Here is a 112,591-nt window from a genome sequence, read left to right as displayed (position 1 = left end):
TCTCGACAAACGACTTGCCGATGTCCTTCAACGCACGGCCAACCAGCTGCTCGCGTTCGACCGGGTCCATCTCCGGGAAACACTTGGCCAGGTTGATGCGCACGACATTGCGCGAGCCATTGGGGATTTTCCACATCAGCCAGCCGATACCAGCGCCGACGCGCTGCACAGCGCCCCAAGGCAGCTTGGCAAACAGGCGCAGCACCCCGACCATCAGGGCGCCCTTGAACTTTTCCACAGGCGAATTCCTTATTTCAGCAAGGCGCGCATTGTACCCCGTCAGCGCACCAGCGCGGCGTAGCGATCGCAGTCGGTGGTGTGGTCCATGACCATGCCGGTGGCCTGCATGAAGGCGTAGCAGATGGTCGGCCCGACAAAGGTGAAACCGGCCTTTTGCAGGGCCTTGCTCATGGCCTTGGCCTCGTCGGTGACCGCCGGCACGTCGCCACGGCCCTGGAAATGATTGATCTTCGGCGCGCCTCCGACGAACGACCACAGCCACTGCGCCGGGTTATCCACAGCCAGCCAGGCCAGGGCGTTGCGGCGCACGGCCTTGAGCTTGAGACGATTGCGGATGATGCCGGGGTCCAGCATCAGCTCCTCGATGCGCTCATCGCTCAGGCGCGCCAGCTTCACCGGATCGAAGCCATCCAGCACCTGGCGATAGCGTTCGCGTTTCTTCAATACCGTGATCCACGACAACCCCGCCTGGAACCCTTCGAGCAAAAGCATCTCGAAGAGCAACGCCGGGTCGTGCTGCGGCGTTCCCCACTCGTGGTCGTGATAGGCCTGGTACAACGGATCGTCGGAACACCAAAAGCAGCGTGGCATAAGGCTCCAATAACGTAGAGGGCGAGGCGAATCGGGTATACTCCCGCTCTTTACATCCGCATCCCCAGATACAGGTGAATTTCGTGAGCCAGCCTACGCCAGCCGTGCGTACCTTCCAAGACCTGATCCTCGCCCTGCAGAACTACTGGGCCGAGCAAGGTTGTGTGGTGCTTCAGCCCTACGATATGGAAGTAGGCGCCGGCACTTTCCACACCGCTACCTTCCTGCGCGCCGTCGGCCCGGAGACCTGGAACGCCGCCTACGTGCAGCCCAGCCGTCGCCCTGCCGACGGGCGGTATGGCGAAAACCCCAACCGCCTGCAGCACTACTACCAGTTCCAGGTGGTGCTCAAGCCGAACCCGGCCAACTTCCAGGAGCTGTACCTCGGCTCGCTGAAAGCCATCGGCCTGGATCCGCTGGTTCACGACATCCGCTTCGTCGAAGACAACTGGGAATCGCCGACCCTCGGCGCCTGGGGCCTGGGTTGGGAAATCTGGCTGAACGGCATGGAAGTGACCCAGTTCACCTACTTCCAGCAGGTCGGTGGCATCGAGTGCTACCCGGTCACCGGTGAGATCACCTACGGCCTGGAGCGCCTGGCCATGTACCTGCAGGGTGTGGACTCGGTCTACGACCTGGTATGGGCCGACGGCCCGTTTGGCAAGGTCACCTACGGCGACGTGTTCCACCAGAACGAAGTGGAGCAGTCGACCTACAACTTCGAGCACGCCAACGTCGAGAAGCTGTTCGAACTGTTCGACTTCTACGAAAGCGAAGCGAACCGCCTGATCAAGCTGGACCTGCCGCTGCCGACCTACGAAATGGTCCTGAAGGCCTCGCACACCTTCAACCTGCTGGACGCCCGCCGCGCCATCTCGGTGACCGAGCGCCAGCGCTACATCCTGCGCGTGCGTACCCTGGCCCGGGACGTGGCGCAAAGCTATCTGCAAGCCCGCGCACGCCTGGGCTTCCCGATGGCCTCTCCCGAACTGCGTGACGAAGTGTTGGCTAAGCTGGAGGCTGCACAATGAGTGCTCAAGATTTCCTGGTTGAACTGGGCACCGAAGAGCTGCCACCGAAGGCCCTCGCCACCCTGGGCGACGCCTTCCTCGCCGGCATCGAGAAAGGCCTGCAGGCCGCCGGCCTGAACTACACCGGCAAGCAGGTCTACGCCGCGCCGCGCCGCCTGGCCGTGTTGATCCGCCAGCTGGACGTGCAGCAGCCGGACCGCAGCATCAACATCGACGGCCCGCCCGTGCAGGCCGCGTTCAACGCCGAAGGCCAGCCGACCCAGGCCGCCCTGGGCTTTGCCAAGAAGTGCGGCGTGGAGCTGTCGGACATCGACCAGAGCGGCCCCAAGCTGCGCTTCTCCCAGCACATTCCGGGCAAGGCCACCGCCAGCCTGCTGCCGACCATCGTCGAGGATTCGCTCAACGACCTGCCAATCCCCAAGCGCATGCACTGGGGCGCCAGCCGTGAAGAGTTCGTGCGCCCAACCCAGTGGCTGGTGATGCTGCTGGGCGATCAGGTGGTCGACTGCACCCTCCTGGCCCAGAAGGCCGGCCGTGAATCGCGTGGCCACCGCTTCCACCACCCGGAAAACGTACTCATCACCACCCCTGCCAACTACGTCGAGGACCTGCGCAAGGCCCACGTGCTGGCCGACTTCGCCGAGCGTCGCGAGCTGATCAGCAAGCGCACCGCCGAGCTTGCCATGCAGCAGGAAGGCACGGCCATCGTGCCGCCGGCGCTGCTGGACGAAGTGACCGCCCTGGTCGAGTGGCCGGTGCCGCTGGTGTGCTCGTTCGAGGAGCGTTTCCTCGAGGTGCCGCAGGAAGCCCTGATCACCACCATGCAGGACAACCAGAAATACTTCTGCCTGCTGGACAGCGAAGGCAAGCTGCTGCCGCGCTTCATCACCGTGGCCAACGTCGAGAGCCGCGATCCGAAGCAGATCGTGCAGGGTAACGAGAAGGTCGTGCGCCCACGACTGACCGACGCCGAGTTCTTCTTCAAGCAGGACAAGAAGCAGCCGCTGGAAAGCTTCAACGAGCGCCTGAAGAACGTGGTGTTCCAGGCTCAGCTGGGCACCGTGTTCGACAAGGCCGAGCGCGTTTCCAAGCTGGCCGCCTTCATTGCCCCGTACATCGGTGGCAGCGCCGCCAACGCCGGCCGTGCCGGCCTGCTGTCCAAGTGCGACCTGGCCTCGGAAATGGTCGGCGAATTCCCTGAAATGCAGGGCATCGCCGGCTACTACTACGCCCTCAACGACGGCGAGCCGCAAGACGTCGCCCTGGCGCTGAACGAGCAGTACATGCCGCGCGGCGCCGGCGCCGAGCTGCCGCAGACCCTCACCGGTGCCGCCGTGGCCATCGCCGACAAGCTCGACACCCTGGTCGGGATCTTCGGCATCGGCATGCTGCCCACCGGCAGCAAGGACCCGTACGCCCTGCGTCGTGCTGCCCTGGGCGTGCTGCGTATCCTGATCGAGAAGCAGCTGGACCTGGACCTGGCCGTCGCGGTCGAGTTCGCGGTCAAGCAGTTCGGTGCCAAGGTCAAGGCCGCCGGCCTGTCCGAGCAGGTGCTGGAGTTCGTCTTCGACCGCCTGCGCGCGCGCTACGAGGACGAAGGCATCGACGTCTCCACCTACCTGTCGGTGCGTGCCCTGAAGCCGGGCTCGGCGCTGGACTTCGACCAACGCGTGCAGGCCGTGCAGGCCTTCCGCAAGCTGCCGGAAGCCGAAGCCCTGGCCGCGGCGAACAAACGCGTATCGAACCTGCTGGGCAAGGCCGAAGGCGCCATCGCCGACCAGGTCGAGCCGAAGTACTTCGACAACGCCAATGAGTTCTCCCTGTACTCGGCCATCCAGCAGGCCGACCAGGCCGTGCAACCGATGGCGGCCGCGCGTCAGTACAGCGAGGCCCTGGCCCGCCTGGCCGCCCTGCGTGACCCGGTCGATGCCTTCTTCGAGGCGGTGATGGTCAACGCCGAGGATGCCAAGGTGCGCGCCAACCGTTATGCCCTGCTCAGCCGCCTGCGCGGTCTGTTCCTGGGCGTGGCCGATATCTCGCTGCTGGGGTGAGTCGTTGAAACTGCTGATCCTTGATCGAGACGGAGTGATCAACCACGACTCCGACGCCTACATCAAGTCGCTGGAGGAGTGGATCCCCATTCCTGGCTCGATCGAGGCCATCGCGCAGTTGAGCAAGGCAGGCTGGACGGTGGCGGTTGCCACCAACCAGTCCGGCATTGCCCGCGGCTACTACCCGCTGGAAACCCTCGAGGCCATGCATGCGCGCCTGCGCGCGCTGGTGGCCGAGCAGGGCGGCGAGGTCGGCCTGATCGTGCATTGTCCGCACGGCCCGGACGAGGGCTGCGACTGCCGCAAGCCCAAGCCCGGCATGCTGCGGACAATCGCCGAGCACTACCAGGTACCGCTGGCCGGCGTATGGTTCGTCGGTGACAGCAAAGGTGACCTGGAGGCGGCCCTGGCCGTCGATGCACAACCCGTGTTGGTAAAAACCGGCAAGGGTGAAAGGACCCTGGAAAAAGGTGTCCCGCAAACTACACTGATTTTCGACGATCTGGCAGCCATCGCCAGAGAAATTATTTAAATGAGTGCGCCAGGACCGGCGCACTTTTCATTAGGCGGGCACGCCCCGCAACGGTACATGCCACTATGTCGATCCTGCAGGCGATCAGAATCTTTCTTTTTTACCTGCTGTTGGGCACCAGTTCGCTGCTGTGGTGCTCGCTGAGCTTCTTCGTCGCGCCTTTCCTGCCGTTCCCCAAGCGCTACAAGTTCATCAACGTGTACTGGTGCCGCTGCGCGCTGTTCCTGGTGCGGACGATCCTGCGTATCGACTACAAGGTCACCGGCGCCGAGAACGTGCCTGACGTGCCCTGCGTGATCCTGTCGAACCACCAGAGCACCTGGGAGACATTCTTCCTCTCGGCGTACTTCTCGCCGCTGAGCCAGGTGCTCAAGCGCGAGTTGCTGTACGTGCCGTTCTTCGGCTGGGCCATGGCCATGCTGCGACCGATCGCCATCGACCGGAAGAACCCGAAGGAGGCTCTGCGCCAAGTTGCCAGCCAGGGCGACGAACTGCTCAAGCAGGGTACCTGGGTGCTGATCTTCCCCGAAGGCACCCGCGTGCCGCATGGGCAGATGGGCAAGTTTTCCCGCGGCGGCACCGCGCTGGCGGTGAATGCCGGCCTGCCGGTATTGCCGATCGCCCACAACGCCGGCAAGTTCTGGCCGCGTGAAGGCTGGGGCAAGCGCCCGGGCACCATCGAGGTGGTGATTGGCGAGCCGATGTATCCGGAGGGGACAGGCCCGCGTGCCATCGCCGAGCTCAACGACCGTGCCCAGGCATGGAACGAGGCGGCTCAACGCGCCATGGGTTCGCTGCCGCCAGCGGCGGAAAAACCCGAGCAGCAGCCTGCCTGACGTTCTGTGGATAACTTGTTAGCAATTTTTGGATTAAGCGTCTTCAAACATAGCTAAGTGATTGAATTAGCTATTTATTTCCGTGTATGACGTTTTTTCGAAAATCGTGCATAAGTTTTTTCCCGCGATAAAAAAACCGGCTTTTACGCCGGTTTTTTTATAGGTTGATCGCTTTGATCGAGTCGTGGGAGCGGGCTTGCCCCGCGATGGCGTCCTCAGTGCTGGCGACATCGCGGGGCAAGCCCGCTCCCACGTTGTATCCCTCTCAATTCTCACACCTTGTCGATATCCACATCCCGAGTCTCTTTCAGGCAGAAGATCCCCACCACCAGGCTCACCCCGGTGATCAGCACCGGGTACCACAGCCCATAGAAGATATCCCCGGTATACACCACCAACGCGAACGACACCGTCGGCAGGAAGCCGCCGAACCAGCCGTTGCCGATGTGGTAGGGCAGCGACATCGAGGTGTAGCGGATGCGCGTCGGGAACAGCTCGACCATCACCGCCGCCAGCGGCCCGTAGGTCATGGTGGCGATCAGGATCATGGCGACGATCAGCACCACCACCATCACCTGGTTCACCTGCGCTGGGTCCGCCTTGGCCGGGTAGCCGGCGCTATCGATGGCACTGCGCATGGCCGTTTCGTCGAAGCCATTGATGGTCTTGTCGCCGATGCTGACGATCACCTCGCTGCCAGCGACACTCACCGAGCTGTAGGGCAGGCCCTGCTTGACCAGGAACGTCTTGACCTTGTCGCACGGGCTGTCGAAGCGTGCCTTGCCCACCGGATCGAACTGGAAGGTGCAGCCCTTGGGATCTGCGGTGACGACGATCGGCGCCTGGCGACTGGCGGCGTCGATCTGCGGATTGGCGTAATGGCTCAGGGCCTTGAACAGCGGGAAGTACAACACCGTCGCCAGCAAAAGGCCAAGCATCAGGATCGGCTTGCGCCCGACCCGGTCCGATAGCCAGCCGAAGAACACGAAGAACGGCGCACCGATCACCACGCTGATGATCAGCAGGGTGTTGGCCTGGGCCGGGTCCATCTTGAGCATCTGGGTCATGAAGAACAGCACGTAGAACTGCGCGGTGTAGAAGGTCACCGCTTGCCCGGCATTGATGCTGAACAGTGCCGTGAGCACCACTTTCAGGTTCGGCCAGGAGGTGAACGACTCGCGGATCGGCGACTTGCTCACCTTGCCCTGGGCCTTCATTTTCACGAAGGCCGGCGACTCGTGCATGCTCATGCGGATCCAGGTGGATATCGCCAGCAGCACGATCGACAGCAGGAACGGCAGGCGCCAGCCCCAGGTTTCGAACTGGTCGCCACTGATGTAGCGGCTGGCTAGGACGACGGTCAGCGACAGCAGCAGGCCCAATGTGGCAGTGGATTGGATGAAGCCGGTGTGGAAACCACGTTTGCCATGAGGCGCGTGCTCGGCGACATAGGTGGCCGCGCCGCCGTATTCACCGCCCAACGCCAGGCCCTGGAGCATGCGCAGCACCACCAGGATGATCGGCGCGGCGATACCGATGCTGGCGTAGGTGGGCAAAAGACCCACGGCGAAGGTCGACAGGCCCATCAGCACAATGGTCACCAGGAAAGTGTACTTGCGCCCGATCATGTCGCCCAGCCGGCCGAACACCAGCGCGCCGAACGGGCGCACCAGGAAGCCGGCGGCGAAGGCCATCAGGGCGAAGATGAAGGCGGTGGTGTCGTTGACCCCCGCGAAGAATTGCTTGCTGATGACCGCGGCCAGCGCGCCATAGAGAAAAAAGTCATACCACTCGAACACCGTCCCGAGGGATGACGCGAAAATGATCTTGCGCTCTTCACGACGGCTTGGGCTGCTCGCCGCCGCCCCCTGTTCCTGGATGTAATCCGACATCGTTGCTGTCCTCGGCCCGCAGGCCACAGTGATTATTCTTGTTGTTCCACTGTCGGCGACTTGCGACCACAAGCCGCCGCTGTTGCAAACACCCGGGTCAGGGCGTCGGTATCGCGCTGGCGTCGCTGAGGTTGGTCTGGGTATTGGCCCCCTTGAGGATCAGTTGTGCCGCCTTTTCGGCAATCATCAACGTGGGTGAACAAGTATTGCCGGAGACGATCTGCGGCATGATCGAGGCGTCGGCCACGCGCAGGCCGGGAATGCCATGCACGCGAAGCTGGTTATCCACAACATCGAGCGCGCCACTGCCCATGCGGCAGGTGCCCACCGGGTGGAAGATGGTGGTGCCGATCTGGCCGGCGGCCTGGTGCAGGTCGTCCTCGCTCTGCAAGGCGGGGCCTGGCAAATACTCGCGAGGATCGAAGGCCGCCAGGGCAGGGGCCTGGACGATGCGTCGGGTGAGGCGGATGGCCTCGGCGGCGACGCGCAGGTCCTCGGGGTCGCTCAGGTAGTTGGGGTCGATCACCGGCGCGGCATTCATGTCCGCCGAGCGGATGTCGATGCGTCCACGGCTCGCCGGGCGCAGGTTGCACACCGAGGCGGTGAACGCCGGAAAGCGATGCAGCGGCTCGCCGAAGCGGTCCAGCGACAACGGCTGCACGTGGTATTGCAGGTTGGCCGTTGCCTGCTCGGGGCCTGAACGGGCGAAGGCGCCCAGCTGGCTCGGCGCCATGGCCAATGGGCCACTGCGGTCGTAAGCATAGCGCAGGCCCATGCCCAGCTTGCCCCACAGGCTGTTGGCCATCTGATTGAGGGTGCGGGTGTTGTGGACCTGATAGATCAGGCGCAGTTGCAGGTGATCCTGCAGGTTGCCGCCAACCCCGGGCATCTCATGGCGAACTCCGATACCCAAGCCTTCGAGCAGCTTGCGTGGGCCGATGCCGGAGCGTTGCAGAATGCCGGGCGAGCCCACGGAGCCCGCGCACAGGACGATCTCGCGGCGAGCGGCGAACTCATGCCAGGCGCCTTGCCACGAGGCCTTCACCGCCCGGGCGCGGGTGTTGTCGAGCAGCACCTGGTCGACCTGCACGCCCGTCAACACTGTCAGGTTGGGGCGCTTGAGGATGGACCTGAGAAACGCCTTGGCCGAGTTCCAGCGCACACCGCTGCGCTGATTGACCTGAAAATATCCACAGCCCGCGTTGTCGCCCATGTTGAAGTCGTCGACCTTGGCGATGCCACTCTGCTCGGCGGCATCGCGGAAGGCATCGAGGATCGGCCAGCTGTAGCGCTGCTGCTCGACCCGCCATTCCCCCTCGGCGCCGTGGCTGTCGCTGGCGCCGGCGAAGTGGTTCTCGCAGGCCTTGAACAAGGGCAGCACATCCTTCCACGCCCAGCCGTCGTTGCCTTGCTCGGCCCAGCGGTCGTAGTCGGCGGCCTGGCCCCGCATGTAGATCATGCCGTTGATCGACGAGCAGCCGCCCAGCACCTTGCCCCGTGGATAACCCAGGCTGCGACCGTTCAGGCCGGGCTGGGCCTCGGTCTTGAAGCACCAGTCGGTGCGTGGATTGCCGATGCAGTAGAGGTAACCGACGGGGATGTGAATCCAGGGATAGTTGTCGCGGCCACCCGCCTCGAGCAGCAATACGCGGCACGAAGGGTCGGCGGACAAGCGGTTGGCCAATAGGCAACCGGCGGGACCGGCTCCCACGACCACATAGTCGTAGACAGGATCGGCTGATGGCATGTGCAACCTCGCGCCTGATTATTATTCTTGTCCCGATCCATCTTATTGATTAATTTCGCCGAGGAAACACGAGATTTCGCGCAGCCGTTGTGCGTTTTAGCACAACGACTATCTGATTGTGGGAGCGGGCTTGCCCCGCGATGGCTTCAACAGCCAGCACTTCCAAGGACGCCCATGTTCGACTGGAACGATCTGCGGTTTTTCCTCGAGTTGCAGCGCAGCGGCCGCCTGCTCACCGCCGCCAAGCGCCTCAACACCACCCACAGCACCGTGGCCCGGCACATCGAGAGCATCGAAAAGCACCTGGGTACCGCGCTGTTCGTCCAGCACGCCCAGGGCTATGAACTCACGCCTTCCGGCCAGGCCCTGCTCAAGCACGCCGAAGCCATGGAGAACGTTGCCCTGCTGGCGCAGGAAGAAATCACCCAGGCCATCACGCCACTGGGCAAGATCCGCCTGGGGGTGACCGAAGGCATCGGCATCATGTTCTTCACCCCGCGCATGAAAGCCTTGTTCCAACGCTACCCGGGGCTCGAAGTGGAATTGGTGGCGGTGCCGCGTTTCGTCAGCATCCTCAACCGCGAAGCCGAGATCAGCATTCACCTGGAACGTCCCAACGCCGACCTGCTGATCACCCGCAAGCTCACCGATTACCGCCTGGCCCTGTACGCCAGCCAGGACTACCTGGACCGCGCACCACCGCTGCACAGCCGCGAAGACCTGGCCCGGCACAGCTGGATCGGCTATGTCGACGACCTGCTGTTCAGCCAGGAGCTGCTGTTCCTCAACAGTTTCTGCCGGGCGCCCACCGTGGTGTTCCGCAGCACCAGCGTGATCGCCCAGCAGCACGCCGCACAGGCCGGGCTGGGCATCGCCGTGTTGCCGAACTACATGGCCCGCCACGATCCGAAGCTGGTGCGCGTGCTGCCCAGCGAGACCATCCAGCGCAGCTACTGGATCTGCACACGCCGCGAGCTGCACAAGTCGGTACGCCTGCGGGTGGTGTGGGACTACCTGCTGGCGCTGTGCGCCGCCGAGCAGGACGAGTTGCTAGCCGAATAGCGCCTTGCCGGCCAGTAACACCGCGGCGCCACAACCCACCACGGCGAACAGCTGCTGCAGGCGCGGGCCGGCCAGCTTGCTCGCCAACGGCCGCGCCAGCAGCAAACCCAGCACTGCCCCCACCGCGAACGGCGCCGCGACCCACCAGTGCATCACGCCCGCCACACTGGCGCTGATCACGCTACCGGTAGACACCAGGGCAATCACCGCCAGCGAGGTGGCGACGATGCTTTTCATGTTCAGGTTGGTATAGCGGTTCAGCGCCGGGATGATCACGAAACCACCACCGACCCCCAACAGGCCTGACAGCAACCCCGACAGCATCCCGGTGAACGCCAGTGCCCGGGCGCAGGGCAGGGTCCAGCGCAAGCGCCCCTGCAGCGGGTTGAGCACGCAGGGCATGATCTCCCGCTCCCCACAGGGCGACTCGCCACGCAGTTCACGCGCGGCCTTGCGCCAGATCCGCAGGCAGGCGTACACCAGTACCCCGGCGAACACCAAGGCCAACGGCGTGTTGGGCAAACGATGGGCGAGCATCAGGCCGAACGGCGCGCAGGCAATTCCGATCACCGCGATGAACGCGGCCGCCCGATAGCGCACCAGCCCTTGGCGCAGGCCGAGCACCGCACCAACCGACGCCGCCAGCCCTACGGCCAGCAGACCGATCGGCGCCGCCTCGACCATGCTCAGTCCCAGGCCGAACACCAGCAGCGGCACCGCCAGGATGCCACCGCCGGCGCCGGTCAGCGCCAGCACCGCGCCAATGATCGCGCCGAGCCCGGCGCCCAGCAGTTGGTGTTCGATCACTGCTGCGCCTCGACCACCAGAGGTTGCGGCCGGGCTAGCCATTCGCGGCCCTTGAGCATGGCCTTCCAGTACAGCGGCGGCAGGATCTGCGCCTTGAGCAACCAGGCCAGGCGGGTTGGCTTGCGGCCATCGAGCAGCCAGCGCGGGAAGCTCGGCGCCACCTTGCCGCCATAGGTAAACTCGGCCAGGACGATCTTGCCGCGTTCCACCGTCAACGGGCAGGAACCATAGCCATCGTACTGGGCCAGGGTCGACAGGCGACCGAGTGCCACCAGCACATTGTTGGCCACCACCGGCGCCTGCTTGCGGGCGGCGGCGGCGGTCTTGGCGTTGCTGGTATTGGCCACGTCACCCAACGCGTGGACATTGCCGAACTGGCGATGACGCAAGGTATGCGGGTCGACATCCACCCAGCCCGCCGCATCGGCCAGCGGGCTCTGGCGGATGAAGTCAGGCGCCACCTGCGGCGGCACCACATGCAGCATGTCGAAGGCTTCGACCCGGGTCTCGGTGGTGCCATCGGGGAGGGTACGGATAAACGTGGCGCGCTTGTTCGGACCATCCACCGCCGTCAGGCGATGCTGGTAGTTCAGGTCCACGCCGTACTTGTCGATGTAGCTCATCAGCGCCGGCACATAATCCGGCACACCGAACAGCACCGCCCCAGCATTGAAGAAGCTGGCCCTGACATTGCCCAGGTGCCCCTTGCGCAACCAGTGATCACAGGACAGGTACAGCGCCTTCTGCGGCGCACCGGCGCATTTGATCGGCATCGGCGGCTGGGTGAAGAGGGCGCGCCCCTGCTTGAGGTTCTGTACCAGTTGCCAGGTGTAGGGCGCCAGGTCGTAGCGGTAGTTGGAGGTGACACCGTTGCGACCGAGCGTTTCGCTCAAACCCTCGATGGCGTTCCAATCGAGTTTCAATCCCGGGCAAACCACCAGTTGCTCATAGCTGACCGCACGCCCGTCCTCGAGCACGACCAGTTGCCCTTGAGGGTCGAAGCTCTCCACCCGCGCCTTGATCCAACGCACGCCACGGGGCAGGGTGGCCGCCATGGTCTGGGCGGTGCTCGGCGCCTTGAAAACACCGGCACCGACCATGGTCCAGCCAGGCTGGTAGTAGTGCACGTCGGCAGGGTCGATCAGGGCAATGTCCAGCGACGGATCACGGGCGATCAGGCTGGACGCGGTGGCGATACCAGCGGCACCGGCGCCGACGATCACCACCTTGTGGTGGTCGGCACGGGAGGAATCGGCAGGGGACAGCAAGGCAGGCATGGCGGTGTTCCTTGGAAATCTCGTTATGGGTACGGCGTGGCTTACAGCTTGTTCAGCGGGATCTTCAGGTAGCTCACACCGTTGGCTTCAGGTTCGGGGAATTGCCCGCTGCGCATGTTGATCTGCACCGACGGCAGGATCAGCACAGGCATGTCGAGGGTCTTGTCACGGGCTTCGCGCATCTGCACGAAGCTGTCTTCGCTGACCCCTTCATGGATATGAATGTTGTCGGCGCGTTGCTCGGCCACGGTGGTGACGAAGCGCAGCTCACGGCCACCAGGCAGGTAGTCGTGGCACATGAACAGCCGGGTCTGGTCGGGGAAGGCGAGCAGGCGACGGATCGACTGGTACAGGGTTCGCGCGCTGGCGCCAGGAAAGTCGCAACGGGCGGTGCCATAGTCGGGGGTGAACAAGGTGTCGCCGACGAATACAGCGATCTCGCCCGCATCCTCGACCATGTAGCTCATGCACGCCGGGGTATGCCCAGGGGTGTGCAGGGCACGGGCATGCAGGTTGCCGATGCGAAATCCCTCCTCATCTTCGAACAGGACGTCGAACTGGCTGCCGTCACGGGCAAAACCCGGCTCGGCGTTGAACAGGGTGCCGAAGACTTTCTGCACCTGGGTGATCTGCGCGCCGATCGCGATGCTGCCGCCAAGCCGCTCCTTGAGGTAGGCCGCCGCAGACAGATGGTCGGCGTGCACATGGGTATCCAGGATCCATTGCACCTTGGCATCCAGCGCTTCGACGCGGGCGATCAGCTTGTCCGCCGAATCGGTGCAGGTGCGCCCGGACTTGGGGTCGTAGTCCAGCACGCTGTCGATCAGCGCGCATTGGCGCGTCTCGCCATCCATGACCAGGTAGCTGATGGTCCAGGTCGCCTTGTCGAAGAACGCTTCGACGTGAAGGTTGTTGCCGATGATCATTGCACTCTCCAGTTATCCACCGAGCCTCCTTGAAGGCATAGGCAGTGAAGGGTGCTTTATCAAGATACATGCCAGCCCTTCAGATAGGACGCCGTCCCCTTGCAGGAGCGGCCTCGTGCCGCGATGGCTGCGCAGCAGCCCCATTACAGCCAGCCAAAGGTGACAGTTCCTGGCAGTCGACTGTCAGCCGATGGCAGTGTTTGGCAGTCCTTGCTACCCTCGCCAGGTCCTTCACCTGGTGCTGTCATGCTAGCCGCTTCCCATCCCGCGATCCTCGCGCTGGTGTCCTACCTCGAACACGATGTGCTACCCAGCATCGTGCTGGATACCGACTACAACATCCTGGCTGCCAACGCGGCGTACCGTCGTCAGTTCGGCAACGAGGAGCACGCGCCGATCGGCAAAAAATGCCACCGGGTCTCGCACCACTATGCCGTGCCCTGCGACCAAGCCGGGGAACATTGCCCGCTGCGCAAGTCGCTGGACAGCAAAGTGCCCGAGCGCGTGCTGCACATCCATCACACCCCGCGAGGGCCGGAGCATGTGGATGTGGAACTGCGCCCGATCCTCGATGACGAGGGCAGGGTGGTGGCCTTCGTCGAACGCCTGACCAGCGTCACCCTGGCATCGGCACAACCTCAACAACAAGGGTTGGTTGGCCGGGCGCCAGCCTTCAAGAACGCCGTGGCCAGTTTGCAACGTGCAGCCCCTGCGCAGATTCCGGTACTGCTCCAGGGCGAGTCGGGTACGGGCAAGGAGCTGTTCGCCCGCGCCTTGCACCTGGGTAGCCCCCGAGCCAATGGCCCCCTGGTGGTGGTGGACTGCACCGGGCTGACCGAGTCGTTGTTCGAGAGTGAACTGTTCGGCTATGAGAAGGGCGCCTTCACCGGCGCGACTCAACGCAAGATCGGCCTGGCCGAGGCTGCTCACGGTGGCACCCTGTTCCTCGATGAGATCGGTGAAGTACCGCTGGCGATGCAGGTGAAACTGCTGCGCCTGATCGAATCCGGCAGCTTCCGTCCGGTCGGCAGCACGCGCACGGTCCATTCGGATTTCCGCCTGGTCTCGGCCACGCACAAGCCCTTGAAGGAGATGGCCGCCGAAGGGACGTTTCGCGAAGACCTGTATTACCGCATCAGCGGATTCCCGATTCGCCTGCCATCGCTGCGTGAGCGAGTCGAGGATTTACCGTTGCTCTGTGAGAGTCTGCTGCAACGCATGGCCGGCAAGCACTCGCCCAAGGTCACCGCCGAAGCACTCGCTTGCCTCAACCTGCATACATTCCCAGGCAACATTCGCGAGCTCAGAAACATCTTGGAGCGCGCGCGGTTGTTTGCTGATGATGGGCTGATTCGTCCCGAACATCTTCCGGAAGATATCCACCCGACTGTAAGGCAGACAGGTGTTCGGGGACGTAAGAACGAGATGGCCGATCTGGCCCATGCCCTGGAAACCTTCAGCGGTTCCCGAAGTGAATTGGCCGATCACCTCGGGATGAGCGAACGCACGTTGTACCGCCGACTTAAAGCATTGGGGATTTCATAGTTCCACGTGGAACATTCATGAAGGTAAAAAAAAAGCCAATCCCTGGGGATTGGCTTTCTTGTACTACCCGCAGATCAGAAGTCCAGGTTGGACACCGACAGCGCGTTGCTTTCGATGAAGTCGCGACGCGGTTCGACCGCATCCCCCATCAGGGTGTTGAACAGCTGATCGGCGGCGATGGCGTCCTCGATGGTCACCTTGAGCATGCGGCGCACGGTCGGGTCCATGGTGGTTTCCCACAGCTGGTCCGGGTTCATCTCACCCAGTCCTTTGTATCGCTGGATGGTGTGGCGCTTGGTGCTCTCGTTCATCAGCCAGTCGAGGGCTTCCTTGAACTCGGTGACAGCCTTGCGACGTTCGCCACGCTGCACATAGGCGCCGTCGCCCAGCAAGGTACCCAGCTTTTCACCCAGGGCAACGACTGTCTTGTAGTCATTGCTACCGAAGAAGTCACGGTTGAAGGTGACATAGCTGGCCAAACCATGGGAGGTCGTTTCAACGACAGGCAGCCAGAGGTTGCGCTCCTTGTCCTCGTGCAAGTCGGCCTTGTAAGCCAGACCAGAACGCTGGCTATTATCCAGACGCTGCTGGAACGCCTTCAGCCAAATGTCCATCTGCGCCTTATCGGCCAGTTGCTCGAGGGAAACCTTTGGCAGGTAGATGAAGTGCTCGGTCAGCTCTTCCGGGTACAGGCGCGAAAGACGCTTGAGGGTTTTCATCACCGCGCGGAATTCGTTGACCAGCGCCTCGAGCTGCACGCCGGAAACGGCTGGCGCGGACTCGTCCAGGTGCAGGCTGGCATCTTCCAGGGCCGACTGGGTCATGTACTCTTCCATGGCCTCGTCGTCCTTGATGTACTGCTCCTGCTTACCTTTCTTCACCTTGTACAGCGGCGGCTGGGCGATATAGATGTAGCCACGCTCGACCAGTTCCGGCAGCTGACGGAAGAAGAAGGTCAGCAGCAGGGTACGGATGTGCGAACCGTCGACGTCAGCATCGGTCATGATGATGATGTTGTGATAACGCAGCTTGTCGATGTTGTACTCTTCACGGCCGATGCCACAACCCAGCGCGGTGATCAGCGTGCCGACCTCCTGGGAAGAGATCATCTTGTCGAAGCGCGCTTTCTCGACGTTGAGGATCTTGCCCTTGAGCGGCAGGATCGCCTGGGTGCGACGGTTGCGGCCTTGCTTGGCCGAACCACCCGCGGAGTCACCCTCCACCAGGTACAGTTCGGAAAGGGCAGGGTCCTTCTCCTGGCAGTCGGCCAATTTGCCCGGCAGGCCGGCGATGTCCAGAGCACCTTTGCGGCGAGTCATCTCACGGGCTTTACGCGCCGCTTCACGGGCCCGGGCAGCGTCGATCATCTTGCCGACCACGGCCTTGGCTTCGTTGGGGTTCTCCAACAGGAAGTCGGCGAAGTACTTGTTCATCTCCTGTTCCACGGCAGTCTTCACCTCCGAGGAAACCAGCTTGTCCTTGGTCTGCGAGCTGAACTTAGGATCCGGCACCTTGACCGAGATGATCGCGGTCAGGCCTTCACGGGCGTCATCACCAGTGGTGGCGACCTTGTTTTTCTTCGCCAGGCCTTCCTGCTCGATGTAGCTGTTCAGGCTACGGGTCAGCGAGGAACGGAAGCCGACCAGGTGGGTACCACCGTCGCGCTGGGGAATGTTGTTGGTGAAGCACAGCAGGTTTTCGTTGAAGCTGTCGTTCCACTGCAGGGCGACTTCGACACCCACGCCATCGTCACGCTGGACGTTGAAGTGGAAGACCTGGGAGTTGACCGGGGTCTTGTTGGTGTTCAGGTATTCAACGAATGCGCGCAGGCCGCCTTCGTACTTGAAGAACTCTTCCTTGCCGCTGCGCTCGTCCTTCAGCAGGATGCCGACACCCGAGTTCAGGAACGACAGCTCGCGGATACGCTTGGCGAGAATGTCCCAGCTGAAGTGAATGTTCTTGAAGGTTTCAGCCGAAGGCTTGAAGTGAATGTGGGTACCGGTGGTTTCGCTTTCACCGACCACCGCCATCGGCGCCTGTGGCACGCCATGGACGTAGGTCTGTTCCCAGATCTTGCCGCTACGACGAACGGTGAGCACCAGTTGCTCGGACAGGGCGTTCACCACCGAGACACCTACGCCGTGCAGACCGCCGGAAACCTTGTAGGAGTTGTCGTCGAACTTACCGCCGGCGTGCAGCACGGTCATGATGACCTCGGCCGCGGAAACGCCTTCTTCTTTATGCACGTCGACCGGAATACCACGGCCATTGTCACGGACGCTGATGGATTCGTCCGGGTGAATGATGACGGTGATGTCATCGCAGTGCCCGGCCAGGGCTTCGTCGATCGAGTTGTCGACCACCTCGAATACCATGTGGTGCAGGCCGCTGCCGTCATCGGTGTCGCCAATGTACATGCCGGGACGCTTGCGTACGGCATCCAGCCCTTTCAGCACCTTGATGCTGGAGGAGTCGTACGTTTGATTTTCGCTCATGCCTTCACTCCCGATGGTCGTGGGTCTGGGTGATACGGCCTTGTTCCACGTGGAACAAGGCGACTGGCGTTTCCGTCTGCCAGCCTTCCCTCAGAAATTCGTGGTCTACACAGGTGATGAACACCTGGCAGTTCAATTCTTCAAGCAAGCGGCACAGGGCGCGGCGATGCTGCTCGTCCAACTCGGACGGCAGGTCGTCTACCAGATAAATACACTGGCCGCGACGAACCTGGCTGACCAGATGTCCCTGGGCAATGCGCAAGGCGCAGACCACCAGCTTCTGCTGCCCCCGCGAGAGGATGTCGGCCGCGTTGTTCGCGCCCAATCGCAGGCGCAGATCGGCACGTTGTGGCCCGGCCTGGGTATGGCCCATCTGCTGATCGCGAAGGAGAGAGGTTGCGAGGACTTCGTTGAGTTCCCGGTCCTTGTCCCAACCTCGGTAGTAGCTCAGGGTCAGCCCGTCCAGTTCGACCAGCTCGCTCAGGGTACGCTCGAAGACAGGCTTCAAGGCCTTGATGTAGTTGCGACGGTATTCATCTATTTCCGCACTGGCGAGACATAACTCCCGATCCCAGGCGGCTTGCGAAACGGCATCAAGTGTACCATGCCGCAGCCATGAGTTCCGCTGCCGCAGGGCCTTCTGCAGGCGCTGCCAAGTCGCCATGAAGCGAGGTTCCACGTGGAACACGCCCCAATCGAGGAACTGCCGGCGCACCTTGGGCGCACCTTCGAGCAGGCGGAAACTGTCCGGGTTGATCAGTTGCAGGGGCAGCATCTCGGCCAGTTGCGCGGCGCTGCGCGCATTCTGTCCGTCGATACGAATGGTGAAATCACCCTGCCGCTCCCGTGAAACACCCAGGTTGCTGGTACCGCCTTCGGCCAGTTCGACCTGACCGAACACGGTGCAGGTCGGCTGCTCGTACTGAATCACCGGGTTCAACCGGGTGCTGCGGAACGAACGGGCGAGCCCCAGCAGGTGCACGGCTTCGAGCACGCTGGTCTTGCCGCTGCCGTTGGCGCCGTAAAGGATGTTGATGCGGGGGGAGGGTGAGAGGGTCACCGGGTGCAAATTGCGCACCGCGGTGACCGAGAGACGTCGAAGGGACATGTCGCCTGCTATGGGTTACAGACGCATCGGCATGACAACGTAGGACGAATCGTCATTGCCGGCTTCCTGCAACAGGGCGCTGCTATTGGAGTCGGACAGAATCAGGCGAACCTGTTCGGTGGTCATGACGCCCAGCACATCCAGCAGGTAGCTGACGTTGAAACCGATCTCCAGCGAGCTGCCGTTGTAGTCGACGCTGATCTCTTCTTCCGCTTCTTCCTGCTCCGGGTTGTTGGCCTGGATCTTCAGCTGGCCGGCGGCCAGTTGCAGACGGATGCCGCGGTACTTTTCGTTGGACAGGATCGCGGTACGGCTGAACGCCTCGCGCAGCGCCTGGCGATCACCGATCACCAGCTTGTCGCCGCCCTTGGGCAGGACACGCTCGTAGTCCGGGAACTTGCCGTCGACCAGCTTGGAGGTGAAGGTGAACTCACCGGTGGTGGCGCGAATGTGATGCTGGCCCAGGACGATGCTGACCATGCCTTCCGGATCGGTGAGCAGGCGCGCCAGCTCGAGGATACCCTTGCGTGGCACGATGACCTGGTGACGGTCAGCCTGACCGATCGGTGCCTGCATGGCGCACAGCGCCAGACGGTGACCGTCGGTGGCGACGGCGCGCAGGGTATCGGTGGACACTTCCAGCAGCATGCCGTTGAGGTAGTAGCGCACATCCTGCTGGGCCATGGCGAAGCTGGTGCGCTCGATCAGACGGCGCAGCTTGCTCTGCTCCAGGTTGCAGGTCAGCGAGCCCGGGCCTTCTTCCACGGTCGGGAAGTCATTGGCCGGCAGGGTGGACAGGGTGAAACGGCTGCGGCCGGCCTTGACCAGCAGCTTCTGCTCGTCGACCTTGATGTCGACCAGCACATCGCTGGGCAGGCTCTTGCAGATGTCCATCAGCTTGCGCGCCGGAACGGTGATCTCGCCCGGCTCCGCAGGCTCTTCTAGCTGGACGCGGCCAACCAGTTCGACTTCCAGGTCGGTACCGGTCAACGACAGTTGCTGGCCTTGCACGACCAGCAGGACGTTGGACAGGACCGGCAAGGTCTGGCGGCGCTCGACGACGCCTGCGACCAGTTGCAGGGGTTTCAACAGGGCTTCGCGTTGAATGGTGAAATGCATGGTCTAGTCCCTTGCCTTCAATTAGCTGCGCTGACGGCCATCAGGTCGTCAGCGTGCGCAGCAGGTTCTTGTAGTCCTCGCGGATGTCCGCGTCGGATTCCTTCAATTCGTTGATCTTGCGGCAGGCGTGCAGCACGGTGGTGTGGTCGCGGCCGCCGAACATGTCGCCGATCTCCGGCAGGCTGTGGTTGGTCAGCTCTTTCGACAACGCCATGGCTACCTGGCGTGGACGCGCCACGGAGCGCGACCGTCGCTTGGACAGCAGATCGGAGATCTTGATCTTGTAGTACTCGGCCACGGTGCGCTGGATGTTATCCACACTGACCAGCTTGTCCTGCAGCGCCAGCAGATCCTTGAGCGATTCTCGAATCAGCTCGATGGTGATGTCGCGGCCCATGAAATGCGAGTGAGCGATCACCCGTTTCAGGGCGCCTTCGAGCTCACGCACGTTGGAGCGGATCCGCTGGGCGATGAAGAACGCGGCATCGTGCGGCAGCTCGACCTTGGCCTGGTCGGCCTTCTTCATCAGGATCGCCACGCGGGTTTCCAGCTCCGGCGGCTCGACGGCCACCGTCAGGCCCCAGCCGAAGCGGGACTTCAGGCGCTCTTCCAGGCCTTCGATTTCCTTCGGGTAGCGGTCGCTGGTGAGGATCACCTGCTGGCCGCCCTCGAGCAGGGCGTTGAAGGTATGGAAAAACTCTTCCTGGGAACGCTCCTTGCGGGCAAAGAACTGGATGTCATCGATCAGCAACGCATCGACCGAACGGTAGAAACGTTTGAATTCGTTGATCGCGTTCAGCTGCAGCGCCTTGACCATGTCGGCAACGAAGCGCTCCGAATGCAGGTAGACCACCTTGGCATTCGGGTTCTTCTTAAGCAGGTGGTTACCCACAGCGTGCATCAAGTGTGTCTTACCCAGGCCGACGCCACCATAAAGGAACAGTGGGTTGTAGCCGTGCTTGGGGTTGTCGGCCACCTGCCATGCCGCGGCGCGAGCCAGTTGGTTCGACTTGCCTTCGACGAAGGTTTCGAAGGTGAAGGTGCGGTTCAGGTAGCTGGTGTGCTTCAGGGCACCCTCGACCTGCACCGTGCGCTGCTCGGTGCGACCGCTGGCAACCGGAGCGCTCGCGATCTCGGCCATGCTGTCGAAGCTGTCACGCGAAGAGGGCTCCTCGACTTCGGCCACCTGCGCCGGCTCCACCACAGGTGCGCTGACAGGCTCGAGTGCGGGCGCCGCCTGCTGTACCTGCGCCTGTTGCGCGAGGGTTGCCGCGACGGCGGCACTGACAGGGGCGTTGGGTGCGGCACGGGCTGCGGAACTGCGCCGGCTGCCTATTAATAAGGAAAGGGCAGGTGCGATACCGCTGCCTTGTTCACCCAGCAGTTCGAGCAGGCGGCCAAGGTACTTTTCATTGACCCAGTCGAGCACGAAGCGGTTGGGCGCATAGACGCGCAACTCGTCGCCTTCGGCTTCGACCTGTAGCGGACGGATCCAGGTGTTGAATTGCTGGGCAGGCAGCTCATCGCGCAGAAGCTCCACGCACTGCTGCCAAAGTTCCACTGACACGGATATCCCCTGAGTTGAAAGCCGGATGAGGCAAAAACAAACCGCCATTGTACCGGGCGGGCGATCAGTTATCCACACGTGACGCCACCCACTATCAGGGTAAATCCGCCAAAAAACGACTTGAATACCCTTCGGCCACTGTTGATAAGCCCTGTGGATAACGACACATGAGGGCTATGCACAACCCTGGGTTCTGGGCTGTGGATAAAGCACCTGTGGATAAAGCACCTTTTCCCGCACAGGTTTTCCTCATGCGGGACACAGACAGAACACTCCTTACCGACAAGGTTGTGATTTTCTGTACAGTACGTCAATCGTGGCCTTGAGAAGGTTATCCACAGAAGGTTATCCACCTAAGATCTATAAGTTCTTCAGAAAAGCTTTTTATATGCCTCTTCTGTTTTTTTGATTTGCCCGCTTTCAGGTTAGCAAGGTCAACAGGATGCCCATCGACCTGGCTCGACCTTCCATAAGGAAAGGCTGGTTGGAAATTGACCTATCGGCTTGCTTTCTCTAGAATCGCCGATCTCTTAAAAAGGGGGCCCTTCCGGCCCGTTGTCGACCAACCCAGGTAACACGCCATGAAACGTACTTTCCAACCAAGCACCATCAAGCGCGCCCGCACTCACGGTTTCCGTGCCCGTATGGCCACCAAGAACGGCCGTGCCGTTCTGTCGCGTCGCCGTGCCAAAGGCCGTAAGCGTCTGGCCATTTGATTTTTCGGTACAGGTGGTGAGTCAGGACTTCAGTCGGGACAAGCGACTGCTTACACCCCGGCATTTCAAAGCGGTCTTCGACTCCCCAACCGGCAAGGTTCCAGGGAAAAACCTGCTTATCCTTGCCCGCGAGAACGGCCTCGATCATCCACGCCTCGGCCTGGTGATCGGCAAGAAGAGCGTCAAGCTCGCCGTTCAACGCAATCGCCTGAAACGCCTGATGCGCGATTCGTTCCGCCTGAACCAGCAGATGTTGGCCGGGTTGGATATCGTGATCGTTGCACGCAAGGGGTTGGGCGAAGTGGAAAACCCAGAATTGCACCAACACTTTGGCAAGCTCTGGAAGCGACTGGTCCGCAGTCGGCCCTCTCCAGCGGTCGCCGATTCCGCAGGGGTAGACAGTCACAATGCGTAAACTGGCCCTCGTTCCGATCCAGTTCTACCGTTACGCCATCAGTCCACTGATGGCCAGTCACTGTCGTTTCTATCCCAGCTGTTCCTGTTACGCCTATGAAGCCATCGAAAACCATGGCCTCTTGCGTGGTGGGTGGCTGGCCGTTCGTCGCCTGGGGCGTTGTCATCCGTGGAACGACGGCGGTTTCGATCCCGTTCCACCTGCTCCTTCCTCCCGAACTTCTTCGATAGCCGAGTAATCATGGATATTAAACGCACGATCCTGATCGTCGCCCTGGCAATCGTGTCCTATGTCATGGTCCTCAAGTGGAACCAGGACTATGGCCAGGCTGCCCTGCCGACTCAGAATGCTGCTGCCAGCAATGCTGCCCCGGCCCTGCCGGACACCGTGCCGGCCGGCAACTCCGGTGCCAGCGCCGATGTGCCGAGCGCCAATGCTGAATCCAGCCCTGCTGAACTGGCGCCGGTCGCGGTCAGCAAGGACCTGATCCGGATCAAGACCGATGTCCTGGACCTGGCTATCGACCCGGTCGGTGGTGACATCGTCCAGCTGAACCTGCCGAAGTACCCACGTCGCCAGGACCATCCGGACATTCCGTTCCAGCTGTTCGACAACGGCGGCGAGCGCGTGTACCTGGCCCAGAGCGGCCTGACCGGCACCAACGGCCCGGACGCCCGCGCCACTGGTCGCCCGCTGTACGCCGCGCAGCAGAAGAGCTTCCAGCTTGCCGACGGTCAGGACCAGATGGTCGTGGACCTGAAGTTCAGCGAGAACGGGGTCAACTACATCAAGCGCTTCAGCTTCAAGCGCGGTGAGTACGACCTGACCGTCAGCTACCTGATCGACAACCAGAGCGGCCAGGCCTGGAGCGGCAACATGTTTGCCCAGCTCAAGCGCGACGCGAGCTCCGACCCGTCGTCGAGCACCGCGACCGGTACGGCCACCTACCTGGGCGCCGCCCTGTGGACAGCTTCCGAGCCGTACAAGAAAGTGTCGATGAAAGACATCGACAAAGGCAGTTTGAAAGAAAATGTGACCGGCGGCTGGGTCGCCTGGCTGCAGCACTACTTCGTGACCGCCTGGATTCCGAGCAAATCGGACAACAACGCTGTCCAGACCCGCAAGGACAGCCAGGGCAACTACATCATCGGCTACACCGGCCCTGCGCTTAACGTTCCTGCCGGCGGCAAGGTCGAAACCAGCGCCATGCTGTATGCAGGTCCGAAAATCCAGTCCAAGCTCAAGGAACTGTCCCCAGGCCTGGAACTGACCGTCGACTACGGTTTCCTGTGGTTCATCGCCCAGCCGATCTTCTGGCTGCTGCAACATATCCACAGCCTGCTCGGCAACTGGGGCTGGTCGATCATCGTCCTGACCATGCTGATCAAAGGCCTGTTCTTCCCGCTGTCGGCCGCCAGCTACCGCTCGATGGCGCGCATGCGTGCCGTGGCGCCGAAACTGGCTCAGCTCAAGGAACGCTTCGGTGACGATCGCCAGAAGATGTCCCAGGCGATGATGGAGCTGTACAAGAAAGAGAAGATCAACCCGCTGGGCGGCTGCCTGCCGATCCTGGTACAGATGCCGGTGTTCCTGGCCCTGTACTGGGTACTGCTGGAAAGCGTAGAGATGCGCCAGGCCCCGTGGATGCTGTGGATCACCGACCTGTCGATCAAGGATCCGTTCTTCATCCTGCCGATCATCATGGGCGCTACCATGTTCATCCAGCAGCGTCTGAACCCGACCCCGCCGGATCCGATGCAGGCCAAGGTGATGAAAATGATGCCGATCATCTTCACCTTCTTCTTCCTGTGGTTCCCGGCCGGTCTGGTGCTGTACTGGGTTGTGAACAACTGCCTGTCGATTGCACAGCAGTGGTACATCACCCGCAGCATCGAGGCAGCGACCAAGAAAGCTGCCGCTTGACGGGCAAGCCTGTTTGCCTGTGAATAAAAACGCCCCCTAGTGGGGCGTTTTTGCTATCTGACGAATTCGTTGTAGAGGCTTTCGAGCATGAACACTGTGCGTGAAACCATCGCTGCCATCGCCACCGCCCAAGGCCGCGGCGGGGTCGGCATTGTCCGTTTGTCCGGGCCGTTGGCCAGCCAGGCCGGGCAGGCCATTACCGGCCGCACGCTGACCCCGCGCCATGCCCACTATGGCCCGTTCCGCGATGCCGATGGTTTGGTCCTGGATGAAGGCATCGCGCTGTTCTTCCCCGGGCCGAACTCGTTCACCGGCGAAGATGTGCTCGAGCTGCAGGGCCACGGGGGACCGGTGGTCATGGACATGCTGCTGCAGCGCTGCCTGCAGTTGGGCTGCCGGTTGGCACGCCCGGGCGAGTTCAGCGAGCGTGCGTTTCTCAACGACAAGCTCGACCTGGCCCAGGCCGAAGCCATCGCTGACCTGATCGAAGCCAGCTCCACGCAAGCTGCCCGTAATGCCCTGCGCTCGTTGCAGGGGGCTTTCTCCAAGCGCGTGCATGGGCTGACCGAGGCGCTGATTGCCTTGCGCATCTACGTCGAGGCGGCGATCGACTTCCCTGAGGAAGAAATCGACTTTCTCGCCGACGGCCATGTGCTGCGCATGCTCGATGATGTGCGCAACGAGTTGTCCACAGTGCAGCGTGAAGCCGGGCAGGGTGCCCTGTTGCGCGACGGCATGACGGTGGTCATCGCCGGCCGGCCGAACGCCGGCAAATCTAGCCTGCTCAACCAGCTGGCCGGACGCGAGGCGGCGATCGTCACCGATATCGCCGGCACCACCCGGGATATTCTGCGCGAACATATCCACATCGATGGCATGCCGCTGCATGTGGTCGACACCGCCGGTCTGCGCGATACCGATGACCATGTGGAAAAGATCGGGGTGGAAAGGGCGCTCAAGGCCATCGGCGAGGCTGACCGGGTGTTGCTGGTCGTCGACTCGACCGCGCCGGAAGCCAGTGACCCCTTTGCGCTGTGGCCGGAGTTCCTGGACCAACGGCCAGATGTGGCAAAAGTCACGCTCATCCGTAACAAGTCCGACTTGAGCGGTGAGCATGTCGGCATGGAGCAGAGTGACGATGGGCACGTAACCATTACCCTGAGTGCCCGCGAAGACGACATGGGGCTGGATCTGCTGCGTGACCACCTCAAGGCCTGCATGGGGTATGAACAGACCGCGGAGAGCAGCTTCAGCGCCCGTCGCCGACACCTGGAAGCGCTGCGCCAGGCCAGCGAGCACCTGGAGCATGGTCGGGCACAACTGACCCTGGCTGGCGCCGGAGAGCTGCTGGCAGAGGATCTGCGCCAGGCACAGCAAGCGTTGGGTGAAATCACCGGGGCGTTCAGTTCGGACGACCTGCTTGGCAGGATTTTCTCGAGCTTCTGCATCGGCAAATAGTCCACAGCCCTTCGATAACAAGGCCGCTTCTGTCTGGAGCGGCTTTTTTTTGCCTGTGATTCGGGTAGGGCGAGAGCCGGCTTGGTCTGCGGTATCTGTAGGCCCGCCGCCCAAGCCGTCATCCACAGATGAGATTTCAGGCCCAGGAGCTCTGTGGAAAACTCGCCATCAGCTCCGTTGATAACTGGCCTTTTTTTCTGAGGACAAACCCGCCTGTGGGTAATCGACACTTTAATCCACAGGTTACACGCCGTTATCCAGAACCCCCAAGCCTACTACACCACAGGGTTATGATTCCGGCAAAGCCACGCAGTGAAAGGGCTTAGGTAACTTATCCACATGTGGATAGGTGCCTAAACATAAACATAAAAACAAAGCTTTTTTAAATTTTTCCTTTTTGTTTTCTTTTACCTGCCACTCATCCACAGCCTGCTCATTTTTTGCTCAGAAGGTTTCTTTGAAGGGCGGTAAGTCCCTATACTTGTCCGCTTACCTTCTCTATTCGCAAAAACAGGCACGAGGTGCGTGGTGGATTTCCCTTCCCGTTTTGAAGTGATCGTCATCGGCGGCGGCCATGCCGGTACCGAGGCTGCGCTTGCGTCCGCACGCATGGGTGTGAAAACCCTGCTGCTGACCCACAACGTGGAAACCCTCGGTCACATGAGTTGCAACCCGGCCATCGGCGGCATCGGCAAGAGCCACCTGGTCAAGGAAATCGATGCGCTCGGCGGCGCCATGGCGTTGGCCACCGACAAGAGCGGCATCCAGTTCCGCATCCTGAACAACCGCAAGGGGCCGGCCGTGCGCGCCACCCGTGCGCAGGCCGACCGCGCCATCTACAAGGCGGTGGTGCGCGAAATCCTGGAAAACCAGCCGAACCTGTGGATATTCCAGCAGTCGTGCGATGACCTGATCGTCGAGCAGGACCAGGTCAAGGGCGTGGTCACGCAAATGGGTCTGCGCTTTTTCGCCGACTCCGTGGTCCTGACCAGCGGCACCTTCCTCGGCGGACTTATCCACATCGGTCTGCAGAACTACTCCGGTGGCCGTGCCGGTGATCCGCCCGCCAACGCCCTGGCCCAGCGCATGCGTGAACTGCCGCTGCGCGTCGGTCGCCTGAAGACCGGTACACCGCCGCGCATCGATGGCCGTTCGGTGGACTTCTCGGTGATGACCGAGCAGCCGGGCGACACGCCGATCCCGGTAATGTCGTTCATGGGCAATGCCGACATGCATCCGCGCCAGGTCAGTTGCTGGATTACCCACACCAATGCCCGTACCCACGAGATCATCGCCTCGAACCTCGACCGTTCGCCGATGTACTCCGGCGTGATCGAAGGCATCGGCCCGCGCTACTGCCCGTCGATCGAGGACAAGATCCATCGCTTCGCCGACAAGGAAAGCCACCAGGTGTTCATCGAGCCGGAAGGCCTGACCACCCACGAGCTGTATCCCAACGGTATTTCCACCTCGCTGCCGTTCGACGTGCAGCTGGACATCGTTCGCTCGATCCGCGGCATGGAAAACGCCCACATCGTCCGCCCGGGCTATGCCATCGAGTACGACTACTTCGACCCGCGCGACTTGAAGTACAGCCTCGAGACCAAGGTCATCGGCGGCCTGTTCTTCGCCGGCCAGATCAATGGCACCACCGGTTACGAAGAGGCCGGCGCCCAGGGCCTGCTGGCCGGGACCAACGCCGCGCTGCGTGCCCAGGGCCGTGAAAGCTGGTGCCCGCGCCGCGACGAAGCCTACATCGGTGTGCTGGTCGACGACCTGATCACCCTGGGGACCCAGGAGCCGTACCGCATGTTCACCTCGCGCGCCGAATACCGGCTGATCCTGCGCGAAGACAACGCAGACCTGCGCCTGACCGAGAAAGGCCGCGAGCTGGGCCTGGTCGACGACCAGCGCTGGGCCGCGTTCTGCGCCAAGCGCGAAGGCATCGAGCGCGAGGAACAACGCCTGAAGAGCACCTGGGTCCGCCCGGGCACGCCGCAGGGCCAGGCCATTGTGGATAAGTTCGGCACGCCGCTGGCCCACGAATACAGCCTGCTCAACCTGCTCGCCCGTCCGGAAGTCGACTACGCTGGCTTGATCGAGGCGACCGGCGGTGAAGTGATCGATCCACAGGTCGCCGAACAGGTCGAGATCAAGACCAAGTACGCCGGCTACATCGACCGCCAACAGGAAGAGATCGCCCGTCTGCGCGCCAGCGAAGACACGCGCCTGCCTGTGGATATCGACTACACCACGATTTCCGGCCTGTCCAAGGAGATCCAGGGCAAGCTCGGGCAGACCCGCCCGCAGACCCTGGGCCAGGCGTCGCGCATTCCGGGCGTCACCCCGGCGGCGATTTCCCTGTTGCTGATTCACTTGAAAAAACGCGGCGCAGGCCGCGAATTGGAGCAAAGCGCTTGAGTTCCCTGGTCACCCCGCAACACGCCGAAGAGTTGTCCACAGGTGCGCGCCAGCTCGGTGTCGAGCTGAGCGCGCAGCAGCACGAGTCGCTGCTGGGCTACCTGGCCCTGTTGATCAAATGGAACAAGGCCTACAACCTGACCGCCGTGCGCGACCCGGACGAGATGGTCTCGCGCCACCTGCTCGACAGCCTGAGCGTCATGCCGTTTATCCACAATGACACCCAGCGCTGGCTGGATGTCGGCAGCGGCGGCGGCATGCCGGGCATTCCGCTGGCCATCCTGCATCCGCACAAGCAGGTAACGGTGCTGGACAGCAACGGCAAGAAGACCCGCTTCCTGACCCAGGTGAAGATGGAACTGAAACTGGACAACCTCACGGTTATCCACAGCCGGGTGGAAGAGGTCCAGCCCGAGCAGCCGTTCTGCGGGATCATTTCCCGGGCCTTCAGCAGCATGGAGAATTTCACCAACTGGACCCGCCACCTGGGTGACGCCCGCACGCAATGGCTTGCAATGAAGGGGCTGCATCCTGCCGACGAACTGGTAGCATTGCCCGCAGACTTCACAGTGGAAAGCGAGCAGGCCCTGACCGTTCCAGGTTGCCAGGGCCAGCGCCATCTGCTGATACTGCGCCGCAAGGCATGACTGGGAACACACGCAACAATGGCTAAGGTATTCGCAATCGCGAACCAGAAGGGTGGCGTGGGCAAGACCACCACCTGCATCAATCTCGCCGCATCGCTGGCCGCGACCAAGCGTCGCGTGCTGCTGATCGACCTCGATCCACAGGGCAACGCCACCATGGGCAGCGGTGTGGATAAACACGAGCTCGAGCACTCGGTGTACGACCTGCTGATCGGGGAATGCGACCTGGCCCAGGCCATGCACTATTCCGAGCACGGCAACTTCCAGTTGCTGCCGGCCAACCGCGACCTCACCGCCGCGGAAGTCGTGCTGCTCGAGATGCAGATGAAGGAGAGCCGCCTGCGCAACGCGCTGGCGCCGATCCGCGAGAACTACGACTACATCCTCATCGACTGCCCGCCGTCGCTGTCGATGCTGACGCTCAACGCCCTGGTCGCCTCCGATGGCGTGATCATCCCCATGCAGTGCGAGTACTACGCGCTGGAAGGTCTCAGCGACCTTGTGGATAACATCAAGCGCATCGCCGCCCGGCTGAACCCGGAGCTGAAGATCGAAGGCCTGCTGCGGACCATGTACGATCCGCGCCTGAGCCTGAACAACGATGTTTCGGCGCAGCTCAAGGAGCACTTCGGCGATCAGCTGTACGACACGGTGATTCCACGCAACATCCGCCTGGCCGAGGCGCCGAGCTTCGGCATGCCGGCCCTGGCCTACGACAAGCAATCCCGCGGCGCGCTCGCCTATCTGGCGCTGGCCGGGGAACTGGTCCGCCGTCAGCGCCGTCCATCACGCACTGCACAAACAACTTAAGGAATCCGCATGGCCATCAAGAAACGCGGTCTCGGACGTGGGTTGGATGCACTGCTCAGTGGTCCTTCCGTCAGCGCGCTCGAAGCGCAGGCAGTGAAGATCGACCAGAATGAACTGCAACAGCTGCCGGTCGAGCTGATCCAGCGCGGCAAGTACCAGCCGCGCCGCGACATGGATCCCGAGGCGCTGGAGGAACTGGCGCACTCGATCCGCACCCACGGCGTCATGCAACCGATCGTGGTGCGCCCGATCGGCGACAACCGCTACGAGATCATCGCCGGTGAGCGCCGCTGGCGCGCCACCCAGCAGGCCGGCCTGGACACCGTGCCGGCCATGGTCCGCGAAGTGCCCGACGAAGCCGCCATCGCCATGGCGCTGATCGAGAACATCCAGCGCGAGGACCTCAACCCGCTGGAGGAAGCCCTGGCCCTGCAGCGCCTGCAGCAGGAGTTCGAGCTGACCCAGCAGCAGGTGGCCGATGCCGTCGGCAAGTCGCGGGTGACCGTGGCCAACCTGCTGCGCCTGATCTCGCTGCCCGAGGCCATCAAGACCATGCTCGCCCACGGCGACCTGGAGATGGGCCACGCCCGCGCCTTGCTCGGCCTCGAGGAGGATCGTCAGGAAGAAGGGGCGCGTCATGTTGTCGCACGCGGGCTCACCGTGCGCCAGACCGAGGCACTGGTGCGCCAGTGGCTCAATGGCAAACCTGAGCCGGTCGAGGCCAGCAAACCTGATCCGGATATCGCCCGTCTTGAACAGCGTCTGGCAGAGCGCCTGGGCTCGGCGGTACAAATTCGCCACGGCAACAAGGGCAAAGGCCAGTTGGTTATTCGCTACAACTCCCTTGACGAGTTGCAAGGCGTGCTTGCTCACATCCGCTGAAACAATTCCTGTTGTAGCGCGCAGTCGGAAATCACTACCGAAGAGTTGAATAGGGGTTAATCCACCCCTATACTCTGCGCGCATTTTGTCGGCACAAATTATGCCAAGTCATTGCTGACTAGGCGGTCGACTTTCGAGGAGCAGTTGTGATGGAAATACGCACGCCAAACCGCCTGCCTTTCCATCGCTGGGCGGTTTTTCCGGTACTGCTGGCTCAATTTGTCGTCCTGCTGCTGGCAACCTTGGTGTTGTGGCAGTGGAAAGGGGCGGTCAGTGGATATTCAGGCCTCTGCGGAGGATTGATTGCCTGGCTGCCCAATGTGTATTTCGCCTGGAAGGCTTTTCGCTTCAGCGGAGCCCGGGCGGCGCAGGCCATCGTCAAGTCGTTTTACGCGGGCGAGGCAGGCAAGATGATTTTGACGGCAGTGCTGTTTGCACTGACCTTCGCAGGAGTGAAGCCATTGGCGCCGTTGGCAGTATTCGGCGTCTTCGTGCTGACCCTTTTGGTCAGCTGGTTCGCGCCCCTGCTGATGAATAAAAGACTTTCGAGACCTTAGGGCGTTTGAGGCAACCATGGCAGCAGAAACCGCTTCGGGCTATATCCAGCACCACTTGCAGAACCTGACCTACGGTCAACTACCAGACGGCAGCTGGGGCTTCGCCCATTCGGCTGCAGAAGCCAAGGCAATGGGCTTCTGGGCGTTCCACGTGGACACCCTCGGCTGGTCCGTTGCGCTGGGTCTGATCTTCCTGTTCATCTTCCGCATGGCGGCCAAGAAGGCGACTTCCGGCCAGCCGAGCGGTCTGCAGAACTTCGTGGAAGTGCTGGTGGACTTCGTCAACGGCAGCGTGAAGGATTCCTTCCACGGCCGTAGCCCGGTGATTGCTCCGCTGGCGCTGACCATTTTCGTCTGGGTCTTCCTGATGAACGCCATCGACCTGGTACCGGTCGACTGGATTCCTCAGCTGGCCATCCTGATCTCCGGTGATCCGCACATTCCGTTCCGCGCGGTTTCGACCACCGACCCGAACGCGACCCTGGCCATGGCCTTCTGCGTGTTCGCCCTGATCATCTTCTACAGCATCAAGGTCAAGGGCCTGGGCGGCTTCCTCGGCGAGCTCACCCTGCACCCGTTCGGCAGCAAGAATATCTTCGTGCAGATCCTGCTGATCCCGGTGAACTTCCTGCTTGAATTCGTCACCCTGATCGCCAAGCCGATCTCGCTGGCCCTGCGTCTGTTCGGCAACATGTACGCCGGCGAACTGGTGTTCATCCTGATCGCGGTGATGTTCGGCGCCGGCATCCTCTGGCTCAGCGGCCTGGGCGTGGTGCTGCAGTGGGCGTGGGCCGTGTTCCACATCCTGATCATCACCCTGCAAGCTTTCATCTTCATGATGCTGACCATCGTTTACCTGTCGATGGCTCACGAAGATAACCATTAAGACCGCCTGGCGTGTCTGATAGCCTTCCCCGCCCGTTTGGGGGGAGGGCTTAAAAAGTCCGCAAGGGCATGCTGTACCAAACGATTTGTTTTACCGCTTCAAACTAAAAACCTAACCAATACGACGTAAAAGTCGGGAGGAAAGATGGAAACTGTAGTTGGTCTGACCGCTATCGCTGTTGCTCTGCTGATCGGCCTGGGTGCTCTGGGTACCGCCATTGGTTTCGGCCTGCTGGGCGGCAAGTTCCTGGAAGGCGCTGCTCGCCAGCCAGAAATGGTTCCGATGCTGCAGGTCAAAATGTTCATCGTTGCCGGTCTGCTCGACGCCGTAACCATGATCGGTGTTGGTATCGCTCTGTTCTTCACCTTCGCGAACCCCTTCGTTGGTCAGATCGCCGGCTAATCACTCGTTCCTACGAGTTGATTGGTGTGATGGACAAAGACCGAGCGAGGTGTTGGCGTGAACATTAATGCAACCCTGATTGGCCAATCCGTTGCTTTTCTGATTTTTGTACTCTTCTGCATGAAGTACGTATGGCCTCCGGTCATCACTGCCCTGCAAGAGCGCCAAAAGAAGATTGCCGACGGCTTGGACGCTGCCAACCGCGCAGCTCGCGACCTGGAGCTGGCCCAAGAGAAAGCGGGTCAGCAACTGCGTGAAGCGAAGGCACAGGCAGCCGAAATCATTGAGCAAAGCAAGAAACGCGCTGCTCAGCTTGTCGAGGAAGCCCGTGAACAGGCTCGCGTCGAAGCTGACCGTGTGAAGGCTCAGGCTCAAGCCGAGATCGAACAGGAACTGAACAGCGTCAAAGACGCCCTGCGTGCCCAAGTGGGTGCCCTGGCCGTTGGCGGTGCTGAAAAGATCCTTGGCGCCACAATCGATCAAAACGCGCATGCGGAGCTGGTTAACAAACTGGCCGCTGAAATTTAAGCGAGGGCGATCATGGCAGAACTGACCACGTTGGCCCGACCTTACGCTAAGGCTGCCTTCGAGCATGCCCAGGCCCATCAGCAACTGGCCAATTGGTCAGCCATGCTCGGCCTGGCTGCTGCGGTGTCGCAAGACGACACCATGCAGCGCCTGCTCAAGGCCCCGCAACTGACTAGCGCAGAAAAGGCCGCCGCATTCATTGAAGTGTGCGGTGACAAGTTTGACGCCAAGGCACAGAATTTCATTCATGTTGCCGCGGAAAACGAACGTCTCCTGCTTCTGCCGGAGATTTCGACTCTGTTCGACCTGTACAAGGCCGAGCAAGAGAAATCCGTGGACGTGGAAGTCACCAGTGCTTTTGCGTTGAACCAAGAACAGCAAGACAAACTCGCCAAGGTTCTCAGTGCACGGTTAGGCCAGGAAGTGCGCCTGCACGCGTCGGAGGATGCCAGCCTGATCGGCGGCGTCGTCATCCGCGCTGGCGACCTGGTAATCGACGGTTCGGTTCGCGGCAAGATCGCGAAACTGGCCGAAGCCTTGAAATCTTGAGTTTGAAGGGGCAGCAGAGCAATGCAGCAACTCAATCCTTCCGAAATTAGTGAAATCATCAAGGGCCGCATCGACAACCTCGATGTTGGCTCCCAAGCCCGTAACGAAGGTACCGTCGTTTCGGTTTCCGACGGCATCGTGCGGATCCACGGTCTGGCCGACGTCATGTACGGCGAAATGATCGAGTTCCCGGGCAGCGTATTCGGCATGGCCCTGAACCTGGAGCAAGACTCCGTAGGTGCAGTGGTCCTGGGTGCCTATGACACCCTCGCCGAAGGCATGAGCGCCAAGTGCACCGGCCGCATCCTGGAAGTTCCGGTTGGTAAGGAACTGCTGGGTCGCGTCGTCGACGCACTGGGTAACCCGATCGACGGCAAAGGTCCTCTGGGCAACACCCAGACCGACGCGGTCGAGAAAGTAGCTCCAGGCGTGATCTGGCGTAAGTCGGTAGACCAGCCTGTACAGACTGGCTACAAGTCCGTCGACGCCATGATCCCTGTCGGCCGTGGCCAGCGCGAGCTGATCATCGGTGACCGTCAGATCGGCAAGACCGCCATGGCCATCGACGCCATCATCAACCAGAAAGACTCCGGTATTTTCTGTGTTTATGTTGCAGTCGGCCAGAAGCGTTCCACCGTTGCCAACATCGTTCGCAAGCTGGAAGAAGCTGGCGCCCTGGCCAACACCATTGTGGTCGTTGCCAGCGCCTCGGAATCCGCCGCACTGCAGTTCCTGGCCCCGTACGCCGGCTGCACCATGGGCGAGTTCTTCCGTGACCGCGGTGAAGACGCGCTGATCGTCTACGATGACCTGTCCAAGCAGGCCGTTGCCTACCGTCAGATCTCCCTGCTGCTGCGCCGTCCACCAGGACGTGAAGCGTACCCAGGCGACGTGTTCTATCTCCACTCCCGTCTGCTGGAGCGTGCATCGCGCGTTTCCGAAGAGTACGTCGAGAAGTTCACCAACGGTGCCGTAACCGGCAAGACTGGCTCGCTGACCGCCCTGCCGATCATCGAAACCCAGGCTGGCGACGTTTCCGCGTTCGTTCCGACCAACGTGATCTCGATCACCGACGGTCAGATCTTCCTGGAATCGGCCATGTTCAACGCAGGCATCCGTCCTGCCGTTAACGCCGGTGTGTCGGTATCCCGTGTTGGTGGTGCCGCCCAGACCAAGATCATCAAGAAGCTGTCCGGTGGTATCCGTACCGCCCTGGCCCAGTACCGTGAACTGGCGGCCTTCGCCCAGTTCGCTTCGGACCTGGACGAGGCTACCCGCAAGCAGCTGGAGCATGGTCAGCGCGTTACCGAGCTGATGAAGCAGAAGCAGTACGCGCCAATGTCGATCGCCGACATGGCCCTGTCGCTGTACGCCGCTGAGCGTGGTTTCCTGACCGACGTAGAAGTCGCCAAGGTCGGTAGCTTCGAGCAAGCTCTGATCGCCTACTTCAACCGTGATCACGCCGAACTGATGGCGAAGATCAACGTGAAGGGTGACTTCAACGACGAAATCGACGCTGGCATGAAAGCCGGTATCGAGAAGTTCAAGGCCACCCAGACCTGGTAAGCCGCAGCGGGGGCTCCGGCCCCCGCTTGCTAACCTGATAGGTGATACATGGCAGGCGCAAAAGAGATTCGCAGTAAGATTGCGAGCATCAAAAGCACGCAAAAAATTACCAGCGCCATGGAGAAAGTGGCGGTCAGCAAAATGCGCAAGGCACAAATGCGCATGGCTGCTAGCCGTCCTTACGCGGAGCGTATCCGCCAGGTGATCGGTCATCTGGCCAACGCCAACCCGGAATATCGCCACCCGTTCATGATCGAGCGCCCTGTAAAACGCGCCGGTTATATCGTGGTGAGCAGTGACCGTGGTCTGTGCGGTGGCTTGAACACCAACCTGTTCAAGGCCCTGGTCAAGGACATGAACGAAAACCGCGAACAGGGCGTTGAAATCGACCTGTGCGTGATCGGCAGCAAGGGTGCGACTTTCTTCCGCATCTTTGGCGGCAACGTCGTAGCCGCGATCAGCCACCTGGGCGAAGAGCCATCGATCAATGATCTGATCGGCTCCGTCAAGGTGATGCTGGACGCCTACCTGGACGGCCGCATCGATCGCCTCTCGGTGGTTTCGAACAAGTTCATCAACACCATGACCCAAAAACCGACGGTCGAGCAATTGGTACCGTTGGTGGCAACCCCGGATCAGGAACTCAAGCACCACTGGGACTACCTGTACGAACCCGACGCAAAAGAGCTGCTGGACGGCTTGATGGTGCGTTACGTGGAGTCGCAGGTCTACCAGGCGGTGGTCGAGAACAACGCTGCTGAACAAGCGGCCCGGATGATCGCCATGAAGAACGCCACAGACAACGCCGGCGATTTGATCAAAGAGCTTCAGTTGATCTACAACAAGGCGCGTCAGGCTGCGATCACCCAGGAGATCTCGGAAATCGTCGGCGGCGCTGCCGCGGTTTAACGGTTCAAAAATTCAGAGGATCCAGCTATGAGTAGCGGACGTATCGTTCAAATCATCGGCGCCGTCATCGACGTGGAATTCCCACGTGATGCCGTGCCGAGTGTTTACAACGCGCTGAAAGTACAAGGCGCGGAAACCACCCTGGAAGTTCAGCAGCAGCTGGGCGACGGCGTGGTTCGTACCATTGCGATGGGCTCGACCGAAGGTCTGAAGCGCGGTCTGGATGTCGTCGACACCAAGGCTGCCATCTCGGTACCTGTCGGCAAGGCAACCCTGGGCCGTATCATGGACGTCCTGGGCAACCCGATCGACGAAGCCGGCCCAATCGGCGAAGAAGAGCGTCGCGGTATTCACCAGCCAGCGCCTTCGTTCTCCGACCAGGCGGGCGGTAACGACCTGCTGGAAACCGGTATCAAGGTTATCGACCTGGTCTGCCCGTTCGCCAAGGGTGGTAAGGTTGGTCTGTTCGGTGGTGCCGGCGTCGGCAAGACCGTTAACATGATGGAACTGATCCGTAACATCGCCATGGAACACAGCGGTTACTCTGTGTTCGCTGGTGTGGGTGAGCGTACTCGTGAGGGTAACGACTTCTACCACGAGATGAAGGACTCCAACGTTCTCGACAAGGTAGCGCTGGTCTACGGTCAGATGAACGAGCCACCAGGAAACCGTCTGCGCGTAGCGCTGACCGGCCTGACCATGGCCGAGAAGTTCCGTGACGAAGGTAACGACGTTCTGCTGTTCGTCGACAACATCTATCGTTACACCCTGGCCGGTACCGAAGTATCCGCACTGCTGGGCCGTATGCCTTCGGCAGTAGGTTACCAGCCGACCCTGGCCGAAGAGATGGGCGTTCTGCAAGAGCGTATCACTTCGACCAAAGAAGGTTCGATCACCTCCGTACAGGCCGTATACGTACCTGCGGACGACCTGACCGACCCGTCGCCAGCGACCACCTTCGCCCACTTGGACGCCACCGTCGTTCTGTCCCGTGACATCGCTTCCCTGGGTATCTACCCAGCGGTCGACCCACTGGACTCGACTTCGCGCCAGCTGGACCCGAACGTGATCGGCACCGAGCACTACGAGACCGCTCGTGGCGTTCAGTATGTTCTGCAGCGCTACAAAGAGCTGAAGGACATCATCGCGATCCTGGGTATGGACGAACTGTCCGAAGCCGACAAGCAACTGGTTGCCCGCGCTCGTAAGATCCAGCGCTTCCTGTCGCAGCCGTTCTTCGTGGCCGAAGTCTTCACCGGCTCGCCAGGCAAGTACGTTTCGCTCAAGGACACCATCGCTGGCTTCAGCGGCATCCTCAAAGGTGACTACGACCACCTGCCAGAACAAGCGTTCTACATGGTCGGCAGCATCGACGAAGCGATCGAGAAAGCCAAGAAACTGTAATCCCGGCGCCCCGCAAGGGGCGCTAATCAGGTTGAGGCAAGCAGATGGCTATGACAGTCCATTGCGATATCGTCAGCGCGGAAGGAGAGATCTTCTCCGGCCTGGTCGAGATGGTAGTAGCGCACGGCAACCTGGGCGATCTGGGTATCGCTCCAGGCCACGCGCCGCTGATCACCAATCTCAAGCCTGGTCCGATCACGCTGACCAAGCAGGGTGGCACTCAAGAGGTGTACTACATCTCCGGTGGCTTCCTCGAAGTGCAGCCGAACATGGTCAAGGTTCTTGCCGACACCGTGCAGCGCGCTGCCGACCTGGACGAAGCTCAGGCTCAGGAAGCCCTCAAGGCTGCCGAGAACGCGCTGAACACTAAAGGCTCGGACTTCGACTACGGCGCTGCTGCCGCACGTCTGGCCGAGGCTGCAGCTCAGCTGCGTACTGTCCAGCAATTGCGCAAAGGCAAGTAAACCGGCCTTGGCCGCTTACCGCTGTTGCGATTGAGTTAAAGGGTAGCCTCGGCTACCCTTTTTCTTTTTCTGAAATTCCCCTTCGGTCACGTCCCTGACCACCCAGGATTGGTAGCCAGTCAATGTCCCTCGATATCGTCATTCTCGCCGCAGGCCAAGGCACCCGCATGCGCTCTGCACTGCCAAAGGTCCTGCACCCGGTCGCCGGCAACTCCATGCTCGGCCACGTTATCCACAGCGCACGCCAGTTGCAGCCCAAAGGTATTCACGTGGTTATCGGCCATGGCGCCGAGCTGGTCCGTGAGCGCCTGGCCGCCGACGATCTGAACTTCGTCATGCAGGACAAGCAACTGGGTACCGGCCATGCCGTGGCCCAGGCGTTGCCGGCGATCACCGCCGAAACCGTGCTGGTGCTCTACGGGGATGTGCCGTTGATCGAGGTGGAAACCCTGCAGCGCCTGCTGGCCAAGGCCAGCGAGCAGCAGCTGGGGCTGCTCACCGTGACCTTGCAGGATCCGACCGGTTACGGGCGCATCGTGCGTGACGCAGCGGGCAACGTGACCGCGATCGTCGAGCACAAGGATGCCAGCGAAGCGCAGAAGGCGATCAAGGAAGGCAACACCGGCATCCTCGCCATGCCTGCCGCACGGCTGGCAGACTGGATGGGACGGTTGTCCAATAACAACGCTCAGGGCGAGTACTACCTTACCGATGTGATCGCCATGGCCGTGGCCGATGGCCTGGTGGTCGCCACCGAGCAGCCCCAAGATCCGATGGAAGTGCAGGGCGCCAACGACCGCCGCCAACTGGCGGAGCTTGAGCGTCACTATCAACTGCGTGAAGGCCGCCGTTTGATGGCCCAGGGCGTCACGCTGCGCGATCCGGCGCGCTTCGATGTGCGTGGTGAGGTGACGGTTGGCCGCGATGTGCTGATCGACATTAACGTCATTCTCGAAGGCAAGGTGGTGATCGAGGATGACGTGCAGATCGGCCCCAACTGCGTGATCAAGGACAGCACCCTGCGCAAGGGCGTGGTGGTCAAGGCCAACAGCCACCTTGAAGGCGCGGTGCTGGGCGAGGGCAGCGATGCTGGTCCGTTCGCCCGTCTGCGTCCGGGCAGCGTGCTGGAAGCCCGCGCCCATGTGGGTAACTTTGTCGAACTGAAGAACGCGCACCTGGGCGAGGGCGCCAAGGCCGGTCACCTGACCTACCTGGGCGATGCCGAGATCGGTGCCCGCACTAACATCGGTGCCGGCACCATCACCTGCAACTACGACGGCGCGAACAAGTTCCGCACCGTGATGGGCGAGGATGTGTTCATCGGTTCCAACAACTCGCTGGTGGCACCTGTGGAAATCCAGGCGGGAGCCACTACCGCCGCGGGCTCGACCATCACCCAGACAGTCGAAGCCGGGCAGTTGGGCGTTGCCCGTGCGCGCCAGCGCAACATCGAAGGCTGGAAGCGGCCGGAGAAGCTCAAGAAGAGCTGAGTTATCCACAGCACTTTCAATCGAAAGCCGGCTTATGTGAATAAGCCGGCTTTTTATTGGGTGTCGTATAGAGGCCGCTCCTACAGGGACCGCGTCAGGGCAGGGAAAACTATCCACAGCACAGCGGCAACTTGACGAATCCCTCATCTTAGGTTTTGATTGCATCTCTTATCTTTCGAATCGAAACTTAGACCGACATGTCGAAACGAAACACTCCCCAGCGCCGCCACAATATCCTGGCCTTGCTCAACGAGCAGGGCGAGGTGAGCGTCGACGCCCTGGCCAAGCGTTTCGAAACTTCCGAAGTCACCATCCGTAAGGACCTCGCCGCTCTGGAGGCCAACGGCTTGCTGCTGCGCCGGTACGGTGGCGCTGTGACCATGCCCCAGGAACTGCTGGGCGACACAGTCCAGCCGGTGTCCTTGTACAAGCAGGCCATCGCCCGGGCGGCGGTCGGACGCATCCGCGAGCATGCGCGCATCATCATCGACAGCGGCAGCACCACGGCGGCGATGATCCCCCAGCTCGGGCGCCAGCCGGGTCTGGTGGTGATGACCAACTCGCTCAACGTGGCCCGCGCCATCAGCGAGCAGGAGCATGAGCCTGTATTGCTGATGACCGGTGGTACCTGGGACCCACATTCGGAGTCCTTCCAGGGCCAGGTGGCCGAGCAAGTACTACGCTCATACGACTTCGATCAGCTGTTCATCGGTGCCGACGGCATCGACCTGGAGCGTGGCACCACCACCTTCAACGAGCTGTTGGGCTTGAGCCGGGTCATGGCCGAGGTGGCGCGCGAGGTGATCGTCATGGTCGAGTCGGACAAGGTCGGTCGCAAGATCCCCAACCTCGAGCTGCCCTGGGGCAGCGTCAATACCCTGATTACTGATGATCGCCTGCCCGCCGAGGCACGCGACCGGATTCAAGCCCGCGGCATCACCCTTATCTGCGCCGCTATCAGCTAGGAGCAACATCTTATGTGTGGAATCGTTGGTGCCGTTGCCGAGCGCAATATCACAGCCATCCTCATCGAAGGCCTCAAGCGCCTGGAATACCGTGGTTATGACAGCGCCGGCCTGGCCGTGCTGAACCAGCAAGGCGCGCTGGAGCGTCGCCGTCGCATCGGCAAAGTCAGCGAACTCGAAGGCGCCGTGACCGCCGACCCGCTGGCCGGCCAGCTGGGCATCGCCCACACTCGCTGGGCAACCCATGGCGCGCCGACCGAAAACAATGCCCACCCGCATTTCTCCGGGCACGACGTGGCGGTGGTGCACAACGGCATCATCGAGAACCACGAAGAGCTGCGTGAAGAGCTCAGGGGCCTGGGCTATGCCTTTGTCTCGCAGACCGACACCGAAGTCATCGTCCACCTGATCCACCACCTGCTCAAGGACATTCCCGACCTGACCGACGCGCTCAAGGCCGCGGTCAAACGCCTGCACGGGGCTTATGGCCTGGCGGTGATCAGCGCCAGCCAGCCGGACCGCCTGGTCGCCGCCCGCAGCGGCAGCCCGCTGGTGATCGGCCTTGGCCTCGGTGAAAACTTCCTGGCCTCCGACCAATTGGCCCTGCGCCAGGTCACCGACCGCTTCATGTACCTGGAAGAAGGCGATATCGCCGAGATCCACCGTGACCAGGTGCAGATCTGGGATCAGGCCGGTCATCCGGTCCAGCGTGAGACGGTGCAGTACCACGAAGGCGCCGAAGCCGCCGAGAAGGGCAACTACCGCCACTTCATGCTCAAGGAAATCCACGAGCAGCCCACCGTGGTGCAGCGCACCCTGGAAGGGCGCCTGGGCAAGGACCATGTGATGGTCCAGGCCTTCGGCCCACAGGCCGCCGAGCTGTTCGCCAAGGTGCGCAACGTGCAGATCGTCGCCTGCGGCACCAGCTACCACGCCGGCATGGTCGCCCGCTACTGGCTGGAAAGCCTGGCCGGCATCCCTTGCCAGGTGGAAGTGGCCAGCGAGTTCCGCTACCGCAAGGTGGTGGTGCAGCCGGACACCCTGTTCGTCTCCATCTCGCAGTCCGGTGAAACCGCCGACACCCTGGCGGCCCTGCGCAATGCCAAGGAGCTGGGCTTCCTCGGCAGCCTGGCGATCTGCAACAAGGGCATCAGCTCGCTGGTGCGCGAATCCGACCTGACCCTGCTGACCCTGGCCGGGCCGGAGATCGGCGTCGCCTCGACCAAGGCCTTCACTACCCAGCTGGTGTCGCTGATGCTGCTGACCCTGGCCCTGGGCCAGGTGCGCGGCAGCCTCGAGGCCGGTGTCGAAGCCGAGCTGGTGGACGAGCTGCGTCGCCTGCCGGCCCGCCTGAGCGAGGCGCTGGCGATGGATGGCGTGGTCGAGAAGATCGCCGAGCTGTTCGCCGACAAGCACCACACCCTGTTCCTTGGCCGCGGCGCCCAGTACCCGGTGGCGATGGAAGGTGCGCTCAAGCTCAAGGAGATCTCCTACATCCACGCCGAAGCCTACCCGGCCGGCGAGCTCAAGCATGGCCCGCTGGCGCTGGTGGACAACGACATGCCGGTGGTGACCGTGGCGCCGAACAACGAACTGCTGGAGAAGCTCAAGTCGAACCTGCAGGAAGTCCGCGCCCGTGGCGGCGAGCTGGTGGTGTTCGCCGACGAGCAGGCCGGCATGAGCAACGGCGAGGGCACCCATGTGATCAACGTGCCGCACATCAACGATGCGCTGGCGCCGATTCTCTACACCATTCCGCTGCAGTTGCTGTCGTACTACGTCGCCGTGCTCAAGGGCACCGACGTCGACCAGCCGCGTAACCTGGCCAAGTCGGTGACGGTGGAATAACGCCACTGCTGTCGAGGCAAGGGTGGTTTCTGAGAATTAAGACTGTCGCACGGCAATAAAAACTGTCGCTGACGAAGGGAGTCGTAACTGGCTCCCTTCTTCGTTTAGCTTCACGATCGCCTCTGGTCTGCCAGGGGCGTTTTCGTTTACAGGAAGAGAAAACCTGATGTTGATGAAACTGGCACCGAAAAAGCCGCGCAGCCTGCGCAACTTCTACCTGTCCATTGGCGCAACCCTCGTGCTCATGCTGGCTGGGCGTTTTTACGCGCTCAAAGCCGAGGAGCAGCGGGTTGCGCAGCGAGCCCAGTGGGTCGAGAACGTGCTTCATCTGAACAGCACCCTACCCAGGCAGGTCGACGCACTGACCCGGCTGGAAAGGATCGATATCATCTCCGGCGACACGATCGCCTACCGCTATCAGGTCGACATGGCCTCCAGCAGCCTGCCGTGGGAGCGCAAGTCGAAGATGGAGGCGCGCGTGCGCGCGGGGTTGGAGCGCCTGGCCTGCAAGGAGCCAGAGTTTCTCGAGGCCATGCGCAGGTTCAAGTTCCGCCAGGAACATTTCTATACGGGCTATGACAACGCTTTCTTGTTCAGTGTCGATATCAATCCTGACAAGCTCATCTGTCCAACCTGAGCCTTCCCGTTTGTGAACACTGTTGCACGTTCGTCGTTGTAGGACGTTTCCTAATCCTGCCTCTGGCATGGATCAATGTTTTCCCTCGTTGTTTGCCCTAACGTCGCCCGACCCACCAGTCATCAAGGACGACAGGAAATGCAGACGCTGCAACGAAAGCACGATATCCAGCCATTGGAAGGCGCTGAAATGACCCTGCTGGTCAATGGCCTGCCTGCGGTCGCCAGTGCCGGCGAAACCGTACTCAGTGTGCTCAACGCCGTTGGCCTGCGCCAGCTGGCCCGCAACGATCATGGTCAGCTCAGCGGTGCCTTCTGCGGCATGGGCGTCTGCCATTGCTGCCTGGTGCAGATCGATGGTCGTCCCAAGCGTCGCGCCTGCCAGACCATCGTCAAGCCGGGCATGAGCATCGAGACCGAGGTCAATCGCGTGCAAGAGGAGGCCCACCCATGAGCCTTCGTCCCGTGATCGTCGGTGGCGGTTCGGCCGGCATGGGCGCCGCCATCGAGCTGGCCGAACATGGCGTGGACTGCCTGCTGTTCGACGAGGCGTCGCGCCCCGGTGGCGTGGTCTATCGGGGCCCGCTGCGCGCGGGTGTCGACCTGGGCTACCTGGGGCCGCGCTACACCAAGGCCCTGACCAAGCTGCATGAAGATTTCGCCGCCTGCGCCGAGCGCATCGACCTGCGCCTGAACCATCGCGTGGTGGGTGGGGACGATCAACGGCTGATGGTCCTCGACGCTGATGAACAGCTGCACGAGATCGACTACTCGCACCTGCTGTTGGCCGCCGGATGCCACGAGCGCAACGTGCCGTTCCCTGGCTGGACCTTGCCCGGTGTGATCCTGCTCGGCGGCTTGCAGCTGCAGATCAAGAGTGGCGTGGTCAAGCCACTGGGCAGCACGCTGATTGCCGGTACCGGGCCGTTGCTGCCACTGGTCGCCTGCCAGCTGCACGCCGCCGGCGCCAAGGTGGCCGGCGTGTACGAGGCCTGCTCGTTCAACCGTATCGCCAAGGAAAGCCTGGCGTTGATGAACAAGCCGCAGCTGTTCCTCGACGGCCTGAGCATGCTGGCCTACATGAAGCTCAACGGCATCCCCATGCATTACGGCTGGGGCGTGGTGGGCGCCACGGGTGACGGCGAATTGCAGGAGGTCCAGGTCGCCCCCTACACCCAGGATTGGCAGCCGGACATGACCCGCATCCAGCGCGAGCAGGTGCGCACCCTGGCGGTGGGCTACGGCTTCATTCCGCGGACCCAGCTCAGCCAGCAACTGGGCCTGGCCCATGGTTTCAGCGAGGACGGCTACCTGCGCGCCGAGTGCAACGTGTGGCAGCAGAGCAGCCAGCCGAACATTCACCTGGCCGGCGACATGGCCGGTATTCGCGGTGGCGAGGCAGCGATGCTCACCGGGCGTATCGCCGCGGTGTCGATGTTGCAGCAGATGGGCAAGCTCGATGCCGAGCAGGCGATCGAGCGCCGTGAACGCTTCCTGGGCAAGCTGGCGGCGATCAAGCGCTTCCGTTCCGGGGTGGAACGCTACACCGCGCGCGGCGCGGCGCAGATCCAGCTGCCCCAGGCCGATACGGTGATCTGCCGTTGCGAAAACGTCACCCGCGATCAGATTGACCTGGCCCTGGAGCAGGGTGTGGAGGACATGGCCAGCCTGAAGATGCGTACCCGGGTAAGCATGGGCGACTGCCAGGGGCGCATGTGCGTCGGCTACTGCAGCGACCGCCTGCGCAGCGCCACCGGCCGCGCGGACGTGGGCTGGCTGCGTCCGCGCTTCCCGGTGGACCCGATCCCTTTTTCCGCATTCGAACAACTCGGCACGGAGGCCTGAACATGAACAAGCATTACGACATCATCATTGCCGGTGGCGGTGTGATCGGCGCGTCTTGTGCCTACCAGCTGTCCAAGCGGAACAACCTGAAGATCGCCCTGATCGACTGCAAGCGTCCGGGCAACGCCACCCGCGCCTCGGCCGGCGGCCTGTGGGCCATCGGTGAGTCGGTGGGGCTGGGCTGCGGGGTGATCTTCTTTCGCATGATGTCCTCGCGCAACAAGCGTGAGGCCAACGGCGCCGCGGTGGTGGTCGACTCGAGCACGCCGCATATCCTGCCGGAATGCTTCTTCGACTTCGCCCTGCAGTCCAACGCGCTTTATCCACAGCTGCACCAGGAACTGATCGAGCGCCACGGCATGGACTTCAAGTTCGAACGCACCGGGCTCAAGTACATCATCCAGGATGAAGAAGACCAGCTGTACGCCGAGCACATCGTCAAGCAGATCCCGCACCTGGCCGACCAGGTTCGCTGGCTCGACCGTGACGCGCTGCGGGCCTCGGAGCCGGCGGTGACGCTCAAGGCCAATGGCGCGCTGGAGTTTCTCTGCGACCACCAGGTCAGCCCGTTCCGCCTGGGTGATGCCTACATGGAGGCGGCGCGGCAGAACGGTGTCGACCTTTACCCGAACGTGAACATCACCGGCGTGCTGCATGAAGGCTCGCGAATCAAGGGCGTGCGCACTGCCGAGGCCGGCGAGTTCCATTGCGGCACGTTGATCAATGCTGCTGGCGCCTGGGCCGCGGAGCTGAGCGAATGGGCGACGGGGGAGAGTATTCCGGTCAAGCCGGTGAAGGGCCAGATCGTGCTGACCGAGCGTCTGCCCAAACTGCTCGATGGCTGCATCACCACCAGCGATTGCTACATGGCGCAGAAGGACAATGGCGAGATCCTGATCGGCAGCACCACCGAAGAGAAGGGCTTCGATGTCAGCAACACTTTCCCGGAAATCAGTGGCCTTGTGCAGGGCGCGATCCGTTGCGTGCCGCAGCTGGCGCAGGTGAACCTCAAGCGCACCTGGGCCGGCCTGCGCCCTGGGTCACCGGACGAACTGCCGATTCTCGGGCCTGTGGATAATGTTCAGGGCTACTTCAATGCCTGTGGGCATTTCCGTACCGGAATCCTCACGTCGGCCATTACCGGTGTGCTGTTGGACAAGGTTGTCCACAATGAGGCGTTACCGTTGGATATCACGCCATTTTTGGCGTCGCGCTTCCATGGGGGAATGGATAAACAGTTGGCGCACGGTTGATGGATGCGGGGGCCGCAAAGCGGCCCCCAGGAATCAGATCTGCATCGCTTTCCCATCCACATTCATCGCCGCCTGGCGCAGGGCCTCGGAGCGGGTCGGGTGCGGGTGGCAGGTGAGGGCGATGTCCTCGGCCGAGGCCGAGAATTCCATGGCCACGCAGAACTCGCCGATCATCTCGCTCACGCTCGGGCCCACCAGGTGCACGCCCAGGACCTCGTCGGTGACGGCGTCGGCGATGACCTTGGCGAAGCCTTCGGTCTCATGGTTGATCTTGGCCCGGCTGTTGGCGGTGAAGGGGAATTTGCCGACCTTGTAGGCACGGCCTTCGGCCTTGAGCTGCTCTTCGGTCTTGCCGACAGTGGCCAGTTCCGGGCGGGTGTAGATGACGCCTGGGATCAGGTTGTAGTTCACCTCATGCGGCTTGCCGGCGATGCGCTCGATGCACGCCACCGCTTCATCCTCGGCCTTGTGCGCCAGCATCGGGCCGGAGGTGACGTCGCCGATCACCCAGATGCCTGGGACCGCGCTGCGGTGATGGTCGTTGGCGAGCATGCCGCGCTTGTCGGTTTCCAGCCCCACGCTTTCCAGGTTCAGGCCCTTGGTATACGGACGGCGACCGATGGCCACCAGCACATAGTCGGCCTGCAGGGTTTCGGCGTTGCCACCGGCGGCGGGCTCCAGGGTCAGGCTGACGCCGTCGGCGCTGGATGTGGCCTGGGTCACCTTGCTGCCGAGCTTGAAGGTCATGCCTTGCTTGGCCAAGGCCTTCTGCAGGGTCTTGGCGGTTTCCTCATCGGTGCCCGGGCAGATGCGGTCGAGGTATTCGATCACCGTTACTTCGGCACCCAGGCGGCGCCACACCGAACCCAGCTCCAGGCCGATCACGCCGGCGCCGATCACGACCAGGTGCTTGGGCACCTGAGGCAGCGACAGGGCGCCGGTGGAATCGATGATGCGCTGATTGTCGATGGTCACACCGGGCAGTGGCGTGGGTTCGGAGCCGGTGGCGATGACGATGTCCTTGGCCTGCAGGGTGGTTTCGCTGCCGTCCTCGGCCTTGACCAGTACCTTGCCGGAGCCGTCCAGGCGGCCCCAGCCCTTGACCCAGTCGACCTTGTTCTTACGGAACAGGTACTCGATGCCCTTGGTCAGGCCGGTCACGCTTTCGTCTTTCTGCTTCATCATCTGGCCCAGGTTGAGGGTCGGTTTGACCTCGATCCCCAGATGGGCAAACTCCTCGCCGCTGGCCGCCTCGTAGAGCTCGGACGCATGCAGCAGTGCCTTGGACGGCATGCAGCCAACGTTCAGGCAGGTGCCGCCCAAGGTCGAGCGACCTTCGACACAGGCCACGCTCAGGCCCAGCTGGCCGGCACGGATCGCTGCGTTGTAGCCGCCGGGGCCGCCGCCGATGATCACCACGTCATAGGATTTCATGGGTTTCGTTACTCCGAGAGTGTGAGGAAGCGAAGAGGGGCACAAGGTTAGTCTGAGTGATGATGATTGTATACAATCTGGTGGATGACCCGGACCAGATAGTTCTAGACTATGGTCGCGATTAACGGAAACTTCGCACGAATGAACTACCCTGATCCGGTGACGTCCGACACCTTGAGGCTTGGCGTCCGTATCAATGAAAGGGAGGGTCATGAATGCTTGCGCAACTTCCACCCGCATTGCAGAGCCTGCACTTACCTTTGCGCGTCAAGCTGTGGGACGGCAACCAGTTCGACCTGGGGCCGAGCCCGCAGGTTACCATCCTGGTCAAGGAGCCCCAGCTGATCACCCAGCTCACCCATCCGAACCTGGATGAGCTTGGCTCTGCCTTCGTTGAAGGCAAGCTGGAACTGGAAGGTGATATCGGTGAAGTCATCCGGGTCTGCGACGAGCTCAGCGAAGCATTGCTCAAGGATGAAGACGAGTTTGTGCCGGAGCGCACTTCCCATGACAAGCGCACCGACGCCGAAGCCATTTCCTACCACTACGACCTGTCCAACGATTTCTACCGACTGTGGCTCGACCCGGACATGGTCTATTCCTGCGCCTACTTCAAGGAACCGGACAACACCCTGGCCCAGGCGCAGCAGGACAAGTTCGACCACCTGTGCCGCAAGCTGCGCCTGCAGGCCGGCGACTACTTGCTGGATGTCGGTTGCGGTTGGGGCGGTCTGGCACGATTCGCCGCCCGCGAGTACGGCGCCAAGGTGTTCGGCATCACCCTGAGCAAGGAGCAACTGAAGCTGGGCCGCCAGCGGGTCAAGGAGGAGGGCCTGGCCGACAAGGTCGACCTGCAGATTCTCGACTACCGTGACCTGCCGCAGGATGGCCGCTTTGACAAGGCGGTCAGCGTTGGCATGTTCGAACACGTCGGGCATGCCAACCTCGAGCTGTACTGCCAGCGGCTGTTCGGTGCGGTGCGCGAAGGTGGCCTGGTGATGAACCATGGCATTACCGCCAAGCACGTCGATGGTCGCCCAGTCGGCCGTGGCGCGGGGGACTTCATCGACCGTTATGTGTTCCCCCACGGCGAGCTGCCGCATATCTCGATGATCACGGCGCGTATCTGCGAGGCGGGCCTGGAGGTGGTCGATATCGAAAGCCTGCGCCTGCACTACGCCAAGACCCTCAACCACTGGAGTGAGAACCTGGAGAACCAGTTGCACCGCGCCGCCGCGCTGGTGCCGGAGAAGACCTTGCGTATCTGGCGCCTGTACCTGGCCGGTTGCGCCTATGCCTTCACCAAGGGCTGGATCAACCTGCACCAGATTCTCGCGGTGAAGCCCTACGCCGACGGCCACCACGACCTGCCTTGGACGCGTGAGGACCTCTATCGTTGATCGGGTAGCCCGGCGTGCCGACAAGGCTCGCCGGGTCACAGGATCGGTGAAATCAACCGCGCGATACGCATCCCCAACTGTTGCAGGCGATGGGTGTCGCGGCTGTCTTCTGCGGTGATCTCCCGGGCTTGTTCGAAGTCATTCTCCAACATCCGTTCGACTTGGTCGGCGAAAGTGCGGTCCACGGTGAGCAGGGTGATCTCGAAGTTCAGCCGGAACGAGCGGTTGTCGAGGTTGGCGCTGCCGATGGCGCTGACCTCATCGTCCACCAGCACCACCTTCTGGTGCAGGAAGCCGGGCAGGTAACGGAACATACGCACTCCGGCGCGTACCGCCTCGAAGGCGAACAGGCTGGAGGCGGCGTAGACGATGCGGTGGTCGGGGCGCGAGGGAATCAGGATACGTACGTCGACACCCCGCAGCACTGCCAGACGCAGGGCGGCGAAGATGGCTTCGTCGGGGATGAAATAGGGACTGGTGATCCATACCCGCCGGGTGGCCGAGTGAATCGCCTCGAGGAAGAACAGCGCACAGGTTTCCTGTGGATCGGCCGGGCCGCTGGCCAAGGCCTGGCACAGTACGCCGTTCTCCGGGTAGGCGTCGGGCAGGATCAGCGGCGGCAGCTGGCGCGTGGCCCAGTACCAGTCCTCGGCGAAGGATTCTTGCAGGCAGGCCAGTACCGGGCCGCCGATCTGCACATGGGTGTCGCGCCACGGTGACAGCTTGGGGTGTGCGCCGAGGTATTCGTCGCCCACGTTGTGCCCGCCGAGAAAGCCTTGCACGCCATCGACCACGACGATCTTGCGATGGTTGCGGAAGTTGACCTGGAAACGATTGAACCAGCCACGCCGGGTGGCGAACGCCTCGATCTGCACGCCGCCGTCGCGCAGCACCTGGCTGTAGCTGGCTGGCAGGGCATGACTGCCGACGCGGTCGTACAGCACGAACACCTGCACGCCTTCGGCGGCCTTGCGCAGCAGCAGTTGCTGCAACTCCCGGCCGAGGGCGTCGTCATGGATGATGAAGAACTGCACCAGCACGGTGTTCCGCGCCATGCGGATGGCTGAGAAGATCGCCTCGAAGGTGGCTGCGCCATCGATCAGCAGCTTCACCTCGTTGTTGGCCAGACACGGCATGCGCCCCAGCTTGGGCATGGCGCGCAGGGCGGCGTAGCTGTCGGACTCGCGGGCGGTCAGCGCTTCCTCCACCCAGGGCCGCCAGTTCAGGTTGGCCATGGCCACGTGCATTTCCTGGTTGGCCTGGCGTCGGGCCTGGATGTAGGCGTAGAAGGAACGGGCGCCGAACACCAGGTAGGGGATGAGGGTGAGGTAGGGGATGAACAGCAGCGACATGGCCCAGGCGATCGCACCTTGGGCGGTGCGTACGGTGAACACCGCATGCAGCGCGGCGACGAGGCCGAGCAAATGAATCAGGCCGAGCAAGTAACCGAAGAAGTAGGGGCTGTGGAAATCCATACGCATCCTGCTTGCCGAGAGCACTGCTGCCTAACAGACCACGTTCGAGGGGTGGCCTGCAACCCGCAGGCGTTTTTGACGTCTAACGGCTCAGTCCGGCAAGAGCCGGTATTTCGAGGAGCTTTCATCCATGAAGATTCGTCTGCCACTGCTCGCCCTGGTGCTGGGGCTGGGCAGCCCGCTGGTTCACGCGCAGATGTTGCAACCCGGCCTGTGGGAGCTGACCACCAGCAACATGCAGGTCGATGGCAAGCCGTTGCCGGACATGGAGTTCATGCTCGGTCAGTTGAAGAACCTGCCGCCGGAGCAACGGGCGATGATGGAAGGTGCCCTGGCCAAGCAGGGCATCACGGTGGGGGGCAAGGGGGTGCGCTCGTGCCTGACCGCGGAGCAGGTCAAGACCAATGACATTCCGCTGCAGGATCCGCAATCGGGCTGCACGCAGAAGATCACCGAGCGCAATGGCAATGTCTGGAAGTTCCAGTTCAGTTGCCCCAAGGCCCAGGGTAACGGCCAGGCCACCTTCCTCAGCGACCGGGAGTTCCTGACCAAGGTCAACGGCACCTTCAATGCCTCCGGGGTCCAGCAGCAGGGCAGCATGGATACACGGGCGGTCTGGCTTGGAAATGACTGTGGAACGGTCAAACCGCGTACCTGATCGGTCACCCGCGATAACGACTGACCGCCACCGCGTCGTGGGCATGCAGGCTCTCTGCATGTTCCACGCGCACGCTGAAGCCGCTTACGCCCGTTAGCGTTCGCAAGGCCGCATGCAAGCGGCGGGCGGCATCCTCGCAGAACATCAGGTTCTGTCCGTTGGCCAGGGCGAAGGCCTGCTCGTCGGCGCGCTTGACTGCCGTCTGTACGGCCGTGCCCAAGGCGGCCTCCGCAGTCTCGATCAACTCGGTCAGCCTGAACGCGTCGCCGTCCAGACGGACCTGCAGCTTGGCCATGCTCCTTTGGCTATGGGGTGTCGCAACGATGCCGTCACTGCTGCCGAGCCACTGGCGAACACGCTCCCACTCCAGTGACTGGCCAGCGAAGTCCCGGTCGAATTGCGCCTGGATCAGCTGTCTGGCCAGCGCCGCCGAGCATGGGCAGGTCGAGGAGTAGGGAATGTGCACCGATAGTTCCACGTGGAACATTCCATCTTTCAGCTGTGCGTCGATGCTCACTGGGTAGCGTTTCCAGCCTGCTAGCGGGCTGACCAACGCCGGGCGCTTGAGCAGGTGATCGAACGCCAGGCGCAGGTAGGCGGCGTTCGAAAGGCCCTCGTGGCTGGCGAGAAACTGCTCGAGCGTCCGGCGAATCAGGCGTGGACTCAAGGCTTGCTGTTCCAGCGCTTCCAGCGCCAGGTACAACCGTGACATGTGGATGCCCCGGGCTGAGCCGTCATCCAGGCTCACGCCGGCATCGGCGTGCGCGCCGAGACTGCGTCCGTCGACCAGCAGCGGCAGGGCGATACCGCACATGCCGACCCAGTCCAGCGGCAGTGTCTGCTGGCTGCTTTGTGTGGCGATGTCGGGAAGGGCAAGGCTAGACATGGAAGGATCCTGAAGTGATGGCAGTCAGCGGCAACCGCCGACAAGGCTGCAGTGCAGGTTGAAGCGTTGACCGCTGGAGCTGGAGACACGGTTGAGGGTGGTCCAGCCGATGCGACGGCTGTAGCCCACCCAGGCTTCACCGTCGCTGGCCAGCCCGGTGAAGAAGGTCAGCGTGCCGTAGCGGCTGTTGGTCTGAGCCCACAGGCGCTTGCCTGCTACTTCGTAGCCTCGCAGGTAAAAGGTGCTGCCTTCGGTACGCACGCTGTAGTAGTTGCCTTGGCCATCCTGGCAGGCGAGCAGGGTCGCGCTGCGGGTGCACAGGGCGAGGTCGGTGTGAGGCATGGCGAGAAGCTGCATAGGTGCTGCGAGCAGCAGCAAGGCAGCGAGGCCGGATGATTTCATGACGCTCTCCAGACAACCGTTCGGTCGACACGGCTTGGCGAAATTGTATTGTTATAATATAACATTGTGCAATGCATCGATTCGAATGCGCCTGCCCGATGAGGTTAGTCATGCCCAACCGTCTCCCTGTCACCGTGCTGTCCGGCTTCCTCGGCGCCGGCAAGAGCACGCTGCTCAACCATGTCCTGCGCAACCGCGACAACCTGCGCGTCGCCGTGATCGTCAACGACATGAGCGAAATCAACATCGATGCCAGCGAGGTCCAGCGCAACGTCAGCCTGAATCGGGCGGAAGAAAAACTGGTGGAGATGAGCAACGGCTGCATCTGTTGCACCTTGCGCGAGGACCTGCTGGAAGAGGTGGCGAGGTTGGCGAGTGAGGGCCGCTTCGATTACCTGCTGATCGAGTCGACCGGAATATCCGAGCCGCTGCCGGTCGCCGAGACCTTCACCTTTCGCGACGAGCAGGGGCGCAGCCTCTCCGACATGGCGCGCCTGGACACCATGGTCACCGTGGTCGACGGGCTGAACTTCCTGCGCGACTACCAGGCCGCCGAGAGTCTCGCCAGCCGTGGCGAGACCTTGGGTGAACAGGACGAGCGCTCGATCAGCGACCTCTTGATCGAGCAGGTCGAGTTCGCCGACGTGCTGTTGCTGAGCAAGATCGACCTGATCAGCCAGTCTGACCGCGAGGAACTGGTGGCCATCCTGCGCAGCCTCAATGCCCGGGCGCAGATCGTGCCGATGGTGATGGGCCAGGTGGCGCTGTCGCGCATCCTCGATACCGGCCTGTTCGATTTCGACCAGGCGGCCCAGGCACCGGGCTGGCTGCGCGAACTGCGTGGCGAGCATGTGCCGGAAACCGAGGAATACGGCATCGCCGCCAGCACCTGGCAGGCACGTCGGCCATTCCACCCGCAGCGCTTCTACGACTTTATCCACACACCCTGGAGCAACGGCCGGTTGCTGCGTTCCAAGGGCTTCTTCTGGCTGGCCAGCAAGTACCAGGAGGCTGGGAGCTGGTCCCAGGCCGGTGGCATGATGCGTCACGGCCTGGCGGGGCGCTGGTGGCGCTTCGTGCCACGAAAGCAATGGCCGCAGGACGAAGAGAGTACCGCGGCGATCCTCAAGCAGTGGTCGGTGGAAAGCGGCGATTGCCGCCAGGAACTGGTGTTCATCGGGCAGAACATCGACTTCGAGCGGTTATCCACAGAGCTGGAGGCCTGCCTGCTCACGGACGACGAGATGGAGTTGGGGCCGATGGCCTGGCTGCGTCTGCCCGATCCTTTCGGGGCCTGGCATGAGGACGCGGTGGCATGACTGTGGATATCCGCCAGGTGTTCGGTGAATCGCCCCAGGTGATGACCGACATCCTTCAGGATGGTGTCAACCTGGCGGTCTGGCAGCGCCGCCTGCCGGCCCAGGTGGAGGACTTCGCCAACCTGGTGCTCAGCCTTGGCCAATCCCTGGCCGATGAGCGGGTGATCGAGGTGGATGAACGCCACCCGCCAGCCTTGCCCGGTTTGCTCAGGGAGGCCGCCGATCTGCACGGCTATGACGGTTTCGTCGCGGATGTGGCTTGGCTGGTGGCTGCCTATACCTGCCTGCTGGGCGCCCGTCGTCTCGGTGTGCGCGTGCGGGTACTGGACGGGGCGATGTGCCCGCGCATGCATGTGGACCATGTGCCGGTGCGCCTGCTCAGTACCTATGCCGGCGCGGGCAGCGAATGGCTGGCGGAGGGAGCGATCGATCGCGCGCGCTTGCAGCAGTCGTTACCGGCTGTGGATAAAGTTCGGCGCCTGGCGGCGGGAGAGGTGGCCCTGCTCAAGGGCGAAAAGTGGCTGGGCAACGAGGGCGCGGGATTGGTTCACCGGTCACCGCTGACGCCTGCCGGGGAGCGCCGATTGTTGCTGAGCCTGGACTGGTTGGCATGAATCGCGGGGCCCGGCGGTATAGACTGCCATCAAGCCATCCCGATACCGAGCCATGCTGCAGAACATTCCCACCCATGTGATCGCTGGCCCCCTCGGCGCCGGCAAGACCAGCCTGATCCGCCACCTGCTGGACCAGCGTCCAGCCGGCGAGCGCTGGGCCGTGCTGGTCAACGAGTTCGGTCAGATCGGCCTCGATGCCGCCTTGCTCAGCCGCGACGAGGCGGGCATCGCCATCGGTGAAGTGGCGGGAGGCTGCCTGTGCTGCGTCAATGGCGCACCGTTCCAAGTGGGGCTTGGCCGCTTGCTGCGCAAGGCGCGCCCGGACCGCCTTTTCATCGAACCGTCCGGCCTCGGTCACCCGGTCGAGTTGCTGGAACAACTGGGACGCGCACCTTGGACTGGCGTACTGTCGGTGCAGCCAATGCTGATGGTGCTGGATGCCGCGGCCCTGTCCCGGGGTGACGTCCTGCCTGAGGCTCAGCACCAGGCACTGACGAAGGTGGGGTTGCTGGTGTTCAACAAGGCGAGCGTTGTGGATGAAGCCGCACGCTTGTTGATAACTGCATCACTACCCGCCATACCGGCGCGCTGGACGGACCACGGGACACTGCCGCTTGCTGCATTGCCTGTTTCAACCCTCGTGGCGGCAGGTACAGTCGACCATGGCCGCCTGCCTGTGGATAACGATGCAGTGCCGTTGCCCACCCTGTGGACCGATCCACGACAGCCGATCTGCCATTTTCAGCAGGGGGAGGGAGGTTGGAGCATCGGCTGGCGCTGGCATCCCGACCAATGCCTCGACGCGGCCGTGCTGCGCGGTGTTCTTGAACAATGGCCGTGGCGCCGGGCGAAGGGCGTTATCCACAGCACCGAAGGCTGGCAGTCGTTCAATGGCCTTGAAGGCGGGACGCTGGAATGGCGTTCCAGCGAATGGCGCAAGGACTCGCGCATCGAGCTGATTTTCGATCAGCCGCAGCCCTTGCAGGCCCTGCAAGCGGCCTTCGGCGGCTGCCCGCTGATCCGTTGATCAATTGCGCCAGCGGTTGTGCTCCTGGCGCCACTGCTGCATTTCGATAACGTTGTCGGTACGCGGCGGGGTCTTGATCTCGAACGGGTAGGGCGCGAGTTCGATCTGCATGGTGTGAGCGCCGAACTGGGTGACGGTCCCGGGGTGGCGTTGTTCACCGGTGACGGTGAACTCGAAGTTGTAGATGCGCGCCAGGCGCTTCCTGCCATTGGCGTCGCGCACGAAGGCGATGCGCTTTAGCGCCACGGCGTCGTCGAGCAGTTCCAGGTCGAGCTTGGCGCAATGCTGCTTGACCCGTGCCAGGGCCTTTTCGCGCAGCCCGTGGTTGTGCCACAGCCAGGCGCCTGCGGTCGCCACCAGCATCAGGACGAAGAGGTTTTCCAGGGTCAGCATTTGCGTAAGCTCCAGACAGGTCGATCCAGCTTAACTGCGTCTCTGGCCTGTCGTACAGATGGCAATCGGGTTCATACTGCGGGCCGCACACTTATTCACACAGTTTCGGAATCGTCCCGCATGAAACGTACACCGCACCTGCTCGCCATTCAGTCCCACGTGGTCTTTGGACACGCCGGCAACAGCGCCGCGGTGTTTCCCATGCAGCGGGTCGGGGTCAACGTCTGGCCGCTCAACACCGTACAGTTCTCCAACCATACTCAGTATGGACAGTGGGCCGGGGAAGTGCTTGCCCCAGCGCAAATTCCCGCGTTGGTGGAAGGCATTTCCAATATCGGTGAGCTGGGCCATTGCGATGCGGTGTTATCGGGCTACCTGGGCAGTGCCGAGCAGGGGCGGGCGATCCTGGCCGGCGTCGAGCGGATCAAGGCGGTCAATCCCAAGGCCCTGTACCTGTGCGACCCGGTCATGGGGCATGCCGAGAAGGGCTGCATCGTGCCGGCGGATGTCAGCGAGTTCCTGCTCGAGGAGGCGGTCGCCAAGGCCGATATCCTGTGCCCGAACCAGCTCGAGCTGGACAGCTTCTGTGGCCGTCGCGCGCAGTCGCTGGAAGATTGCGTGGGCATGGCGCGCGGGTTGCTGGAGCGCGGGCCGCAGGTGGTACTGGTCAAGCACCTGAATTATCCACAGCGGGCGGACGATGCCTTCGAGATGCTGCTGGTGACCCGCGATGCCAGCTGGCACCTGCGCCGGCCTTTGCTGGCCTTCCCACGCCAGCCGGTGGGGGTGGGCGACCTGACCTCCGGGCTGTTCCTCGCCCGCGTGCTACTGGGCGACGACTGGCTACAGGCTTTCGAGTTCACCGCCGCCGCCGTGCATGAAGTGCTGCTGGAAACCCAGGCCTGCACCCGCTATGAACTGCAACTGGTGCGAGCCCAGGACCGCATCGCCCACCCGCGGGTGCGCTTCGAGGCGCAGCGTTTGCTCTGTTAGATCGAATCAGTCTTGAGGTTCTGGTAGCGCTGTTCCAGCTCCTGGCGGATCTGACGGCGTTGCTGACCCTGCAGGAAGCGGCGCTTCTCCTCGCTGCTCTGCGGCTGGCGCGGTGGTACCTTCACCGGGCGACGGTCGTCGTCCACCGCGACCATGGTGAAGAAGCAGCTGTTGGAGTGGCGCACCGAGCGCTCGCGGATGTTCTCGGTGACCACCTTGATGCCCACCTCCATCGAGGTGTTGCCGGTGTAGTTGACCGAGGCCAGGAAGGTCACCAGCTCGCCGACATGCACCGGTTCGCGGAAGATCACCTGGTCCACCGACAGGGTCACCACATAGGTGCCGGCATAGCGGCTGGCGCAGGCATAGGCGACTTCGTCGAGGTACTTGAGCAGGGTGCCGCCGTGTACGTTGCCAGAGAAGTTGGCCATGTCCGGTGTCATCAGGACGGTCATGGTCAGCTGGGCGTTTCCAGGTTCCATAGAGAGCTCACGGTGAATTTGCACGGATTCGGGGCGGGTATCTGCAGACACTTCTGTTTCCCCTCGTTGAGGTTTCCCATCCTGGTACGGGACGTCGGCTGACGCTCCATCGTCACGCCAATTTTGCCATCGGCGGTGTCGAATCGGCCGATCTGTTTCTGCATATTGCATCGGCATTTTGTGGCAAGGCGCGATGTTAACCTGACGACGCCCATGCAACGTGGGCTTTTGCCTCTATCACAACAGTATGTGCCTGCTCCGCGCCGAAGGATCGTCCGGCAGAGGAGCGGTTCGCCCCGTGCACCGAAAACAAGGAGTATCACGCCATGCATGCCATCAGCTTCATCCAGGACCTGGCGGTGATCATGCTGGTTGCCGGGGTGGTCACCATCCTCTTCCATCGCCTCAAGCAGCCGGTGGTGCTGGGCTACATCGTCGCCGGCTTCATCATCGGCCCGCACACGCCGCCGTTCGGTCTGATCCACGACGAAGACACCATCAAGACGCTGGCCGAACTTGGGGTGATCTTCTTGATGTTCTGCCTAGGCCTGGAGTTCAGCCTGCGCAAGCTGTTCAAGGTTGGCGCCACGGCTTTCATCGCGGCGTTCCTGGAAATCGTCCTGATGATCTGGATCGGGTTCGAGATCGGTCGCTGGTTCGGCTGGAACACCATGGATTCGCTGTTCCTCGGGGCAATCCTGGCGATCTCCTCGACCACCATCATCGTCAAGGCGCTCAACGACCTGAAGATGAAAAACGAGCGTTTCGCCCAGCTGATCTTCGGCGTGCTGATCGTCGAGGATATCCTCGGCATCGGCATCATCGCGCTGCTGTCGGGGATCGCCGTCAGCGGCTCGGTGAGTTCCGGCGAAGTGTTCTCCACCGTGGGCAAGCTGTCGCTGTTCATGATCGTCGCACTGGTCATCGGCATCCTGCTGGTGCCGCGGCTGCTGGCCTACGTGGCGAAATTCGAAAGCAACGAGATGCTGCTGATCACCGTGCTGGGCCTGTGTTTTGGCTTCTGCCTGCTGGTGGTCAAGCTCGAATACAGCATGGTGCTCGGTGCCTTCCTGATCGGCGCGATCATGGCCGAGTCGCGCCAGTTGCTGAAGATCGAACGGCTGATCGAGCCAGTTCGCGACCTGTTCAGCGCCATCTTCTTCGTCGCCATCGGCCTGATGATCGACCCGTCGATCCTGGTCGAGTACGCCTGGCCGATCGTGGTCATCACCCTGGCGGTGGTACTGGGCAAGATGCTCTCCTGCGGCATGGGCGCGTTTATCGCCGGCAACGACGGGCGCACCTCGTTGCGCGTGGGGATGGGGCTTTCGCAGATCGGCGAGTTCTCCTTCATCATCGCCGCCCTGGGGGTGACCTTGCAGGTCACCAGCGACTTTCTCTATCCGGTCGCAGTGGCGGTGTCGGCCATCACCACCTTGCTGACGCCGTACCTGATCCGTGCCGCCGATCCGTTGTCTATCAGGCTGGGCAAGGTGGTGCCGAGCCGCGTGGCACGGGTGCTGTCGCTGTACGGCGAATGGTTGCGCAGCATCCAGCCGCAGGGCGAGGGGGCCATGCTGGCGGCGATGATCCGACGCATTCTGCTGCAGGTCGGGGTAAACCTGGCGTTGGTGATCGCGATCTTCTTCAGTGGCGGTTATTTCGCCGGGCGCATCGGTAACTGGTTGAGCGAGTGGGTGGCGGATGCCGGCCAGCAGAAGGCGCTGATCTGGGGAGCGGCATTGCTGCTGTCGCTGCCGTTCCTGATCGCGGCGTATCGCAAGCTCAAGGCGCTGTCGATGTTGCTGGCGGAGATGGGCGTCAAACCCGAGATGGCAGGGCGGCATACCCAGCGGGTACGGCGGGTGATCGCCGAGGTGATTCCGCTGCTGTCACTGCTGGTGATCTTCCTGCTGCTGTCGGCCTTGTCGGCAAGCATCCTGCCGACCAGCGAACTGCTGCTGGTCATCGTCGTGGTGGCGGCAGTGGTGGTGGCGCTGCTGTGGCGCTGGCTGATCCGGGTGCATACGCGGATGCAGGTGGCGTTGCTGGAGACGTTGGAGAACAGCCGCGATCATTCGCACTGAGCAGGCGGCTAACGCTTTCTGCGCAAGATTTCACCGTCGTCCGAGGGGATGGAGCGGTAGCAGTGTCGCCAGGCGCAGAGAGCCTGGCGATTCTACGAGTGATGGGTAGCGATAAGCCATCACTTTATGCGGGTATTTCTCATTCAGCTTTCCAGCCAGACATCCCGTGCCCAGTGCCAGACCGATTCCCAGCTTTCCTCGGTGACGATTTCTTCTTCACCCGACCACAGCACAACGGTGCCGTCCTCTTCGACGCAGTAGTAGTCGTCACCGTCCTGGCAGATGGGAATGAGGTCGCGAGGCACGCCGGCGTCCCAGGCGTTGGCCGCCACTTCCGGCAGGTAGGTGTGGGATTGCGGATCGGTCACGGTCACCGGCTCGAGGCTGCCATACACCACGTCGCTGACGGTCAGCAGGTATTCCTTGAACACGAACGGGATGTTGATGAACAGCTCTTCCTCGATCTCGACCAGTTGATCCTCGTCCGGCAGTTCCAGCGGCACCGGTACCGGCTCGTTGGCTTCACGGAGTTGTTCGATCACTTCTTCCACGGTTCACATCCTCTGACCTTATGACAACGCTGCGCGTTATACCCTAGTAGGCCGCTCTGGCAAAAGCAAAAACCCCGGGACAGGCCCGGGGTTTTTTCTGCAACGTGCGACGGTTAACCGTTTTGGCGGATACCGGCCAGCAGCCAAGGCTGATTTTCGCCATGGGCGCGAACCATGTGCCAGCTTTCGCTGAAGGCTTCGCCCTGGTCGAAGCGCGAGGTCTTCGACACGCCACGGAAGGTCAGGGTGGCGTCGGTCTGGTCGGCGCGCTCGTCGACGCCGTCCAGTTGCACATCGAGGTCGTCGATGTAGGTGGACTGGAAGCCTTCACCCTGCTCGGCACGCTCGCGCTTGAGGAACTCGAGCATCTGCGGGGTGACGAACTCGGCGATCTTGTCCATCTCGTTGGCGTCCCAGTGCTGCTGCAGCGACTGGAAGTGCGAACGGGCGGCGGACAGGAAGCTGGCTTCGTTGAACCAGGCCGGGGCGTTGATCACAGGCGAGGCGACCGGCGCGGCGGAGCCGCCGAAGATCGACTGCGGGGCGGCCTGCGGCTGGGCTTCGCGCTGGTACGGGGCGTGGCCGGCGGCAGCGTGTTGCGGCTGCTGCTGGCGACGGCGCGCGGCGATGAAGCGGAAGACCAGGAAGGCGATCAGGCCCATGATCAGGAAATCGAGGATCTGCATGCCATCGAAGCCGTCGCCCATGAACATGGAGGCCAGCAGGCCACCGGCGGCGAGGCCGGCGAGTGGGCCCAGCCAGCGCGAGGCACCGCTGGCGGCGGCTGGTGCGCGACCAGGAGCGGTCGGGGCGGCGGCAGGCGTGGTCGGGGTGGCCTGGCGGGTCTGGTGGATAGGCGCGGAGCCCGAGCTCTTGCCACCACCGAAGCGCTTGGCGTTGGCGTCGAGGCTCAGCGTCAGGCCGACGCAGAGCGCCAGAGCGATGCTAAGAAAACGTTGCATAAGATGGGGATTCCCGTTTGTGTGGATTGCACGCGCGTCATGGTGCACATGAACTGACAGACATAGCCAGCGACAAGATGTTTCGAGCTTTTGCCTGACTGACCGGATCTATGCGTTCACCTGTAGGTGATCGCCCAGCCCTTTGAGCTGGGAAACCGCCCCCTGTGGGAGCGGCCTTGCGTCGCGAAAGGGCTGCGCAGCAGCCCCAGCAATTTCAATGGTGGCTCGGAATCTGGGGCCGCTGCGCGTCCCTTTCGCGACGCAAGGCTGCTCCTACAGGGGCGTGTCGTTCGATTCGGTCAGATAGCTTCCAGCTTGGCGTAGCCCAGCATCAGCCACTTGCTGCCCTCGGAGAAGTTCACCTGCACCCGTGCCTGGGCGCCGGAGCCCTCGAAGTTGAGGATCACGCCTTCGCCGAACACCGCATGCTGCACCCGCTGGCCGAGGCTGAAGGCGGTCTGCGGGATACTGGCGTTGGCGAACAGGCTGCTGGCCGGCGTCTTCGCGCCGCCGAACGGGCGGCTGACCGTGTTCGACAGGCGCACCTCCTGCACCAGCCCGGCCGGGATCTCCCGGACGAAGCGCGACACCTTGTTATAGGTCTCGCTGCCATACAGGCGGCGGGTCTCGGCGTAGGTCATGACCAGCTGGCGCATGGCCCGGGTGATGCCCACGTAGGCCAGGCGGCGCTCCTCTTCTAGGCGGCCGGGCTCTTCCAGGCTCATCTTGTGAGGGAACAGGCCTTCCTCCATGCCCACCAGGAACACGTACGGGAACTCCAGGCCCTTGGCGCTGTGCAGGGTCATCAGCTGGATGCTGTCCTCGTGCTCGTCGGCCTGGGTGTCGCCGGCCTCCAGCGAGGCGTGGCCGAGGAACGCCGACAATGGCGAGAGGTCGGCGTCTTCGTCGCTGGTTTCGAAGTTGCGCGCCGCGCTGACCAGTTCCTCAAGGTTTTCCACCCGGGCCTGGCCTTTCTCGCCCTTCTCTTCCTGGTGGTAGACGATCAGCCCGGACTGCTCGATGACCGTTTGGGTCATCAGGTGCAGCGGCATGTCCAGCACCTTGGCGGCGAGGTTCTCCAGCAGCTCGATGAACGCGCCCAGGGCGCTGGCGGCGCGGCCCTTGAGGGCCTTGGCGGCGAGCAGCTGGCACATGGCTTCCCACATCGACAGCTGGCTGTGGCGGGCGTGGTCGCGGATGGCCTCGACGGTCTTTTCGCCTATGCCCCGTGGCGGCACGTTGATCACCCGCTCCAGCGCCGCGTCGTTGCCGCGACCTTCGAGCAGGCGCAGGTAGGCCATGGCATTCTTGATCTCGGCGCGCTCGAAGAAGCGCTGGCCGCCATAGATGCGGTAGGGGATGCGTTCGCGCAGCAGGGCCTCTTCCAGCACCCGCGACTGGGCGTTGGAGCGATAGAGGATGGCGATCTCGCTGCGCGCGTTGCCCTGCTTGACCAGGCTTTCGATGGTCTCGACCACGTAGCGCGCCTCGTCGTGCTCGTTGTACGCGGCATAGAGCGTGAGCGGTTCGCCCTCGCCCATGTCGGTCCACAGCTCCTTGCCCAGGCGCCCGCTGTTGTTGGCGATCAGGGCGTTGGCAGCCTTGAGGATACCGCCGGTGGAGCGGTAGTTCTGCTCCAGGCGGATCAGCTCGGCGTCCGGGAAGTCGGCGGTGTACTGGTGGATGTTCTCGATCTTGGCGCCGCGCCAGCCGTAGATCGACTGGTCGTCGTCGCCCACCGCCATCAGGCTGTCGCCACCGGAGGCCAGCAGGCGCAACCACGCGTACTGCACGGCGTTGGTGTCCTGGAACTCGTCCACCAGCAGGTGGCGGAAGCGGCGCTGGTAGTGCTTGAGCAGGTCCGGGTGGTCGCGCCACAGGTCGAGGGCACGCAGCAGCAGCTCGGAGAAGTCGATGACCCCGGCGCGATCGCAGGCCTGCTCGTACGCGACATAGATGTCACGCATGGTGGCCAGGAACAGGTCGCCGCTGGCCTGGATGTGCCGTGGGCGCAGGCCTTCGTCTTTCTGGCCGTTGATGAACCACTGGACCTGGCGCGCCGGCCATTTCTGCTCGTCCAGGCCCATCTCGCGGATCACCCGCTTGATCAGGCGCTGCTGGTCGTCGCTGTCGAGGATCTGGAAGTTCTGCGCCAGCCCCGCTTCCTGCCAGTGCGCCCGCAACAGGCGGTGGGCCAGGCCGTGGAAGGTGCCGACCCACATGCCAGCCGGGTTGATGCCCAGCAGTTGCTCGATCCGTTGGCGCATTTCCGCCGCGGCCTTGTTGGTGAACGTCACCGACAGGATCGAGTGCGGCGAGGCCTGTTCGACCTGGATCAGCCAGGCGATGCGGTGCACCAGCACGCGGGTCTTGCCCGAGCCGGCGCCGGCCAGCACCAGTTGGCGCCCCACCGAGGCCGCCACGGCCTGGCGTTGAGCGTCGTTGAGGGAGTTCAGCAGGAGGGAGAGGTCGTCATTATGCATCCGGGCATTCTATGGCCGTGCGAAGGCAGGGGCAAACGCCCCGGACGCAAATCGCCGGATGGGCGCGCGACCGTTCATCGGTGGACTTGTCCGGTACCCGTGGTTGAGCGGTCAGACCTGGACGCAGCAGACATTTTCGAAATCATGACGCAGAGCAGTTTGGTCCGACGCGGTGCTTGTGTATGCTCCCTGCACATTTGCGGTCAGCCATAACAAGAAGACAAAAGAACCCAGCCAATATGACCCAGGATTGCGCGGCGATCGGAGCATCGCCGGAGACGACAAGGAGCGTTCGCAGGCAATTCGCCACCCAGCTGTCGATCGAGCGTACTCGCCTGCTGTACCAGGGCTCGTTGCTGCCCACCTTGTTCATGTTGCTCAACGGCCTGCTCTGCGCTTGGCTGCTGTGGAGCCCTGCGCGCTATTTGCTGGTCGGGGTTTGGATGGCTTGGCTGGTGGCGCTGGTGGCGCTTCGGGTGATCCAGGTGGCGGCCTTCGACGCGGCGACGCCGGCGCGCCAGGCCAAGCCGACCTGGCGGCGCATGTTCCTGCTCGGCTCGGCGTTCAGTGGCCTGACCTTGGCCTGCGCGGTGATCGCCCTGGCGCCGGCGGACAACTTCGTGCAGCAGGCCTGGGTCTTCGGCCTGCTCGGCGCGGCGGCGTTGTCGGCCAGTGTCGCCTACGCGGTCAGCCTGCCGGCGTTTCTCAGCTTCGCCCTGCCGTGCCTGCTGCCGCCGATCGCGTTTCTATTCGTCTATGATGCCGGACACCAGCGCGGCTGGGGCTGGCTGGGGCTGATCCTGCTGGTGGCGCTGATGGTGGTGGCCTGGCAGGTCAATCGCCTGATCGAGCGCGGCCTGCTGCGCCGCTTCCAGAACCAGGCGCTGATCGAGCACCTGCAGAACGCCCAGCGTCATGGTGAGGGCCTCAACCGTCAGCTCAATGCAGAGATCGCCCAACGGCGACGGGCCGAGGACGACCTGCGCAAGGCCCATGCCGGCCTCGAGCAGCGCGTGGCCCAACGCAGTCATGAGCTGGACCTGGCCAACCAGGCCCTGAGCAAGAGCGAGCAGCGCCTGGCCCTGGCCTTGCAGGCCAGCGAACTTGGGCTGTGGGACTGGAATCTGGAAACCGACGAGGTCCATCACACCCAGTTGCATGCGCTGTTCGGCCTGGATCCGGAGCAGGTACGCTCGGTGCGCGCCGACCTCAAGCCGCGGCTGCATCCCGACGACCTGCCCGTGCTGCGACGCACGCTGGTCGAGCACCTCAAGGGGCGCACCGAGGACTACCGGGTCGAGTACCGGGTACGCCACGCCCAGGGGCACTGGTGCTGGATCGAGGACTGCGGGCGGGCGGTGGAGTCCGATGGCCAGGGCAAGGTCCTGCGCATGCTCGGCACCCGCCGCGACATCACCGCGCGCAAGGAACAGGAAGAGCAGCAGCGCCTGGCCGCGACGGTGTTCGAGGCGGCCAGCGAAGGGATCGCCATTCTCGACGCGGACTTCCAGTTGCTGGCGGTGAACCAGGCCTTCTGCGATGTCACCGGCTACGGCCGGGCCGAGCTGATCGCCCGCAACGCCCTGGAGCTGCCCTGCAGCCGCGATGCCCGCCGCCACAGCCAGGCCATCGACCAGGCGTTGGAGCAGCAGGGCCACTGGCAGGGCGAGCTGGTCGAGGCGCGTAAGAACGGCGAGCTCTACCCGCAGTGGTTGCAACTGAACAGCGTGAATGACCCTCGGGGACGAATCGTCAATATCGTCGGCTTCTTCACCGACCTGTCCGCACGCCGCGAATCCGAGGAGCGCCTGCGCTACCTGGCGCATTACGACGACCTCACCGGTTTGGCCAACCGCGCACTTTTCCGCTTGCGTTTGCACGAGGCGGCGCAGCGCATGCGCCTGAACGGCCGCAGCCTGGCGCTGCTGCATGTGGACCTGGACCGCTTCAAGCTGCTCAACGAAAGCCTGGGCCATGAACTGGCGGACCAGTTGCTCAAGAAGATGGCCCAGCGCCTGGCCAACGCGGTGCCGGAGGCCGACACCGTGGCGCGCCTGTCCGGCGACGAGTTCGCCGTGCTGTTTGACGGCTACACAAATCTGTCGAGCCTGGTGCGCGTCACCACCCGGCTGCTCGACAAGCTGCGCGTGCCCCAGCGCGTCGGCGGACACGAGGTGGTGATCAGTGCGTCGGTGGGCATCAGCCTGTTGTCCGACGCCACCCAGGACCTCAATGCCCTGGTCAGCCAGGCCGACATGGCCAAGCAGCACGCCAAGCACCTGGGCGGCGACAGCTTTCAGTTCTACACCGAGAGCCTGCGCGCCAGCACTCTGGAACGCCTGCAACTGGAGAACCAGCTGCGCAAGGCCATCGACGATCGCCAGTTACTGGTCTACTACCAACCCAAGCTGTGCCTGCGCACCGGCCAGTTGCACGCGGCCGAGGCGCTGGTGCGCTGGCAGCACCCCGAGTGGGGCATGGTGCCGCCCAGCGAGTTCATCGGGCTGGCCGAAGAGACCGGGCTGATCGCGCCCATGGGTGAGTTAGTGCTGCGCCAGGCTTGCTGGCAGGCGTGCGAATGGTTGCGCCAGGGCCTGGAGGTGCGCGTTTCGGTCAACCTGTCGGTGTATCAGCTGCGCCAAGGCAAGCTGGTCAGCCTGGTGCGCCAGGTCCTGCAGGAGTCCGGCCTGGCGCCGCACCTGCTGGAGTTGGAACTGACTGAAAGCCAGCTGCTGGACAGCGTCGAGCACATCATCACCACCTTCGAGCAGCTCCACGCGTTGGGAGTGAAGCTGGCCATCGACGACTTCGGCACCGGCTATTCGTCGCTGAGCTACCTCAAGCGCTTCCCGGTCGACTACGTGAAGATCGACCAGGCCTTCATCCGCGGCCTGCTCGAAGGCTCACAGGACGCGGCCATTACCCGGGCGATTATCGCCATGGCCAAGAGCCTGCAACTGAAAGTGGTGGCCGAAGGGGTGGAAACCCGCGAGCAGCTGCAGTTCCTGCGCGAGCATGGTTGTGATGAGGTGCAGGGCTACCTGATCAGCCGGCCGGTGGACGCGACCTCGTTCCGCGCGTTGCTTGATCGCTCGACGGCCGACCTGTTGCGCTAAAAATGCCAGGCCTGGCCTTGGCGTGTCAGCAGGCTGTTGGCTTGTTCCGGGCCATTGCTGCCGGCGGGGTAGGGGCGTGGCGCCTGGAAGTGTTCCTCCCAGCCCTGCAGGATCGGGTCGATCCAGGCCCATGCGGCCTCGACCTCGTCGCGGCGCATGAACAGCGTCGAGTCGCCTTCCAGCACATCCAGCAGCAGCCGCTCGTAGGCGTCCCAGCGGCGGGTCTGGGCAAAGGCCTGGGCGAGGTTCAGGTCCAGTTCGACCGGCGCCAGGCGCATGCCCTTGCCCGGGCTCTTGGTCATCATGCGCAGGCTGATGTGCTCCTCCGGCTGTAGCTGGATCAGCAACTGGTTGACCTGTCCGCCGCTGAACAACTCGTGGGGCACCGGCTTGAACTGGATGACGATCTGCGACGAGCGCCGTGTCATGCGCTTGCCGGTGCGCAGGTAGAACGGCACGCCGGCCCAGCGCCAGTTGTCGATGTGCGCCTGTACCGCGATGAAGGTCTCGGTGTCGCTGTCGTTGTCCACGTCCTTTTCGAAGTAGTAGGCCGGCACTTCCTGGCCGCCGATCTTGCCGGCGCCGTACTGGCCGCGCACGGTCTTGTCCTGCACGTCCTGGCCGGTGATGGGCTTGAGCGCGCGAAGGATCTTCACCTTTTCGTCGCGTACCGCCTCGGCCTCGAACTGCGCCGGCGGCTCCATCGCCACCAGGCAGAGCAATTGCAGCAGGTGGTTCTGCAGCATGTCGCGGGTGGCGCCGGCGCGGTCGTAGTAGGCGCCACGGTTCTCCACGCCAAGGGTCTCGCAGACGCTGATCTGCACATGGTCGACCTGGCCGTTGCGCCACACCGGCTCCAGCAGGGCATTGGCGAAGCGCAGGGCCATGAGGTTCTGCACGGTTTCCTTGCCCAGGTAGTGGTCGATGCGAAATACTTGCGGTTCGCTGAACACCGCGCCGATGGCCTCGTTGATCGCGGTGGCCGACTCCAGCGAATGGCCGATGGGCTTCTCCAGCACGATGCGCGCCTCGCTGTCGGCCAGGCCGGCGATGCGCAGGTGGTTGGCGATGGGCACGAACAGCTTGGGCGCGGTGGCCAGGTAGTAGATGCGGGTCAAACCGCCGGGTTCGCCCAGGTAGCGGGCCAGGCGGCCGAAGTCGGCGCTCTGCGCGGCGTCCATGGGGAAGTAGTCCAGGCGTGCGCAGAAGCGCTGCCAGACGTCCTCGTCGAAGTCCTGGCGGGCGATCTGCGCCCGGCAATGGCGCTCGGCGAGCTTGAGGTAGTCGTTGCGCGACAGGTGGCGCCGGGCCAGGGCTATGATCCGCACGGCATTGTGCAGGCGGGCCTCGCGATACAGGTGGTAAAGCGCGGGAAGCAGTTTGTGCAGGGCCAGGTCGCCCGTGCCGCCGAAAACCAGGATGTCGCAAGGAATCGTCAAACCACCACTCTCCACGTTCGTTTAGCTGGGCGGGTTGGCAAGCATGTAGTATAACTACAAGAAAGCTACATCCCGGCACGCCGATCATAACCGAGTCCAGCCCGTGAATCTGTTGCAACATATCGACCAATCGCGGCACCTGCTGCGCAAATCGGAACTCAAAGTGGCCGACCATGTGCTGCTCGATCCGGCTGCCGTCATGCACAGTTCGATGGCCGACCTGGCGCACAGCGTGGGGATCAGCGAGCCGACCATCGTGCGTTTCTGCCGGGCGATTGGCTGTTCGGGTTTCCAGGATCTCAAGCTCAAGCTGGCGCAGAGCCTGGCCGCTGGCGCCAGTTTCGGCCAGTTCGCGATTCACGAAGACGACTCGGTCGCTGACTACAGCCTGAAGATCTTCGACACCACCCTGCACACGCTGATGGAGGTGCGCGAGCACCTCGACCCGCAGGCGCTGCAGCAGGCGGTGACCGCCATGGCCCAGGCCCAGCGCGTGGAGTTCTACGGCTTTGGTGCTTCTGGCGCGGTGGCGGCCGATGCCCAGCACAAGTTCTTCCGCCTGCTGCTCAGCGCTGCGGCCTATTCCGACCCGCACATGCAGGCGATGTCGGCGGTCACCCTGAAGCCGGGCGACGTGGCGGTGTGCATTTCGCAGTCGGGGCGCTCCAAGGACCTGCTGATCACCGCAAACCTGGTGCGTGAAAGTGGCGCCAACCTGATCACCCTGTGCCCGAGCCAGACGCCGCTGGCCGAATTGTCGACGGTCAACCTGGCCATCGACGTGCATGAAGACACCGAGATCTACACCCCGCTGACCTCGCGCATCGCTCACCTTGTGGTGATCGACGTGCTGGCCATGGGCGTGGCCATGGCCCGCGGGCCGAGCCTGGTCAACCACCTCAAGAGCGTGAAGCGCAGCTTGCGCAGCCTGCGTTTGTCGCCCAAGTCGATCAAGGCCACCGACGACTGAGCGATACGCAGATTTCATCATTTCGTCACTATTTCACCGCAAAACGGTAAACCCCTGAGGCCAGTCTGAAACTCCCGCATCCTATTTGGGAGACAGGCAATGGCACATGATCACGCAGGTGTGTACCAACCCAACGCCAAGGCTCGCAAGCAGCAGGAAAAGGACCAGCGCCGCATGGAGTTCCGCCGCGCGATCGAAAGCTACTGCGACCAGCGCCAGCTGCTGCGCGAGCTGGCCGACTACCCCGACTTGCAAGCCATCACGGTGTGGCAGGTCTCGGCGGCAACTTACCCGAGAAACGCTCCACAAGCCCGCTGATCTGCGCACGTTCACCGCGGATGAACGCCTGGAACGCCAGGGCGACCGGCGACTGGCGCTTGTTTTTGGATTGCACCAGGCACCAACTGCGGTACAGCGGCAGCTCTTCCACCGGCAGTTCCCTGAGCACGCCGGTGGCCAGCTCCAGATTGACCGCGTGGCGGGTCAGCAGGGCGATGCCCAGGCCGGCCACCACGCATTCGCGCTGGGCGTCCGTGGAGGCCACCTCGACGGTCTGGGTGAAGTGCACGCGCTTGTCCTTGAAGAACTCCTCGCAGGCCTTGCGCGTGCCCGACCCTTGCTCGCGGACCAGCAGGGCATGAGGCTCGAGATCCTGCAGGCGCAGCTGTTCGAGCTTGCAAAGCGGATGGTCCGGCGGCGCCACGGCAATGATCGGGTTGTTGAGGAAGGGCAGGAACTCCAGGCCCATGTCCTGGGGCACCATGGACATGATGGTCAGGTCGTCGCGGTTGTCCGACAGGCGCCGGATCGCCTGGGCCCGGTTGACCACCGTGAGGGTGAGGTTGACCTCCGGTTGGCGCTGCTTGAAGGCGGCGAACAGGTGTGGCACGAAGTACTTGGCGCTGGATTCGATCGCCAGTTTCAGCTGCCCCTGCAATGAGCCCTGCAGGTCCGACAGCTGCATGTCGAGGTTTTCCAGGCGCCCGAAGATATCCCGGCTGGCGCGTTGCAGCGCCTCGGCTGCCTCGGTCAGGTAGAGCTTCTTGCCGACGTACTCGAACAGCGGCTGGCCGACCAGCTCCTCGAGTTGGCGGATCTGTAGACTAACGGCGGGTTGCGTCAGCGCCATCTCCTCGGCCGCCCGGCTGTAGGAGCGCAGATCACACACCTCGTTGAACACCTGCAGTTGACGCAAAGTCATACGCATCAAGGACTTACGCATTTTTCCGGGGCTCCGGCAAAACCTTGTTACCTCACTATAAGCTTTTGCTAATACTATCCCTAACAAATATTGATTTTTGTTTATTGACCTTCGGCGCTAGGGTGAATATGCGACTGGCCAGCGACGTCTGGTCACGCGCCGACCGGTAAAACCGGCTCGTCTGTTCCTACGGCTTTGGGAAGACTCCAGTGATAACAAAAATCCTGATCGCCAACCGGGGTGAGATCGCAGTTCGGATCGTGCGTGCCTGCGCCGAGATGGGCATTCGCTCCGTCGCGATCTACGCCGACGCCGACCGTCACGCCCTGCACGTCAAGCGCGCCGACGAGGCCTACAGCATCGGTGCCGAGCCCCTGGCCGGCTACCTGAACCCGCGCAAGCTGGTGAACCTTGCTGTCGAGACCGGCTGCGATGCCCTGCATCCAGGCTACGGTTTTCTGTCGGAAAACGCCGAGCTTGCGGAGATCTGCGCCGAACGCGGGATCAAGTTCATCGGCCCGGCCGCCGATGTCATTCGCCGCATGGGCGACAAGACCGAGGCACGCCGCACCATGATCGCGGCCGGTGTCCCGGTCACCCCCGGCACCGAAGGCAACGTCGCCGATATCCATGAAGCCCTGCGCGAAGGCGACCGCATCGGTTACCCGGTGATGCTCAAGGCCACCTCCGGTGGCGGCGGGCGTGGCATCCGCCGCTGCAACAGCCGTGAAGAGCTGGAGCAGAACTTCCCCCGTGTCATCTCCGAGGCCACCAAGGCCTTCGGCTCGGCGGAAGTGTTCCTGGAAAAATGCATCGTCAACCCCAAGCACATCGAGGCGCAGATCCTCGGTGACAGCTTCGGCAACGTGGTGCACCTGTTTGAACGCGACTGCTCGATCCAGCGCCGCAACCAGAAGCTGATCGAGATTGCCCCGAGCCCGCAACTGACCCCCGAGCAGCGCGCCTACATCGGCGACCTGGCGGTGCGCGCGGCCAAGGCGGTGGACTACGAGAACGCCGGTACCGTGGAGTTCCTGCTCGCCGATGGCGAGGTGTACTTCATGGAGATGAACACTCGGGTGCAGGTGGAACACACCATCACCGAGGAAATCACCGGCATCGACATCGTCCGCGAGCAGATTCGCATCGCCTCCGGCCTGCCGCTGTCGATCAAGCAGGAAGACATCCAGCACCGTGGCTTCGCGTTGCAGTTCCGCATCAACGCCGAAGATCCGAAGAACAACTTCCTGCCCAGCTTCGGCAAGATCACCCGCTACTACGCCCCCGGCGGCCCCGGCGTGCGCACCGACACGGCGATCTACACCGGCTATACCATTCCGCCGTTCTACGACTCCATGTGCCTTAAGCTCGTGGTATGGGCGCTGACCTGGGAAGAAGCCATGGACCGCGGCCTGCGGGCCCTGGACGACATGCGCGTGCAGGGGGTGAAGACCACCGCCGCGTACTACCAGGAAATCCTGCGCAATCCGGAATTCCGCAGCGGCCAGTTCAACACCAGCTTCGTCGAAAGCCACCCTGAACTGACCAACTACTCGATCAAGCGCAAACCCGAAGAGCTGGCCCTGGCCATCGCCGCCGCCATCGCCGCGCACGCAGGCCTGTGAGGAACCGAACAATGTCCAAGAAAATCTTTGTCACCGACACAATCCTGCGCGACGCCCACCAGTCCCTGCTGGCCACCCGCATGCGCACCGAAGACATGCTGCCGATCTGCGACAAGCTCGACAAAGTCGGCTACTGGTCGTTGGAAGTCTGGGGCGGCGCCACCTTCGACGCCTGCGTGCGCTTCCTCAAGGAAGACCCGTGGGAGCGCCTGCGCAAGCTGCGCGCCGCATTGCCCAACACCCGCCTGCAGATGCTCCTGCGTGGGCAGAACCTGCTGGGCTACCGCCATTACAGCGACGACGTGGTCAAGGCCTTCGTCGCCAAGGCGGCGGTCAACGGCATCGATGTGTTCCGCATCTTCGACGCCATGAACGACGTGCGTAACCTGCGCGTGGCCATCGAGGCGGTGAAGGCCGCCGGCAAGCACGCCCAGGGCACCATCGCCTACACCACCAGCCCCGTGCACACCATCGACGCCTTCGTGCAGCAGGCCAAGCAGATGGAAGCCATGGGCTGCGACTCGGTGGCGATCAAGGACATGGCCGGCTTGTTGACCCCGTTCGCCACCGGCGAGCTGGTCAAGGCACTGAAGGCCGAACAGTCGCTGCCGGTGTTCATCCACTCCCACGACACCGCTGGCCTGGCCGCGATGTGCCAGCTCAAGGCGGTGGAAAACGGCGCCGACCATATCGACACCGCCATCTCCAGCTTCGCCTGGGGCACCAGCCACCCAGGTACCGAATCGATGGTCGCCGCCCTCAAGGGCAGCGAGTTCGACACCGGCCTGGACCTGGAGCTGTTGCAGGAGATCGGCCTGTACTTCTACGCCGTGCGCAAGAAGTACCACCAGTTCGAGAGTGAATTCACCGCCGTGGACACCCGCGTGCAGGTCAACCAGGTGCCGGGCGGGATGATTTCCAACCTGGCCAACCAGCTCAAGGAGCAGGGCGCGCTCAACCGCATGAACGAAGTGCTGGCGGAGATCCCGCGGGTGCGCGAAGACCTCGGCTTCCCGCCGCTGGTGACGCCGACCTCGCAGATCGTCGGTACCCAGGCGTTCTTCAACGTGCTGGCCGGCGAGCGCTACAAGACCATCACCAACGAGGTGAAGCTGTACCTGCAGGGCGGTTACGGCAAGGCGCCGGGCGTGGTCAACGAGCAGCTGCGTCGCCAGGCGATCGGCAGCGAGGAAGTGATCGACGTGCGCCCGGCCGACCTGCTCAAGCCGGAGATGGCCAAGCTGCGTGCCGATATCGGCAGCCTGGCGCATTCCGAGGAAGACGTGCTGACCTTTGCCATGTTCCCCGACATTGGCCGCAAGTTCCTCGAGGAGCGCGAAGCCGGCTCCCTCAAGCCCGAAGCCCTGCTGCCGATTCCGGAAGCCGGCGCGGTGGGCTCGGTGGGCGGTGAGGGCGTGCCGACCGAGTTCGTCATCGACGTGCACGGCGAGACCTACCGCGTCGACATCACCGGCGTGGGCGTCAAGGCCGAAGGCAAGCGCCACTTCTACCTGTCCATCGACGGGATGCCGGAAGAAGTGGTGTTCGAGCCGCTCAACGAGTTCGTCGGCGGTGGCGGCAGCAAGCGCAAGCAGGCCAGCGAGCCGGGCCATGTCAGCACCAGCATGCCGGGCAACATCGTCGATGTGCTGGTCAAGGAAGGTGACGTGGTCAAGGCCGGTCAAGCGGTGCTGATCACCGAAGCCATGAAGATGGAGACCGAAGTGCAGGCGGCGATCGCCGGCAAGGTCGTGGCCATCCATGTGGCCAAGGGCGACCGGGTCACCCCGGGCGAGATCCTGATCGAGATCGAAGGCTGAGATAAGCCTTCATCTACAAGCGGTTAACCTCTGGGGAGCGAATGCTCCCCTTTTTTTCGCCTGCCGCTCAGCGTTGGTAACCCTTGCCGAAATGCCGCTCCAGCCGGGCCTGCACCAGCTCCAGCAGGATCGACAGCACCCAGTAGATCACCGCCGCGGTGGTCAGCATCTCCAGGTAGCGATAGCTGGAGCGGCCGTAGGACTGGGCCAGGAACATCACTTCCCAGACACCCATCACCGAAATCAGCGACGAGTCCTTGAGCATTGAGATGAACTGGTTGGCGCTCGGCGGGATGATGGTGCGCATGGCCTGGGGCAGGGTGATGTGCCAGAAGATCGCTGCCGGACGCATGCCCAGGGCCAGGGCAGCCTGGCGCTGGCCGACGGCGACGCCGATGATGCCGGCGCGGAAGATCTCGCTCAGGTAGGCGCCGTAGTTCAGTGACAGGGCGATGATCCCGGCGGCGATGGCGCCCGGCACCAGGCCCAGCTGTGGCAGGCCCAGGTAGATCAGCAGAATCTGGATCAACAGCGGTGTGCCGCGAAAGAACGAGGTATAGAAACTCGCCAGGCCAAACAGCACCGCACTGCTGGACAGCCTTGCCAAGGCGGCGGCAAAACCCAGCAGCACCGAGGTGAACATCGAACAGATGCACAGGAACAGGGTCAGCGCCGCGCCTTGCAAAAAGCCGTTGGGGCCAAGCCGGAAGCCTGCAAGGTTGGGGAATTTCTCTACGATGATCGAAAATTTCAGATCAAAGTTTAAGAAAAAGCCCACGAACAGCAGCAACAATACCAGCCACGTCAGGTACAGCCGGCTGCGAAAGCCGAGCAGGCGCGAGCCCGTCGATGTGGCGACGGGTTTGGGAGCAGGTTGATGTGCATTCATTTACTGATGTCGGCGCCGATCCACTTCTGCGAAAGCTTCGCCAGCGTACCCTCGGCTTTCAGCTCGGCGAACACCTGGCGCACCTTGGCATCCCATTCTGGGTCGCCTTTCTCGATGGCCACCGAGTTGGGCTCTTCATACAACGGCGCCCCGGCCAGCTTGAAACGCTTGTCCTGGTCCAGGCGGGGTTGCGCGGTCACCAGGTTGGTCAGGATTGCATCCAGGCGCACGCCGGCGCCCAGGCCGAGGTCCTGGAAGGCAACGTTGTCGGTGTCGTATGGGGCGGCCTGGACGAAGTCGAAGGGGTAGTCGATCTTGCGGTCTTCGGCGCCTTCGATCACCAGGTTCTTGTTCAGGTAGCTCTCGTAGCTGGAGGCACTGGTCAGGCCGACCTTGCGCCCGTTCAGGTCCTTGGCCGAGTGGATGCGCTCGTCCTTGGCGTTGACCACGATAACCGCCGGCGAGGCGTAGTACTGCACCGGGAAGTCGAACACTTCGGCGCGCGCCTTGCTCGGCGTCATCGAGCAGATGCAGATGTCGTAGCGGCCGCTCCAGCGGCCAGCAGCGATCACGTCCCAGGAGGGCGTTTCCAGGCGCAGTTTCACCCCCAGCTTTTCGGCGACTGCCTTGGCCACGTCCACATCGAAGCCGTCGAGCTGATTTTGCTCGTTGAGGAAAGAGAACGGCGGGTAGCTCTCCATCAACACATTGACCAGTTCCTTGCGGGTTTCCACACGTTCCAGCGTGGCGCCTGCGAAGGCTTGAGTGGCAGCGCTCAGGGCAAGGAGACCGGCGCCCAGCAAGGTTGGTAAACGCATGGAGATACCTGAAAAAGTGCTTGAATAAAGGATGTTTGATATTTAATAGTTATAAACATGTACTAACTAGTGAATTTTGTTCATATCAATATAAGTGAATGGCATATGGGCGAACGGTCGTTGGTTATTCTGGATGGCGGCATGGGGCGGGAATTGCAGCGCCGGGGTGCGCCGTTTCGTCAGCCGGAGTGGTCGGCGCTGGCGCTGAGCGAGGCGCCGGAGGCCGTAGTGGCCGTCCATGCTGCCTACATCGCGGCGGGTGCCGAAGTGATCACCAGCAACAGCTATGCGGTGGTGCCGTTTCATATCGGCGAAGCGCGCTTTGCCAAAGAGGGCTACGCCCTGGCACAAACCGCAGGGCAATTGGCACGGGCGGCTGCCGATGCTGCCGGGGGCAAGGTGCGGGTTGCCGGCTCCTTGCCGCCGCTGTTCGGTTCCTATCGCCCAGACCTGTTCCAGCCGCAACAGGTCGCCGCAGTGCTGACGCCGCTGCTTGAAGGCCTGGCCGAGCATGTCGACCTGTGGCTGGCGGAAACTCAGAGTTCGATCGCGGAAGTGCGTGCCATCCACGCGCAGCTGCGGCGCGATGGCAAGCCGTTCTGGGTGTCGTTCACCCTGCGGGATGAAGACGTCGATGATGTGCCACGGCTGCGCTCGGGCGAACCGGTCGCGCAAGCCGCCGAAGCCGTTGCCGCGCTTGGTGCGCAGGTGTTGTTGTTCAACTGCAGCCAGCCCGAAGTGATCGGTGATGCCATCGATGCCGCCAAGGCAGCATTCGAGCGCCTGGGTGCCGATATCGCCATCGGTGCCTACGCCAACGCCTTCCCACCCCAGCCCAAGGATGCAACGGCCAATGATGGCCTGGACGAGCTGCGTGAAGACCTGGACCCACCGGGCTACCTGAGCTGGGCACAGAACTGGCGCCAGCGCGGTGCCAGTCTGGTCGGCGGTTGCTGCGGAATCGGCCCGGAGCACATTGCCGAGCTCAAGGCGAAGTTGGTTTGATGAGGTAGATCGTGGCCTGCCGCTGAGGGTGGGCCAATGGGACTAGTATCCCAGAAATTGATGCCTTGGCGCCCCTGATGGATCCGGAGCAGGCCTTCCAGCGCCTGCGCCAGGATGCCGGCAGCCTGCTGGCATTGCCGGACATCCTGACCGATATGGGGCTCTCTGATGCGCTAATGAACCATCCGGCCATTGCCCTCGGCTCACTGCAACGGCGGCTGACCGCCTGGGGGCTGGCATGACAGTTTCCATCGATGTGCGCGGGTTGTTGATCGATGCTGTGCGCGAAGGTATCGCCGACGGCAGCCTGGAACTCGGCGCGGCAGTGCGCCGCTTGCGTGTCGAGGTGGCCAAGATGCAGCAGGCGCAGTTTGCGAAGATGTGCAAGATTTCGGTTCGCACGCTGATTCAGATCGAGCAGGGGGAAGGCAACCCCACGCTCAAGTCGTTGAATGCAGTGTTCAAGCCGTTCGGCTTGAAAATGGGTGTGGTCAGTCGTCACCGGCAGATCGGTTGACTGCATCGCGGGGCAAGTCGCAAGCGTGGGAGCGGCGGTGCGCCGATGCGCCGATGCGACTTGCCCCGCACTGCTTCAACCCAGGCGACATGCCTCCAGCGTCAGCACCTGCCCCTGAGGCTGCTGGTTTTCCTCACTCAACCAACGCTCGAACCCCACCGCCACGGCCGGCCACTCGGCATCGGTAATCGAGTACCAGGCGGTATCCCGATTGCGGTCCTTGACCACCATGTGGTTACGGAACACCCCTTCAAACACAAAGCCGAACCGCTCCGCTGCACGCTTGGAGCGATCATTGGCGTTGTTGCACTTCCATTCCAGCCGGCGGTTGCCCAGCGCGAAGCCGAGCTTGCTCAGCAGGTAGACCGCCTCGGTGCCCTTGGGCGTGCGCTGCATGGCGGCGCCGAAGGCGATGTGGCCGATTTCGAAGCGACCCTGTTCCGGGACGATCGACATGTAGCTGAGGATGCCCTGGACCTGGCCGCTGGCGCGGTCGATCACGCTGTAGAACAGCGGGTCGCGGCTGGCGGCGTTGCCTTGCAGCCAGTGGTCGAAGCCGGCGCGCTCGGTAAACGGGCCGTAGGGCAGGTAGTCCCACAGCAACGGGTCCGAGCCCGGGCCTTGCAGTACTTCCCACAGGTCATTGCCATGGCGGGCCGGGTCGAGTTTTTCCAGGCGGATGAAACGGCCTTCGAGGGGCTCGGCCTTCGGGGTGCCGGCGGGCTTCCAGTTCAATGCGTCGTTCATGTTCGGCCTACAGTGCTTTGCGGAATTGGATGAAGCCCGGCCGATCGGCGATCTGTTCGTACAGGCTGATGGCGGTGGCATTGGTCTCGTGGGTCAGCCAGTGCACCCTCGTGCAGTCGGCGGCCTTGGCCGTCGCGTAAACATGCTCGATCAGCTGTCGGCCGATACCCAGGCCGCGTTGCTCGCCGTCCACGTAGAGGTCCTGCAGGTAGCAGGAATTCTGGATGCTCCAGTTGGTGCGATGGTAGATGAAGTTGACCAGGCCCACCGCCTTGTCGTCGACCCAGGCCAGGGTCGAATGGGTGGGCTCGTTGGGGTCGAGCAGGCGCTGCCAGGTGCTGAGGTAGACCTCGTCGGCCAGCTCGGTCTGGTAGAAGCGCAGGTAGGCCTGCCACAGGGAGCGCCAGGCGGCGTGATCGTGAGTGCCGACCGGGCGCAGGGTAACGGGGGTCATGGGCTTGTCCTTCAGAGATCGCGCATGTGCGCGGCGAGTTGGTTGTCCAGGTGGTCATTGCTGGCACTGAGGCCTTTGCGCACGCCGGCAATGTCATGCGCCGAACGGTTCTGGCTCAGTTTGCGCGCACCTTGCAGGCGGCTGATGGACAGGCGGATGCCAACGATGGCGCGGAGCATGCCGTCGAGGTAGTCGCTTGGGGCGTCAGACACTTTCCAGGGCTCGTCGCGGAGTTGTTCATGGCGTTCGGTGAGGCGGGTGACAATGTCCAGTAACGACTGGGCGTTGTGGATAACTTCGACCGGGCCATAGGCGTGCACGGCCAGGTAGTTCCAGGTCGGCACCACCTTGGGGTTGTCCGCCTTGCTCGGGTAGTAGCTCGGGCTGACGTAGGCATCGGCACCGGGAAACACCAGCAGCGCCTCGCCCCCTTGCTCCAGGTCCTGCCACTGGCGGTTGGCCCGGGCCAGGTGGGCGTAGACCGTGCCGAACTCGCCTTCGCCAGCCTCGACCAGTACGGGCAGGTGGGTGGCCAGCAGGCCCTGGTCACCCTGGCTGACCAGCAGCGCCAGGCGGGTTTGCAGCATGTGCCGGTGCAGGCGGTCGAGGTCGTGTTCCTGGTGGGACTTGTTGTTGTACATGCTGGATGTCCTTGCTGAATGACCCCATGCTAGGCAGGCTATTGGCTCTAGGTAAGAGCCATTCACGGCTGTTTTCATAGGTCCAATGTCATGAGCGAACGTTGCCATCCTCTGCCTTTCGACCCCGCGGGTATTGTCCTGGACCGCCGCCGCGGGCTGAGCCAGCAGCTCTACCATGCCTTGCGCGCCAGGGTGCTGGATGGGCGCCTGGGCAGCGGCACGCGGTTGCCGGCCACCCGCGATTTGGCGGCGATGCTGATGCTGTCGCGCAACAGCGTGGTGCGAGCCTACGACCAGCTGTATGCGGAGGGCTTCATCGAGAGCCGGGTTGGCGATGGCACCTATGTTAGCCAGCTGCCGAAACTATCCACACAATTATCAACAGGGTTATCCCTGGGGTTATCAACAGACTTATCCACATATAGTGCTTCAGATACTGAGGATTTATCCAGGCAGGCAGTCATCAGCGAGCCCCTGCAACGTCTGAAGAATCATCATTTGCCGCTGCCCAGAGGCGGGGCGCCCAAGGCTTTTCGCGTCGGCGTGCCGGCGTTCGACCTGTTCCCGTTCGAGGTGTGGGCCAAGCTGCAAGCGGGTTTCTGGCGAAATCCCGACCCGGCGATGCTGGGCTATGGCGACCCGGCCGGTGAGTGGCAGCTGCGTGAATTGATTGCCACCTACCTGCGACGCTCGCGGGGGCTTAGCTGCACGGCTGAACAAATAGTGATCACCAGTGGCGCGCAGGAGGCCATCAGCCTTTGTGCACAGCTGCTGCTGCAACCGGGCGATGGCGTGGCTGTGGAAAACCCGGGCTACCGGGCTGCCGGGCATGCCTTCGCGATGGCCGGGGCCACGCTCAAGGGCGTGCCGGTGGATGCCGAGGGCATGGACTGCGCAAGGCTGACCGAGATGCCCGAGTGCCGGCTGGCCTACGTGACGCCTGCCCACCAGTACCCCACGGGCGTCACCATGAGCCTGGCCCGTCGCCTGTCGCTGCTGGATTGGGCCGAGCGCCAGGATGGCTGGATCCTCGAGGACGACTACGACGGCGAGTACCGTTACAGCGGTGTGCCGCTGGCGCCACTGGCCTCGCTGGACCGCCAGGGGCGAGTGCTGTACGTGGGGACCTTCGGCAAGATCGCGCTTCCGGCCTTGCGCCTGGGATACCTGGTGCTTCCCGGGCGTCTGGTGCAGGCGTTCAGTCGATGCCGGGCGCTGGCGGTACGCCATTCGGAGGTCGGCACCCAGTGCGTGATGGCGCAATTCATGGCCCAGGGGCATTTCCAGCGGCATATCCGCCGCATGCGCCGGGCTGCGCTGGCGCGGCGCAATGTGCTCAAGGCAGGCTGGCCGCAGGACGTGCCGGGGCTGGGGGCCATGCCCGTGGTGGCAGCGGGGCTGCATGTGAAGGTAGATGTGGATAACTTCGCGCGGGAGCAGGAGCTGGTGGCTCGGGCGGAAGCGGTGGGGGTGGAGGTCAATCCGCTGAGCAGCTACTGGCTGGAGGATAGCGAGGAGCCAGTGGATAACAGGGCAGGGTTGGTGCTGGGGTTTGCCACGGTGCCGGAGGCGCAGATAGCGGATGCGTTGATGCGTCTGCGCAAGGCTTGGCGGCGCTGAATTGAGGTCGCTCTGCGCCCCGTCGTCGGCAAGCCGACTCCCACAGTAACTGCGCATGCCTTTGTAGGAGCCGGCTTGCCGGCGAGGGGCTGCAGAGCAGGCCCCAACCCCATCAGGTTCCCGACTTGATCTTGGTCCAGGCCCGGGTGCGTGCCCGCTCGGCATCCCGTGGCAGTGGCTTCAAGGTATACAGCTTGGCCATCGCCTCCGTTGTCGGGTACAGGTTCGGGTTGTTGCGGATCGCTGGGCTTACCTTGTCGTTCGCATCCTTGTTCGGGTTCGGGTAGCCGACGAAATCGCTGATCGGCGCGATCACCTCAGGCCGCAGCAGGTAGTTGATGAAGGCATGGGCATCCTCCGGGTTGGCCGCGTTCTTCGGGATCGCCAGCATGTCGAACCAGATCGGTGCCCCCTCCCTGGGCAGGCGCATGTCCACTGTCACGCCATTCTTTGCCTCGCGGGCGCGGTTGGCGGCCTGGGAGAAGCTGCCCGAATAACCCACTGCCACGCAGATGTCGCCGTTGGCGATGTCGGCCATGTACTTGGAAGAGTGGAAGTAGGTGACATGCGGGCGGATCTTCAGCAGCAGGTCCTGGGCTTTCTGATAGTCGGCCGGCTTGCCGCTGTTAGGGTCCAGACCCAGGTACGACAGGGCCAGCGGCAGGATCTCCGACGGTGAATCGAGCAGCGCCACGCCGCACTGCTTGAGCTTGGCGATGTTCTCCGGTTTGAAGATCAGGTCCCAGCTGTCCACCGGGGCGTTGTCGCCGAGCACCGCCTTGACCTTGTCCGGGTTGAAGCCGATCAGCACGGTGCCGTACATGTAGGGCACGGCGAACTTGTTGCCGGGATCGTTGGCCTCGATCAGCTTCATCAGCGCCGGGTCCAGGTGTTGCCAGTTGGGCAGCTTGGCGCGATCGAGCGGCTGGAACACGCCCGCTTCGATCTGCTTGGCGAGGAACACGTTGGACGGCACCACCACGTCGTAGCCGGAGTTGCCGGTCAGCAGCTTGGCCTCCAGTGCCTCGTTGGTGTCGAAGATGTCGTAGACCAGCTTCACCCCGCTGTCCTTCTGGAAGTCGGTGAGGGTCTGCGGGGTGATGTAGTCGAACCAGTTGTAGACCCGCAGGGTGCGCTGGTCGGCATGGGCCTGGAGCGCGCCGGCGAGCAGGCCGGTGGCGATGAGCGGGGCGAGCAGACGCTTGAGTCGGACCATGTTCAGGCTCCTGGCTGGGCGTGCTGGAAGCCTTCCAGCACATTGACCGCGTTGATGCCGATTTCCTCCACAGCGTAGCCACCCTCCATCACGAACAAGGTCGGCTTGCCCAGCTGGGCGATGCGCTTGCCCATTTCCAGATAGTCCGGGCTGTCGAGCTTGAACTGGGAGATCGGGTCATCCTTGAAGGTGTCCACGCCGAGGGAGATCACCAGTACCTCGGCGTCGTAGGCGGCGATGCGCTGGCAAGCATCTTCCAATGCAGCGCTCCAGACGGCCCAATCACTGCCGGCGGGCAGTGGGTAATTGATGTTGCAGCCTTCGCCCGCGCCTTCGCCGACTTCGTCGGCATAGCCCAGGAAGAACGGGAACTCGTCCTGCGGATCGCCGTGGATCGAGGCGAAAAACACATCGTTGCGGGTGTAGAAGATGTCCTGGGTGCCGTTGCCGTGGTGGTAGTCGACATCGAGGATGGCCACCTTGCGCCGGCCCTGGTCAAGGAAGGCCTGGGCGGCGATGGCGGCGTTGTTCAGGTAGCAGTAGCCACCCATCACCTCGGCGGCGGCGTGGTGTCCCGGCGGGCGGCACAGGGCGAAGGCCGCGTGGGCGCCTTGCTGGATCGCGGCCTGGGCGGTCAGGGCCACTTGCGCCGCGCTGTAGGCGGCCTGCCAGGTGCCGGCGGTGATGGGTGCGCCAGCGTCGAAGCTGTAATAGCCGAGTTCACCGTGCAGGCCGGTGGGCTTGACCTGGCGCAGGGTGCGCGCCGGCCAGGTGAAGGGCAGCAGGTCGCCGTCGTGGCCGAGTACGGCCCAGCGAGCCCAGGCGCCTTCGAAGAAGTTCAGGTAGTCGGTGCTGTGGATACGTTGCAGCGGGGCGCGACCGAAATCGGTGGGGCCTTGCACGGGGCCGAGGTTGCGCTTTTGCACCTGCTCCAGGACGTGGTCGGCGCGGGAAGGCATTTCGAAGCAGGGCATCAGTTGGCCGTCGATCAGCTCGCAGCGGCCATGGTGCAGGCGGTGGTCATCGGAATAGATCGTCAGCACGTGTTGTTCTCCGTTTATGACTGGCGTGGGCCGATTGTGCTGGCTGGCCTGATGCAGGGAGAACGGCATGAATGGCCAAAAGGGGATAGATATGGCCATCACCTGTGCCGACCGCTATCGCGGGGTGGTCAGCCGCGGAAATGGCTGGGCGCAACGCCGCTCCAGCGCTGGAAGGCATGCCTAAAACTCGCGGTCTCGCTGAATCCCAGCGATTCGGCAATGCGATAGATCGGCATCTGGTCTTCGGCCAGCAGTTGCTTGGCCCGCTCGAAGCGCAACTCGTCGAGCAGCTGTTGATAACTGCTGCCCAGCGCCTGCAGGTGCCGGCGCAAGGTGCGCGACGAGCAGTTCATTTGCCGTGCCAGCCCCTCCAGCCCGGGGGCGGCATCCAGCTGTTGGACCAGCAGCTGGCGAATGCGTCCGAGCCAGGCCTGGCGTCCGGTGAACTCAAGGTTCAGGCGCCTGCAGCGTTCGCCCATGGCCTTGTGGGTGATCGGGTCGGCCAGCGGCAGTGGCATGTCCAGCCAGCGGCGCTCGAAGGCAAAGGCGTTGTCGCTGGCCTGGAAGCCGAGCGGGCACTGGAACGCACCGTCATAGAGCGTGTGGTAGCCGGGACGCGAGTGTTCGAAGCGCGCCGCCAGCAGCGGCAGCGGGCGGCCGAGCAGGTCATCGCAGATCACCTTCAGCGACACCAGGCAGAACTCGGCGTTGAAGGCGGCAAGGCCGGGGGCGTCGTAATGGTCGGTGGCGCTGAGCCAGACTCGCTGGCCGTCATCCACCAGGCGCAGCTGGAAGACTGTTCCCAGCAGTGCCGGATAACTCAGCGCCAGGCGCAGGGCGTCACCCAAAGTGGCACTGGAGAGCAGGGCGTAACCGAGCATCCCGTAGCACGACACATGCATCCGCCGGCCCAGTTCCAGGCCGATGTCCTCACGCCGGGCCACGGCGTTGGCGCACACCTGCAGCTCCTGTTGGGTGGTGATGCGCGCATCGGCGTGGCCCAGGTCCGCCGGGCCTATGCCGCTGCCGGCGAGCAGCTGCCGCGGGTCGACGCCGGCCTCCTGGAACACCTGGAGGATCAGCGAAACCGCGTTGAGGGTGGTGAGGTGGCTGTGCAGCATGCTCGGCGTCCCATTGGGCTGAGAAGCTTTGGAGAGCAAGTTGTGTGCCGTTGGAGGGATATCGAATCCCTGGCACAAAAAAAGGGCCCGGAGCGTGCGCTCGGGCCCTTGAAAGGTTGAGAGGTGTCTAGTCCCTCGACCTGGTGAGACTGTTTGCAGCGGCCTGGGTTACGCCTTCAGCGGAACCAGACGGGGAGCGATCATGTTTTCCGGACGCAGGATGTCGTTGAGCATCGCTTCGTCCAGCAGCTTCTCCTCGCGCACCAGTTCTAGCACGCCGCGGCCGGTTTCCAGGGCGACGCGGGCGATACGGGTGGCGTTTTCGTAGCCGATGTACGGGTTCAGGGCGGTGACCAGGCCGATCGAGTGCTCGACCAGTTCACGGCAGCGCTGTTCGTTGGCGGTGATGCCGACGATGCAGTGCTCGCGCAGCATGTCCATGGCGCGTTGCAGCAGGCGGATCGAGTCGAAGATCTTGTAGGCGATCAGCGGCTCCATGACGTTCAGCTGCAGCTGGCCACCTTCGGCGGCGACGGTCAGTGCCAGATCGTTGCCCATGATGGCGAAGGCCACCTGGTTGACGGCTTCCGGGATCACCGGGTTGACCTTGCCTGGCATGATCGAGCTGCCTGGCTGACGTGCTGGCAGGTTGATTTCGTTGATGCCGGTACGTGGTCCGCTGGACAGCAGGCGCAGGTCGTTGCAGATCTTCGACAGCTTGACCGCGGTACGCTTGAGCATGCCGGAGAACAGCACGAAGGCGCCCATGTCGGAGGTGGCTTCGATCAGGTCGGCAGCTGGGACCAGCGGCTGGCCGCTGATGGTCGCCAGGCGCTGCACGGCCAGGGCCTGGTAGCCCGGGTCGGCGTTGATGCCGGTACCGATGGCGGTACCGCCCAGGTTGATTTCGGTCAGCAGTTCCGGCGCCAGCGAGCGCAGGCGCTGCAGGTCTTCGGTCATGGTGGTGGCGAAGGCGCGGAATTCCTGGCCCAGGGTCATCGGTACGGCGTCCTGCAGCTGGGTACGGCCCATCTTCAGTACGTGGTCGAACTCTTTACCCTTGGCGGCGAAGGCCTGGATCAGGCTGTCGAGGCTGGCCAGCAGGGCGTCGTGGCCCAGCAGCAAGCCCAGACGGATCGCGGTCGGATAGGCGTCGTTGGTCGACTGCGCCATGTTCACGTCGTTGTTCGGGTGCAGGTACTGGTACTCACCTTTCTGGTGGCCCATGTGCTCCAGCGCGACGTTGGCGATGACTTCGTTGGCGTTCATGTTGGTGGAGGTGCCGGCACCGCCTTGAATCATGTCCACGACGAACTGATCGTGGAAATCACCCTTGATCAGTCGGGCGCAGGCTGCAGTGATGGCAGCGTGCTTGGCATCGCTCAGGTGCCCCAGCTCACGGTTGGCGTCAGCAGCAGCCTGCTTGACCATCGCCAGGCCGACTACCAGTTTCGGGTAGTGCGACAGCGGAACGCCGGAGAGGTGGAAGTTGTTGGCAGCGCGCAGAGTCTGGATGCCGTAGTAGGCATCGGCAGGGACTTCAAGGGTACCAAGCAGATCTTTTTCGACGCGGAACGATGCAGCGGAGGACATGATGGATATCATCTCGATTTTGACCCGGCACCTGCCGGAATGGCGCCAATGCTAGGGCTGCCCGGATTTTGCGGCCAATGCTGTTGCACGCTAACCTATGCACAAACGGCATACGGTTTGATGTGACGCCGATTGACAATCGAGCGTGTTCCATTTTGGTGCACGCGTTGCGGAGTAGTCGATGAACCTCGAAAGCAAATGGCTGGAGGACTTCAGTGCCCTGGCCTCAACCCGCAGTTTCTCCCAGGCGGCCGAGCGCCGGTTCGTCACCCAGCCGGCCTTCAGCCGGCGCATACGCAGCCTGGAGGCGGCGTTGGGGCTGACCTTGGTGAATCGTTCCCGCACACCGATCGAACTGACCGAGGCCGGCCAGCTGTTTCTCGTCACCGCGCGTACCGTTGTCGACCAGTTGAGCGAAGTTCTCCGCCATTTGCATCACCTTGAGGGCGGGCAGGGCGAGGTGATTCAGGTGTCGGCTGCGCACTCCCTGGCGTCGGGCTTTTTCCCGCGCTGGGTGGCGCAGCTGCGCAACGATGGCTTGAACATCGCCACGCGCCTGGTGGCCACCAACGTTGGCGATGCCGTTCATGCATTGCGCGAGGGCGGTTGCGACCTGATGCTGGCTTTCTATGATCCGGACGCCGCCTTGCAGATGGACGCCGAGATCTTCCCGTCGTTGCACATGGGCACCACCGAAATGCTTCCGGTGTGCGCCGTTAGCCCGGACGGCAAGCCGCTGTTCGACCTGGAGGGCGAGGGCAGCGTGCCGCTGCTGGCCTACAGCGCCGGTGCCTTCCTCGGCCGTTCGGTCAACCTGCTGCTGCGCCAGCGCAACCTGCGCTATACCACTGTCTATGAAACAGCGATGGCCGACAGTCTAAAGAGCATGGCCCTCGAAGGCATGGGCATCGCCTGGGTGCCGAGGCTGTCGATGCGCGGCGAGCTGGAGCGCGGCGAATTGGTGATCTGTGGCGGCAGCCAGTGGCATGTGCCGCTGGAAATCCGCCTGTACCGCTGCGCGCTGGTGCGCAAGGCCAACGTGCGGTTGCTGTGGCGCAAGCTGGAGGGTGGCTCAGTTGACCCGAAAGTCAGCCAAACCCCCGAAAAATAAGGGCGACAGTTGGTCGCCGGGGGTGCCGTGATCGCCTCGCGTTACGCTATACTGCGCGGCCCCTCGACCGGATAGATCCGGTCATGATCAGCAAACAAGCCACGCCGGTCGTCCCGCGTGGCTTGTTGTTTTTTGACGCGCCTGCGGGCGCACAAGCGAAGAGGCTCGACGATGAGTGCACTGGTTGGCGTGATCATGGGCTCCAAGTCCGATTGGTCCACCCTTAGCCACACCGCCGATATGCTGGAAAAACTCGGCATTCCCTACGAGGTGAAGGTGGTTTCCGCCCACCGTACCCCGGACCTGCTGTTCCAGTACGCCGAGGAGGCCGAAGGCCGCGGCATCGAGGTGATCATCGCCGGTGCCGGTGGCGCCGCCCACCTGCCGGGCATGTGCGCCGCCAAGACCCACCTGCCGGTGTTGGGCGTGCCGGTGCAGTCGTCGATGCTGTCGGGTGTCGATTCGCTGCTGTCGATCGTGCAGATGCCAGCTGGGGTCCCCGTGGCCACCCTGGCCATCGGCAAGGCCGGCGCGATCAATGCCGCGCTGCTGTCGGCAAGCATCCTGGGCGCCAAGTACCCGCAGTTCCACGCGGCGCTCAAGCAGTTCCGCACCGAGCAGACCGACACCGTTCTGGACAATCCAGACCCGCGCCAGGCTTGAGGTTGACGCTATGAAGATCGGTGTAATCGGTGGCGGCCAGCTGGGCCGCATGCTGGCCCTGGCGGGCACCCCGCTGGGCATGAACTTCGCCTTCCTCGACCCGGCCCCGGACGCTTGCGCCGCGCCGCTGGGCGAGCACCTGCGCGCCGACTACGGCGACCAGGACCACCTGCGCCAGTTGGCCGACGAAGTCGACCTGGTGACCTTCGAGTTCGAGAGCGTGCCGGCCGAAACCGTCGCCTTCCTCTCGCAGTTCGTGCCGGTCTATCCGAGTGCCGAGGCCCTGCGCATTGCCCGCGATCGTCTGTTCGAAAAGAGCATGTTCCGCGACCTGGGGATTCCGACCCCGGCTTTCGCCGACATCCTCTCGCAAGCGGACCTGGATGCCGCCGTCGCCAGCATCGGTCTGCCGGCCGTGCTCAAGACCCGTACTCTGGGGTATGACGGCAAGGGCCAGAAGGTCCTGCGCAAGCCTGAGGACGTGGTGGGCACCTTCGCCGAGCTGGGCAGCGTGCCCTGCTTGCTGGAAGGTTTCGTACCGTTCACCGGCGAAGTGTCGCTGGTGGCCGTGCGTGCCCGCGATGGCGAAACCCGCTTCTACCCGTTGGTGCACAACACCCACGACAGCGGCATCCTGAAATTGTCGGTGGCCAGCGAGGCGCATCCGCTGCAGGCCCTGGCCGAAGACTACGTCGGCCGCGTGCTGCAGAAGCTGGACTATGTCGGTGTCATGGCGTTCGAGTTCTTCGAGGTCGACGGCGGCCTGAAGGCCAACGAGATCGCCCCGCGCGTGCACAACTCCGGGCACTGGACCATAGAAGGCAGCGAATGCAGCCAGTTCGAGAACCACCTGCGTGCCGTCGCCGGCCTGCCGTTGGGTTCGACCGCCAAGGTAGGTGAGAGCGCCATGCTCAACTTCATCGGCGAAGTACCGCCAGTGGACAAGGTCTTGGCCATCGACGATTGCCACCTGCACCACTACGGCAAGGCGTTCAAGGTCGGACGCAAAGTCGGCCATGCCACCCTGCGCTGCGCCGACATGGCCACCCTCAAGGCCAAGATTGCCGAAGTAGAGGCCTTGATCGCCGGCTGATCGAACTTCTGCCCGGCAATGCCGCTCTGAGATGGCAACATGCCAAAGCGCTGACTAGGCTTTGGCATGTTTCATGTTCATCACAGAGGGATTGCCATGGGCATCATTGGAACCATCTTCATTGGCCTGATCGTCGGCCTGCTGGCGCGTTTCCTGAAACCGGGTGACGACAGCATGGGCTGGATCATGACCATCCTCCTCGGCATCGCCGGCTCCCTGGCTGCCACCTATGGCGGGCAAGCCCTTGGCATCTACCAGGCCGGGCAGGCCGCGGGCTTCTTCGGGGCCCTGGTCGGCGCGATCATCCTCCTGGTGATCTACGGCTTCATCAAGAAGAGCTGAACACACGTTAGAATGCCGGCAATTCAATCCCCGAGTTGCCGAGCATTCCCATGCGTGCGTTATTCCTCGTCCCCCTGCTGCTGGCCAGCGCCCTGGCCCATGCCGAATTGCCCGAGACCGACTGGCTTGAGCTGATGCCCAAGTCGGACCAGAAAGCCCTCGAGCAGATGCCCGAGATCGACCACGACTCCCCGGAAGCCCAAGGGACCTTCACTGCCAAGGGTGGCCTGAAGCAGAGCAAGGGCTTGCCGGCGGTGATGTACTCGACCAAGACCGTGGCAGCGATGAACGGCAAGCAGATCCGCCTGGGCGGGTATCCGGTGCCGTTGGAAAGCGATGCCAAGGGCAACAGCACGCTGTTCTTCCTCGTGCCGTACCCGGGCGCCTGCATCCATGTTCCGCCACCGCCACCGAACCAGCTGGTGCTGGTGCGTTATCCGAAAGGGTTGAAGATCGATGACATCTACACGCCGTTGTGGGTGACCGGCACGCTGAAGGTGGAGACGGTCAGCAATGACATGGCGGATGCGGCGTATGCGCTGGAGGCGGGGCAGGTGAGGGTGGTGGAGGATGCCGACCTGTAACGCATCCGGGACTGCTTTGCAGCCCGTCGCGACGCAAGGCCGCGCCCACAGGGATCACGCGAATCCTGTGGGAACGGCCTTGTGTCGCGAAAGGACCGCGTAGCGGTCCTGGAAACCTCAGAGCACTTCGCTACCGATCGCCACGCTCATCGCATGACTCGCCCCCGGCTTGAGCACCACCACGTCATCCATCACATTCGCCGTCTCGATGCACAGCATGCGCTGCCAGCCATCGTCGGCCATGTCCGGCAGGTCGCGGGCCCGCTCGGTCCAGGGGTTCCAGATGACCGCGGTGCGTGAGCCGCCGGCCTGCAGGGTGATGCGTCGGTTCCAGTGCGGGTCGACGATGGCCAGGCGCTCGGGGGCGTTCAGGTAGATGCGGTCGGTCTCGCCCGCGAAACCCAGGTTGCCCTGCTGCTGGCGTTGCTCCCAGTTGGCCAGGGTTTCGATATAGGCCAACCCGTCCACGCCTTCCACCTGCACCTGGCGCACGTCGCTTACCGCGAAGTAGCTGTGCAGGGCCTGGCTCAGGGTGACGTCGGAATGGCCGAGGTTGTAGCTGGTCAGGGTCAGCTTCAGCTGGTCGCCCAGTTCCACCAGCAGCTTGAGCTGGACTTCGTGGGCCCAACCCGGCAGATCGCCCTGGGCTTCGGGTAGTTCGAATTCGATGTGTAGGTTTTCGCCGTGCTTCTCGGCCCCCAGCAATTGCCAGTCGCGCCCGCGCACCAGGCCATGGGCCGGTGGCTGCTCGCCCTTGAACATGGCTTTGACCGAATCCGGGTTGCGTTCGAAGATGCCGAACCACGGCCAGCACACCGGCGCGCCGGCGCGCACCGACTTGCCCTTGCGGAAAATGGCCTGGTCGCTCAGCCACAGCAGCGGCGGTTCGCCGATTCGCTGGTAGCTGAGGACCTGCGCGCCCTGCTGGGCGATCAATAGTTCGGCCTGCTCGCTGGTAATGCGCCAGCAATTGAGTTCGCCGTGAAGCTCGGTCTCGACCGTGAAGTTAGCCATTGCGCTCGTCTCATTGATTGTCTGTCAGGCCGTTGGACCCGGTGACGTGCAATGAGTTTACCGCTCGCTCGGCTCAGCGACGAGGCACCGAGCGGGTGCGACCGCTGCCATCGATGGCGACGAATACGAACACGGCTTCGGTGACCTTGCGCCATTCGCTGGACAGCGGGTCGTCGCTCCACACCTCGACCATCATCTGGATCGAGCTGCGGCCGATCTCCAGGGTCTGGGTATAGAAGGACAGCTGCGCGCCCACTGCCACCGGCACCAGGAATGCCATGCGGTCGATGGCCACCGTGGCCACCCGGCCACCGGCGACGCGGCTGGCCATGGCGGTGCCGGCCAGGTCCATCTGGGCGACCAGCCAGCCGCCGAAGATATCGCCGAAACCATTGGTCTCGCGTGGCAGCGCGGTGATCTGCAAGGCCAGGTCGCCCTGCGGGATAGGATCTTCTTGTTCGAGTTCAATCATGCCGTGGGGCCTCTGACCCGTGAAGCTTCGTTGGTGGCGCAATGAAGGACGCCGTAAAAACGATTCAGCATCACGCATACTACGCTGATTTCGCTTCGCGAGGCGGCCAAAGGGAATCTCTGCGAAACAGTCTGACAACAATGACCGACGTTTTCGCACAACTTCCCAAAATGGAAGCAACCTTTTCCTACGAGCGGGCAGTATATATACCTGCACAGCCAGCGACGACCGCACATTCATGAATATCTGTATGGATTTTGTACCGCTATGAGCGCGGCTCGGCAATTTGCTATCTTCGCTGCCTATCCAATCCAGAAACCGCATGCCAAGCGGTCCGCAGACCTACAAGAGAAAGAACAGCGATGACCTCCGTGCAGAGCAGTATCGAGCAGCCGTCCCGGCCGTTGTCCCGCAGTGACTACAAGACCCTCTCGCTGTCCGCCCTGGGCGGAGCTCTGGAGTTCTACGACTTCATCATCTTCGTGTTTTTCGCCACGGTGGTCGGCAAGTTGTTCTTCCCGGCCGACATGCCCGAATGGCTGCGCCTGATGCAGACCTTCGGCATCTTCGCCGCCGGCTACCTGGCGCGCCCCCTTGGCGGCATCGTCATGGCCCACTTCGGCGACCTGCTCGGGCGCAAGAAGATGTTCACCCTGAGCATCTTCCTGATGGCCGTGCCGACCCTGGTGATGGGCCTGCTGCCCACCTATGCGCAGATCGGCCTGTGGGCGCCGATCCTGCTGCTGTTGATGCGGGTGATCCAGGGCGCGGCCATCGGCGGCGAGGTGCCGGGCGCCTGGGTGTTCGTCTCCGAGCACGTGCCGGCGCGCAACACCGGCTATGCCTGCGGCACCCTGACCGCGGGCCTGACCTCGGGCATCCTGCTCGGCTCGCTGGTGGCGACGCTGATCAACACGCTCTATACCCCCGAGGAAGTGGCGGACTACGCCTGGCGTATTCCGTTCCTCCTGGGCGGGGTGTTCGGCTTCTTCGCGGTCTACCTGCGCCGCTGGCTGCATGAGACCCCTGTGTTTGCCGAGATGCAGGCGCGAAAGGCCCTGGCCGAGGAACTGCCGCTGCGCGCGGTGCTGCGCGACCACCGCGGCGCGATCATCCTGTCGATGTTGCTCACCTGGCTGCTGTCGGCCGGCATCGTGGTGATCATCCTCATGACTCCGGCATTGCTGCAAAGCCTCTATCACGTGAGCCCAACGGATTCGCTCAAGGCCAACAGCCTGGCCATCGTGCTGCTCAGCCTGGGCTGCATCGGGGCTGGCAGTCTGGCCGACCGCTTCGGCGCCGGGCGCGTGTTCATCGTCGGCAGCCTGGCGCTTCTGGCGTCGTCCTGGGCCTTCTACCACAGCCTGCCGACCCGCCCAGACCTGCTGTTCCCGCTGTACGCCCTGACCGGTCTGTGCGTGGGCATCGTCGGTGCCGTGCCGTACGTGATGGTCAAGGCGTTTCCGCCGGTGGTGCGCTTCAGCGGCCTGTCGTTCTCCTACAACCTGGCCTACGCGATCTTTGGCGGGTTGACGCCGATGGTGGTAACCGCGCTGCTCAAGTTCAGCCCGATGGCGCCAGCCTACTACGTGGCGTGCCTGTGTGCCGTTGGTCTGCTGGTGGGCACCTATTTGCTGGCTCGCAAACGCTGACACCCGCTCTAAGTTCCCCCTCTGCAACATCCTGTAAAGGCCATCCCGGTTCCCGGTGATGGCCTTTCATCCAATTGTCATATTCAAGTCATAGAGTGTTCATGCGGCCTGCAGATACTTGGGCCCGTTCCATCTCACAACCCACGATATTCCTGCTAGGAGCAAGGCATGAAACTGAAGCGTTTGATGGCGGCCCTGACCTTTGCCGCCGCTGGCGTCGCTGCCGCCAATGCGGTCGCCGCTGTCGATCCTGCAATCCCGACCTACACCAAGACCACCGGTGTATCGGGCAACCTCTCCAGCGTCGGTTCCGACACCCTCGCGAACCTGATGACCCTGTGGGCCGAGGCCTACAAGAAGGAATATCCGAACGTAAACATCCAGATCCAGGCCGCCGGCTCCTCCACCGCGCCACCCGCGCTGACCGAAGGCACCGCCAACCTGGGCCCGATGAGCCGCAAGATGAAGGACGTCGAGCTGCAGGCCTTCGAGCAGAAGTACGGCTACAAGCCGACCGCCATCCCGGTCGCCGTCGACGCCCTGGCCGTGTTCGTGCACAAGGACAACCCGATCAAGGGCCTGACCATGGCCCAGGTCGACGCCATCTTCTCCTCCACCCGCCTGTGCGGTGGCAAGAGCGAGATCAAGACCTGGGGTGACGTCGGCGTGACCGGCGACCTGGCCAACAAGCCGATCCAGCTGTTCGGCCGCAACTCGGTATCGGGCACCTACGGCTACTTCAAGGAAGAAGCCCTGTGCAAAGGCGACTTCAAGCCTAACGTCAACGAGCAGCCTGGCTCGGCCTCGGTCGTGCAGTCGATCAGCTCCTCGCTGAACGGCATCGGCTACTCGGGCATCGGCTACAAGACCGCCAGCGTCAAGACCGTGGCCCTGGCCAAGAAAGAAGGGGGCGCCTTCGTCGAAGACAACGAAGCCAACGCCCTGAACGGTACCTACCCGCTGTCGCGCTTCCTGTACGTCTACGTCAACAAGGCGCCGAACAAGCCTCTGGCCCCGCTGGAAGCCGAGTTCGTCAAGCTGGTGCTGTCGCAGGCCGGCCAGCAAGTTGTCGTGAAGGACGGTTACATCCCGCTGCCAGCCAAGGTGGTCGACAAGACCCTGGCCGACTTGGGCCTGTCCCACGCGGGTAACGTTGCAAAGAAGTAAGTAACTGAGGACGAGGCCGGTGCCAACAATGCCGGCCTCTCCCACGAATTCCCTAGTCCGAAGCCAGGGCTCCTGAGCGGCGGGCTTTTTTGCGTCACTGCACTGTCATGTTTTTGTCATACGGGACCGCTAGGGTGTGCGCATGAATGATCTGGCCAACTCCACAATGACCCAAAATTCTCCTCCCGTGCGCATTGATTTCAATACGCCCGAGTTGCAACGCAAGCGCCGCCTGCGCGCCCTCAAGGACCGTCTGACCCGCTGGTACGTCCTGGTGGGCGGCCTTGCCGTGCTGGCAGCGATCACGCTGATCTTCTTCTACCTGGCCTACGTGGTGCTGCCGCTGTTCCAGGGCGCCGAGTTGACCAGCAAAAAGGCCTTGGAGCCGACCTGGCTGCAGCAGGACGCCGGCAAACCCCTGATGATCGCCCTCGAGGAGCAGAACCTCGTGGGCATGCGTGTTTCCGACAAGGGCCAGGCGCTGTTCTTCGACACCAAGACGGGTAACGAATTGAAGCGCGTCGACCTGCCGCTGCCCGCGGGCGCCCAGGTCAGCTCGATCAGCACCGACCAGCCCGGCAGTCCGCTGGTGGTGCTGGGCCTGTCCAACGGCCAGGCGCTGGTGTTCCATCACACCTACAAGATCACCTATCCGGACAACAAGAAGACCATCGACCCGGGTATCGACTACCCCTATGGTCAGGACCTGTTCACCCTGGATGACCAGGGCCGCGCACTGGAACACGTGAGCGTCAACGTCAGTGGCGACACGTTGCTGCTGGCCGGCTCCACCGGCGCGCACCTGCAGGTGATCGAACTGTCGCGCACCGAGAACATGATGACCGACGAGGTCACCATCGAGCAGAACCGCATCGAACTGCCGCAGATGACCGAGGTGGTGAAGAACATTTTCATCGACCCGCGCCAGCAGTGGTTGTACGTGGTCAACGGCCGTGCCACCGCCGACGTGTTCAGCCTGCGCGACAAGAGCCTCAATGGCCGCTACAAGCTGCTGGAAGACGGCAACGCCGAAATCACCGCGACCGCCCAGTTGGTCGGCGGCATCTCGCTGATCTTCGGTGACTCCAAGGGTGGCCTGAGCCAGTGGTTCATGGCCCGTGACCCGGATGGCGAGTCGCGCCTCAAGCTGATCCGCAGCTTCCAGTTGGGCAAGGCCCCGGTGGTGCAGATCGACGCCGAAGAGCGCCGCAAGGGCTTCATCGCCCTGGACAGCGAAGGCAAATTGGGCGTGTTCCACAGCACCGCACACCGCACCCTGCTGGTCGAGCCGGTCGCCGAAGGCGCGGGCGTGCTGGCCCTGTCGCCACGCGCCAACCGCATCATCATCGAGCAAGGCGGCAAGCTGCTGCCGCTGAGCCTGCGCAACCCGCACCCGGAGATCTCCTTCAGCGCGCTGTGGGGCAAGGTCTGGTACGAGAACTACGACGAGCCTAAATACGTCTGGCAGTCGACCGCCTCGAACACCGACTTCGAGCCCAAGCTGAGTCTGTCGCCGCTGACCTTCGGCACGCTCAAGGCCGCGTTCTACGCGATGATCCTGGCCGCGCCGCTGGCGATTGCCGCCGCCATCTACACTGCCTACTTCATGGCCCCGGGCATGCGCCGCAAGGTAAAGCCGGTGATCGAGCTGATGGAAGCGATGCCGACGGTGATCCTCGGCTTCTTCGCCGGCCTGTTCCTCGCGCCGTACCTGGAAGGCCACCTGCCGGGCGTGTTCAGCCTGTTCGTGATCATGCCGATCGGCATCCTGCTCGCCGGCTTCAGCTGGAGCCGCCTGCCGGAGTCGATCCGCCTGCGCATCCCGGATGGCTGGGAAGCGGCGATCCTGATCCCGGTGATCCTGGTGATCGGTTGGTTCGCCCTGTACATGAGCCCGTTCCTCGAGAGCTGGTTCTTCAAGGGCGACATGCGCCTGTGGATCAGCAACGACCTGGGCATCACCTACGACCAGCGCAACGCCTTGGTGGTCGGTATCGCCATGGGCTTCGCGGTCATCCCGAACATCTATTCCATCGCCGAAGACGCCGTGTTCAGCGTGCCGCGCAGCCTGACCCTGGGTTCGCTGGCGCTGGGCGCCACGCCGTGGCAGACCCTGACCCGCGTGGTCATCCTCACCGCCAGCCCGGGCATCTTCTCGGCGCTGATGATCGGCATGGGCCGTGCGGTGGGCGAGACCATGATCGTGCTGATGGCCACCGGCAACACGCCGGTGATGGAGATGAACCTGTTCGAGGGCATGCGCACCCTGGCCGCCAACGTGGCCGTGGAAATGCCCGAATCGGAAGTCGGCGGCAGCCACTATCGTGTGCTGTTCCTCGCTGCCCTCGTGCTGCTGCTGTTCACCTTCGTGATGAACACCCTGGCCGAGCTGATTCGCCAGCGCCTGCGCAAGAAATACTCGTCGCTTTGATAGAAAGGTAGAGATCCGTGAAAAAGGATTCCCTCAAAGGCTGGTTCAAGAGCGGCGCCCCCGGCGTCTGGATCAGTGGTGGCGCGGTCGCCATGGCGGTCATCATGACCGTCGGCCTGCTGGCCGTGATCGCCGTGCGCGGCCTGGGCCACTTCTGGCCGGCCGACCTGGTCCAGGCCACCTACAAGGTGCCGGGCCAGGCCGACCACGTGGTCATCGGTGAAGTGGTGCAGAAAGAAGAAGTACCGCGTGAACGCCTCAAGGGCGCCGGCCTGCCGGTGCCCGAGCAGGGCCCGGAGTTCATGACCCGAGAGCTGATCAAGGTCGGTAACCGCGACCTCAACGGCAGTGACTTCACCTGGGTGGTCGGCGAGTGGCTGGTGGACCAGCAAAAGCCTGCCGACCTGATCGCCCTGGAACGCCGTGAGTGGGGCAACTTCTACGGTTACCTGGTCAGCGTCAAGGAAGAGGGGCGCGTGGTCGCCCAGGGCCCCGAGGCCTGGAACGAGCTGCAGGCCCGCCTCAAGCGCGCCAGCGAGCTCAACGACCAGTTGGTGAAGCTGGAGAAGAAGGATATCGGCGCCATCAACCATGGCCTCGAGCGCCTGCGCCTGCACGGCCGCAAGCTGGAACTGGACGGCAAGCTGGACGCCGCCGCCCAGGCCGACATGGACGCTGAACGTGCCGAGCTGAACAACCGTTACAAGGCCATCGAGGAGCGCCTGACCGGCCTGCACCAGGCCTTTGCCCGCGACAGCCTGGTCGCCCGCGACGGCAATGGTCGCGAGGTGGAGATCAACCTGAGCAAGGTGGTCCACGCCATCCAGCCGAACGCCATGTCCGGCCTGACCAAGATGGGGGCCTACTTCGCCAAGGTGTGGGAGTTCCTCAGCGACGACCCGCGTGAGGCCAACACCGAGGGGGGTATCTTCCCGGCCATCTTCGGCACCGTGATGATGACCCTGATCATGGCCGTGATCGTCACCCCGTTCGGCGTGCTGGCCGCGGTCTACCTGCGCGAGTATGCCAAGCAGGGCCCGGTGACCCGGTTGATCCGCATCGCGGTGAACAACCTGGCCGGCGTTCCGGCGATCGTCTATGGCGTGTTCGGCCTGGGCTTCTTCGTCTACGTGCTGGGCGGCTCGATCGACCGGCTGTTCTTCCCAGAGTCGCTGCCGGCGCCGACCCTCGGCACCCCCGGCCTGCTGTGGGCCTCGCTGACCCTGGCGCTGCTGGCGGTACCGGTGGTGATCGTGGCCACCGAGGAAGGCCTGGCGCGAATTCCGCGCACCGTGCGCGAGGGCTCGCTGGCCCTGGGCGCGACCAAGGCCGAGACCCTGTGGAAGATCGTCTTGCCGATGGCCAGTCCGGCCATGATGACCGGCATGATCCTCGCCGTGGCCCGCGCCGCCGGCGAAGTGGCCCCGCTGATGCTGGTGGGTGTGGTGAAGCTGGCGCCGTCGCTGCCGGTGGACGGCAACTATCCGTACCTGCACCTGGACCAGAAGATCATGCACCTGGGCTTCCACATCTACGACGTCGGCTTCCAGAGCCCCAACGTCGAGGCCGCGCGGCCGCTGGTGTACGCCACCGCGCTGTTGCTGGTGCTGGTGATCGCCACCCTCAACCTCTCGGCGGTGTGGATCCGTAACCACCTGCGCGAGAAGTACAAGGCCCTCGACCACTGATCCTGATTGCAAGCGTGCCGCCCGAACAGCGGGCGGCCCTTTGAAACGAATTGATAGCGTATGGAGTTGACCATGCAGCATGAATCCCACGCCCACGGCATCGACATGTCGGCCCTGGGCCGCGACAAGCAGAGCCTGCGCCTGGCCGAAGAGACCGTGGCCATCGAAGTTCCCGGGCTGTCCCTGTTCTACGGCGACAAGCAAGCGCTGTTCGACGTCAGCATGAACATCCCCAAGCAGCGCGTGACAGCCTTCATCGGTCCGTCCGGCTGCGGCAAGTCCACCCTGCTGCGGACGTTCAACCGCATGAACGACCTGGTCGACGGCTGCCGCGTGGAAGGCGCCATCAACCTGTATGGCAGCAACATCTACCGCAAGGGCGAGGACGTGGCCGAGCTGCGCCGTCGCGTGGGCATGGTGTTCCAGAAGCCCAACCCGTTCCCCAAGACCATTTACGAGAACGTGGTCTATGGCTTGCGCATCCAGGGCATCAACAAGAAGCGTGTGCTCGACGAAGCCGTCGAGTGGGCGCTGAAGGGCGCGGCGCTGTGGGATGAGGTCAAGGATCGCCTGCACGACTCGGCCTTGGGCCTGTCCGGTGGTCAGCAGCAGCGTCTGGTGATTGCCCGCACCATCGCCGTGGAGCCTGAAGTGCTGCTGCTCGACGAACCGTGCTCGGCGCTGGACCCGATCTCGACCCTGAAGGTCGAGGAGCTGATCTACGAACTGAAATCCAAGTACACCATCGTCATCGTGACCCACAACATGCAGCAGGCGGCCCGCGTTTCGGACTACACCGCGTTCATGTACATGGGCAAACTGGTCGAATTCGGTGACACCGACACCCTGTTCACCAACCCGGCGAAAAAGCAGACCGAAGACTACATCACCGGTCGCTATGGCTAGGGGGCGACCCGTGGGGGCAGGCTCCCACAATGGATTCTTCTTGCCAGGGAACGATACGAACGACTAGAAGCTTGCAGCTGCTTCGCGGAGCGAAACGATGATCAACAAAGAAAGCCTTACCCACCACATCTCCCAGCAGTTCAACGCCGAACTCGAGGAGGTGCGCAGCCACCTGCTGGCCATGGGCGGGTTGGTCGAGAAACAGGTGAACGACGCCGTCACCGCGCTGATCGAGGCCGATTCGGGCCTCGCCCAGCAGGTGCGCGAGGTCGATGAACAGATCAACCAGATGGAACGCAACATCGACGAGGAGTGCGTGCGCATCCTCGCCCGTCGCCAGCCGGCGGCCTCCGACCTGCGCCTGATCATCAGCATCTCCAAGTCGGTGATCGACCTGGAGCGCATCGGCGACGAGTCGACCAAGATTGCCCGCCGCGCCATCCAGCTGTGCGAGGAAGGCGAGTCGCCGCGCGGCTACGTCGAAGTGCGCCACATCGGCGACCAGGTGCGCAACATGGTTCGCGACGCGCTGGACGCCTTCGCCCGTTTCGATGCCGACCTGGCGCTGTCGGTGGCGCAGTACGACAAGACCATCGACCGTGAATACAAGACCGCGCTGCGCGAGCTGGTCACCTACATGATGGAAGACCCGCGCTCGATCTCCCGCGTGCTCAGCGTGATCTGGGCCCTGCGTTCGCTGGAGCGCATCGGCGATCACGCGCGCAATATCTCGGAGCTGGTGATCTACCTGGTGCGCGGCACCGACGTGCGCCACATGGGCCTTAAGCGCATGAAGGCCGAGGTGCAGGGCGAAGCGTTCGATGAGGGCGAAATCGCTAATGTTCCGGCTGAACCGGACGATAAATAGGATTGCTCCCGAGCATGAACGCCCGGCAACCGCCGGGCGTTTTCGTTTGCGGTCGAGCACCAGCAGGCACCCGCGAACCGTGTGAGAAGTCCCGGCGTGACCAGTGGTTTGGCAAATGGCCATCAGTCGGCGGTATGCTAGCCGGGATTCAAGAGGAATATCGATGAGTAAAGTGAATGTGCTGGTCGTGGACGATGCCCCGTTCATCCGCGACCTGGTGAGGAAGTGCCTGCGCAATGCCTTCCCCGGCATGGTGATCGAGGACGCGGTCAATGGCCGCAAGGCCATGGCCATGCTGAGCAAGGAACGTTTCGACCTGGTCCTGTGCGACTGGGAGATGCCGGAGATGTCCGGCCTTGAACTGCTGACCTGGTGCCGCCAGCAGGAAGAGATGAAGACCATGCAGTTCATCATGGTGACCAGCCGTGGTGACAAGGAAAACGTGATCCAGGCCATCCAGGCCGGTGTGTCCGATTTCGTCGGCAAGCCGTTCACCAACGAGCAGCTGCTGACCAAGGTGAAGAAGTCGCTGACCAAGATCGGCAAGCTCGACAGCCTGATGTCCAGCGCGCCGGCGCGAGTCAACTCGGCGTTCGCCAACGACTCGCTCAGCGCCCTGACCGGCGGTCGTCCAGACGCGGCCAAGGTAACCGCACCCGCCGCCGCGCCTGTGGCCGCGGCGGCCAAGCCTCTGATCAACGCCCCCACGCCGAAGACCGCCGCTGCGGCGGCCCAGGCTGGTCGTGGCCAAGGCCAACTGCGGCTGTCCAGCGGAACCCAGCCGTGCATGATCAAGGCCCTGAGCCTCAAGGAAGCCCTGCTGGTGGTGCGTCGCGGCACCAACCTGCCACAGGTGCTCGAAGGCGCGGTGCTGGACCTGGAGCAAGGCGAGAATGCCGAAACGGCGCGGCTAAATGGCTACCTGCACGCTATTGCGGCGCTGGAGCCCAAGCCTGAGAGCGACTGGCTGCAACTGACCTTCAAGTTCGTCGACCAGGATGCGCAGAAGCTCGACTACCTGTCGCGACTGATTGCCCGCGGCACGGCGCAGAAGCACTTCACGCCCGGGGCTTGATGGCCGCTTGAGCACCGCGACAGGTCGGAGCGGATTTTGTGGGAGCGGGCTTGCCCCGCGATAGCGATGGTATGGCCACCGTCGTCATCGCGGGGCAAGCCCGCTCCCACGTTACCCATCCGGCACTTCGCCCGACCAACTGTCATATCCCTCTCAAATTCGGCTGCTAGGCTTCGACAGAACACAACTGTCAAAAAGCCACTATCATGCCGCCCGCCCGCCTCCTGCTGTTCTGTGCCTTGCTCACGGCCTCGGCGTCGAGCTTGGCCATGACCGTCTACAAGACCACCGACACCTTCGGCGTGGTCTCCTATTCCGATCGCCCGAGCCCTGGGGCCAAGGCCTTCGTGTTTCGTGAGCCCATGGTCGAGCGCCTGGATGGCCAGGTTCGCCTGAAAACCGAGCCCTTTGCCGGTGGCGTGCGCTTTGTCGCTCGCAATGAACTGTTCGTACCCATGGAGGTGGAGCTGCGTGTGGAGCGCCTGGCCAATGCCCAGGGCGGTAATGCCCCGCGTATCGTCCGGCGCCTGGTGCCGCCGCGCTCGACCCAGGTGCTCAGTGTGGTCCAGGCCCGCCAGGGGGGCAGCCTCAGGTACGACACCCAGTTTCGCTATGCCATGGGCGACCCGGGGCAGCGCCCGCAGGGCTATCGCTATCCCTTTCCCTGGAAGGGCGGACCGTTTCGCCTGAGCCAGGGCCCCAATGGCCGGTTCAGCCATTTCGGGCCCAAGGGCCGCTACGCCATGGACATCGCCATGCCCGAGGGCACACCGATTATCGCGGCGCGGGGTGGGGTGGTGGTGAAGATCGAGAACAACCAGAGCGGGCGGGGCAACAACCCGGCGGGCAATTTCGTCAGGATCCTGCACCCTGACGGCACCATGGGCGTGTACCTGCACCTGATGCGTGGTTCGGTGGTGGTGGGCGAGGGCCAGCGGGTGGCCCAGGGACAGGCGCTTGCCAAATCGGGCAACACCGGCAACAGCAGCGGGCCGCACCTGCATTTCGTGGTGCAGCGCAATGTGGGATTGGCGCTGGAGTCGATACCGTACCAGTTCGACCGACCGATTAACGGGTTGCCGGATTTCACTGCCGGCAACCCTTGAGGCTTTTGGGGCCGCAAAGCGGCCCCAAAGGATCAATCGAGCTTGAGCACCTTGGCCAGCACGATCTTCGGACCTTTCATCTTCTTGATGATGATGCGCAGGCCTTCGACCTCGAGTACTTCCTCTTCCTCGGGCACGCGCTTGAGGGTCTCGTAGACCAGGCCGGCAAGGGTTTCCGCTTCGATATGGTCCAGGTCGACACCCAGCAGGCGCTCGACCTTGAACAGCGGCGTATCACCGCGCACCAGCAGCTTGCCGGGTTGGTAGGCGAGGATGCCGCGCTCGGTCTTGCGGTGTTCGTCCTGGATATCGCCGACCAGTACTTCCAGCACGTCTTCCATGGTCAGGTAGCCGATCACCTTGCCATCGGCTTCCTCCACCAGCACGAAGTGCGCGCCGCCCTTGCGGAACTGCTCCAGCAACTGGGACAGCGGCATGTGCCGTGACACGCGCTCCAGCGGACGGGCGAGGTCTTCAAGGTCGATGGTCTCGGGCAGGTGGTCCAGCTCGGCCAGCTCCAGCAGCAGGTCCTTGATGTGCAGCAGACCGGTGAATTCCTCGCGCTCGGCGTCATACAACGGGTAGCGGCTGAACTTGTGGCGGCGCAGCAGGGCGAGGATTTCCTTCAGCGGCGCATGGGCGTCGATGCTGACCATGTCCTCGCGGGAGTTGGCCCAGTCGACCACTTCCAGCTCGCCCATCTCCACGGCCGAGGCCAGCACGCGCATGCCCTGGTCGCTCGGATCCTGGCCGCGGCTGGAGTGCAGGATCAGCTTGAGCTCCTCGCGGCTGTAGTGGTGCTCGTGGTGCGGCCCGGGCTCGCCTTGGCCTGCGATGCGCAGGATGGTATTGGCGCTGGCGTTGAGCAGGTAGATGGCCGGGTACATCGCCCAGTAGAACAGGTACAGCGGCACGGCCGTCCACAGCGACAGCAGCTCGGGCTTGCGGATCGCCCAGGACTTGGGCGCCAGCTCGCCGACGACGATGTGCAGGTAGGAGATCACGAAGAAGGCGACGAAGAACGAGATCGCCTTGATCAGCTCCGGGCTGTCCACGCCCACGGCAGCCAGCAGCGGCTCGAGCAGGTGGGCGAAGGCCGGCTCGCCGACCCAGCCCAGGCCCAGGGAGGCGAGGGTGATGCCCAGCTGGCAGGCCGACAGGTAGGCGTCGAGCTGGTTGTGCACCTTGCGCAGGATGCTGCCACGCCAGCCGTGCAGCTCGGCGATGGCTTCGACTCGGGTGGAGCGCAACTTGACCATGGCGAACTCGGCGGCAACGAAGAAGCCGTTGAGCAGCACCAGGAACAAGGCGAAGAGAATCATGCCGAAATCGGCGAACAACGAGGTGAGGCTGATACCAGGGGAAGGGTCCATGATGGAGTTTTTACGGGGTCCGTCTTTGCAATGGAGAGAAAAAAAGTGCCAGCGATGGCTGGCACGGGGGATCCAATGTAGCGGCTGGAGCCTTAAAAGCAAAGGGCTGCAAAGCAGCCCCGGTACTGTCAGGCCTTGTTTGCGACCAATTGCGCCGGCGCAAAGTGGCAGGTAAAGGTGCTGCCGTGCCCCGGCACGCTGCTGATTTCCAGCCGCCCGCGATGGCGCATCAGCACATGCTTGACGATCGCCAGCCCCAACCCGGTGCCGCCGGTGTTCGACGCTCGGCTGGAGTCGACCCGGTAGAAGCGCTCGGTCAGGCGTGGCAGATGCTTGGCCTCGATCCCCACCCCCGAGTCCTGAACGCTCAGGTGCGCGCCCTGTTCGTCGGCCCACCAGCGGATGCGGATATTGCCTTCGTCCTGGGTGTACTTGACCGCGTTGAACACCAGGTTGGAGAACGCGCTGCGCAGCTCAGACTCACTGCCCTTTAGACGAATGCCAGGCGTCGCCTCCAGGCTGATGCGCTGATTGCGCGGGCCGGACAGGGCCTGGGCATCGTTCTTGATGGCGCCGAGCAGGGTGTCGACCAACACGGGCTGGTTGTCGGAGGGGTAGTCGGTGGCCTCGAGCTTGGCCAGCAGCAGCAGGTCGTTGAGCAGGGTCTGCATGCGCGAGCCTTGCGCGCTCATCTGCTGCAGGGCGCGGTTCCAGCGCGGGTTCACGTCCTCGACGTTGTCCAGCAGCGTCTCCAGGTAACCGGTGATCACCGTCAGCGGCGTGCGCAGCTCGTGGGAAACGTTGGCGACGAAGTCCTTGCGCATCTGTTCCAGCTGGTGAATACGGGTCACGTCGCGAACCAGCATCAGGTGTTCGTTGTTGCCGTAGCGGGTCAGGTGCAGTTGTACGCGCAGCCGGTCGTTGATTGGCGACGGAATCTCCAGCGGCTCGGCGTAGTTGTCCGACTCGAAATACTCCTTGAAGCGCGGATGGCGCACCAGGTTGGTCACCGGCTGGCCGCCGTCCTGCGGCGTCTTGAAGCCCAGCAGGGTCTCGGCGGCGCGGTTCCACCACTCCAGGTTGCCTTCGCTGTCGAGCATGATCACCGCGTCGCGCAGGGCGGCGGTGGACTCCTGGACCCGGTCGATCACCGCCTGCAGGCGGCCGCGCACGCGCTGGTCGCGGCGCTGCAGATGGTAGATGCTGTCGAACACCTCGCCCCACAGGCCGTAGCCGTCGGGTGGCGCCTCGTCGGGCTGGTGGTTGCGCAGCCAGTCGTGCAGGCGCAGCAGTTGCTTCAACGTCCAGCCCAAATACAGGGCCAGGCCGATGGCCAGGCTCCAGCCATAGTAGCCGCTGACCAGCCCGCCGATCAGGCAGACGGTGATCAGCAGGAGCATGTGGCGAATCAGGGTCGCGTGCCAGTTCTGGTTCAATTGACAGTCCTTGTACAGCGGGCGCCGGGGCTTCGATCAGCTCTTGGTCGAGAAGCGATAGCCGGTGCCGCGGACGGTTTGTACCAGATTTTCATAGGCTTCACCCAGCGCCTTGCGCAGGCGACGGATATGCACGTCGACGGTGCGTTCCTCGACGTAGACGTTTCCGCCCCAGACCTGGTCGAGCAGCTGGCCACGGGTGTAGGCGCGCTCCTGGTGGGTCATGAAGAACTGCAGCAGGCGGTATTCGGTGGGACCCATCTCGGCCGGCTTGCCGTCGATGGTCACGCGGTGGCTGATCGGGTCGAGCAGCAGGCCACCGACTTCGATTGGCGCCTCGCTGTCGCTCGGGCCGGTGCGGCGCAGCACGGCCTTCAGGCGCGCCACCAGCTCGCGGGGCGAGAACGGCTTGGTGATGTAGTCATCGGCGCCGACCTCCAGGCCCTGGATCTTGTTGTCCTCCTCACCCTTGGCGGTGAGCATGATGATCGGGATGTCGCCGGTCAGCTCGTCGCGCTTGAGGCGGCGGGCCAGCTCGATGCCCGAGGTGCCCGGCAGCATCCAGTCGAGCAGGATCAGGTCCGGCTTGCGGTCGACGATGATGGCGTGGGCCTGTTGCGAGTTCTCGGCCTCGAGGCAGTCATAGCCGGCCATTTCCAATGCAACGGCGATCATCTCGCGGATAGGCGCTTCGTCGTCGACGATCAGAATGTTTCTGCCAACCATGCTCAATTACCTCTCCCAGGAACGGTGTCTTGGCCCGCATTAGATAACGGAATTATTGCAGCTGTGTGACAGGGTGTTGGCCATTCTGGCGACATTGCGTGACTGGACTAGGCTTCAGGGGGCCGCGAAGGCGGTGCGGACATTCAATCCACCCCCGAAACAATGGTGATTCCAATGACACGACATACGCTGAGCTGGATGGCCCTTTGCGCTGCGCTGGCAGTGCCGGGGGTGGCGTCGGCTCATCACGCCATGGAAAAGGACGGCATGTGGGTCGATCATGACGGCATGACGCTGTACACCTTCGACAAGGATGTTGGCGGCAAGTCCATGTGCAACGGCGAGTGCGCCAAGAACTGGCCGCCGTTGATGGTGAAGAAGGACGATGAGGCGCCGAAGGACAAGTGGACCCACGTCACCCGAGAGGATGGCTCGATGCAGTGGGCCTATGACGGCAAGCCGCTGTACACCTTCGTCAAGGACAAGAAGGCCGGGGAGACCACCGGCGATGGCATGAAGGGCGTCTGGCATATCGCCAAGCCATGAGATTGCCAGGGTCGCTTTGCGACCCTTTCGCGGCACAGGGCCGCTCCTACAGGTAAGTGGGCCCCCTGTAGGAGCGGTCTTGTGTCGCGAAGGGCTGCAAAGCAGCCCCAAAGGCTTTCAGCGTAACGCGTAATCCAGCACCACCCCGCCAAAGATCAGCATCCCCGCCCAATGGTTGTGCAGAAACGCCTTGAAGCACGACTCCCGATCCAGCTTGCGCGTCGACCAGAACTCCCAGGCAAAGCACACCGCCGCCGCCAGCAGCCCCAAGTGGAACCAGCCGCCCAGCTCGAAGCGGTTGCCCGCCAGCAGCAGGCAGCCCAGCGACAGCAACTGCAAGGTCAGGATGATTACCCGGTCGGCCTCGCCGAACAGGATGGCGGTGGATTTCACGCCGATCTTCAGGTCGTCGTCGCGGTCGACCATGGCGTAGTAGGTGTCGTAGCCCACTGTCCACAGCAGGTTGGCGATGTACAGCAGCCAGGCACTGGCCGGCAGCTCGCCGCCCGCGGCGGTGAAGGCCATCGGGATGCCCCAAGAGTACGCCGCGCCCAGCACCACCTGCGGGTAGTAGGTATAGCGCTTCATGAACGGGTAGCAGAACGCCAGGGCGACCGCGCCGAACGACAGCCACACCGTGGTGGCGTTGGTGCACAGCACCAGCAGGAAGCTCAGCCCCACCAGCAGGGCGAACAGCACCAGCGCTTCGCGGGGTTTCACCCGGCCGCTGGCCAGCGGGCGGTCGGCGGTGCGCTTGACGTGGCCGTCCACCTTGCGGTCGGCAAAATCGTTGATGCAGCAGCCTGCGGCGCGCATCAGTACCACGCCGAGGCCGAAGATCAGCACGTTGGCCAGGGTCGGCGAGCCGTTGCCGGCGATCCACACCGCCGACAGCGTCGGCCACAGCAGCAGGTAGATGCCGATCGGGCGGTCCATGCGGCTCAGCTGGATGAAGTCCCAGGCTCGTGGGTGCACGCAGTTGAGCGATTTGAGCAGTTGCAGGTACATCAGCGGTTCTCCTCCTTGGCCGCATGCCACAGGGCGGGTAGGAACACCTCGGCCACCAGCAGGTCGAGGCCGTCCCGCTCGAAGCGCGAGCGGCGTCCCCACAACCCGGCGCTGGCGACCTCCACGGGCAGCCAGCCCTGTGGATAACTGCACACTTCGATCGGATGGCGGACGAACGCCTGGTCGCAGAACAGCAGTTCGCCCAGCGAGCGGCTGCCCAGGGTCTCCAGGTCCAGCCCGCCGCGTTCCAGCGCCGTGCGGCTGGCCACGCTGCGGGCAAACACCCACGGCTGGCCATGGCCGCGCAGGTAGACCTCGCGGACCCAGCCCTGCGCGCCGAGGGCAAGGCCCAAGGCGGCGCATTCGTCGTCGCGCAGGGGCTGCCAGCCCTCGAACAGGGGGGTGACGCTGAAGTGGTCGTGGGAGAGACGGGTGAGGCGACGGGTCAGGGAGCCTTGGTCGAACAGCCAGCCCAGGGTCGGCTGGTCGAGGGTGGTCGCCAGCTGCGGATACGCCAGCCACGCGACCGCGGCTGCTTGCGGGGTTTCGTACGGCACGTCGGTATGCTTGATACAGGCCAGAGAGGCGGCGAGCTTAGCATGTTTGCCATCGTGGCTTGCATACTGCCAGCAGGGCCAGTACAAAAGCCGACCAGAGATTGCACGGTGGTCTCCTTGCGGGCTTGCCCCGCGCCGATGCCATCAATTGCAACGCACCCTGTAGCCTGACCGAGGAACAGCAGTAAATGAAGAAGTGGCAATGTATTGTCTGTGGCCTGATCTACGACGAGGCCCAAGGCTGGCCGGACGACGGCATCGCCCCTGGCACCCGCTGGGAGGACGTACCGGAAGACTGGCTGTGCCCCGACTGCGGCGTCGGCAAGAGTGATTTCGAAATGATCGCCATCGGCTGATCGCAACCCTGGCTTGAAGAAGGAACGCACGACATGACGTCCCCCGTGGTGATCATCGGTACCGGCCTTGCCGGCTACAACCTGGCGCGAGAGTTTCGCAAGCTCGACGGCGACACGCCGCTGTTGCTGATCACCGCCGACGACGGTCGCTCCTACTCCAAGCCCATGCTGTCCACCGGCTTCGCCAAGCAGAAGGACGCCGACGGCCTGTGCATGGCCGAACCGGGTGCCATGGCCGAGCAGCTCAAGGCCGAGATTCGCACCCACACCCGCATCAGCGGCATCGACCCAGGCCACAAGCGCCTGTGGATCGGCGAGGAGGCGGTGGAATACCGCGATCTGGTGCTGGCCTGGGGCGCGCAGACCGTGCAGGTACCGGTCGAAGGCGATGCGGGCGAGCTGATCTTTCCGATCAACGACTTGGAAGACTACGCACGCTTTCGCGCCGCCGCCGCGGGCAAGCAGCGGGTGCTGATCCTCGGGGCCGGCCTGATCGGTTGCGAATTCGCCAACGACCTCAGCCTCGGCGGCCTGCAGTGCCAGGTCGTCGCCCCCTGTGAGCAGGTGATGCCGACCCTGCTGCATCCGGCTGCCGCCGCAGCCGTGCAGGCGGGGCTGGAAGGGCTGGGCGTTCGCTTCCATCTCGGTCCGGTGCTGACCCGGCTGCAACGCGCAGGCGAGGCGCTCGATGCGCACCTGTCCGATGGCAGCGTGATTCCCTGCGACCTGGTGGTATCGGCCATCGGCCTGCGCCCGCGCACCGACCTGGCGGCAGCGGCGGGGTTGCAGGTCAACCGTGGGGTGGTGGTGGACCGCCAGCTGCGCACCTCCCACGCCAATATCTTCGCCTTGGGCGACTGCGCCGAGGTCGACGGGATCAACCTGCTGTACGTCATGCCGCTGATGACCTGCGCCCGTGCCCTGGCCCAGACCCTGGCCGGCAACCCGACCGCGGTGGCCTACGGCCCGATGCCGGTTACCGTGAAGACCCCGGCCTGTCCGCTGGTGGTATCCCCGGTGCCGCCCGGCCACGAGGGCAGCTGGGTGGTCGAGGGCAGCGGCGCCGACCTGAAAGTGCTCTGCCACGGCGCCGATGGCCAGCTGCTGGGTTATACCCTGACCGGCGGCGCGGTCATGGAGAAACTGGCGCTGAATCGCCAGTTGCCGCCCTTGATGGCGTAAATGGCGGGCGTTCTGTCGGAATTATCCTGTTCTTGCCGCGACAATGGCCGCCCAGATACTGGCGCGGCCCCGGTGGGCGTGCCATCCTCACTGGCGTCTGCCGCAGCCTAGAGCCTGCGGTGCCTTGAACGCTGCTCCCTCCGGCAGCACGGCATAACAACAAGAAATCCCGTCAAAGAGGCTTCACTATGCGTAAACCAGAACTCGCCGCCGTCATCGCCGAAAAGGCCGATCTGACCAAGGAAAAGGCCAACCAGGTCCTGAACGCGATTCTCGACAGCATCACCGGCGCGCTCGACAAGGACACCGTCACCCTGGTCGGTTTCGGCACCTTCGAAAAACGCCACCGTGGCGCCCGCACCGGCAAGAACCCGCAGACCGGCGAGCCGGTCAAGATCAAGGCCAGCAACACTGTCGCCTTCAAACCTGGCAAGGGCCTGCGTGACAGCGTCAACGTACCTGCCAAGCCTGCCAAGAAAAAGTGACCGGACAGCTTCACCCGACGGGCGCCTGGAGGCGCCCGTTGCGTTTCTGGTAAGCAAATGCGGCGAACTTGCATAAACAGGGCGAGAAACGGATAAACTGCGCGACTCAGTCACTTTTCATTCGAGGCGTGTTGATGAAGTTTCGCTTTCTTCTCTGGGCCATGGGCTTGCTGATGGCCAAGGCCAGCCGCAACAACCCGGCGTTCCAGCAGCAGCTGCAGGACAAGGACCTGGTCTTCCAGATGCAGACGCTCGACGGCAAGGTTGCCCGGCACTTCATCGTCAAGGACCTGCGCATCAGCAGCAAGGGCGGCCTGCACCCGCAGCCGGCCTTCGCCATCGCGTTCAAGGACGCCGCTTATGGCTTTGCCACGCTGCAAGCCGGTAACAAGCAGCTGGCGTTCATGCAGGGGATCCAGGAGAAGAACATCCAGATCAAGGGCAATCCGGCGCTGGTGATCTGGTTCCAGGGCTTGATGAAGTACCTGAAACCAAAGAAGAAGGCCTGAAATCGCCGGACCTGCATTGGCAGCCAGTTCCCATGATGCGCAGGCTTGCACCATCCCTGTGGGAACCGGCCTGCCGGCGAAAGGGGCGCAGGGCGCCCCACCTCTCAGTGCGGCGTGTGGAACTGCGACGCCAGCTCGCGCAGCAGGGCCTCGGCCTCCAGCACCTTGTTCACCACCTCTTCAGCCTTCTCCCGACTCAGCCCCAGGCGCTCGAGCAGGGCATCCGGGATCTCGTCCTTGGGCCCTGAACCGATCCCCCGGGCGCGCAGCAGGCGCATCGCCAGGCACACCAGATTGGGGAATGCCGCATAATCGCCGTCGTACGCCGGATCGTGCTGGAAACGCAGGGCTGTGGACAGCTCATCGGGCATGTCCCACAGCTTCATCAGCCAGGCCCCGATCTGTTCACGGCTGATCCCCAGCAGGTGCTGTTCCACATAGCTGTGGCACAAGTGCGGGTTGACCTCCAGGTGACGGCAGATCAGCGAGAAATGCGGTGGGAAGACGTGGGCCAGCAGCAGGTAGCCAAAGTTGTGCAGCAGGCCGGCCAGGTAGGTCAGGCCCGCTTCCGGGCGCTCGGCACGTGGCATGGCGCGCGTCAGGCCCTCGATCACCGCGGCGGTGTAGATCGACTGCTGCCAGTATGGCGTGGCCTGCTGCGGGTGGTCCTTGGGTAGGCTCAGGGTCTTGCCCAACGCCAGGCCCAGGGCCAGGTTGATCACCAGGTCGAAGCCCAGCACGCGGACGATGGCGTCTTCCACCGAGCGAATCTTGCCGGGTGAGGCGTAGTACGGGGAGGCAGCCCAGCTGACCACCTGCGCGGCCAGGGCCGGATCGGTTTCCACCACGCCGGTGATGTCGTCGATGCTGGCATTGGGGTCGACGCGCAGCTTGATGATCTTTTGCGCGGTGTCGGCCAGCGGCGGAATCTCGATGGTCTGTTCCAGGCGTTGCTGGATGCGACGGGCGGTGAAGGCCTGGACGGCGCGGATGACTTCCTTGGGAGGGCCGTCCAACTGGTCGAAACTGAGGCGAATCTCGCTGATCTGCTGGCCGAACGTGCTGGCGCTGGCCTTGAACAGCATCTTCTTGAAGGCGGTTCTGCCGATTTCCAGGAGCAGGCCGGTTTCGCCGGACTGGATCAGCAGCGTCTCGTTGTCGAGCAGGCTCTTCTCGTACTGGCATGGCGAGCTGGTCAGGGCGGGAATCGCCGGCAGCGCCTTGAGGTGATGCTTGTCGAGCATCTGCTTCAGGCGCTCCAGCGGCACGGCCTTGAGCTTGCGCCCGGTCAGTTCCTCGAGGCGCTTGAGGTCCAGCAACTGGCTTTGCGGGAACAGCACCATCAAGGCACCGATCTCGTCATCGAGCAGCACGGCCTGCACCCGCGAGGCGGCCGGCAGCCCCGGGTGCTCGGGCACCTCGCGGAAGCTGACGCCGAGCTTGTCGAGCAACAGCCGGATGACAGACGGTGCGTGTAGGGTTGCGGTATCCAGGGCAACTTCAGTCATGGCCTGTATCCAATCATTCTTTAAACGCGAAGTATAACCAGCCTGGCCGCCAAGCTGGATCCATTATGGGACGGACGTCACACCTGGCCATATTGTTGACCGTGGCGCAGCCAGCGGTCGAGCAACGGGCTGACGTGGTCGGGCCAGCGTGCCAGCAGGGCCTGGGCGGCGTCGCGCACGGCTGGCAGCAGGTCGGCGTCGCGCATCAGGTCGGCGACCTTGAACTGTAGCAGGCCGGTCTGGCGGGTCCCGAGCATCTCGCCCGGGCCGCGCAACTCCAGGTCCTTCTCTGCTATGACGAATCCGTCGTTGGTTTCCCGCATGATGCCCAGGCGCTCACGGCCGATCTGCGACAGCGGCGGGTGGTAGAGCAGCACGCAGTGGCTCACCGCGCTGCCCCGACCGACCCGGCCGCGCAACTGGTGCAACTGGGCCAGGCCCAGGCGCTCGGGGTTCTCGATGATCATAAGGCTGGCATTGGGCACGTCGACGCCGACCTCGATCACCGTGGTGGCCACCAGCAGTTGCAGGTCGCCGGCCTTGAACTCGGCCATCACCGCGGCCTTTTCTGCGGGCTTCATGCGTCCGTGGATCAGGCCCACGCGCAGCTCGCCCAGGGCGCTGCCCAGTTCCTCGAAGGTGCTTTCGGCGGCCTGGCAGGTGAGTTCCTCGGACTCTTCGATCAGGGTGCATACCCAATAGGCCTGGCGGCCTTCGGCGCAGGCGGCGCGGACCCGCTCGACCACCTCGAAGCGACGGCTGTCGGCGACCAGCACGGTGTTCACCGGGGTGCGCCCGGGCGGTAGCTCGTCGAGGATCGAGGTGTCCAGGTCGGCATAGGCGCTCATCGCCAGGGTGCGCGGGATTGGCGTGGCGGTCATGATCAGCTGGTGCGGGCACAGCTGGCCCATGACGCCCTTTTTGCGCAGGGCCAGGCGCTGCTGCACGCCGAACCGGTGCTGCTCGTCGATGATCGCCAGGGCCAGGTGCTTGAACTGCACCTCCTCCTGGAACAGTGCGTGGGTGCCGACCACCATGGGCGCACCATTGGCGATCTGCTCCAGGGCGCTGGCGCGGGCCTTGCCCTTGAGCTTGCCGGCCAGCCATGCCACCTCGATGCCCAGCGGTTCCAGCCAGCGCTTGAAGGTGAGGTAGTGCTGTTCGGCGAGGATCTCGGTGGGCGCCATCAGGGCGACCTGGTAACCCGCTTCCAGAGCCTGCAGGGCGGCCAGCGCGGCGACCACGGTCTTGCCGGCGCCCACGTCGCCTTGCACCAGGCGCATCATTGGCTCGTGCTGGCTGAGATCGTAGGCAATTTCGTTGCCGACCCGCTGCTGGGCGCCGGTCGGGCTGAAGCCGAGATTGGCCAGGTACTGTGCCGGCAGGCGCGTAGCCTTGGGCAATACCGGCGCGCGCAGGGCTCGCTGGCTTTCGCGCAGGCGCTGTTGCGACAGCTGGTGGGTCAGCAGTTCTTCGAAGGCCAGGCGGTGCTGGGCCCAGTGATGGCCTTCGGCGAGTTCGTCGAGATCGGCGTCGGCCGGCGGGTTGTGCAGGTAGCGGATCGCGTCGCTCAGCGGCGCCAGCTGATAGTCGCGGGCCAGCTCGTCGGGCAGCCAGTCGGGCAGGCTGCGTGGGCCGAGCAGGCCAAGGCTCTGCTGGCAGAGCAGGCGCAGGCGCTGCTGGGTCAGGCCTTCGGTGGTCGGGTAGATCGGTGTCAGCGTCTGTTCGACCGGCGGCGGTGCTTCGTCGCCGTTCAGCGCCCGGTATTCCGGGTGGTAGATCTCCAGCCCCGAGGCGCCGGGGCGGGCTTCACCATAGCAGCGCAGGTGGGTGCCACGCTTGAGGCCCTCCTTCTGCGCATTGCTGAAATGGTAGAAGCGCAGGCTCAGCGTGCCGCTGCCGTCGCCTAGGCGCACCACCAGGCTGCGGCGCTTGCCCATGGTCACGTCGGCCCCGCTGACCACGCCCTCGATCACCGCGTCCTGGCCCGGACGCAGTTGGCCGATGGGCACCACGCGGGTGCGGTCCTGGTAGCGCAGCGGCAGGTGGAACAGCAGGTCCTGCAGGTTCTCCAGGCCGACCTTGGCGAGTTTTTCCGCCATGGCATCGCCTACGCCCTTGAGCGTGGTGACCGGGACGTTCGACAGCTCGGTCATGGGTTCAGGCCGGTTGTTCCACCGGCGGCTTGGCCACCGAGCAGAGGCGGATCGAGTCGGCGAGGATCTCGATGGCCTTCGGCCGCGGGAAGCTGGCGCGCCAGGCGATGGCCACGGTGCGGAACGGTGCGGGCGCGGTCAGCGGGCGGACTTCGATGACGCCCGGCGCGTAATGA

General features: G+C 63.3%; 106 protein-coding genes (2 of these 106 only partly in view). 65 read left to right on the top strand and 41 right to left on the bottom strand.

Features of this window, described 5'->3' with window-relative positions; genetic code table 11:
* Positions 1-238: the 5' end (the start) of a lysophospholipid acyltransferase gene (locus AC25MA_RS09820; protein ID WP_028690045.1), read on the bottom strand. It extends 650 nt beyond the left edge of the window; 238 of the gene's 888 nt are visible here — the first part of the coding sequence; it begins with the start codon at positions 236-238; the stop codon falls past the left edge of the window.
* Positions 239-279: 41 nt separating this feature from the next.
* The gene (locus tag AC25MA_RS09815; RefSeq protein ID WP_028690044.1) at positions 280-831 is read right to left on the bottom strand and encodes a DNA-3-methyladenine glycosylase I; all 552 of its coding nucleotides are present in this window, start codon (positions 829-831) and stop codon (positions 280-282) included.
* Positions 832-914: 83 nt separating this feature from the next.
* On the opposite strand from AC25MA_RS09815, the gene glyQ reads away from it, so the two are divergent.
* The 4 genes from glyQ (at position 915) to AC25MA_RS09795 (ending at position 5,281) form a co-directional block, all read left to right on the top strand.
* A complete protein-coding gene (gene glyQ / locus AC25MA_RS09810; protein ID WP_011531473.1) occupies positions 915-1,862 on the top strand; it encodes a glycine--tRNA ligase subunit alpha in 948 nt (315 codons plus the stop codon).
* A complete protein-coding gene (glyS, locus tag AC25MA_RS09805; RefSeq protein WP_062360031.1) occupies positions 1,859-3,913 on the top strand; it encodes a glycine--tRNA ligase subunit beta in 2,055 nt (684 codons plus the stop codon). The genes glyQ and glyS overlap by 4 nt, the downstream gene beginning before the upstream one ends.
* Before the next feature lie 4 nt (positions 3,914-3,917).
* Complete coding sequence (gene gmhB / locus AC25MA_RS09800) at positions 3,918-4,445, top strand: D-glycero-beta-D-manno-heptose 1,7-bisphosphate 7-phosphatase (RefSeq protein ID WP_028690042.1); 528 nt, start codon at positions 3,918-3,920, stop codon at positions 4,443-4,445.
* Between the two features lie 65 nt (positions 4,446-4,510).
* On the top strand, positions 4,511-5,281 hold the full coding sequence (locus tag AC25MA_RS09795) for a lysophospholipid acyltransferase family protein (RefSeq protein WP_028690041.1): 771 nt from the start codon (positions 4,511-4,513) through the stop codon (positions 5,279-5,281).
* Positions 5,282-5,553: 272 nt separating this feature from the next.
* On the opposite strand, the gene AC25MA_RS09790 is transcribed toward AC25MA_RS09795, so the two are convergent.
* Both AC25MA_RS09790 and AC25MA_RS09785 read right to left on the bottom strand, forming a co-directional pair.
* Positions 5,554-7,173 (bottom strand): MFS transporter, encoded by a 1,620-nt coding sequence (locus AC25MA_RS09790; RefSeq protein ID WP_028690040.1) that lies wholly within the window; start codon positions 7,171-7,173, stop codon positions 5,554-5,556.
* 97 nt (positions 7,174-7,270) lie between these two features.
* Positions 7,271-8,920, bottom strand: a complete 1,650-nt coding sequence (locus AC25MA_RS09785) for a GMC family oxidoreductase (RefSeq protein WP_028690039.1) — start codon at positions 8,918-8,920, stop codon at positions 7,271-7,273.
* A 174-nt stretch (positions 8,921-9,094) separates the two neighbouring features.
* Between AC25MA_RS09785 and AC25MA_RS09780 the strand changes: the two genes are divergently transcribed.
* Complete coding sequence (locus tag AC25MA_RS09780) at positions 9,095-9,982, top strand: LysR family transcriptional regulator (protein WP_028690038.1); 888 nt, start codon at positions 9,095-9,097, stop codon at positions 9,980-9,982.
* Here AC25MA_RS09780 and AC25MA_RS09775 read toward each other — a convergent pair.
* From AC25MA_RS09775 to AC25MA_RS09765, 3 genes are read right to left on the bottom strand one after another with little or no spacing between them, the layout of a single operon-like run.
* Positions 9,971-10,789 (bottom strand): sulfite exporter TauE/SafE family protein, encoded by an 819-nt coding sequence (locus AC25MA_RS09775; protein ID WP_028690037.1) that lies wholly within the window; start codon positions 10,787-10,789, stop codon positions 9,971-9,973. The two genes, AC25MA_RS09780 and AC25MA_RS09775, sit on opposite strands and share 12 nt — an antisense overlap.
* Positions 10,786-12,066 carry an NAD(P)/FAD-dependent oxidoreductase gene (locus AC25MA_RS09770; protein WP_028690036.1) on the bottom strand — a complete coding sequence of 427 codons (1,281 nt, stop codon included), beginning with the start codon at positions 12,064-12,066 and terminating at the stop codon, positions 10,786-10,788. Before AC25MA_RS09770 ends, AC25MA_RS09775 begins: the two co-directional genes overlap by 4 nt.
* A 41-nt stretch (positions 12,067-12,107) precedes the next feature.
* Positions 12,108-12,992, bottom strand: a complete 885-nt coding sequence (locus tag AC25MA_RS09765; protein ID WP_028690035.1) for an MBL fold metallo-hydrolase — start codon at positions 12,990-12,992, stop codon at positions 12,108-12,110.
* A 246-nt stretch (positions 12,993-13,238) separates the two neighbouring features.
* Between AC25MA_RS09765 and AC25MA_RS09760 the strand changes: the two genes are divergently transcribed.
* Positions 13,239-14,537, top strand: a complete 1,299-nt coding sequence (locus tag AC25MA_RS09760; RefSeq protein ID WP_486971983.1) for a sigma-54 interaction domain-containing protein — start codon at positions 13,239-13,241, stop codon at positions 14,535-14,537.
* 74 nt (positions 14,538-14,611) lie between these two features.
* Here the strand turns inward: AC25MA_RS09760 and gyrB are convergent, their stop codons facing one another.
* Genes gyrB through dnaA form a run of 4 tightly spaced genes read right to left on the bottom strand, consistent with a single transcriptional unit; the run spans position 14,612 to position 20,826 of the window.
* Positions 14,612-17,032 (bottom strand): DNA topoisomerase (ATP-hydrolyzing) subunit B, encoded by a 2,421-nt coding sequence (gene gyrB / locus AC25MA_RS09755; protein WP_028690033.1) that lies wholly within the window; start codon positions 17,030-17,032, stop codon positions 14,612-14,614.
* A 4-nt stretch (positions 17,033-17,036) separates the two neighbouring features.
* A complete protein-coding gene (recF, locus tag AC25MA_RS09750) occupies positions 17,037-18,140 on the bottom strand; it encodes a DNA replication/repair protein RecF (RefSeq protein WP_028690032.1) in 1,104 nt (367 codons plus the stop codon).
* Positions 18,141-18,155: 15 nt separating this feature from the next.
* On the bottom strand, positions 18,156-19,259 hold the full coding sequence (gene dnaN / locus AC25MA_RS09745) for a DNA polymerase III subunit beta (RefSeq protein WP_028690031.1): 1,104 nt from the start codon (positions 19,257-19,259) through the stop codon (positions 18,156-18,158).
* Positions 19,260-19,299: 40 nt separating this feature from the next.
* A complete protein-coding gene (dnaA, locus tag AC25MA_RS09740) occupies positions 19,300-20,826 on the bottom strand; it encodes a chromosomal replication initiator protein DnaA (protein ID WP_062360044.1) in 1,527 nt (508 codons plus the stop codon).
* 581 nt (positions 20,827-21,407) lie between these two features.
* Between dnaA and rpmH the strand changes: the two genes are divergently transcribed.
* From rpmH to hcnC, 25 genes are all read left to right on the top strand, one after another.
* Positions 21,408-21,542: a 50S ribosomal protein L34 gene (gene rpmH, locus AC25MA_RS09735; protein ID WP_003253163.1), complete on the top strand. Its 135-nt coding sequence runs from the start codon at positions 21,408-21,410 to the stop codon at positions 21,540-21,542.
* A 13-nt stretch (positions 21,543-21,555) separates the two neighbouring features.
* Complete coding sequence (rnpA, locus tag AC25MA_RS09730; protein ID WP_011536515.1) at positions 21,556-21,957, top strand: ribonuclease P protein component; 402 nt, start codon at positions 21,556-21,558, stop codon at positions 21,955-21,957.
* Positions 21,950-22,195, top strand: a complete 246-nt coding sequence (yidD, locus tag AC25MA_RS09725) for a membrane protein insertion efficiency factor YidD (RefSeq protein ID WP_011536514.1) — start codon at positions 21,950-21,952, stop codon at positions 22,193-22,195. The genes rnpA and yidD overlap by 8 nt, the downstream gene beginning before the upstream one ends.
* Before the next feature lie 2 nt (positions 22,196-22,197).
* Positions 22,198-23,880, top strand: coding sequence for a membrane protein insertase YidC (gene yidC / locus AC25MA_RS09720; protein WP_028690028.1), 1,683 nt, complete (start codon positions 22,198-22,200; stop codon positions 23,878-23,880).
* A gap of 87 nt (positions 23,881-23,967) precedes the next feature.
* Positions 23,968-25,338, top strand: a complete 1,371-nt coding sequence (mnmE, locus tag AC25MA_RS09715; protein WP_213882938.1) for a tRNA uridine-5-carboxymethylaminomethyl(34) synthesis GTPase MnmE — start codon at positions 23,968-23,970, stop codon at positions 25,336-25,338.
* Positions 25,339-25,866: 528 nt separating this feature from the next.
* Positions 25,867-27,759 carry a tRNA uridine-5-carboxymethylaminomethyl(34) synthesis enzyme MnmG gene (gene mnmG / locus AC25MA_RS09710; RefSeq protein ID WP_062360049.1) on the top strand — a complete coding sequence of 631 codons (1,893 nt, stop codon included), beginning with the start codon at positions 25,867-25,869 and terminating at the stop codon, positions 27,757-27,759.
* The gene (gene rsmG / locus AC25MA_RS09705; RefSeq protein ID WP_062360051.1) at positions 27,756-28,406 is read left to right on the top strand and encodes a 16S rRNA (guanine(527)-N(7))-methyltransferase RsmG; all 651 of its coding nucleotides are present in this window, start codon (positions 27,756-27,758) and stop codon (positions 28,404-28,406) included. The genes mnmG and rsmG overlap by 4 nt, the downstream gene beginning before the upstream one ends.
* An 18-nt stretch (positions 28,407-28,424) precedes the next feature.
* Positions 28,425-29,216 (top strand): ParA family protein, encoded by a 792-nt coding sequence (locus tag AC25MA_RS09700; protein ID WP_028690024.1) that lies wholly within the window; start codon positions 28,425-28,427, stop codon positions 29,214-29,216.
* Between the two features lie 9 nt (positions 29,217-29,225).
* Positions 29,226-30,098 carry a ParB/RepB/Spo0J family partition protein gene (locus AC25MA_RS09695; protein WP_028690023.1) on the top strand — a complete coding sequence of 291 codons (873 nt, stop codon included), beginning with the start codon at positions 29,226-29,228 and terminating at the stop codon, positions 30,096-30,098.
* A gap of 149 nt (positions 30,099-30,247) precedes the next feature.
* Positions 30,248-30,655, top strand: a complete 408-nt coding sequence (locus AC25MA_RS09690) for a F0F1 ATP synthase subunit I (RefSeq protein WP_008092225.1) — start codon at positions 30,248-30,250, stop codon at positions 30,653-30,655.
* Positions 30,656-30,671: 16 nt separating this feature from the next.
* Entirely contained in the window at positions 30,672-31,541 is an 870-nt protein-coding gene (atpB, locus tag AC25MA_RS09685; protein WP_028690022.1) for a F0F1 ATP synthase subunit A, read from the top strand.
* 144 nt (positions 31,542-31,685) lie between these two features.
* A complete protein-coding gene (gene atpE, locus AC25MA_RS09680; protein ID WP_003097235.1) occupies positions 31,686-31,943 on the top strand; it encodes a F0F1 ATP synthase subunit C in 258 nt (85 codons plus the stop codon).
* Between the two features lie 57 nt (positions 31,944-32,000).
* Positions 32,001-32,471 carry a F0F1 ATP synthase subunit B gene (locus AC25MA_RS09675; RefSeq protein WP_023383136.1) on the top strand — a complete coding sequence of 157 codons (471 nt, stop codon included), beginning with the start codon at positions 32,001-32,003 and terminating at the stop codon, positions 32,469-32,471.
* Between the two features lie 12 nt (positions 32,472-32,483).
* On the top strand, positions 32,484-33,020 hold the full coding sequence (locus AC25MA_RS09670; RefSeq protein ID WP_023628561.1) for a F0F1 ATP synthase subunit delta: 537 nt from the start codon (positions 32,484-32,486) through the stop codon (positions 33,018-33,020).
* 21 nt (positions 33,021-33,041) lie between these two features.
* Entirely contained in the window at positions 33,042-34,586 is a 1,545-nt protein-coding gene (gene atpA, locus AC25MA_RS09665) for a F0F1 ATP synthase subunit alpha (RefSeq protein ID WP_028690021.1), read from the top strand.
* Positions 34,587-34,634: 48 nt separating this feature from the next.
* A complete protein-coding gene (gene atpG, locus AC25MA_RS09660) occupies positions 34,635-35,495 on the top strand; it encodes a F0F1 ATP synthase subunit gamma (protein WP_028690020.1) in 861 nt (286 codons plus the stop codon).
* 27 nt (positions 35,496-35,522) lie between these two features.
* Positions 35,523-36,899, top strand: a complete 1,377-nt coding sequence (atpD, locus tag AC25MA_RS09655; RefSeq protein ID WP_028690019.1) for a F0F1 ATP synthase subunit beta — start codon at positions 35,523-35,525, stop codon at positions 36,897-36,899.
* Between the two features lie 44 nt (positions 36,900-36,943).
* Positions 36,944-37,363 (top strand): F0F1 ATP synthase subunit epsilon, encoded by a 420-nt coding sequence (locus tag AC25MA_RS09650; protein WP_028690018.1) that lies wholly within the window; start codon positions 36,944-36,946, stop codon positions 37,361-37,363.
* 122 nt (positions 37,364-37,485) lie between these two features.
* On the top strand, positions 37,486-38,853 hold the full coding sequence (gene glmU / locus AC25MA_RS09645; RefSeq protein WP_197865893.1) for a bifunctional UDP-N-acetylglucosamine diphosphorylase/glucosamine-1-phosphate N-acetyltransferase GlmU: 1,368 nt from the start codon (positions 37,486-37,488) through the stop codon (positions 38,851-38,853).
* A 197-nt stretch (positions 38,854-39,050) separates the two neighbouring features.
* On the top strand, positions 39,051-39,818 hold the full coding sequence (locus AC25MA_RS09640) for a DeoR/GlpR family DNA-binding transcription regulator (RefSeq protein WP_028690016.1): 768 nt from the start codon (positions 39,051-39,053) through the stop codon (positions 39,816-39,818).
* Between the two features lie 12 nt (positions 39,819-39,830).
* Positions 39,831-41,666, top strand: coding sequence for a glutamine--fructose-6-phosphate transaminase (isomerizing) (glmS, locus tag AC25MA_RS09635; RefSeq protein ID WP_213882936.1), 1,836 nt, complete (start codon positions 39,831-39,833; stop codon positions 41,664-41,666).
* Between the two features lie 166 nt (positions 41,667-41,832).
* Positions 41,833-42,303: a hypothetical protein gene (locus tag AC25MA_RS09630; protein WP_028690014.1), complete on the top strand. Its 471-nt coding sequence runs from the start codon at positions 41,833-41,835 to the stop codon at positions 42,301-42,303.
* Between the two features lie 138 nt (positions 42,304-42,441).
* On the top strand, positions 42,442-42,756 hold the full coding sequence (gene hcnA / locus AC25MA_RS09625) for a cyanide-forming glycine dehydrogenase subunit HcnA (protein WP_028690013.1): 315 nt from the start codon (positions 42,442-42,444) through the stop codon (positions 42,754-42,756).
* Complete coding sequence (gene hcnB, locus AC25MA_RS09620) at positions 42,753-44,147, top strand: cyanide-forming glycine dehydrogenase subunit HcnB (protein WP_028690012.1); 1,395 nt, start codon at positions 42,753-42,755, stop codon at positions 44,145-44,147. Before hcnA ends, hcnB begins: the two co-directional genes overlap by 4 nt.
* A 2-nt stretch (positions 44,148-44,149) precedes the next feature.
* Entirely contained in the window at positions 44,150-45,400 is a 1,251-nt protein-coding gene (hcnC, locus tag AC25MA_RS09615; protein ID WP_486971982.1) for a cyanide-forming glycine dehydrogenase subunit HcnC, read from the top strand.
* A 33-nt stretch (positions 45,401-45,433) separates the two neighbouring features.
* Here hcnC and lpdA read toward each other — a convergent pair whose 3' ends face one another.
* Positions 45,434-46,834 (bottom strand): dihydrolipoyl dehydrogenase, encoded by a 1,401-nt coding sequence (gene lpdA, locus AC25MA_RS09610; protein WP_486971981.1) that lies wholly within the window; start codon positions 46,832-46,834, stop codon positions 45,434-45,436.
* Positions 46,835-47,049: 215 nt separating this feature from the next.
* On the opposite strand from lpdA, the gene cfaB reads away from it, so the two are divergent.
* On the top strand, positions 47,050-48,234 hold the full coding sequence (gene cfaB, locus AC25MA_RS09605) for a C17 cyclopropane fatty acid synthase CfaB (protein WP_028690009.1): 1,185 nt from the start codon (positions 47,050-47,052) through the stop codon (positions 48,232-48,234).
* Between the two features lie 35 nt (positions 48,235-48,269).
* On the opposite strand, the gene cls is transcribed toward cfaB, so the two are convergent.
* Complete coding sequence (gene cls / locus AC25MA_RS09600) at positions 48,270-49,709, bottom strand: cardiolipin synthase (protein WP_486971980.1); 1,440 nt, start codon at positions 49,707-49,709, stop codon at positions 48,270-48,272.
* A gap of 130 nt (positions 49,710-49,839) precedes the next feature.
* Here cls and AC25MA_RS09595 point away from each other — a divergent pair, with 130 nt between their 5' ends.
* Positions 49,840-50,367, top strand: a complete 528-nt coding sequence (locus AC25MA_RS09595) for a DUF3617 domain-containing protein (RefSeq protein ID WP_050707585.1) — start codon at positions 49,840-49,842, stop codon at positions 50,365-50,367.
* Positions 50,368-50,371: 4 nt separating this feature from the next.
* On the opposite strand, the gene folE2 is transcribed toward AC25MA_RS09595, so the two are convergent.
* Positions 50,372-51,253: a GTP cyclohydrolase FolE2 gene (gene folE2 / locus AC25MA_RS09590; RefSeq protein ID WP_028690006.1), complete on the bottom strand. Its 882-nt coding sequence runs from the start codon at positions 51,251-51,253 to the stop codon at positions 50,372-50,374.
* A 24-nt stretch (positions 51,254-51,277) separates the two neighbouring features.
* Positions 51,278-51,655, bottom strand: a complete 378-nt coding sequence (locus tag AC25MA_RS09585; protein ID WP_028690005.1) for a hypothetical protein — start codon at positions 51,653-51,655, stop codon at positions 51,278-51,280.
* Positions 51,656-51,765: 110 nt separating this feature from the next.
* Here AC25MA_RS09585 and zigA point away from each other — a divergent pair, with 110 nt between their 5' ends.
* From zigA to AC25MA_RS09570, 3 genes are read left to right on the top strand one after another with little or no spacing between them, the layout of a single operon-like run.
* Positions 51,766-52,974, top strand: a complete 1,209-nt coding sequence (gene zigA / locus AC25MA_RS09580) for a zinc metallochaperone GTPase ZigA (protein WP_486971979.1) — start codon at positions 51,766-51,768, stop codon at positions 52,972-52,974.
* On the top strand, positions 52,971-53,588 hold the full coding sequence (locus AC25MA_RS09575; RefSeq protein ID WP_028690003.1) for a DUF1826 domain-containing protein: 618 nt from the start codon (positions 52,971-52,973) through the stop codon (positions 53,586-53,588). The genes zigA and AC25MA_RS09575 overlap by 4 nt, the downstream gene beginning before the upstream one ends.
* Positions 53,589-53,640: 52 nt before the next feature.
* A complete protein-coding gene (locus AC25MA_RS09570; protein ID WP_062360078.1) occupies positions 53,641-54,615 on the top strand; it encodes a CobW family GTP-binding protein in 975 nt (324 codons plus the stop codon).
* Here the strand turns inward: AC25MA_RS09570 and AC25MA_RS09565 are convergent, their stop codons facing one another.
* Positions 54,616-55,008, bottom strand: coding sequence for a DUF3301 domain-containing protein (locus AC25MA_RS09565; RefSeq protein WP_023629680.1), 393 nt, complete (start codon positions 55,006-55,008; stop codon positions 54,616-54,618).
* A gap of 120 nt (positions 55,009-55,128) precedes the next feature.
* On the opposite strand from AC25MA_RS09565, the gene pdxY reads away from it, so the two are divergent.
* Positions 55,129-56,001: a pyridoxal kinase PdxY gene (gene pdxY / locus AC25MA_RS09560; RefSeq protein WP_197865979.1), complete on the top strand. Its 873-nt coding sequence runs from the start codon at positions 55,129-55,131 to the stop codon at positions 55,999-56,001.
* Here the strand turns inward: pdxY and AC25MA_RS09555 are convergent.
* Positions 55,998-56,483: an acyl-CoA thioesterase gene (locus AC25MA_RS09555; protein ID WP_023629682.1), complete on the bottom strand. Its 486-nt coding sequence runs from the start codon at positions 56,481-56,483 to the stop codon at positions 55,998-56,000. The genes pdxY and AC25MA_RS09555 overlap by 4 nt on opposite strands.
* A gap of 326 nt (positions 56,484-56,809) precedes the next feature.
* Between AC25MA_RS09555 and AC25MA_RS09550 the strand changes: the two genes are divergently transcribed.
* The gene (locus tag AC25MA_RS09550; RefSeq protein ID WP_028690000.1) at positions 56,810-58,570 is read left to right on the top strand and encodes a cation:proton antiporter; all 1,761 of its coding nucleotides are present in this window, start codon (positions 56,810-56,812) and stop codon (positions 58,568-58,570) included.
* A gap of 143 nt (positions 58,571-58,713) precedes the next feature.
* Here AC25MA_RS09550 and AC25MA_RS09545 read toward each other — a convergent pair whose 3' ends face one another.
* The 3 genes from AC25MA_RS09545 to uvrD all read right to left on the bottom strand — a co-directional run bounded on the left by AC25MA_RS09545 (position 58,714) and on the right by uvrD (position 62,566).
* Positions 58,714-59,121, bottom strand: a complete 408-nt coding sequence (locus AC25MA_RS09545; protein WP_028689999.1) for an SMI1/KNR4 family protein — start codon at positions 59,119-59,121, stop codon at positions 58,714-58,716.
* A gap of 113 nt (positions 59,122-59,234) precedes the next feature.
* Positions 59,235-60,083 (bottom strand): Tim44 domain-containing protein, encoded by an 849-nt coding sequence (locus AC25MA_RS09540; RefSeq protein ID WP_062360080.1) that lies wholly within the window; start codon positions 60,081-60,083, stop codon positions 59,235-59,237.
* Positions 60,084-60,382: 299 nt separating this feature from the next.
* A complete protein-coding gene (gene uvrD, locus AC25MA_RS09535; protein WP_028689997.1) occupies positions 60,383-62,566 on the bottom strand; it encodes a DNA helicase II in 2,184 nt (727 codons plus the stop codon).
* Positions 62,567-62,805: 239 nt separating this feature from the next.
* On the opposite strand from uvrD, the gene AC25MA_RS09530 reads away from it, so the two are divergent.
* Complete coding sequence (locus AC25MA_RS09530) at positions 62,806-65,682, top strand: putative bifunctional diguanylate cyclase/phosphodiesterase (protein ID WP_288519406.1); 2,877 nt, start codon at positions 62,806-62,808, stop codon at positions 65,680-65,682.
* Here the strand turns inward: AC25MA_RS09530 and zwf are convergent.
* The gene (zwf, locus tag AC25MA_RS09525; protein ID WP_028689995.1) at positions 65,679-67,121 is read right to left on the bottom strand and encodes a glucose-6-phosphate dehydrogenase; all 1,443 of its coding nucleotides are present in this window, start codon (positions 67,119-67,121) and stop codon (positions 65,679-65,681) included. The two genes, AC25MA_RS09530 and zwf, sit on opposite strands and share 4 nt — an antisense overlap.
* Positions 67,122-67,224: 103 nt before the next feature.
* On the opposite strand from zwf, the gene hexR reads away from it, so the two are divergent.
* Both hexR and AC25MA_RS09515 read left to right on the top strand, forming a co-directional pair.
* Positions 67,225-68,091: a transcriptional regulator HexR gene (gene hexR, locus AC25MA_RS09520; RefSeq protein ID WP_023630201.1), complete on the top strand. Its 867-nt coding sequence runs from the start codon at positions 67,225-67,227 to the stop codon at positions 68,089-68,091.
* 99 nt (positions 68,092-68,190) lie between these two features.
* On the top strand, positions 68,191-68,409 hold the full coding sequence (locus AC25MA_RS09515; protein ID WP_069015985.1) for a PA3496 family putative envelope integrity protein: 219 nt from the start codon (positions 68,191-68,193) through the stop codon (positions 68,407-68,409).
* Here AC25MA_RS09515 and AC25MA_RS09510 read toward each other — a convergent pair.
* Positions 68,351-69,298 (bottom strand): LysR family transcriptional regulator, encoded by a 948-nt coding sequence (locus AC25MA_RS09510; protein ID WP_486972008.1) that lies wholly within the window; start codon positions 69,296-69,298, stop codon positions 68,351-68,353. The two genes, AC25MA_RS09515 and AC25MA_RS09510, sit on opposite strands and share 59 nt — an antisense overlap.
* A 203-nt stretch (positions 69,299-69,501) precedes the next feature.
* Between AC25MA_RS09510 and AC25MA_RS09505 the strand changes: the two genes are divergently transcribed.
* Together AC25MA_RS09505 and oadA are read left to right on the top strand one after the other, a co-directional pair.
* On the top strand, positions 69,502-70,917 hold the full coding sequence (locus AC25MA_RS09505; RefSeq protein WP_050707570.1) for an acetyl-CoA carboxylase biotin carboxylase subunit: 1,416 nt from the start codon (positions 69,502-69,504) through the stop codon (positions 70,915-70,917).
* Between the two features lie 11 nt (positions 70,918-70,928).
* A complete protein-coding gene (oadA, locus tag AC25MA_RS09500) occupies positions 70,929-72,737 on the top strand; it encodes a sodium-extruding oxaloacetate decarboxylase subunit alpha (protein ID WP_028689991.1) in 1,809 nt (602 codons plus the stop codon).
* 67 nt (positions 72,738-72,804) lie between these two features.
* Here the strand turns inward: oadA and AC25MA_RS09495 are convergent, their stop codons facing one another.
* Together AC25MA_RS09495 and AC25MA_RS09490 are read right to left on the bottom strand one after the other, a co-directional pair.
* Complete coding sequence (locus AC25MA_RS09495; protein WP_186595103.1) at positions 72,805-73,626, bottom strand: amino acid ABC transporter permease; 822 nt, start codon at positions 73,624-73,626, stop codon at positions 72,805-72,807.
* The gene (locus AC25MA_RS09490; RefSeq protein ID WP_062360084.1) at positions 73,623-74,444 is read right to left on the bottom strand and encodes an ABC transporter substrate-binding protein; all 822 of its coding nucleotides are present in this window, start codon (positions 74,442-74,444) and stop codon (positions 73,623-73,625) included. Before AC25MA_RS09490 ends, AC25MA_RS09495 begins: the two co-directional genes overlap by 4 nt.
* Before the next feature lie 105 nt (positions 74,445-74,549).
* Between AC25MA_RS09490 and AC25MA_RS09485 the strand changes: the two genes are divergently transcribed.
* The 3 genes from AC25MA_RS09485 (at position 74,550) to AC25MA_RS09475 (ending at position 75,966) form a co-directional block, all read left to right on the top strand.
* Positions 74,550-75,449, top strand: coding sequence for a homocysteine S-methyltransferase family protein (locus AC25MA_RS09485; protein ID WP_486971978.1), 900 nt, complete (start codon positions 74,550-74,552; stop codon positions 75,447-75,449).
* Between the two features lie 65 nt (positions 75,450-75,514).
* A complete protein-coding gene (locus tag AC25MA_RS09480) occupies positions 75,515-75,691 on the top strand; it encodes a hypothetical protein (RefSeq protein ID WP_182324025.1) in 177 nt (58 codons plus the stop codon).
* Positions 75,688-75,966: a helix-turn-helix transcriptional regulator gene (locus tag AC25MA_RS09475; protein WP_062360088.1), complete on the top strand. Its 279-nt coding sequence runs from the start codon at positions 75,688-75,690 to the stop codon at positions 75,964-75,966. The genes AC25MA_RS09480 and AC25MA_RS09475 overlap by 4 nt, the downstream gene beginning before the upstream one ends.
* 75 nt (positions 75,967-76,041) lie before the next feature.
* Here the strand turns inward: AC25MA_RS09475 and AC25MA_RS09470 are convergent, their stop codons facing one another.
* The 3 genes from AC25MA_RS09470 to AC25MA_RS09460 are packed head-to-tail and all read right to left on the bottom strand — an operon-like array spanning position 76,042 to position 77,808.
* Positions 76,042-76,713 carry a GNAT family N-acetyltransferase gene (locus AC25MA_RS09470; RefSeq protein WP_486971977.1) on the bottom strand — a complete coding sequence of 224 codons (672 nt, stop codon included), beginning with the start codon at positions 76,711-76,713 and terminating at the stop codon, positions 76,042-76,044.
* Between the two features lie 7 nt (positions 76,714-76,720).
* Complete coding sequence (locus AC25MA_RS09465; RefSeq protein WP_028689985.1) at positions 76,721-77,167, bottom strand: GNAT family N-acetyltransferase; 447 nt, start codon at positions 77,165-77,167, stop codon at positions 76,721-76,723.
* An 11-nt stretch (positions 77,168-77,178) separates the two neighbouring features.
* Positions 77,179-77,808 carry an FMN-binding negative transcriptional regulator gene (locus AC25MA_RS09460; protein WP_088851466.1) on the bottom strand — a complete coding sequence of 210 codons (630 nt, stop codon included), beginning with the start codon at positions 77,806-77,808 and terminating at the stop codon, positions 77,179-77,181.
* Positions 77,809-77,898: 90 nt separating this feature from the next.
* Here AC25MA_RS09460 and pdxR point away from each other — a divergent pair, with 90 nt between their 5' ends.
* Positions 77,899-79,428, top strand: a complete 1,530-nt coding sequence (pdxR, locus tag AC25MA_RS09455; protein ID WP_486971976.1) for a MocR-like pyridoxine biosynthesis transcription factor PdxR — start codon at positions 77,899-77,901, stop codon at positions 79,426-79,428.
* A gap of 112 nt (positions 79,429-79,540) precedes the next feature.
* Here pdxR and AC25MA_RS09450 read toward each other — a convergent pair whose 3' ends face one another.
* The 4 genes from AC25MA_RS09450 to aspA all read right to left on the bottom strand — a co-directional run bounded on the left by AC25MA_RS09450 (position 79,541) and on the right by aspA (position 84,401).
* Positions 79,541-80,644: an extracellular solute-binding protein gene (locus tag AC25MA_RS09450; protein WP_028689982.1), complete on the bottom strand. Its 1,104-nt coding sequence runs from the start codon at positions 80,642-80,644 to the stop codon at positions 79,541-79,543.
* 2 nt (positions 80,645-80,646) lie between these two features.
* Positions 80,647-81,687, bottom strand: coding sequence for a histone deacetylase family protein (locus AC25MA_RS09445; RefSeq protein WP_486971975.1), 1,041 nt, complete (start codon positions 81,685-81,687; stop codon positions 80,647-80,649).
* Between the two features lie 128 nt (positions 81,688-81,815).
* Entirely contained in the window at positions 81,816-82,808 is a 993-nt protein-coding gene (locus AC25MA_RS09440) for an AraC family transcriptional regulator (RefSeq protein ID WP_028689980.1), read from the bottom strand.
* 168 nt (positions 82,809-82,976) lie between these two features.
* The gene (aspA, locus tag AC25MA_RS09435; protein ID WP_028689979.1) at positions 82,977-84,401 is read right to left on the bottom strand and encodes an aspartate ammonia-lyase; all 1,425 of its coding nucleotides are present in this window, start codon (positions 84,399-84,401) and stop codon (positions 82,977-82,979) included.
* A 181-nt stretch (positions 84,402-84,582) separates the two neighbouring features.
* Between aspA and AC25MA_RS09430 the strand changes: the two genes are divergently transcribed.
* The 5 genes from AC25MA_RS09430 (at position 84,583) to AC25MA_RS09410 (ending at position 88,194) form a co-directional block, all read left to right on the top strand.
* Positions 84,583-85,512: a LysR substrate-binding domain-containing protein gene (locus tag AC25MA_RS09430; protein WP_028689978.1), complete on the top strand. Its 930-nt coding sequence runs from the start codon at positions 84,583-84,585 to the stop codon at positions 85,510-85,512.
* A 171-nt stretch (positions 85,513-85,683) separates the two neighbouring features.
* On the top strand, positions 85,684-86,175 hold the full coding sequence (gene purE / locus AC25MA_RS09425) for a 5-(carboxyamino)imidazole ribonucleotide mutase (protein ID WP_050707559.1): 492 nt from the start codon (positions 85,684-85,686) through the stop codon (positions 86,173-86,175).
* Positions 86,176-86,185: 10 nt separating this feature from the next.
* Positions 86,186-87,268 carry a 5-(carboxyamino)imidazole ribonucleotide synthase gene (locus AC25MA_RS09420; RefSeq protein ID WP_028689976.1) on the top strand — a complete coding sequence of 361 codons (1,083 nt, stop codon included), beginning with the start codon at positions 86,186-86,188 and terminating at the stop codon, positions 87,266-87,268.
* A 96-nt stretch (positions 87,269-87,364) separates the two neighbouring features.
* Positions 87,365-87,610 (top strand): GlsB/YeaQ/YmgE family stress response membrane protein, encoded by a 246-nt coding sequence (locus AC25MA_RS09415; RefSeq protein WP_011536441.1) that lies wholly within the window; start codon positions 87,365-87,367, stop codon positions 87,608-87,610.
* Positions 87,611-87,660: 50 nt separating this feature from the next.
* On the top strand, positions 87,661-88,194 hold the full coding sequence (locus AC25MA_RS09410) for a DUF3299 domain-containing protein (RefSeq protein WP_486971974.1): 534 nt from the start codon (positions 87,661-87,663) through the stop codon (positions 88,192-88,194).
* 117 nt (positions 88,195-88,311) lie between these two features.
* Here the strand turns inward: AC25MA_RS09410 and AC25MA_RS09405 are convergent, their stop codons facing one another.
* Together AC25MA_RS09405 and AC25MA_RS09400 are read right to left on the bottom strand one after the other, a co-directional pair.
* Positions 88,312-89,208, bottom strand: coding sequence for a D-hexose-6-phosphate mutarotase (locus AC25MA_RS09405; RefSeq protein WP_069015982.1), 897 nt, complete (start codon positions 89,206-89,208; stop codon positions 88,312-88,314).
* A 73-nt stretch (positions 89,209-89,281) separates the two neighbouring features.
* Positions 89,282-89,680 (bottom strand): acyl-CoA thioesterase, encoded by a 399-nt coding sequence (locus tag AC25MA_RS09400; RefSeq protein WP_003253317.1) that lies wholly within the window; start codon positions 89,678-89,680, stop codon positions 89,282-89,284.
* Positions 89,681-90,042: 362 nt separating this feature from the next.
* Here AC25MA_RS09400 and AC25MA_RS09395 point away from each other — a divergent pair, with 362 nt between their 5' ends.
* From AC25MA_RS09395 to AC25MA_RS09360, 8 genes are all read left to right on the top strand, one after another.
* The gene (locus tag AC25MA_RS09395; protein WP_062360101.1) at positions 90,043-91,332 is read left to right on the top strand and encodes an MFS transporter; all 1,290 of its coding nucleotides are present in this window, start codon (positions 90,043-90,045) and stop codon (positions 91,330-91,332) included.
* Positions 91,333-91,500: 168 nt separating this feature from the next.
* Positions 91,501-92,499, top strand: a complete 999-nt coding sequence (locus AC25MA_RS09390; RefSeq protein ID WP_011536436.1) for a phosphate ABC transporter substrate-binding protein PstS — start codon at positions 91,501-91,503, stop codon at positions 92,497-92,499.
* 142 nt (positions 92,500-92,641) lie between these two features.
* Positions 92,642-94,930: an ABC transporter permease subunit gene (locus AC25MA_RS09385; protein ID WP_280063633.1), complete on the top strand. Its 2,289-nt coding sequence runs from the start codon at positions 92,642-92,644 to the stop codon at positions 94,928-94,930.
* Between the two features lie 17 nt (positions 94,931-94,947).
* Entirely contained in the window at positions 94,948-96,618 is a 1,671-nt protein-coding gene (gene pstA, locus AC25MA_RS09380) for a phosphate ABC transporter permease PstA (protein WP_062575621.1), read from the top strand.
* A gap of 72 nt (positions 96,619-96,690) precedes the next feature.
* Positions 96,691-97,524, top strand: a complete 834-nt coding sequence (pstB, locus tag AC25MA_RS09375; RefSeq protein WP_028689970.1) for a phosphate ABC transporter ATP-binding protein PstB — start codon at positions 96,691-96,693, stop codon at positions 97,522-97,524.
* Between the two features lie 97 nt (positions 97,525-97,621).
* The gene (gene phoU, locus AC25MA_RS09370; protein WP_023630537.1) at positions 97,622-98,392 is read left to right on the top strand and encodes a phosphate signaling complex protein PhoU; all 771 of its coding nucleotides are present in this window, start codon (positions 97,622-97,624) and stop codon (positions 98,390-98,392) included.
* A 163-nt stretch (positions 98,393-98,555) separates the two neighbouring features.
* Entirely contained in the window at positions 98,556-99,467 is a 912-nt protein-coding gene (locus AC25MA_RS09365) for a response regulator (protein WP_028689969.1), read from the top strand.
* Positions 99,468-99,673: 206 nt separating this feature from the next.
* Positions 99,674-100,573, top strand: coding sequence for a peptidoglycan DD-metalloendopeptidase family protein (locus tag AC25MA_RS09360; protein ID WP_028689968.1), 900 nt, complete (start codon positions 99,674-99,676; stop codon positions 100,571-100,573).
* Between the two features lie 32 nt (positions 100,574-100,605).
* On the opposite strand, the gene AC25MA_RS09355 is transcribed toward AC25MA_RS09360, so the two are convergent.
* From AC25MA_RS09355 to phoB, 3 genes are all read right to left on the bottom strand, one after another.
* Positions 100,606-101,946 (bottom strand): hemolysin family protein, encoded by a 1,341-nt coding sequence (locus tag AC25MA_RS09355; protein ID WP_028689967.1) that lies wholly within the window; start codon positions 101,944-101,946, stop codon positions 100,606-100,608.
* Positions 101,947-102,074: 128 nt separating this feature from the next.
* Positions 102,075-103,346 carry a phosphate regulon sensor histidine kinase PhoR gene (gene phoR / locus AC25MA_RS09350; RefSeq protein WP_232108952.1) on the bottom strand — a complete coding sequence of 424 codons (1,272 nt, stop codon included), beginning with the start codon at positions 103,344-103,346 and terminating at the stop codon, positions 102,075-102,077.
* A gap of 72 nt (positions 103,347-103,418) precedes the next feature.
* The gene (phoB, locus tag AC25MA_RS09345; RefSeq protein WP_003253341.1) at positions 103,419-104,108 is read right to left on the bottom strand and encodes a phosphate regulon transcriptional regulator PhoB; all 690 of its coding nucleotides are present in this window, start codon (positions 104,106-104,108) and stop codon (positions 103,419-103,421) included.
* A 174-nt stretch (positions 104,109-104,282) separates the two neighbouring features.
* On the opposite strand from phoB, the gene AC25MA_RS09340 reads away from it, so the two are divergent.
* Positions 104,283-104,654: a COG4315 family predicted lipoprotein gene (locus AC25MA_RS09340; RefSeq protein ID WP_182324011.1), complete on the top strand. Its 372-nt coding sequence runs from the start codon at positions 104,283-104,285 to the stop codon at positions 104,652-104,654.
* A gap of 117 nt (positions 104,655-104,771) precedes the next feature.
* On the opposite strand, the gene ubiA is transcribed toward AC25MA_RS09340, so the two are convergent.
* Positions 104,772-105,662 (bottom strand): 4-hydroxybenzoate octaprenyltransferase, encoded by an 891-nt coding sequence (ubiA, locus tag AC25MA_RS09335; protein WP_241411282.1) that lies wholly within the window; start codon positions 105,660-105,662, stop codon positions 104,772-104,774.
* Complete coding sequence (locus AC25MA_RS09330; protein WP_241411284.1) at positions 105,662-106,219, bottom strand: chorismate--pyruvate lyase family protein; 558 nt, start codon at positions 106,217-106,219, stop codon at positions 105,662-105,664. Before AC25MA_RS09330 ends, ubiA begins: the two co-directional genes overlap by 1 nt.
* A gap of 188 nt (positions 106,220-106,407) precedes the next feature.
* Here AC25MA_RS09330 and AC25MA_RS09325 point away from each other — a divergent pair, with 188 nt between their 5' ends.
* From AC25MA_RS09325 to AC25MA_RS09310, 4 genes are all read left to right on the top strand, one after another.
* Entirely contained in the window at positions 106,408-106,575 is a 168-nt protein-coding gene (locus AC25MA_RS09325) for a rubredoxin (protein WP_028689962.1), read from the top strand.
* A 33-nt stretch (positions 106,576-106,608) separates the two neighbouring features.
* On the top strand, positions 106,609-107,757 hold the full coding sequence (locus AC25MA_RS09320) for an NAD(P)/FAD-dependent oxidoreductase (protein ID WP_486971973.1): 1,149 nt from the start codon (positions 106,609-106,611) through the stop codon (positions 107,755-107,757).
* Positions 107,758-107,945: 188 nt separating this feature from the next.
* A complete protein-coding gene (locus AC25MA_RS09315) occupies positions 107,946-108,242 on the top strand; it encodes an HU family DNA-binding protein (RefSeq protein WP_028689960.1) in 297 nt (98 codons plus the stop codon).
* 134 nt (positions 108,243-108,376) lie between these two features.
* Positions 108,377-108,751: a hypothetical protein gene (locus AC25MA_RS09310; protein ID WP_050707542.1), complete on the top strand. Its 375-nt coding sequence runs from the start codon at positions 108,377-108,379 to the stop codon at positions 108,749-108,751.
* A gap of 104 nt (positions 108,752-108,855) precedes the next feature.
* Here AC25MA_RS09310 and AC25MA_RS09305 read toward each other — a convergent pair whose 3' ends face one another.
* From AC25MA_RS09305 to AC25MA_RS09295, 3 genes are all read right to left on the bottom strand, one after another.
* A complete protein-coding gene (locus AC25MA_RS09305) occupies positions 108,856-110,259 on the bottom strand; it encodes an aminoacyl-tRNA deacylase and HDOD domain-containing protein (protein ID WP_213884090.1) in 1,404 nt (467 codons plus the stop codon).
* 77 nt (positions 110,260-110,336) lie between these two features.
* Positions 110,337-112,415: an ATP-dependent DNA helicase RecG gene (gene recG / locus AC25MA_RS09300; protein ID WP_028689957.1), complete on the bottom strand. Its 2,079-nt coding sequence runs from the start codon at positions 112,413-112,415 to the stop codon at positions 110,337-110,339.
* A 4-nt stretch (positions 112,416-112,419) separates the two neighbouring features.
* Positions 112,420-112,591, bottom strand: partial view of a hydrogen peroxide-inducible genes activator gene (locus AC25MA_RS09295; protein WP_028689956.1) — the 3' end only. The gene runs 755 nt beyond the window's last position; only the last 172 of its 927 coding nucleotides appear in the window; the start codon falls outside the window, past its right edge; its stop codon occupies positions 112,420-112,422.

The organism is Pseudomonas sp. P65(2024), from assembly GCF_057480955.1.
This window is presented reverse-complemented; position numbering and strand designations above follow the sequence as displayed.

What these genes read in the sequence shown, in the direction of transcription:
- AC25MA_RS09815 (WP_028690044.1), bottom strand. Translation starts at nt 831, where the DNA reads ATGCCACGCTGCTTTTGGTGTTCCGACGATCCGTTGTACCAGGCCTAT.
- glyS (WP_062360031.1), top strand. Translation starts at nt 1,859, where the DNA reads ATGAGTGCTCAAGATTTCCTGGTTGAACTGGGCACCGAAGAGCTGCCA.
- AC25MA_RS09795 (WP_028690041.1), top strand. Translation starts at nt 4,511, where the DNA reads ATGTCGATCCTGCAGGCGATCAGAATCTTTCTTTTTTACCTGCTGTTG.
- AC25MA_RS09790 (WP_028690040.1), bottom strand. Translation starts at nt 7,173, where the DNA reads ATGTCGGATTACATCCAGGAACAGGGGGCGGCGGCGAGCAGCCCAAGC.
- AC25MA_RS09785 (WP_028690039.1), bottom strand. Translation starts at nt 8,920, where the DNA reads ATGCCATCAGCCGATCCTGTCTACGACTATGTGGTCGTGGGAGCCGGT.
- AC25MA_RS09780 (WP_028690038.1), top strand. Translation starts at nt 9,095, where the DNA reads ATGTTCGACTGGAACGATCTGCGGTTTTTCCTCGAGTTGCAGCGCAGC.
- AC25MA_RS09770 (WP_028690036.1), bottom strand. Translation starts at nt 12,066, where the DNA reads ATGCCTGCCTTGCTGTCCCCTGCCGATTCCTCCCGTGCCGACCACCAC.
- AC25MA_RS09765 (WP_028690035.1), bottom strand. Translation starts at nt 12,992, where the DNA reads ATGATCATCGGCAACAACCTTCACGTCGAAGCGTTCTTCGACAAGGCG.
- AC25MA_RS09760 (WP_486971983.1), top strand. Translation starts at nt 13,239, where the DNA reads ATGCTAGCCGCTTCCCATCCCGCGATCCTCGCGCTGGTGTCCTACCTC.
- gyrB (WP_028690033.1), bottom strand. Translation starts at nt 17,032, where the DNA reads ATGAGCGAAAATCAAACGTACGACTCCTCCAGCATCAAGGTGCTGAAA.
- recF (WP_028690032.1), bottom strand. Translation starts at nt 18,140, where the DNA reads ATGTCCCTTCGACGTCTCTCGGTCACCGCGGTGCGCAATTTGCACCCG.
- dnaN (WP_028690031.1), bottom strand. Translation starts at nt 19,259, where the DNA reads ATGCATTTCACCATTCAACGCGAAGCCCTGTTGAAACCCCTGCAACTG.
- rpmH (WP_003253163.1), top strand. Translation starts at nt 21,408, where the DNA reads ATGAAACGTACTTTCCAACCAAGCACCATCAAGCGCGCCCGCACTCAC.
- yidD (WP_011536514.1), top strand. Translation starts at nt 21,950, where the DNA reads ATGCGTAAACTGGCCCTCGTTCCGATCCAGTTCTACCGTTACGCCATC.
- yidC (WP_028690028.1), top strand. Translation starts at nt 22,198, where the DNA reads ATGGATATTAAACGCACGATCCTGATCGTCGCCCTGGCAATCGTGTCC.
- mnmE (WP_213882938.1), top strand. Translation starts at nt 23,968, where the DNA reads ATGAACACTGTGCGTGAAACCATCGCTGCCATCGCCACCGCCCAAGGC.
- AC25MA_RS09700 (WP_028690024.1), top strand. Translation starts at nt 28,425, where the DNA reads ATGGCTAAGGTATTCGCAATCGCGAACCAGAAGGGTGGCGTGGGCAAG.
- AC25MA_RS09695 (WP_028690023.1), top strand. Translation starts at nt 29,226, where the DNA reads ATGGCCATCAAGAAACGCGGTCTCGGACGTGGGTTGGATGCACTGCTC.
- AC25MA_RS09690 (WP_008092225.1), top strand. Translation starts at nt 30,248, where the DNA reads ATGGAAATACGCACGCCAAACCGCCTGCCTTTCCATCGCTGGGCGGTT.
- atpB (WP_028690022.1), top strand. Translation starts at nt 30,672, where the DNA reads ATGGCAGCAGAAACCGCTTCGGGCTATATCCAGCACCACTTGCAGAAC.
- atpE (WP_003097235.1), top strand. Translation starts at nt 31,686, where the DNA reads ATGGAAACTGTAGTTGGTCTGACCGCTATCGCTGTTGCTCTGCTGATC.
- AC25MA_RS09670 (WP_023628561.1), top strand. Translation starts at nt 32,484, where the DNA reads ATGGCAGAACTGACCACGTTGGCCCGACCTTACGCTAAGGCTGCCTTC.
- atpA (WP_028690021.1), top strand. Translation starts at nt 33,042, where the DNA reads ATGCAGCAACTCAATCCTTCCGAAATTAGTGAAATCATCAAGGGCCGC.
- atpG (WP_028690020.1), top strand. Translation starts at nt 34,635, where the DNA reads ATGGCAGGCGCAAAAGAGATTCGCAGTAAGATTGCGAGCATCAAAAGC.
- atpD (WP_028690019.1), top strand. Translation starts at nt 35,523, where the DNA reads ATGAGTAGCGGACGTATCGTTCAAATCATCGGCGCCGTCATCGACGTG.
- AC25MA_RS09650 (WP_028690018.1), top strand. Translation starts at nt 36,944, where the DNA reads ATGGCTATGACAGTCCATTGCGATATCGTCAGCGCGGAAGGAGAGATC.
- glmU (WP_197865893.1), top strand. Translation starts at nt 37,486, where the DNA reads ATGTCCCTCGATATCGTCATTCTCGCCGCAGGCCAAGGCACCCGCATG.
- AC25MA_RS09640 (WP_028690016.1), top strand. Translation starts at nt 39,051, where the DNA reads ATGTCGAAACGAAACACTCCCCAGCGCCGCCACAATATCCTGGCCTTG.
- glmS (WP_213882936.1), top strand. Translation starts at nt 39,831, where the DNA reads ATGTGTGGAATCGTTGGTGCCGTTGCCGAGCGCAATATCACAGCCATC.
- AC25MA_RS09630 (WP_028690014.1), top strand. Translation starts at nt 41,833, where the DNA reads ATGTTGATGAAACTGGCACCGAAAAAGCCGCGCAGCCTGCGCAACTTC.
- hcnA (WP_028690013.1), top strand. Translation starts at nt 42,442, where the DNA reads ATGCAGACGCTGCAACGAAAGCACGATATCCAGCCATTGGAAGGCGCT.
- hcnB (WP_028690012.1), top strand. Translation starts at nt 42,753, where the DNA reads ATGAGCCTTCGTCCCGTGATCGTCGGTGGCGGTTCGGCCGGCATGGGC.
- hcnC (WP_486971982.1), top strand. Translation starts at nt 44,150, where the DNA reads ATGAACAAGCATTACGACATCATCATTGCCGGTGGCGGTGTGATCGGC.
- lpdA (WP_486971981.1), bottom strand. Translation starts at nt 46,834, where the DNA reads ATGAAATCCTATGACGTGGTGATCATCGGCGGCGGCCCCGGCGGCTAC.
- cfaB (WP_028690009.1), top strand. Translation starts at nt 47,050, where the DNA reads ATGCTTGCGCAACTTCCACCCGCATTGCAGAGCCTGCACTTACCTTTG.
- cls (WP_486971980.1), bottom strand. Translation starts at nt 49,709, where the DNA reads ATGGATTTCCACAGCCCCTACTTCTTCGGTTACTTGCTCGGCCTGATT.
- AC25MA_RS09595 (WP_050707585.1), top strand. Translation starts at nt 49,840, where the DNA reads ATGAAGATTCGTCTGCCACTGCTCGCCCTGGTGCTGGGGCTGGGCAGC.
- folE2 (WP_028690006.1), bottom strand. Translation starts at nt 51,253, where the DNA reads ATGTCTAGCCTTGCCCTTCCCGACATCGCCACACAAAGCAGCCAGCAG.
- AC25MA_RS09585 (WP_028690005.1), bottom strand. Translation starts at nt 51,655, where the DNA reads ATGAAATCATCCGGCCTCGCTGCCTTGCTGCTGCTCGCAGCACCTATG.
- zigA (WP_486971979.1), top strand. Translation starts at nt 51,766, where the DNA reads ATGCCCAACCGTCTCCCTGTCACCGTGCTGTCCGGCTTCCTCGGCGCC.
- AC25MA_RS09575 (WP_028690003.1), top strand. Translation starts at nt 52,971, where the DNA reads ATGACTGTGGATATCCGCCAGGTGTTCGGTGAATCGCCCCAGGTGATG.
- AC25MA_RS09570 (WP_062360078.1), top strand. Translation starts at nt 53,641, where the DNA reads ATGCTGCAGAACATTCCCACCCATGTGATCGCTGGCCCCCTCGGCGCC.
- AC25MA_RS09565 (WP_023629680.1), bottom strand. Translation starts at nt 55,008, where the DNA reads ATGCTGACCCTGGAAAACCTCTTCGTCCTGATGCTGGTGGCGACCGCA.
- pdxY (WP_197865979.1), top strand. Translation starts at nt 55,129, where the DNA reads ATGAAACGTACACCGCACCTGCTCGCCATTCAGTCCCACGTGGTCTTT.
- AC25MA_RS09555 (WP_023629682.1), bottom strand. Translation starts at nt 56,483, where the DNA reads ATGGAACCTGGAAACGCCCAGCTGACCATGACCGTCCTGATGACACCG.
- AC25MA_RS09550 (WP_028690000.1), top strand. Translation starts at nt 56,810, where the DNA reads ATGCATGCCATCAGCTTCATCCAGGACCTGGCGGTGATCATGCTGGTT.
- AC25MA_RS09540 (WP_062360080.1), bottom strand. Translation starts at nt 60,083, where the DNA reads ATGCAACGTTTTCTTAGCATCGCTCTGGCGCTCTGCGTCGGCCTGACG.
- uvrD (WP_028689997.1), bottom strand. Translation starts at nt 62,566, where the DNA reads ATGCATAATGACGACCTCTCCCTCCTGCTGAACTCCCTCAACGACGCT.
- AC25MA_RS09530 (WP_288519406.1), top strand. Translation starts at nt 62,806, where the DNA reads ATGACCCAGGATTGCGCGGCGATCGGAGCATCGCCGGAGACGACAAGG.
- AC25MA_RS09515 (WP_069015985.1), top strand. Translation starts at nt 68,191, where the DNA reads ATGGCACATGATCACGCAGGTGTGTACCAACCCAACGCCAAGGCTCGC.
- AC25MA_RS09510 (WP_486972008.1), bottom strand. Translation starts at nt 69,298, where the DNA reads ATGCGTATGACTTTGCGTCAACTGCAGGTGTTCAACGAGGTGTGTGAT.
- oadA (WP_028689991.1), top strand. Translation starts at nt 70,929, where the DNA reads ATGTCCAAGAAAATCTTTGTCACCGACACAATCCTGCGCGACGCCCAC.
- AC25MA_RS09495 (WP_186595103.1), bottom strand. Translation starts at nt 73,626, where the DNA reads ATGAATGCACATCAACCTGCTCCCAAACCCGTCGCCACATCGACGGGC.
- AC25MA_RS09490 (WP_062360084.1), bottom strand. Translation starts at nt 74,444, where the DNA reads ATGCGTTTACCAACCTTGCTGGGCGCCGGTCTCCTTGCCCTGAGCGCT.
- AC25MA_RS09485 (WP_486971978.1), top strand. Translation starts at nt 74,550, where the DNA reads ATGGGCGAACGGTCGTTGGTTATTCTGGATGGCGGCATGGGGCGGGAA.
- AC25MA_RS09475 (WP_062360088.1), top strand. Translation starts at nt 75,688, where the DNA reads ATGACAGTTTCCATCGATGTGCGCGGGTTGTTGATCGATGCTGTGCGC.
- AC25MA_RS09470 (WP_486971977.1), bottom strand. Translation starts at nt 76,713, where the DNA reads ATGAACGACGCATTGAACTGGAAGCCCGCCGGCACCCCGAAGGCCGAG.
- AC25MA_RS09465 (WP_028689985.1), bottom strand. Translation starts at nt 77,167, where the DNA reads ATGACCCCCGTTACCCTGCGCCCGGTCGGCACTCACGATCACGCCGCC.
- AC25MA_RS09460 (WP_088851466.1), bottom strand. Translation starts at nt 77,808, where the DNA reads ATGTACAACAACAAGTCCCACCAGGAACACGACCTCGACCGCCTGCAC.
- pdxR (WP_486971976.1), top strand. Translation starts at nt 77,899, where the DNA reads ATGAGCGAACGTTGCCATCCTCTGCCTTTCGACCCCGCGGGTATTGTC.
- AC25MA_RS09450 (WP_028689982.1), bottom strand. Translation starts at nt 80,644, where the DNA reads ATGGTCCGACTCAAGCGTCTGCTCGCCCCGCTCATCGCCACCGGCCTG.
- AC25MA_RS09440 (WP_028689980.1), bottom strand. Translation starts at nt 82,808, where the DNA reads ATGCTGCACAGCCACCTCACCACCCTCAACGCGGTTTCGCTGATCCTC.
- aspA (WP_028689979.1), bottom strand. Translation starts at nt 84,401, where the DNA reads ATGTCCTCCGCTGCATCGTTCCGCGTCGAAAAAGATCTGCTTGGTACC.
- AC25MA_RS09430 (WP_028689978.1), top strand. Translation starts at nt 84,583, where the DNA reads ATGAACCTCGAAAGCAAATGGCTGGAGGACTTCAGTGCCCTGGCCTCA.
- purE (WP_050707559.1), top strand. Translation starts at nt 85,684, where the DNA reads ATGAGTGCACTGGTTGGCGTGATCATGGGCTCCAAGTCCGATTGGTCC.
- AC25MA_RS09420 (WP_028689976.1), top strand. Translation starts at nt 86,186, where the DNA reads ATGAAGATCGGTGTAATCGGTGGCGGCCAGCTGGGCCGCATGCTGGCC.
- AC25MA_RS09415 (WP_011536441.1), top strand. Translation starts at nt 87,365, where the DNA reads ATGGGCATCATTGGAACCATCTTCATTGGCCTGATCGTCGGCCTGCTG.
- AC25MA_RS09410 (WP_486971974.1), top strand. Translation starts at nt 87,661, where the DNA reads ATGCGTGCGTTATTCCTCGTCCCCCTGCTGCTGGCCAGCGCCCTGGCC.
- AC25MA_RS09405 (WP_069015982.1), bottom strand. Translation starts at nt 89,208, where the DNA reads ATGGCTAACTTCACGGTCGAGACCGAGCTTCACGGCGAACTCAATTGC.
- AC25MA_RS09400 (WP_003253317.1), bottom strand. Translation starts at nt 89,680, where the DNA reads ATGATTGAACTCGAACAAGAAGATCCTATCCCGCAGGGCGACCTGGCC.
- AC25MA_RS09395 (WP_062360101.1), top strand. Translation starts at nt 90,043, where the DNA reads ATGACCTCCGTGCAGAGCAGTATCGAGCAGCCGTCCCGGCCGTTGTCC.
- AC25MA_RS09390 (WP_011536436.1), top strand. Translation starts at nt 91,501, where the DNA reads ATGAAACTGAAGCGTTTGATGGCGGCCCTGACCTTTGCCGCCGCTGGC.
- AC25MA_RS09385 (WP_280063633.1), top strand. Translation starts at nt 92,642, where the DNA reads ATGAATGATCTGGCCAACTCCACAATGACCCAAAATTCTCCTCCCGTG.
- pstB (WP_028689970.1), top strand. Translation starts at nt 96,691, where the DNA reads ATGCAGCATGAATCCCACGCCCACGGCATCGACATGTCGGCCCTGGGC.
- phoU (WP_023630537.1), top strand. Translation starts at nt 97,622, where the DNA reads ATGATCAACAAAGAAAGCCTTACCCACCACATCTCCCAGCAGTTCAAC.
- AC25MA_RS09365 (WP_028689969.1), top strand. Translation starts at nt 98,556, where the DNA reads ATGAGTAAAGTGAATGTGCTGGTCGTGGACGATGCCCCGTTCATCCGC.
- AC25MA_RS09360 (WP_028689968.1), top strand. Translation starts at nt 99,674, where the DNA reads ATGCCGCCCGCCCGCCTCCTGCTGTTCTGTGCCTTGCTCACGGCCTCG.
- AC25MA_RS09355 (WP_028689967.1), bottom strand. Translation starts at nt 101,946, where the DNA reads ATGGACCCTTCCCCTGGTATCAGCCTCACCTCGTTGTTCGCCGATTTC.
- phoR (WP_232108952.1), bottom strand. Translation starts at nt 103,346, where the DNA reads ATGCTCCTGCTGATCACCGTCTGCCTGATCGGCGGGCTGGTCAGCGGC.
- phoB (WP_003253341.1), bottom strand. Translation starts at nt 104,108, where the DNA reads ATGGTTGGCAGAAACATTCTGATCGTCGACGACGAAGCGCCTATCCGC.
- AC25MA_RS09340 (WP_182324011.1), top strand. Translation starts at nt 104,283, where the DNA reads ATGACACGACATACGCTGAGCTGGATGGCCCTTTGCGCTGCGCTGGCA.
- ubiA (WP_241411282.1), bottom strand. Translation starts at nt 105,662, where the DNA reads ATGTACCTGCAACTGCTCAAATCGCTCAACTGCGTGCACCCACGAGCC.
- AC25MA_RS09325 (WP_028689962.1), top strand. Translation starts at nt 106,408, where the DNA reads ATGAAGAAGTGGCAATGTATTGTCTGTGGCCTGATCTACGACGAGGCC.
- AC25MA_RS09320 (WP_486971973.1), top strand. Translation starts at nt 106,609, where the DNA reads ATGACGTCCCCCGTGGTGATCATCGGTACCGGCCTTGCCGGCTACAAC.
- AC25MA_RS09315 (WP_028689960.1), top strand. Translation starts at nt 107,946, where the DNA reads ATGCGTAAACCAGAACTCGCCGCCGTCATCGCCGAAAAGGCCGATCTG.
- AC25MA_RS09310 (WP_050707542.1), top strand. Translation starts at nt 108,377, where the DNA reads ATGAAGTTTCGCTTTCTTCTCTGGGCCATGGGCTTGCTGATGGCCAAG.
- AC25MA_RS09305 (WP_213884090.1), bottom strand. Translation starts at nt 110,259, where the DNA reads ATGACTGAAGTTGCCCTGGATACCGCAACCCTACACGCACCGTCTGTC.
- recG (WP_028689957.1), bottom strand. Translation starts at nt 112,415, where the DNA reads ATGACCGAGCTGTCGAACGTCCCGGTCACCACGCTCAAGGGCGTAGGC.